Raw genomic sequence first — 115,343 nt, 5'->3', positions numbered from 1 at the left:
GGCTTCATTAAATGCAGAAGGAAGTGTAACTGAGGTTGCTCCCCATTATTTTACCATTCAACCACAAGCTGAAGATAGTTTTGAGGTAGCTGTTGAGTTTAATTCGGAAGAGCCAAAAGAGACTTTAAATTTTACTGAAGTTCAAACGCATAGTATTGCGGTTTGGGAGACATTTTGGCAATCGGGAGGCGCAGTCGATTTTTCGGAGTGTACCGATCCAAGAGCTTTTGAAATTGAGCGACGCGTAGTACTTTCACAATATTTAACGCGCTCGCAATGTGCGGGGCATTATCCGGTTCAGGAAACAGGGTTAACCTATAACAGTTGGTTTGGGAAACCACATATGGAAATGTATTGGTGGCACAGTGCGCATTATCCCTTATGGGGAAGAACTGAATTTTTGGAGAAAAGCATAGGCTGGTATTTTGATGCTTATAATAAAGCCAAACTTATTGCTGAACGACAAGGTTATAAAGGCGTGCGTTGGCAAAAAATGACTGATCATGATGCCGATGAAGCGCCGTCTAATGTCGGGTCGTTTTTAATCTGGCAACAACCGCATGTGATTTATCTGGCGGAGTTGATTTATAGAAATAATCCAATAAAGGAAAACTTAGAGAAATATCAGAAATTGATATTTTCAACAGCCGATTTTATGGCGTCGTACCCTAATTACGATGAGGAAAACGACCGCTATATTTTAGGAAAAGGTGTTATTCCAGCTCAGGAATGTTTTAATAAAATAGAAACCTATAATCCTCCGTTTGAACTGGCGTATTGGAAATGGGCTTTAGAAAAGGCACAACAATGGCGTGAACGTTTAGATATGGGAAGAGACCCGGAATGGCAAAAAGTAATTGATAAATTATCGCCATTGGCTCAAAGTGAAGGTGTATATCTTGCAGCCGAAAGCGTACCAAATTCCTATTCAGCAACAAGCGAACATACCATCGATCATCCAGCTGTTTTAGGGGCTTTAGGGTTTGTGCCAGATACTGGTTTTGTTGATGTTGCCGTGATGAACAAAACCTTCGATAAGGTTGATGAGGTTTGGCACTGGGATCATACATGGGGATGGGACTTTCCTATGGAAGCCATGACAGCAACCAGACTTAACAGACCGGAAGATGCTGTAAAAGCATTACTTCGTGATGAGGTAACCAATACATATTTGCCGGCCGGACATAATTACCAAACACCAAGATTAACTTTGTATTTACCTGGCAATGGCGGTGTCCTTTCTGCAGTTGCATTGATGTGTGCTGGTTTTGAAGGAAGTACTATTGAAAACCCTGGGTTTCCTAAAAATGGACAATGGAACGTGAAATGGGAAGGGCTACAACCTATGTTTTAAAAATGGATTATTTAATTTAAACGACGCATACATGCACTCGATTTGGAGTGCTGTTGTGTTGTAAATGGAGAACTATAATCTTGTGAATATTATTGAAGCCCAGGAATTGGTTATACTAAAAAACATTTCACTAGAATTTCTATAACACTTTGAGAAAGTTTTAGTTAAAAAATTTTTATTAGTAATATTTATTATTTAATATTGTGTAATCGATTGTATTCGATTATCAACTAAACTAAATAAGCCACATATTAATGAGAAAACTAAAGAGACTATTAGTTTTGTCTTTAGGATTTTTTGCCCTAAACGCATGTAGTAGTGAAAGCGAAGCTGTAGATGAGAATAAAACTATTCTTGTAACATCTGTAATAGTTAACGGAAGTGATATTACCGATGGTCAAGCTAAACAATTTACCACCGTTGTTTTACCCAACAATGCTACCAACAGAACGGTAACCTGGTCAGTATCTGATGAATCTATCGCTTTAATTTCTGAGAATGGTATTTTAACACCACTTGACAATGGTACAGTTCAGATTACTGCTACAGCCAATGATGCTTCTGGCTTATCTGCACAAAAAACAGTTAAAATTTCGGGGGTTGCCGGTCCGGTTGTATTAGTTGAAAGCATTAGCATTTCAGGTAGCGATATTACCGATGGTCAGGCAAAACAATTTTCCGTTACTGTATTACCAAATGATGCAACTAATAAAGTTGTTGTCTGGTCTGTTTCCGACACGTCAATGGCTGAAATTAATGCAGAAGGGCTTCTTACCCCTAAAAAAAACGGAACGGTTAATGTAATAGCTACAGCCATTGATGGTAGTGGCATTAAAGGAGAACTAAATGTAAATATTTCCGGAGTTTCAATAAAAATAGCAAAAGCTGAAAATGTCCTGTTATTTCAACGTAATAATGGAGGATGGCCAAAATACCATAATGATTTTTCAGGATACGATAGAGAACAAACGTCTGCGGATTTAACGGAAGCATCTAAGAAAGACAAAGTAGATACAACCATTGATAATAACCATACAATAGGCGAGATAAGAATATTATTAAATGCTTACCAAGCCTCCGCTAATAACGACTATTTGGAAGCTGCAGTAAGAGGTATTGATTGGGTTTTTGAGGCGCAATATGACAACGGTGGATGGCCTCAGGTTTATCCGTTAGAATCAGGTTATAGTAGATATATTACCTATAATGACAATGCTATGGGTAATGTAATGAATTTAATGCGTGATATCTTCCTAGAGCAAAATAATCTGGATTTAATCGATAATAGTTACATCAGTAAAGCACAAACCGCTTTTGATAAAGGTATTGATGTTATTTTACAAAGTCAGGTGGTTATAAACGGAATAAAAACGGCATGGTGCGCCCAACATGATGCGGTGACCTTAAAACCAAAGATGGCGAGATCGTATGAATTGGCATCAAATAGTGGGTCGGAGTCTGTGGGCGTTGTAAAATTACTTATGACTTTAGAAAGTCCATCAGCGGAAGTTATTAACGCCATCAATGGTGCGGTAGCCTGGTTTGAATCAGTTAAAATTGTTGGTTATGCTTTACAGGATGTAAATGGCGATAAAGTTTTAGTTGAATCTCCAGGAAATGTGATGTGGGCAAGATTCTACACCTTAGATGATTACACAGGAGATCAGTATGAATCCATGTTTAATGCATTCAATCCTAACGAGCCATTTTTCTGCAGTAGAGATACTGATCCTCAAGGAGGTGGCCCAAGAAAAACAATCGCTGAGATATCATATGAAAGAAGGAATGGTTATGCCTGGTATGGTACCTGGGCAAAAAATTTAATAAGTACAGAATATAGTGCTTGGAAAGCGAAGCACGGTATTTAAGTTTTGTTTGAGTTAGTCAAAAAAAGTCGCTTTGTAGAAAAGCGACTTTTTTTATTCAAATATCCAAGGATTACAAGAGTTAAATATTGTTTCAATAGTATAATTATCAGCTTCTTTCTTGGTTAATTGATGAGACTAAGAGACTCTTTCATTTATTTTACTACCTGCTCCGTAACAATTGTATTCAGCAAAAAATGCTGTTTCTTCATTTTCAGGGTTTCCCCAGTTATGCCATCCTTCAGATCTAATGCCTTCAGGTAATTCACATCTCACAAAAACCGATTTGGCATAGTAACGCCACGGTCTTCCTAAATACAGTTTAGTTACGTTCTGCGCTGTGGTAATTTTACAATCAAGAAACACAAAACCATAAGTCTTATCTTTAGGGGTATTAGGCGCTGTAATATAAGAATCGGATTTACAGTGAATAGTGCAGTTTTTAAAAACTGCCGTAGCCGGACCGAAAATAAAATCGGTTGTGCCCTCAATATAGCAGTTTTCAAAAAGTTGTCTGGAATACTCACCACCATGATAAATGGTGTCTTGATTTCCAAGGAATTTACAGTTTTTAAATACTGCTTTATCTGCATCAACATACAAAGCCACAGCTTGACCAACAGTTCCAGAAGAATTTTCGAAGGTTATATTTTCGGCTTTAAAGCGATTTCCCGATATTTTTACGGTGTACGAATTAAAGGTTCCAATGTGAGGTCCTCGACCAGAATAGTCATTAAAGGTTATAATGGTATTATCCACATCCTCTCCAATAAAACTAACATCGACATTGTAACGCGGAAGTTCAATTTTTTCAGTATAAACGCCTTTTTTAATATAAAGCTTTATAGGTCTTAAAGGGAAAACTCGCATGGCATCAATGGCTTCTTGAATATATTTATAGTCGCCACTTCCATCTTTAGCAACAACAAAATCGTATTTGTATTTGTCAGGGTTAGATGTTTGTGCCGATATGTTTTGAAAGACGATGAGTAAACATATCGTAAGAATAAATTTAAGGGGATTAAACATATGAATATATATGATATTATGGATGAAATACTTTAGTTAAGAAATTATCTATATAATTAACCGTTTGATTAACCCAAGGATTGAATAACCAAAAGGTATGTATTTTATAATCGAATTTATGAACTTCATTGTAAATTCCCCAATGGTCCATCATACCAATGAGTTCGTCTTGTCCGGCATGAAAACGTGGAAATCCGCTATTTATAAACATAATAGGACAGGACTTTTCATTAGCCCAGAAAATACCTGAAGCATCTTTCCATATTTCTGGTTTTTCGTAAAATGAACCACCTAGCCATTCAATATCTGGAGAATCTGGTCTTCGGTTTAAATTTAAAGAGTTTGGCGCCATAAAATCGACAACCCCATCAATATCTATAATGGCTTGAATATCGCTTGAAAAACCAAGGTTTCCGTGGTCGCCTTCTTTTTCCTGAACGTTATTGGTTAGACCAACTAGCATGGCTAATTGTCCACCAGCCGAACAGCCGGAAATAGCAATTTTGTCCGGGTTAATATTATATTTTTCAGCATTGGCTCGTAGCCACCTAATAGCACTTTTTATATTAAATACTGCGGCAGGGTATTTAGCTTCGAGTGATAACTGATATTCCACACAAACAGTAACAAAGCCTCTGGTAGCTAGTTTTTGTGCCATCGGAATTTGCAGTGATTTATCACCGGAGCGCCACCCACCACCATGAATCATAATTAAGGCAGGATATTTACCTAGTTGTTTTGGAGAAAACACATCGGCATGTAAGTTTCTTTTACCGTATGGTGTATCGCTTAAAGTGGTATAAATAGCATTACGAAATTCGTTGACGTTTGAGGGTAAATAATCTGTTGCAGGCGTGATGTAAGGGAAATATTTTAAATATTTTTTATACTCGTTGGCTACTTGGTACGAGGTGTCTTTTGGGAATCTATTTTGTTGGGCGAAGCCATAAACTCCCACGAAAATTATAATGATGAAACTATATAAATTGATGAATGTCTTCATTTTATTTTCTACGGTGAGGTTGAATAATGTGATTAGTCAAATCTAAATTTTGTTCCATGATGCCCTGAAGGACCAGTTCGGCCATTTTTCTGGCACCAAATTCTGTAAAATGTGTGTTGTCTGGATATCCATCAGGGAAACGAAAGTACTCGCCAGGCTCAAAATACATATACAAATATCTGGAACATGCTTTTCCCATGGAATCTAATAGATTTCGACTTTTTGAATCTAAATCAATCAATGAAACTTTTTGTTCTTCAGAAATCTCTTTTAAGGCTTTTAAATACGGTTCGTGGCATTCACTAGCTTTGCCTTCATCATCAAAAATCCAACGTGTTACTGGACTAATAATAATTGGTGTTGCGCCTTTCAATCTGGTTTCAGAAATATAGTTACCTATGTAAATTTTGTATTCTTCAGGAGTTGTTTTTCTGTCGGGATGGTCTTTCGAATTTTGGGCGTCATTATGTCCAAATTGAATAAGCACATAATCACCTTCCTGTAAGGAATATAAAACGGGTTGCCAGCGGTTTTCTTCAAGAAATGATCGGGAACTTCTTCCGCCCTTAGCATGATTTTCAATGGTTACAGTTTCATCGAAAAAATATTGAAAAGGCATGCCCCAACCCATTTGCGGAAATCTGCTTTCATCATATAAGCACATGGTTGAGTCTCCAATAAGGAAAACTGTAGTAGTTCTCTTTTGGGCGTTCAGTATTAACGTAAAACTAAACGATAGAATGAGTAAAGCTGTGAATTTAGAAATTAGATTATTTGTTTTCATGATTTAATACTTTGTTTAAAAAGTTCACAGTGTGGTTTAGTGTGGTTTCAAACCAAGGGTTTACCAGCCAAAAGGAGTGGGGACTGCCTGATAAGGTATGGGTTTCGTTATAAATATTATGCTGGTTCAGGATATGAAGCATATCGTCTCTTCCAGCGTGAAATCTAGGATGTGAACTGTTTATAAAAAGTGTAGGAGGGGTGTTCTTTCCAATATATTCTAAAGGTGAGGCTTCTTTCCAAAGGTTGAAATTTTCATCTTTTTCACCATTTAACCAAATACCTGCCATGGATTGTTTTCCGGGTTTTGATTCGGCGGCAGCTTCAGGATGAATAAATGACACAACACCATCGATATTCACAATGGCCTTTACTTCATTTGAAATTTTAGAATTTGAATGATACAATGAAGTATTGGGCGTAACACCAATAAGCGTTGCTAGCTGTGCCCCAGCTGATGTTCCTAGAACTACAATTTTATCAGGGTTAATGTGATACTTTTTTGCATGTTTTTTAACCCATATAATGGCATCTTTTAAATCATTAACAGCTGCCGGATAAGGAGCTTCAAAACCTAAACGGTAGCTTACGGGAATACCAACATAACCATTTAAAGCCAGGTGCTGCCCCATAATACGCTGATTTTCCTTACTGCCTACCAGCCAGCCACCACCGTGAATGAGTAAAACAGCCGGATAGATTTCTTTTTTATTATTAGATTTTGGTCTGTATACATCCAGCTTTAATTTTGAAGTCTCTGTTTTTTTATAGGTTACATTTTCACAATAAACGACATCATTAGAAATCAAAGGCGTTATTGGTGTAATATCCGGATAATCCTTTTTTAGTTTTACAACTGTATTCTCTATGGTGTATGGTTTATAATCCTCTTTTTTTTGAGCCATTGAATTAAATACAACCAAAAGAAATAAGATGCTAAATAAAACAGAAGACTTCATCCGATTTAATTTTTAATATGAAACTCGTACGCTTTTCCTTTTTTAGTTGGAATATCATACATATGATATGTAGCTAATTCCAATGGCTTTATTTCGGCTTCCTCAGAAATTAAAGGCTGCTTAATATCTGGTGTCTGGTAGAATGAATTCGGGTTTTCACCAGCAGCGATAGTTAATTCATTACCATCGTCATTCACCAGAGTTTCAGTGGTTCTTAATCTTAGATTACCTCCTAATGTAGATGTGATTTTAACCGATTCTACACGATTAGCATTCCAGGTCAAATCGACTTCAAATCCGCCTCTTGCTTTCAAACCTTTTACTTGGCCTTCACTCCAGTTATCAGGTAGTGCAGGTAACAGGTGTAATGCTTCATCGTGCGATTGGATAAGCATTTCTGCAATTCCGGCGGTGCAACCAAAGTTTCCATCAATTTGAAACGGAGGATGCGCATCAAAAAGATTTGGGTATGTGCCTCCTGATTCCGTACCATCTTCCACCAAAGTAAGCTGCGTTTTAATGAGCTGGTAAGCGCGGTTTCCGTTAAGCATACGCGCCCAAAAATTCACTTTCCAACCCATAGACCATCCCGTTGAAATATCTCCTCTAAACTCTAAAGTTTGTTCGGCGGCTTTAAATAAATCTGGATTTTTAAATGGCGAGATTTGCGCAGAAGGGTGCAGGCCATATAGATGCGAAATGTGACGGTGTTTGTCTCCAGGTCTATCCCAGTCTTTTATCCATTCCTGTAACTGTCCGTATTTGCCAATTTGCATAGGAGGTAGTTGCGCTTTCATAACTTTAAGCGAATCTGTAAATTCGGAATCAATTTCTAATACTTCCGAAGCTTTTATAGCATTACTAAATACATCAAAAACCAACTGATTATCCATAGTGGTCCCATAGGAAATGCCGACACCTCCCATGTATTTGTTTTCAGGAGACATAGATGGCGCGACCACTAACCAGTTATTTTCCGGTTCGCGTTGTAATACATCTACATAAAATTGGGCATTCGATTTTAAAATTGGATAGTATTTTTCTAAAAACTTTTTATCGCCTGTAAATAAATAATGTTGCCATAAATGCTGACTTAACCAAGCGCCTCCCATTGGCCAAAAGCCATAAAATCCGCCATCAATCATGCCTGTTACACGCCAGATATCTGTGTTGTGGTGCATATTCCAACCTTTAGCATGATACATTTTTTGAGCACTTTCCTGTCCGGTAACGGCTAAATCTTCTAACATGGAGAATAGAGGTTCATGGAGCTCAGACAAGTTGGTCACTTCGGCAGGCCAATAGTTCATTTCAGTATTAATATTAACCGTGTATTTGCTGTCCCATGGGGGAGACAAACGGTCGTTCCAGATACCCTGTAAGTTTGCAGGTTGTCCGCCTGGTCTTGAACTTGAAATTAAAAGGTAGCGTCCAAATTGGAAATAAAGAGAGACTAATGACAAATCTTCCTGTGTGGCAAACTGTTCAAGACGTTTGTTTGTCGGAATAGAATCGTTAACCTGTTCGCTTAATTTAAGTGATACACGATGAAACAGATTCTGATAATCTTCAATATGATCTTCCTTCAAGTCTTTGAAGCTTTTCTTTGTGCTTTTTTCTAAGTAGTCGTTAGCTATTTTATCAGGAAGATTGCTAAGGTCTTTATAGTTTTTAAAGTTTGTTCCGATGCTTACTAATAAAGTTACTTCATCTGCATTTTTAATGCTCAATGTGTTTTCGTTGGTAATAAGATCGCCTCCAGTAAGTTTAGGATAAACCAAAGTAGAGAACTTTATTTTTCCCGTTTTATTTTCGTAATCACCTCCCGTTCCGGTTAATTTTAAAGCGCCATTTTCAGTTTTTACAATATGTGTTTTTTGAGGAGAATCTAAACCTAAACTAAAGTTTAGTTGTTTTGGCTTATCGGCGGTTAAGTGAATAACCATAACCTGGTCAGGAAAAGACACAAAGTACTCTCTTTTAAAGTTTACGCCATTAGAGGTGTAACTTACTGAGGAAACAGCATTTTCAATATCTAAATCTCGTCTGTAATTTGTTGGGTTATTTAGGTTATTGAACAAGATGTTTAAATTACCAACGGTTTGATAAGGAACACCATAATTATTGTCCTCTGGAGTGCTTTTTGGAAATACTTCAAGTGCGGTTTTTTGAGCTTCTTCATATTTACCGTCAAAAAGTAACTTTCTAATGTTTTCAACATCCTGATAGTAATCTTTCGTTATGTTATTTCCGGGTTCTCCGGCCCAAACCGTTTCTTCATTAAGTTGTATTCTATCGTTTTCAATACCACCAAATAGCATACCGCCAATTCTACCATTTCCAATAGGTAAAGCTTCATTCCAATTGTTTGCCGGCTTGTCGTACCAAAGTATGTTTTCCGACGGTTTAGTAATCGCTACTTCAGTATTACAAGACATAAAACAGGAAAAGGTTAATAAACCTATACATGTTTTAAAAATGTAGTTTTTAGCTATAGTCATCATCGTTTAGTGTTGTTGTTATTTTATAAATTCCATTTCTTTCAGCCATTTGGTTGAAATCGTTTTCCATTCATCGGTTAAGTCCGAGGCGTTATAAATACCAATACTATGGCCGCCTTTCGGAAAAATATGAAGGGAGCCTTTTACATTGTTTTTTAACATGGCCTGGTAAAACAGAATGCTATTCATAGGGTTTACGGCTTCATCGTTTTGGGCGTGAAATAAAATGGTTGGCGGTGTGTTAGCTGTAACCTGATGCTCGTTAGAATAATAATGAATGTTTATCCATGTACAGTGTTTTCCTAAAAAATTGGTTTTACTACCTTCATGAGTGTAGGTCTCTAAACTGATAACCGGAGAGACTAATACCATAAAATTAGGAATAAATCTTTCGTTATCCATGTCGTCGCCAATTGCTGAGAAATCGGTAATGTGTGTCGCAATGGTTGAAGCCAAATGACCTCCAGCCGATGAACCAAAAACGCCCACCTTGTTAGAATCTAAATTCCATTCTTTGGCATTATGACGAATGATTTTCATGGCGCGTTGAGCATCCTGTACCGGACCTTGTTCACTAACAATTAAGTCCGGCGAATTTGGTAAGCGGTACAATAAAACAAAAGCCGTAATACCTTGTGTATTATACCATTTCGCTAGCTGTATACCTCCAAGATTATAAGTTAATTTTTGATAGCCACCAGATGGCAGAATTAAAACGCTAGTACCGTTTTGTTCTTCCTTAGGCGGGAAAAACATGAGAAGTTTAGGTTCTGAAACCTGAGTAATGCGTTCACGTTCTTCTATGTGTTCTAAGGTTAATCCTTTAGAATTGGGCATTTTGCCTTTTGGCCATAAATTCATGCTTTCCTGTGCATAAATCATACAACTCGTTAATAAAACACTATAAAAAAACATTCTTTTTTCCATTTCAATTATTTTAGTTTTACAGCTTTTTTATCTACTTCTTTCCCTTGAATTATTTGCTGTTCCGGGTTTGATATATTGTTTTTGTTAAACTGAATTTTTTCAGTTTTATTACCTAATATTTTAATGTTAGACAGGCTTTCTGAAAACGACAAACCTTCCACATTTATATTTTTACTGTTGTAGATGGTTAGTGCGTAATCTTTTGAAGCTTTTACAGTAATATTTTTTAAAGTGATACCGTCTGAGTCTATGGCAGTAATCCCCTTTTTAGTTTCGAAAACAGCGTTTTCAATCGATACATTTTTAAGATTCATTTCAGGTAATCCCATAAAAAATACGGCAGTTTCAGAATCTGAAACCTTAATGTTTTTCATGAATATATTTCTGAACGAAGGTGTTTCTTCGGTTACAGGAACCAGGGTTTCATCGCGTTTTTCATCGTCGGCATTCTGGTCTTCTTCAAGAACAGGAGAGTTGCCGCCATAAAACATGTTGAAGCGGATAGCTTCTGTTGGAATATGCATCATATCGATATTGGAAATATAAATGTTTTCCACAATACCACCACGACCACGTGTGCTTTTAAAACGCAGCCCAACATCGGTTCCTAAAAAAGTACAATCAGACACATGAACATTTTTTACACCGCCAGACATTTCACTTCCAATAACAAATCCGCCGTGTGCGTGATACACCACGTTGTTTTTAACAATAACATTTTCGGTTGGTATGCCACGGTCACGCCCATCTTTATCTTTTCCTGATTTAAAGCAAATAGCATCGTCGCCAACATCAAAAGTATTATTGTAAATTAACACATTCTTGCACGATTCTAAATCTAAACCATCTCCGTTTTGGGAATACCAAGGGTTTCTAACCTTTAGGTTTCTAATAATTAAATCTTCGCTCATTAACGGATGAATATTCCATGCGGGTGAATTTTGAAACGTTGGTCCGTCAAGAAGGATACGCTTACTATTTACTAAACTTACCATTACAGGACGTAAATAATCTTTAATAGATTGAAATTCGGCATCGTTGATTAAATCCGGAACATTAAAGTTTGTAGTCCCTTCATAACCTTTTCGAGCGCCTTCCGAAGGAAACCATATGCGTTTATCTTTTGAAAGCACACCCCCAGAATTCACAAGTTTTTTCCATTGGTTTTCGGTCATTTTTGAAGCTTTAACCGGGCGCCAGGCATCTCCACTTCCGTCAATAATACCTTCGCCAGTAATGGCAATATTTTCAACATTATTTGCGGTGATAGGGGAGATGCATCTTACCGTTTCAAGGCCTTCAAAACTGGTTTTTACAAGTGGGAAATCGTCGAAATCTTTGCTAAAAACAATTACGGCTCCGGTATCTAAATGCAAGTTAACGTTACTTTTAAAAATAATAGGTCCTGTAAGCCAAATACCTCGTGGTACAATTACCGAACCTCCGCCGTTGTTATTAATTGTACTTATAGCTTCTTCAAAAGCTTTGGTGTTTTTTGTAATCCCATCATTAACAGCTCCGAAATTAGCGATATTAACACTATAATCTGGAAATTGAGTTGTTTTTACTTTTGGCATATTAAATTCTATGCCGTTGTAAATGTTTTGCTCTGTAATTGTATTGGCCTGTTGTGCTTTTAAAAGGGAAGCACAAAAAAGGGTTAAACAAATTAACCCTTTTTTAGTTATTGATAAGTTTATCATTATTTGGTAATATTGAAATAATCTACATCGGCATAACCACCGCGTTTTGCTTCTTGCGTACTTATACTAAACAGACCTACTTTTGCGCCTATCCATTTACCTTCTCTAGCCTTAAAAGGCTTGCCAATTTTTTTGAATTTCTTACCATTTTCAGAATAGTAAAACTGGCATGTACTATCTGGTCCTGATACTTCAACTTTAAAATATGCTGAATTGGATTTGATACGATTTTGGTCGTTAACCTTTTCCTCACTGCCCTTAACCGCATTGATAGCTTCAGTTTGTTTTATGAAAAATCCTTTTTCGTCGTGAGAAATGCTAAGGGTAGCATAATCCATTCCCATAACAATTAAACCTGCAGTTTTTCCGCTTTCGGCTTCTTCGGGGTGCAGTGTAATTTTAGTTTCAGCTGAAAAATCGGGAGCAGGAAATTTTTGAAGTAACAGGTTTGGAACCATCCATAAATTTGGTTCGTTTTCAGGGACTTTAATAGAGAACAACCTTAGGTAGGTGTTACCAGGTAATTTAGCATGCCAAACCACATTATTGTTCGCACTCCATTGCCATTGCAAACCAATATTGAAGCCTGTAAAATCATCAGTTTCCACAGGGGTTTCAATAGGGTAGGTTTTGCCAACGTTTGGTTTTTTATAAGACATTACCGGTTCGCCAATACCATTACCGTCTAAGTCTTTCCCCATAACCGGCCAGTCGTTTTCCCAAGTCATAGGCTGCAGGTGAACAATTCGACCAACGGGGCCAACATCCTGAAAGTGGTAAAACCAGGATTCACCATCAGGTGTATCAACCCATGCCCCTTGATGCGGACCGTTAATCTCAGTTTTTCCTTGTTCTAGAACCACTTTTTCCTCGTAAGGACCATAGATGTTTTTCGAGCGTAACACTAATTGCCATCCCGTAGCTACACCACCAGCTGGAGCGAAAATATAGTAATAGCCGTTTCGTTTATAAAATTTAGATCCTTCTACGGTATCATGGTTTTCATGACCATCGAACACATGAATACCAGGGTCTAGTACTTTTGTACCTTCAGGATTCATTTTGTTAACGGATAACAAACTTTTCACTCCGGAACGACTTCCCGCGTAAGCGTGAACTAAATAGGCATCACCATTATCATCGAAAAGGGGACAGGCATCAATTAAACCTTTGCCTTCCATAACCAGCACAGGGTCGTCCCATTTGCCATACGGATCTTTGGTTTTAACCATGTAAATTCCGAAATCGGGGTCGCCCCAATAGATATAAATTTCACCTTTATGATAGCGAATAGAAGGCGCCCAAACACCATTGCCATGTTGCGGAATGCTGAAGATGTCCAAAGGTACTTGCAATGGTAAAGCATGGTTTATTAATTTCCAGTTTACCATGTCTTTGGAATGCAAAATTGGTAAACCTGGCGTGGCGTTAAAGCTGGAGGCGGTCATAAAATAATCGTCTCCAACTCTTACCACATCAGGATCTGAATAATCAGAATATATTATTGGATTTTTATAAGTGCCATTACCATTATCGGCAACCCAAACCTGAGAAACATAAGGTTTTTCGGTTTGTGCCACCAATAATGATGAGCAAAATAAAGAAAATGCAATTATGGGTAGTTTCATTAAAATTAGTTTAGTGTTATAGGTTTATTTGTTTAGTTCTAAGCTCGCCATAATAAAAGGGCCTGTTCCTTTCGGGTCGTTGGCACGGATTTTTTCGCCGATGTAATATTCAAACGAACCATCGCGGTAAGGGTTTCCTCCTAATCCAGCAACTGCGCAACATTGGTTTAAATTAACTACACCGTTTTCCTCAACAGTAACTAGATTTTCTAAAAGTCCGTTATAAGCTTTGTTCGCAATCTCTAAATATTTTTCCGGTAAGTAGCCTTTACGTGCACCCTTCGCGAATGTATAGGTAAACATCGCTGTTCCTGTTGCTTCTAAATAGTTACCTTCTCTGTCTCCTTGGTCAAGCACTTGCCACCATAAGCCAGATTCATCCTGAACTTTAGTTACAGCTTCAGCATATTGATTTAAGTATTTGATGATTTTTTCGCGTCCTTGATGATTTTCAGGTAAAAGATCTAACACATCAACCATGGCCATACCGTACCATCCCATACCACGAGACCAGAAATGTTGTGAGTTCCCTGTTTCTTTGTTTGCCCATTGTTGTTCTTTGCTTTCGTCCCAACCGTGGTATAAAAGACCACTTTTTTCATCACGACTATGTTTTTGAATTAGATCGAATTGAAGTACCACATGGTTATAGATTTCTTCTTTTTTTGCTTCATCCTGAATGTAATCGTTAGCGTATTTTGTATGGAAAGGCTCCGCCATATAAAGTCCGTCCAACCACATTTGGTAAGGATAGATTTTTTTATGCCAGTAACCACCATCAGAAGTTGTTGGTTGCGATTCTAACTGGCTATCTAAAGTTTCCATAGCTTTTAAGAAACGCTCTTCTTTTGTAATTGGGTATAAGAACAGTAAAACATCACCAGACTTAATCATGTCCAGATTTTGTTTTTCAAGACTGTAGGTGTCGATGGTTCCAGTACTATCGATTAAAGTATCGGCATAATCGTAAATGTAATCGTAGTATTCTTGTTTTTGTGTAGCTTCATATACACGTGCACAAGCACTTAAAACCAAACCAGGAGTATACGTCCATCGAGCACGAGTGGCGAAGTCTAATTTGGTAGCTTCCGGAAAACGGTGAATTTCAGAAAGCATCATACGTTCAGACCATTTTAGATTCTCAGGAACTATTTTTTCAACAGTTGCTGTAGCTTCTTCTTGAGAGGTTTCTTTTTTTGCATCTTTACAAGAGGTGGCTGATAAGCCTAATGCTAATGTAAAAAGCGCAATGTATTTTGTTGTTTTCATGATAATTATTTTATCGAATTTGTGGTGTTTAATGCCGCTAATTTGCTGTCTAAATCTTTTACGAAATCTTCTTCGGTTTTAATACCGTTTAGTTCTTGTTCCCAGGCAGCTAAAAAGTAATAGGTAACTGTTTCGGTTGTTGGCTTGAAGATAACCAAGTGTTCGTAATCTCCTTTTTTCTGTTCGGCAACTTCATTTAATTTGTAGAATAAAGCCATACCTAATTTATCGGCTGGTTCGGCCAAAGTTTGAACGCCATAAGTTGCAATGTATGCCCAAGTTTCACCTTCTTTTTTATGGAAATTTACATTATGGTCTACAATTCCTGTACATAGGCCTTCGATAGCTTTTGATGGTGTTAATTCGGCTTTTGTGTATCGGTCTTCAGGGTAGATGGTTAACTTCGATTTTAAATCTATGTTGTCTTCTCCTGATTCCCAACCTGTGTACATAATATCAATAGTTGAGTTAGTATCTGAATTTGTAATTTTAGCCTTGGTATCCTGTACTTTTTGGAAATGTACCATAGTGTCGGCCACAACGCGACCATAACCACCAATACCCATAGATTTTCCTGCTTTTAAAATATCTTGTCCCCAAGGCGCATCATGATGATAAGAATCAAATCCATCCTGACCAACATAAGGTAATACTAAAGAATCGGTTTTTTTCCCATAAATGTCAATAGCATTTCGCCAGTCTAAATATAAACGGTAGCCTACCTGAGCGTTTTCCCAACCCGGTCCTTCGTAACGAATATACCACGTGTGGTCGGTGTGCTGTTCAGGAAGTTGCAGTTCATCTACATTTTTAAAAGAAGTACCTCCTTTATATTCTTCATGCCCGTTTGGTCCATCAACCCATGTTCCGCCTTGTGCAATTGAAATTTCAGCATATGTTTTAGGTATTGATTTTACTTCAGTTACGACCTCTTTTTCATTTTTTTGTTGAGATTTGTTTTCTTTACAAGAGATAAGGCTTAATAAGACAATTGGTAAAATTGCTATTTTTTTCATGATTGAATGTTGTTTGAATGATTTAATATTGTTCACCATTTATAGTTGTGTTTTCGAAGATAACAGGTTCTGAGAATTCAACCGAAAGTGGCGTTTTTGCATTTTTAATATGAACATTTTTAAGTGACACATTTTTGATAGCCATTTCTTCTTCACGTCCTTTGATTAAAATACCGTATTTACCACTGTTTTCAACTGTGATGTTTTCTAAATGAATGTTATTTACTTTTGGCATAAATTCACCTTCCTGATTAGCATAAATTGCGTAGTGAAGGTTAATTCTTAATAAAGCTTCTTTTACCTGACCCACCTGAATGTCTTTTACGAATAGGTTTTCAACAAAGCCGCCGCGTAGTGTATTGGTTTTTATACGTACGGCACGATCTAAATTCGGGCTATCCATTTTACAATTTCTGGCATAAACATTTCTAACACCAGCTGAAATTTCGCTACCTAAAACCACACCACCGTGACCATCTTTCATGTAGCAATTTTCTATGACAATATTTTCACTAGGAATGTTTACGCGTCTACCATCGTTATTTCTTCCGGCCTTAATGGCAATACAATCATCACCCGTATCGAAAGTACAATTGGTGATATGAACATTTTTAGAATATTCTGGGTCGCAACCATCGTTATTTGGTCCGTGGCTGCTAACCGTAACACCATCAATGCGAACATAATCACATTTTAACGGGTGAATAACCCAAAATGGAGCATTAGTAATGGTTACACCTTCAAGCAATACATTTTCACATTCAAAAGGTTCAAAAAACGTAGGACGTAAGTGGTGACCTTTACCAAATACACGTTCTGAAACAGGTGTTTGTTTGTCGTTCATTTCACGTAAAGAAGGTAAATTGATAGAATCATGTTGTTTAGGAGCACCTTCAACCCAACCATAAGAATCTTTACCACACCAGGGCCACCAATTGGTATTACTGGCTTGCCCGTTAAGTACACCTTTACCGGTAACAGCAATGTTATTTTGTTTATAAGCACGAATAAGAGGGGAGTAGTTCATAAGTTCTACACCTTCGTAGGATGTATGAACAACCGGTAGGTAATCGTCATGGTTAGTTGAAAACAGTACGTTAGCACCTTCTTCTAAATGTAAATTTACATTGCTTTTTAAAACAATTGGTCCGGTTAAAAAATCGCCGGCCGGAATAATTACTTTGCCACCACCTAATTGACTACAGCTGTCAATTGCTGTTTTAATAGCATCAGAGTTTAATGTTGTACCGTCAGGAACAGCTCCAAAATCTAGGATATTAAAGGTTCGATCCGGAAATTTTAAAACTTTAATGCTTTCAACAATTTTATCTGCAGCTGCAAAAGCATCGGGTTGTGTTTTTTCTTCTTGTTTAGGTTTTTCTTTACACGAGTTAAACGTTAAAGCAACTAATGAAAAAGATATTAAAGCATAACGCTTTAAATGGTTACGTGTAATTTTCATATGATTTTTAATTTAGTTGTAATCGATTGTTAAAAATACTAAAGAAGTCTTGGTTGACATAATTAATATTGAATTATCAAATGTTAAAATTGATAAAATTTTGTTTTTAAATAGCTTATAGTTTAGGCTTCCAATCGTCATTCCCTCTTAAAACATTATCTAAACTGAATACTTCAGCTTCTTTTTTAGAAAGTTGTTTAGCCCATGTTACTCGTTTTGATGATGCTCCTGGTCCGGTAGAACCGTATTCGGCATAAAACGTGGTTTGTTCTGCTTGAGGTTTTCCCCAGTTGTGCCAGCCTTCAGGTTTAATATGTTTATCCATATAACAATCAATCCAAACGGTTTTGGCATAGTCGCGCCAGGGTCTTCCTAAATAAAAGGTGTTTTCTTGAGCGCTTCCTGTTATTTTACAATTTTTGAATACGAATCCATAAGCAGTGTCTTCATTGGTTGAAGCAGCTGTTACGTAACCGGAATTTTTACAGAAAATTTCGCAATTGTCGAAATAAGCTGTAGACCAGCCAAAAATAAAATCAACTGTACCTTCGATATAGCAGTTTTTATAATACTGACGACTATCGTTTCCATGGCAATATAGGGTGTCCTGATTTCCTAAAAAGCGACAATTGTTAAATATGACTTTGTCGCCATCAACTCTTACGGCTACAGCTTGACCAAGAGAACCGGCACTATTTTCGAAAGTTAGGTTTTCAGCTTTAAAATTATCACCAAAAATGAAAAAGGACGTTGACCCAGTAGTACCCATTTCTTCTCCAAAGCTGTTGTGTTTTTGGGCAAAGTCGTCGTAGGTTAAAATGGTTTTGAACTTATCTTCACCTACAAAAGTGATATTTGTTTTTGAAGCTGGAAGCACCAATTTTTCTTTATAAATTCCGTTTTTTATAAAAATTCGGGTTTCATTTTTTCTAAAGTCGGGCACTGCGTTAATTGCAGCCTGTACAGCAGAGAAATCACCATTGTTATTAGCGTCTACGACAAAATGAAAGTATTTACCATTAATTAGATTTTTTTTTGCAAACCCATTAACTAATGAATTTGCATAAACTTCAATATTGGTAAAACTTTTATCGAGTGTAAAAAGGTTACTGTCGTTTAGATTTGGATTTAGTTTGTTTTCCTTTTCCCAATCGTCAGGCATACCATCTTCATCGGTATCTGTTTTTGGAGTTCCTAATTTTAATTTTGGCCATCCACCAACATTGTTTTGCGAATCTATGATACCATTCTTATAATTCGCACTGCCTTCACGGGTATTATGTACAATTCTGGCATCTACAGCATCTCTTGAAAGACTGTTTCCTGCTTTTTTAAGAACTTCTTCATAAGCTTCTTTAGCACTTTGAGTGGAAGTATTATCAGCAATATCGATTTCAGAATCTTGTTTTGTTTCTAATGGATGATCACACTGAACACCACCATTCCAGTTATTGTTGGAAACGGCATCAAATCCTTCCACATAATTTCCATCAACATAGAATTTTCCGTAAGGTTCAGAAGGGTTTATTATTCTATCTTGTTTCGATTTAGGTGTGGCAGGCCCAGATTTAAAGTAGTTGTTAACCACGTTGTACGTGCCTTTTTCGCCACCGTAAATATTGTTTTCTCCCCAGTTGTAAATCACATTGTTTCTAAAGTCAACAAATTCATTTTTTGAATTTTCAGTTGTCGAAGAACCACTAAATCTTGGGTTTCTACTATTGTTCGAGGCTATTAAGTTATGATGAAAGGAAGCATTTACGCCACCCCAGATTCCGCCATATCCGTGAGCTCCTTTATGATGCACAGAATTATTTAAAGCTTCAGAAATGATACAGTATTGTAATGTGAAATTTGAATTGTTATAGAAAGAAGCATTTTCATCGGTTGCCCAACTTACAGAGCAGTGATCTATGATAACGTTGTTTGCATCTCGACAGCCTAAGGCATCGCCTTCAACTTTTTGGACATCGCCCATTCTGAATCTTAAATACCGAATAATAACATTGTCTGCTTTTACTGTAAATGGATAGCCTTTTAAGGTAATGCCATCACCGGGAGCGGTTTGTCCTAAAATGCTTAAGTCACCTCTGTTAACATCTAAATCAGACTTTAATTCAATAGTTCCAGACACCGCAAAGACAATAATTCGAGGTCCTTTTTTGAGAATTCCTTTTCTTAAACTACCTTCTCCGTCATCATTTAAATTTGTTACAGTATAAATTAATCCGCCTCGACCTCCTGAGGCATATTTGCCAAAACCTTCAGCGGAAGGAAAGGCCAATTCTTGGGCATGAGTAAGAAAGGTTGTAAAAAGAAAAATTAAAATAAAGAATTGGTTTTTATTGGACATGTTTATTTGTTTTGATTTTCGGTAATTGAAGCAACAAGACTGTTTATGTATACTTCTATGTTTTCATAACCGGTACTTAATTCGTGACCATTAGGATTGTTGTCTGTTATTTTTAGTTTCATAGTTTCTTTCCAAGCGTCTGGCATACCGTCGCCCGAAGTATCTGTAGGAGGTGTTTCCGATACTAGTTCAGACCATCCGCCAACATCGCTTTGTGTGTCAATAATGCCATTTGTGCTCCCGTTTGAACCTTCAAATGAGTAAATTTTATTTTTTACATCGTTTACAATCCGGGTATCAATGATATCACGTTTAAATGAAGCGCCCCCGTAATTTAAAACACGTTCATAAGCCGTCTGTGCTGAATGCGTTGTTACATTATTGTTGATATTATGTGGTTCTTGCATTTTCATAGCAATTTTGTCTTCATCAGAAACGGTACCATAACTGCTGTGAAATTGATTGTATACCCCGTATGTCCAATTGTCGTTTGTTGTTTGTGAACTTCCTTCTACATAGTTGCCGTCAATAAAAAATTTCCCCCATATATTGTAAACTTCGGTACCTTCAACTTTGTTTTTGTCAATAGACATGATACGCGTTGTTTTTGTTGTTGCAGGTCCGGGTTTATAATAGCAATTAACAATGTTGACATTCATAGCTTCACCGCCGTAAGCGCTATTACCTTGCCAGTTGTAAATCACATTGTTTCTTAAATCAACAAGATCTGTTAATGCGAATGCTGAGCCGGCATATTCACCTAAACGCGGGTTTCGACTATCGTGATGAGCCAATAAGTTATGATGGAAAGATGCGTTTTTTCCACCCCAGATACCACCATAGCCGTGCGACCCTTTATCGTGAACAGAGTTTCTTAAGCTTTCTGTTATAAAACACCATTGTAGGGTTGTGTTTTCGTTGTTATATATAGAAACGGTTTCATCTGTAGACCAGCTAAAGGAACAATGATCTATGATTATATTTTTATGAAATCGGCTGCCAATGGCATCGCCTTCTTGTTTAGCTTCGTCACCCATTCTAAAACGCAGGTATCGAATAATAACATTATCTGCATTGATGGTTACAGGGTAATTTTTTAAGCAAATCCCATCTCCTGGAGCTGTTTGTCCTGCGATGGTTACGTCTCCATTGTTTATTTTTAATTCAGAGAGTAGCCTTATGGTTCCTGAAACCTTAAACAAAATATAACGTGCCCCTTGTGTATTAACAGCTTCTCTTAAACTTCCTGAACCGTAATCGTTAAGTGTAGTTACAAATAAAACTTTACCTCCGCGACCACCAGTAGTGTTTTGGCCAAAACCTTCAGCTCCAGGAAAGGCAAATGCTTCCTCGTTGATAGGTGTTGGCTTGACTGTATTGGATTCTTCCTCATCTGTAACAGAATCGATAATTTCAACGTATTCTACAGGTTCTTCTTGTGATGAATTGCACGATAATAGGTAGGGAAGCGTAAATAAAATTATTTTAAAGTATAATTTCATTGTAAAGTGTTTAAATGATATTAAAAAGTGGATATCTAAAAGCATATTGCCGATAAGATACCCACTTTAAAATTGGTTAGAAATTAAACCTATAATTTAGCACGCCATCTTGGGTCACCTGCTGTGTATTGCCCTATAAAGGCAGGAGTTAAGAAATTGAAATTATTATTTTCAGGATCTACCCATAAAATATCTTGAGAAGCACCTGCATTACCGACAGTTATTTCTCCAATTTCAGTTCCAGAACTAAAAACGAAATCAGTAGTGGTATAAGTGTTAAGTACAGTAAAATTAGTACCACCTAATCCTCCACTATCGGTACCTTTAACAGCAAGATCATCACCTTCTTTTGTGCCTGTAGGATCCCAATTATGCCCTATAATTGTATTTGTAATACTAATTCCCTGAGCAACATCATTATTGCCATCTCCACCTCTGTATCTGAAAAGGGTATTAATATTAGCCATGGTGCATCCATCAATAACTATAGACTGCGACGAATTTCTAGATTGAATTCCCATTTGGATTTTATTGAAAGTACTATTAATAAACTTAATGTTATTAACAGTAGCTGTTTGAGGGTCCCCAGGGTTTGTATCACAGGTTAGAAGCCCATAACCACCAATGCTGTCTACAACAGTGTTTCTTATCTCATATGTTTCTATAAGGGCGTTTGTACCTCTTAATCTTACAATACCTCTTAACGTTCCGATTTTACAGTTATCGAAAAGTAATTCTGTGACGTTGGTATTTCCACTTGAAGGGTTAAAAACATAATCTCCACCGTAATCTTCTCCTCTAATTTCTATATCTATGAATCGAATATGATTAATGTTAGAGCCAGAGGCAATATTCCAGTTACCTGTAGTATATAATTTTGCTTGCTGTTCACCAAAACCATAAGCAGCTCTAATTGTTATAGATTTATCAAGTGCAGTAGAAGGTAAATCGTAAGTAACTCCCCTTTTAACAAGAATGGTTCCTCCATCTGCAGCCGATGCTACAGCATCTTTTACAGCTGAAGCACTTTCATTATCTCTAACATCAATTAAATTAGGAATACTTGTATAATCAGGTTCTGCGATTAAAGTGGAATAGTTTACCCAACCTCTTAATTCAGTTCCGCTATAAATAGCAATTTGATATTTAGTGTCCGGATCTAGACCACTAATAAATCCTTCTCCAGCCAAAAATTCTTCTGATGTAACCGAAGCTTCCGCTAAAGGTGTTGTAAGCCTTAAATCGTCTGAAGAGAATGCTTTTATTCCTGTAATGGCATCTCCTAAAGGTTCCCAAGTAACCCTTGCAGCAACGTCGGTAACATCGTAAGAAGCCGGTACTTTAAGAATTGAAGGGAAACGTTCTGTACGAACGCCACCAAAATCAGATATTTTACTATCATATTGAGGATCTGCTTCATGAGCTGTTGCTCTTACCTGATAAATAGTATTCCAAAATAATTCTTCTCCAACATTATTTGCATTGATTTCAACATAATTTGTGTCGGAAGGAATTGTGTACTCTATGGTCTGAAAAGTGTCGCGACTAACTTCTATAGTATAGCCAACAGCTCCTTTAAGCTTAGCCATGTTTACCACAATTGAATTGCCTTCAGCGAAAAGTGGCTGGTTTAGAACAGGGCGAAACAGACGGGTTTTGTCATAACTTCCCTCATCATCTTTATCACAAGCGTTAAACATGGTAACGATTAAGGATAAAAATAAGAGTGTTCTTATATTAAATATATTACTTTTATTTTTCATGTTTCTTAGTCTAGTTTAGTTAGTGAATTGGTAGCCATCATTAGCCAAAGTTCCTTGGCTATTATCTATAGCAGTTACAGGAATTGGAAAGATGTATCTTACGACTCCTGGTTTTGGTCCGTTAATATAATTCTCGAAATCATTTAAAATAAATTCAGAATAGGTGGTAGTGTCGTTGTGTAAGGCTATTAAGAATGGTTGTCTTATCCAAGTGTTATCTGGTGCCACTGCAATTTTATTATCCGGATTAAGTACAAGGAAGTTTCCATCATCATCGGTTTTCCAAAACATATAGTCTGGTCCTGTACCAACACCAGCAAAAGCTTCGTCTGCCAGTTTTTTAAGACCGTCAACTGTTTCCTGAATTTTCTCTGAATAATTACCCCAACGTATTAACTCATATTTTCTAATCATTTCACCACCAAATTCCCAGGCGCGCTCATCTACGATGGCATCAAAAAAGGTTTGCTTAGAGGTTGATACTTGTGACATGTAAGTATCAACTTTAGTGCTCCAGTCTGCCGCATCGAATGCACGTTGACGAACTCTTTTGAATGCATTTTGCGCTTCCATAGTCGGACCATTTAATTCGTTTTCAGCTTCAGCAAACATTAATAGTACATCGGCATAACGCATCATTGGCCAGTTAATTCCTGTTCCTTTTGCAGATTCGCGTCCAGGAGGCTCTGGTAATAAACGTCTGTTCCATTTTCCTTGAGAGATATTACCAACACCAACATGATCTAAGGTATCTTGCATGGTTACTTTAAATAAACCACAAGTAACTTCGCGGCGTAAATCTTTACTATCGAAAGACATATAATAGGTTGCAGGCATGGCCATATAGTTTCCTCCAGATCCATAATCGTGTTTTGCATCTGTTCCACCGATAACGTTAATACCAATGTTCCAGCCTACATCACCACCGCCTTTAGCAAAAGGAACTTCAAATAAAATATCTTGATTTACAGGTGATAAGAAAATATTTTGATTGTAAAATATCTGTCTGAAATCTGATGATAATTCACGATCTTTTAAGTTTATCAATTTTTGAGAGTAGGTTTTAGCAATTTGGTAGTAGTCTAAGTAATCACTGTCTCTAACCATACTTAAATCTGGTTTTAAATAATACCCACCACGTTGCAGAGCTAATCTCGCAATCATACCAATGGTATATTCACGGTTTACTTGTTCAATACCATATGGTAAAGCATCTGCCCATTGCATGTTTTCCTCCACAGCCATTAAAGCTTCAATTTCATTAGATAGAATAGTGTTTCTATTTGTTTTAGGAAAAAAGAAATCGGCGCCGGCAACAGGAGCCTCGGTTACGTAAGGTACGTCTCCAAAATAGAAAGTTAACATACTATACCAGTAAGCTCTTAATGTATAAGCTTCTCCTAACAACTGATTAAAAGTTGTTTTAATATTGGCGTCATCAGAATCTAAATTGCCACTATTCGTAATTCCTTCGATAGCAATATTTGCGTCTCTAATGGCACGATAGGCATATGTCCAAACAATATTTAAGTCGTTGTTTGATGAAAGTGCATCAGCATTCCAAATTTCACGACGACCATTATCGTATTCTCCGTTATGGTAACCAATTTCAATATCTGTAATTCCAGTCATGTTATTAGATAATCTGGATCTAAATGCATCTTGGTTGAAATAGGAATAAACGGCGTTAACTCCATTTCTGGCATCGTCGACATTAGAATATATATAATCAAGGTCGAATGTTGAAATAGAATCGGGTTCTAAAAAGTCTTTACTACAAGACGATATCATTAAAGCTGGTATAAAAGCTAATAAATATTTAAGTTTCATATCAATCAATTTTTTTAATTAGAATGTTAAGTTAACTCCAAAGGTGTACGAGCGGGCTCTTGGGAAAGAAGATCGGTCTAAACCAGGAGTAAATGGATTACTACTAGAGTTAACTTCTGGGTCATATCCTGAGTATTTTGTCCAAATGGCTAAGTTTCTTCCCGTAGCAAATACTCTGAATTTAGATAAACCTACTTTAGAAATTAGTTTTTCTGGTAGACTATACCCTAAAGTTAAGTTATTTAATCTTAAAAAAGAACCGTCTTCAATAGCCCAATCATGAATTACAGCAGCAGCTATACCATGGCTGGCGTGAGACCAAATGTTCTTACCTTCGTTAAGTGTTCGTAAGTCTTCCAGATTAGTTACTATACCACCTGGTGTTCCTGTAATAGACCCGTCGATATCTAGATAGGTGAATCTATTTTCAAGGCTCATTGTTTGCAATAGGTTACCATTGGTTACCCTTCTTAATTGATTGAATTGTATTTTTCCTGTATTGTAAACATCATTTCCTACCTGGTAGTTAAAGAATGTTGATAAATCGAAGTTTTTCCAACGTAGGTTTACTCCAAAACCACCTTGGAAATCAGGTAGCGCATTACCGATTATTCTTCGGTCTAAGTCATTAATAACACCATCATCATTTAAATCTTTAAGTTTTAAACTACCAGGTCTTAAAGCGCCACCAACTGTTCCTGAGGCATCGGCAATGTCATCTTTTAATGCATACGTGTTGCTAACTTCGTTATAGCTATCAAAATCATCTACAGAATAAAAACCATCGGTAACAAAACCATACATATTACCAATTTTACCTCCAAGTTCTAAAATGTAATCATTTCGGTTTCTTAAATCGGTACTTGCCCAGTTTGATTGAGCAAATCTAGATTGTGTTCCATCAAGTTTTTCAATTGTAAGAACGTTATGTCCAATATTGAAGTTGGCAGATAGCGTAAAGTCTTTATTGTCTACAATGTAACCGGTTAATCCTAGTTCCACTCCCTTATTTGCTGTACTACCAATATTTGCATATTGCTCGTTAAATCCAGTATTGGTAGGGATGGCTTGAGTATATAGTAAATCGCGGGTTTCATTTTTATAATAATCTAAACTACCGTTTAGACGTTTATTAAAAAATGTGAAATCTAAACCGTAGTTACTTGTAACAGTAGTTTCCCATTTTAAGTCAGGATTATAAAGCGATGAACTTTCAGGTTCGTAATAAATGTTATCTACGTTTCCGAAACCAGGTCCTCTATTTGTTGTTGCACTAAATAAAAACTGGTTTAGGCCTGTGCCAATACGATCGTTACCTGTTTCTCCATAAGAAATTCTTAATTTTAATTGATCAATCCATTTTGAATCTTTTAAGAAGTTTTCTTCTTCCAGTTTCCATGCAAAAGCTAATGCAGGGAAGATTCCTAAGTTGTTATCTTTACTAAATTTACTAGATTGATCTGCTCTGGCTGTAAGAGTGAAAATAAATTTTTCCTGAAGATTAAAATCGAAACGTCCAAATAATGATTTTCTATTACTTTCAGTAAATTCTGAGGTTGAAAATCTATCAGCATCACCAAATTGCATATTTGCAAATAACTCTTCAGGAGTTATTGATAAACGGAAGTTTTCGGCTCTTAAGAAATCACTGTGGCCTCCACTTGAAGATACTTCATGACCAACCAAAACATCAAGTCTTGAATCTCCCCAGTCCTTTTTATAATTTAAGGTATTAATCCATCTGTAACTGTGATCATTTCTATTAGAGCGTTGACCTAAAGGTAAGCTACCTCCATTGTTGAATGATTCACTTGTTAATGGGCCATAGAATCTTAAATCTTCCTGGAAACCTTTATTTCGGGAGAAAGAAGATTTAGCTGTTATATTGTCTGTGATTTTCCAGGTTAATGCCGCGTTAAAAACATAATCGTAATCTGTTCTTTTTCTCCAGTCTTGTTCAACTAAATCGTTAGGGTTAATTAAACCTAAAAGGAATTGTTGAAAATCATCATCTTCATTTACCTGATTTAAATCGATATCTAATTCATCGGCAATACCATTTACAGGTCGTGTTTGTACAGCATCTTTTATACTTAATTGTCCACTAGAAGTACCAGCTCCATCTCTAATAGAGTTTGTAATTCTTGCTTGAGCATCGAATGATAAGCGATCTGATATTTTTTGATTTAATTTAAAATTAACAGCTGTTCTTTCATAAGCAGAACCAGTTAATAATCCTTCATCAGCATTATGTGAGATACTTAAGTTCATTTTAGTCATTTCTGTACCACCACCAACTGATAAGTTGTGATATTGAGATAATCTCGAGCCTCCAAACAGCTCATCCTGCCAATCGGTAGGTTTACGCTCTTTATAAAGTTCTAAATCCTCATATTTACCAAAATATTTTTCAAAACCCTCAATAGCGGTTTGGCCTCTTAAAGCCTGATATTCGTAATTTGCTAAAACAAATTCATAAGGACTCAAAACGTCATATTTTCTATCTTGAGGTAATTCGTTAAACTGGAAGAAGTTGTTGTATGAAATAGAGGTTTTTCCAGCAACAGGGTTTTTAGTTGTAACGACAATTACACCGTTAGAAGCTTGAGCTCCATATACAGCAGTAGCAGCGGCATCTTTTAAAACATCGATGCTGGCAATGTCGTTTACTGGAATATTATCAATACTACCCACAATAAATCCATCTACCACATAAAGGGGACTATTATCTTGAGATAAAGAAGTACCACCCCTCACACGAATTCTAATTTCGGCACCAGGTTCACCATCGGCAGAAGTAACATTAACACCTGGAAGTCGTCCGGTTAATGCCTCGGCAGCATTAGAAATAGGGATTGTAGACAGTTCTTTACTGCTTATACTTGCAGTAGAACCAGTCATATCGGTTTTTTTTACTTTACCGTAACCGTAGTCAACTATTACAATTTCATCAAGCTGGCTTACGTCAACTTGCAGTGTAACATTTATTGTAGATTGATTATTAACGGCTAATTCCTGCGATTTATAGCCAACATAAGAAAAAAGTAGTACGGCATTTGAAGGAACATTGTTTAAGGAATAATTACCATCGAAGTCCGTAGAGGTTCCATTGGATGTGCCTTTAACAATTACAGTAACCCCTGGCAGAGGACCTCCTAAGTCTCCTCCGTCTGTAATAGTTCCGCTAATAGTTATATTTTGCGCATGTAATACTCCTGAAAATATAACGAAAACACCCACCAAAAGAGTTTGAAATACCTTTTCGAACGGTGGTGTTTTTTGTCTCACTTTGAGTAAGAAAAATTGATGTTTAAAAAAGGAATAGTTTGTCATAAATAGTTTGTTTAATTGTTAATTATTTGTGTTTAGTGTAATAATCGGGAAGAAAGAGAGTATAGTTTATGTCATTTTTAGTTGGTTTTAATTGATAGTGGTGGTAATCGATTGTTCTTTTTTGGTTAGAAAAAGGTCTTTAGTGCTTTAAAATACGGGGCTCACGTGATTTGAGTTTTGATTTGTGGCAATAAAAAATGTAATCGATTGTCCCAAATATAAATATTATTTTTTTTTCAACAAATAATTATTGACTATTTAACTAAGTATAGGTCAAATTATTGAAAATTAAATTATGTAGTGGTGCTTTTGTTTATTTTGTATTTATAGGGATTCTTAATAATTATGATTTAAACCAAGATTTTTATATGAAATGGTGAAGTTTATCTATTTTGGAGAATTTTAGATCAATAAATCAATGGTTTTTAATTGAATTTGCTTGGATTCATATGTTTTTTGTGAAAATAAATTTTTAGTAAAATTATATTTTTAGTAATTTTTTAAACCTTTTTTGACAACTCTAGTCTTAAATCTTGATTTTTTTAATGAAAATGAGATTAATCATTAATAATGATTTGCAATTTTGAATATATTTGGTAATCGATTGTATTATTAAAATAATGATGAATAACAAAACACATCTAATAATAAGGGGTATTTTGACTATTACTCTATTTCTTTGTTGTAATAAAAGTAATAGCCAGGAAACTACAGATTGGGTTGTATCATCTTTAGTAAATAAAGATTTTGTTTTAGAAACTATTAATGCTAGTCCCAAAGTTGTAAGGGCTCCGTTTGGTGAGGTACTTAAATTTAATGGAGTAGATGAGGCTTTGTTTTTGGAAGAAATGCCATTAACTAATTTAAAATCATTTACCGTAGAAATGATTTTTAAACCTGAAATAGATGGAGATTTCGAGCAGCGTGTGTTACATATGGGGGAAGTTTCTAGTGATAGAATGTTACTGGAAATAAGAGTTTTAAACGGTGATTGGTATTTTGATGGATTTGTGAAATCTGGCGAAAATAAAAAGGCATTGGTTGATGAAACTATGTTACATAAACTTGGAAATTGGTATCATGTTGCTTTTATTGTTGAAAAGGATGGGTTAACTACATATGTTAATGGCAAGCAGGAATTGTATGAGTCGTTTAAGTTTAAACCCATACAAACAGGGAAGACGTCTATAGGTGTTCGTTTAAATAAAAAATCATTTTTTAAAGGAGATATTTATAGAATTAGGGTAACCCCAAAGCCTCTCAAGCCTAAAGATTTTTTGTCTTTTAAATAGAAGCCAATTAAACCACTAAACTAAACCACATGTACCGTTTTTTACCAATACTGTTCTTTTTAGGAATTTCACTATTTGCAAATGCCCAGTCTTATAAGGGAGGTTTGTACCAGGACCTTGAGTTTAATGCGGATTACATTATCTATAAGGGAAAGAAATTACAATTAGGCCCTCATGCTTTTTTTATTGATGGACAGCTTACCGATGAGGAGATTGCGAAATATCCTTTTGTTTTTAATTCGGTCATTGAAGCTGCAAAACATGTTACGAACGGTTCAGAAGCCAATCCCATGGTGTTGTATTTAGCTCCTTGGGTGTATTGGGTAGATAATCCTGATAATCCTGAAGTTAGAGTGCCTAAACTAGGGAATTCAGTACCTTTTGGTTTAGAAATTTCATGCGAATGGTTACGGTTTCAAGGTTTAACAGATAATCCGGAGAATGTTGTTATTGCTAGTAATCGTGGGCAAACCATGGGAGCAAAAGGTAATTTTACGATGTTAAACATAAAAGGCGATGGCACTTCTGCTGAAAATATAACTTTTGGGAATTACTGTAATATAGATCTGGTTTATCCTTTATATCCCAAGTTGAATAGAAAAAAGAGAGGTTCGGCAATTGTGCAGGGACAACTTATTTTTTCGAACGGAGATAAAGTTGTTGCCAAGAATACTCGATTTGTAAGTCGTTTAAATCTAGCTCCATTTTGGGGAAGTCATCGTACATTATTTGATAATTGTCACTTTGAAATGACAGACGATGCGTTAAATGGTAGCGCCGTATATTTAAATTGTACGTTCGATTTTTATTCCTCTAAGCCATTTTACAGAACAGATGGAACGGGATCGGTTTTTCTAAATTGCGATATAAGAGCCTTTACCCGTCATGCACAGTATTTTTGTAAAAGTGGTGGGCCGGTAACTTTGGTAGATACGCGCTTTACAGCAAGAGAATTAAATTACATCGGGTGGCGAGATATTCCCGCTAAGGAAGCGAGGTATTATCAGTATAATGTAAGTTTAAATAATCATCCTGTATTTGTTGGGGAGAATGATGCATTTGCTACGGTTGATATGACTTATAAGGACGTTTTGAATGCTTACAGATTTCAGTATAAAAATCAAATGGTTTACAATACTTTTAATTTGCTTCGAGGGCATGACGATTGGGATCCAATGGGCGTAAAACCATTTTTAGAGGTTGTTGAAAGGGAGACAGGAAAGGACTTTTCTAATGTGCCAACTTTATTAGAAATAACCCCGAGCCAAAAAACATTAGAAACCGAAAAGGATAGTTTGTTATTAATTTCAAAGTTATACCTATTTGGAAATATTCAGGTTAAATCAAATCAGATTAAATGGTCGGTTACAGACGACTATAAATCCTATGTGACATTGGTTGTAAATGAGGATCAAAGCTGTTTGGTTATTCCTAAAAATTATGAAAATGAAACCAAAGAAATCATTGTTAAGGCGGAAACAGCTTCTGGTTTGGAATCGGCAAGTGTATTGTATATTGCACCTTCGTTTATAAGTCCACCTGAATTTATTGTCCAGCCAAACATAAAGAAAAACAAAGGGGCATTGACATTAGATTATAAGCTGGACATGGATTTTGAAGATCAGTCCTTGATTTCGTGGTACCGTTGTATAGATGAAAAAGGCAATCTGCCCATCGAAATTTCAGTCTCTCGTGAAAATAAACCTTTAAAAACATTTAAACTTTCAGAAGGTGATATTGGTTATTATATTATGGCAACTATACAACCAAAGCATTTGCGATGTCATCCCGGAGAAGCAAGAAATGTTATTTTTAAAAAGAAGATAAAGCCTAACGATATATCGGAAAATCAGAAGGTATTGATGCCTGATTTTGAAACTATGTCAACTAAATATCAACCGGAAATATTACCTGGTTTTTGGAGTTTAGATTCATACGCGCCAGCTGATACTTATGAGCATAATTGGCAAGCCGACAATAGTAAAGACCCTTGGTATTATGGAGAAGGTATTAACGGAGCGGCAGGAGTAAAAGGGTTTGTACAAAATACAAAAGGTGCTCGTATGCGTTATCTGCCAGTTGGTGAATCTTTTGGCGATATGAAGATTAGTTTTATTGCATTTCCGTCAAAAACTTCGGGACAAGGTTTTAGCAGTGCGCGCGCTCAGTATATGGATATTGGTATCAAAATGGATGTAAAAAAAATGAATGGTTATGCATTACGTTTAATTAGAACTACAAAATACAGTGATGCTACAGATTTTATTTTAATGAAATATGAAAATGGCGTTGCGCATGCGATTTGCAAACCGGTTTCAACATCTTGCTACAGACCAAATTGTAAAATTACTATCGAAATTAAAGGTAATCAATTAACAGCTCATGCCGAAAATGCCCAGTATTTTGTTAAACATATTGATGATGCAGTAGTTAATAAAGTTAATTTACAAGCCGAAATTGAACCGAATGAATATGGAGGAGTAAGCATCCAGCACACGGGGAGTGTTGGTAGTGGTGCGACTTTAATTAAGGACTTAAAAATAGAATGGAGGAACTAACCATTTAAAAAGAGAAATAAATTCAACTAAATAATAAAAAAAGAATGAAAATTTTAAAGCAAATAACCCTTGCATTAATATTTGTACTAACCTTTGAAGCTTTGGCGTTTAGTCAAGTTCATGACCCGTCGTGGCGCCGTATTATCTATCAAAGTGAGGATAATTGGTTTGCTACAGAAGAAGCGAAAACCATTGCAGAAAATGTGTTGCTGTATCAAAGAGCCATTGGTGGCTGGCCTAAGAATACGCAAATGCAAAACCCTTTAAGTTCAAGGGAAAAAGCACAGCTTAAAAGTCTTAAAAACAGCAATATCGAGGCAACTACCGATAATGGAGCTACTACACAAGAGTTGTATTTCTTATCTAAAATGTATCAGGCAACGGCTAATGAGAATTATAAACAAGCGTTTTTAAAAGGTGTCGACTATCTTTTAGAAGCGCAATATGATAATGGGGGATGGCCACAGTTTTATCCGTTAAAAAAAGGATATTATACGCACATAACCTACAACGATAATTCTATGGTAAACATCTTAAAAGTGTTACAGGATTTAAAAGATAATACTGGGAAATATGCCATTCAACTACCAAAGGAAAAGTTTGAAGAGGTTGAGAAAGCTTTCAATATGGGAATAGAATGTATCTTAAAAACGCAGTATAAGCAAAATGGTGTTTTAACAGTTTGGTGTGCTCAGCATGATGAAAAGACCCTTCAACCTGCAAAAGCAAGAAGTTATGAGTTGCCATCTTTAAGTGGTGCTGAATCGGCAAATATTGTACTGTTGTTAATGTCTTTAAAAAATCCTTCACCAGAAGTAATTAATGCCATTGATAGTGCTGTAGCATGGTTCGAAAAAACAAAAATAGAAGGTGTAAAAATAAAGCGCGAAATAGATAAAGAAACAGGTAAACGAAATACTGTTGTTGTTCCGGATGAAAATGGTTATCCGTTATGGGCGCGTTTTAGTGAATTGGATGATAATACGCCGTTTTTTAGCGATCGCGATGGTATTAAAAAAGCGCATTTAGCTGATATTGGAGAAGAACGCAGAAATGGATATGCCTGGTATAGTACCGACCCTAATCTGGTTTTAAAACGTTATCCGGAATGGAAGGCAAAATATAATACACCTAAAAAGAAGCAAGAGCCTAAAGATCCTTATAACATGGTGGTTGCAAAAGACGGTACGGGCGATTTTACCACAATTCAGGAAGCTATGTATGCGGCAAAATCTTTTCCTTATGAGCGTGTAGTTATCAATGTTAAAAATGGTGTGTATAACGAGAAAGTATATATTTATTCATGGAACACCCATGTGTCTTTAATTGGGGAAAGCAAAGAGGGAACCATAATTACCTTTGATGATTATTTTAAGAAGATTGATTTAGGAAGGAATAGTACGTTTCACACGTCAACGTTACTTGTAGAGGGCGACGATTTTATTGCAAAAAACCTTACTGTTAAAAATACAGCTGGAGCAGTTGGGCAGGCCATTGCACTTTCTGTAAACGCGAATCGCTGTTATTTCGAAAATTGTGCTTTCATAGGAAATCAGGATACGGTTTATACGGCAGGAGAAGGTTTTAAGCAGTATTTTAAAAACTGTTATATTGAAGGCACAACCGATTTTATTTTTGGTGAAGCTACAGTACTTTTTGAAAATTGCCAGATTCATAATAAATCGAATTCCTATATCACGGCAGCTTCAACACCACAAAGTCAGGAATACGGTTATGTGTTTAAAAATTGTAATCTAACAGCTGATAAAAATGTGACAGACGTTTATTTAGGTAGACCCTGGCGCTTTTATGCTAAAACTGTATACATAGAATGCCAAATGGGAAAACATATTAAGCCCGAAGGATGGCATAATTGGAAAAAGGCTGAAGCCGAAAAATTTTCATTTTATGCCGAGTATAATTGTTTTGGCGAAGGTTATAAACCGGAGAGTCGTGTGCCTTGGTCACATCAGTTAAAAAAATCGCAGGCAAAAAAATATACTAAAGAAAACATCCTAAAATCAACAACTAAATGGTATCAAAACTTATAAAAGAATTAAAAATGAATATGAAACGTATATTGAGTTTAAATCTAATTATTCTATTGTTAATAACGTCGAGTTGTATGGCGCAAACCACAATTTATATGATTGGCGATTCAACTATGGCAAATAAAAAGAATTCTGAAACCAATCCCGAGCATGGTTGGGGACAAGTCTTACCAAATTATGTAGCAGATGGTGTTCTTGTAGATAACAGAGCCGTTAATGGTAGAAGTAGTCGTAGTTTTATAGGTGAGGGTCGTTGGGATTCTGTGTTGGAGACATTAAAGGCAGGTGACTTTGTATTTATTCAGTTTGGACATAACGATCAAAAGTTTAAATCGCCAGACCGATATACTAATCCGCATACAACATACCGCTATAATTTAATTAAGTTCGTTGAAGAAACACGATCAAAAGGTGCAACGCCAATCTTGTTTTCTTCTATTGTAAGACGTAATTTTAATGAGCATGGAACATTGATTGATACGCATGGAGAATATCCTTTGGAGACGCGTTTGGTGGCTTTAGAATTTGATGTGCCATTTATAGATTTACAATATTTCACAGAACATTTAGAGGAGACTTATGGTGTTGAAGGCTCTAAAAAGTTACATCTTCATTTTGAGCCGGGAGAAAATCCATTTTATAAAGATGGTAAAAATGATGATACGCATTTATCTAATTTGGGAGCAAACGAGGTCGCTAAACTGGCTGTTGCAGAATTAAAAAAGAAAGCACCGAGTATGGTGAAATATCTAAAATAATTTCATTGAAGTGAAAGTAACGAAAGTGGTTGATTTTATAGGTTAACCACTTTTTTTTTCTTCATTACTTTTTATAGCAGCTTCTATGATTTTTATAACGAGCATCCCATCTTCTGCAGTTACAGGAACGGCTTTGTTATTTCTAATAGCATCGAAAATACCGTCGTAATAAATCATGTAATTTCCGATAGCCGTAGGAATGTGTTCTTTTGTAATTTTACCATCTTTTTCAGTGTGTAAAAGTCCGCGTTCGGTTTTAGGTTCTATTCCCCAATGATTACTATTCGGTTTTTTTTCAGCTTGTAAATTTTTTTCCTGGACGTCAGCTCTGCTTTTAATAAAAGATCCTTTTCTACCATGTAAAATACTTCCCGGTAAAGGTTCGCGAACAAAGTAACTTGATTTTAAAATAACTCGATGTGTAGGGTAGAAAAGCTTGACGTCGAAATAATCGCCAACTTTAGAATTCGGTCGGTAACTGTCTAAGTCCGCAAAAAGAGCTTCGGGCATTCCAAAAAGCTGTAGAGCTTGATCGATTAAATGAGAACCTAAATCGTATAGACTACCAACACCGGCAGTTGGTGTTTCTTTATGGGTTTTATAACTAAGCTGTGGATCGAAACGGTCGAAATGAAATTCAGCTTCAACCAACTCTCCAATTAAATTTTCAGAAAGTACCTGCTTTATCGTTAAAAAGTCACTATCGTAGCGTCTGTTATGGTATACTGATAGAGTAACGTTTTTCTCTTTAGCTAAATTAATAAGCTCTTCGGCTTCAGCAACAGTCGTGGTGAATGGTTTTTCAACTACAATATGTTTGCCCGCTTCAATAACTTTTTTAGCAAATTCAAAATGCGTGACGTTAGGGGTGTTTACAACAACCAATTCAATATTGTCATCAGACAACATGGTTTCCAAAGATATAAATGTTTTTATATTCGGGTAATGCTTTTCAGCTTCGTTCTTAGTGCGTTCAAATACACCATATAAATTGAAGTTGGGATTTGTCGAAATGAATGGTGCATGAAACACATGGCCACTCATGCCGTAAGAGCATAAAGCTGTATTGATAGGTTGCATAGGGTTGTTTTTAGACTTTCTTAAAATTAAGAATAATAAGTGAATGTCTGAACTCTAAACAGATTACTGCTTTTTATATTTTCCGGGACTAATACCTATACGTTGTGAAAATGTTGATGTAAAATGTTGAAGAGACGAAAATCCGCAGGCAAAAGCAATTTCAGACATGGTCATGTCGTTTTCTTCTTCAATTAAATCTATAGCTTTTTGTATTTTTAAATTAATGATGAAACTGTTAGGCGGATAACCGGTAAGGTTTTTTACTTCGTATGTAAATTTCGTTTTTCCCATACCAAATTGATAGGCCAATTCATCAATTATCCATTTCTTGCTTAAATCACTGTGGATAACTTGAGTTAGTTGATCTATAAATGTATCTTCTCGATGCGATTTTTGTTTTCTTAGATATAAATGGCGATGAATATCTATAAATAGGTTTTCAATAATGTTGCCAACCATAATTTCGTAGCCTTCTTCCTGATTTGTTAGTTCCTTTTCAAGGTCAACAAAGTATTTTTTAAAAATCTTGGCCTTTTTTATAACGAACTCTTTGTCGTTTGCTAATAGAGTGCCGAAACTTTCCTGAAAATCGGCAGGTAGTTTTGTCCATTTACCAAGCTTTAAAGGTATTTTATCTGTATAAACTTCGGGTTTGATGACCAGCCAGTTTATTTGGCCAATGTCCATTTTCCCTGTCGGGCTCCCATTTAATTGCCAGGGAGCAGAAATAGATAAGTTATCGGGTAATAATTCAATTTCTTTATCATCAATAACCCAGTTGTATTTTCCGCTATGTACAAAATGGATTTCAATACCGTCATTAAGGTGAGGCAACATGTTTTCGTCCATTTTGACTTTCGAAAATTTCATGCTTCCAAAATGTCTGATATAAGGTAGTTTAGCTAATGGGCCTAAATTTTCATCGTACCACCAAACACCTTGATTTCCCGTTTTGTTTTTTTTGCTTGAATTTTCCAATACCTGTGACGTTAATTGATTAGTAATTAATGTAATGTCTGTTATGTGAACTTAGTTGGTTATTGATAATGTCCTTAAAATAGACTTATAAAATTGACCATCGTTTAAAAATAGCATTTTATTTTTGTTAAAATGACAATATTGCTACGTTTATACTAATTTCGTAGTTAGTCTTTTTTGAACGTTGTAAATATAATGTTTTAAAAATCAGATAAAAACATAAAAATCGATTGCAAAAATACAAACTTTCTTAAATGTTGAAGTTTGTATTTTTTGAAATCAGGAAAGGAAATTAGTAACCAATAAAGCTGTAAAAAATGTTGAAAACACGAATGAAATTGAATTTGAAAAATAGCAAAATCTTAATCTTAGTTATAGCTTTTTTAACCGTTTATTCTGTTAATGCTACCGAATTATGGGTAAGTAATATGGGTAAAGATTCAAATCCAGGAACTAAAGAACAGCCATTAGCAACGTTAAATATGGCCTTGAGGAAGGTGCGAGATTTACGTAGGTTAAATAATCCTGAGGTTAAAGAAGGTGCTCGAATTATTTTGATGGATGGCGTGTTTAGTTTGGAAGAACCGGTTTTTATTCGTCCTGAAGATGCTGGGACTGACGAAAGTCCGACAATTATTGAAGCAGCAAAAAATGCAATTCCCGTGTTAAGTGGAGGTATTCAAATTTTAAATTGGAAAAAAGCTGAAGCGATAAACGGATTGTCAGCCGGAACGGTTTGGGTGGCTGATGCCCCTAAAAAAGCAGGTTCGGTTTTAAATTACAGGCAGCTTTGGGTTAACGGAAATAAAGCAACAAGAGCTAAAAGTACGAAAGGCGATAAAATGGATCGCATTTTGTCTTGGGACAAAACTTCTGAAACCTGTTGGATTCCTTATAACGATAAATCGGTTGTTTTCGAACCGGGTATGGAAATGTTTATTATGCAGTGGTGGGCTATAGCTACGCTTCGTATTAAAGATATGGAGGTAAAAGGCGACAGCGCTAAATTGTATTTCGAGCAACCTGAAAGCCGCATTCAAAGCGAACACCCTTGGCCAGCACCTTGGATTTCAGAAAAAACAGGAAATTCGGCTTACTTTTTAAATAACGCGTTGTGTTTATTAGACGAGCCGGGCGAGTGGTATTTAGATCGCTTAAATGGTAAAATATATTACTATCCAAAACCTGGAGAAAATATGAATTCGGCAAAGGTTACGGCTCCGATTTTAGAAAGTTTAGTTGAAGTTAAAGGTACCGTTGATACACCTGTTCAATATGTGTATTTTAAAAATATAGCCTTCGAATATAGTAATTGGTTACGTCCGTCAGAGCAAGGTCATGTGCCTTTGCAAGCCGGAATGTATATGTTGGATGCTTATAAGTTGAAGGAACCAGGAACGCCAGATAAAGCAGGTTTAGAAAATCAGGCTTGGCTGGGTAGACCAAGGTCGGCTGTCGAGGTTAATTTTGCTAATAATATTTTGTTTGAAGGTTGCTCGTTTCAGCATTTGTCTTCAACAGGTTTAGATTTTCATAAAGGAACCAATAACAATACGGTTCAGGGAAATTTATTTAAAGATATTGGCGGTAGTGCCATTAATCTTGGAGTATTTTCAGATGAAGCCTTCGAAACGCATTTGCCGTACAATCCTTCGGATGAAAGAGAGGTTTGCTCAAACGAAACCGTAATCGATAATCTTATTACTGATGTAACTAATGAAGACTGGGGTTGCGTGGGTATTAGTGCTGGTTTTGTTAAAAATATTACGATTGCGCATAACGAGATTAGTGATGTTGCTTATACCGGAATTGGTTTAGGCTGGGGCTGGACAAAAACCGTTAATGCCATGCGTAATAATAAAGTGATTGCGAATAAAATTCACCATTACGGAAAACATTTGTACGATACTGCCGGGATTTATACGCTTTCGGCACAACCTGAAAGCGTGATTGAAGAAAATTATGTTTACGACATTTATTTCAATCCTTATGCTCATGATCCTTACCACTGGTTTTATTTGTATACCGATGAAGGCTCTGCGTATTTCGATGTTAAAAATAACTGGGTTCCGGCTGAAAAATTTCTTCAAAACGCCAACGGACCAGATAATATTTGGGAAAACAATAATGCTTACGTAGATGAAAGTGTTAAAACCAATGCGGGAATCCGTGAGCCATATAAATACCTGTTAAAAGAAGTTGTAGTTGATACGAACTGGCCAATGCAGGAGATTCCTCATTTTGCTGTAGTTGAATTAATAGGTAAAGGATTCGATGCTGAAACAATTAAAAAAATAGCCAAAACCAATGGGGTGATTGATGCGCAATTGTATCAATGGAAAAAGCACACGGTTTTATATGCTAAAATGAATCATATTGAATATTTAAAGCAGCAACTGGCATTAGAATATCCGAAAGCTGAAATTAAAACATACGATACGCCGGTTTATGATTTTAACAAGTTTGAGAGATGTGAGGATACGGCGATGGCAGCAGAATGGGAGCATATTCTATTAACTGCCAATTTGGTTGATGATGTAAAACTTCAGGAAGAATATTTAGAGTATCACGATACGCAGTTTGAAAAATGGCCAGAAGTGGCTCAGGGTTTTTGTAACGCCAATTTTCAGCAGTTGCAGGTCTTTAAAAACGGGCGACAGTTAATGCTGGTTATCAGTATTCCTAAGGGAGCCAATTTAGATGAGTTAAATCCAAAAACAACAGAAAACAATCCACGTGTAGACGAGTGGAATGAAATAATGAAACGATACCAAACAGGAATTAAAGGAACCAAATCTGGTGAGACCTGGGTGTTTTTAAAAAAATTAAACGAATAATCAACATGTTAAGAATTGCAATTCTAGGTCTAGGAGAAGGACGCAGCACCATGTCGGCTGCATTGGAAAGTAAAAAATTAGAGTTAGTTACTATTTGTGATAAGAATGAAGAGCTGTGTAGGCAAAGAGCAACAGAATTCGATTTTAAAAATTATACAACAGAATACGACGATTTATTAAACGATGAATCGATTGATATTATAGCCATTTACACGCCCGATTATTTGCATGCCGAACATGTGAAACAGGCTTTATTAGCTGGAAAACACGTGGTGTGTACAAAACCATTTATCGACGATTTGTCGAAAGCAAACGAGTTGCTTGAAATTAGTGGACGTACCGGTAAAAAGGTGTTTGTTGGTCAGAGTTCAAGGTTTTTCGAGCCAATGAAACGCCAGCATAAAGATTTCACCGAAGGTGTTATTGGTGATTTAATTACTATCGAAGCACACTACCATGCCGATCACCGCTGGTTCTTGGAGAAAGGCTGGGCACTTTTAGATTCTTTCAAATGGTTGTATGGTGGATTAAGTCACCCGGTCGATTTCATTAGATGGTATTTGCCAAATATTGAAGAAGTTATGGGCTATGGTATGATCAGTAGCAATGCTAAGAAAGCCGGATTGAAGAACGAAGATACCATGCACTTTATTTTTAAAGCTCAAGATGGTCGCGTAGCTCGCGTAAGTGGTGTGTATACTTCACCAACACAACCAACAAAACGCGATAGTGGGATGAGTTGTATTTTAAGAGGAACGGAAGGTGCAAGTCAGGCCGATTATCATGAATTGCGTTATTCGGTAACAACCAAAGAAGGTGAAGAAAAAATTATTCACTGGGGAGATGAGAAACTGAAATATTACTTCAGATTTTCGGGACAAACTCACCATGCCGGAGAATATCAAAACTACTTGGAATATTTTGTAGATAGTATTGAGCAAGGATTTACGGCCTACCCAGACATGAAAGAAGGTATTGGAACGGTTGCCTTGTTAATTGCCATGGACAGAACGTTAAAAACGGGAGTTCCTGTTAAAATTTCTGATATTTTAGCAGAGTATAATCTTGTTAAATCAGAGGCTGTTTAATTATGGGGCAAATCAGTAGTTTTTTAGAACCAATAGACTATGGGGTTATCATAGGGTACCTTATTCTTTTAGTTGGTTTCGGATATTATATTTCATTCATAAAAAATAAAAAAACAGATGCCAGTTACTTTGTAGCTGGTAATACTTTGGGGTGGACCAGTATAGGTCTTAATATGTGGGGAACCAATGTGGGGCCTTCAATGCTAATTGCTTCAGCGAGTATTGGGTTTACAACAGGAATTGTAGCAGGTAATTTTGCCTGGTATGCTTTTGTGTTCATTCTGTTACTGGCTGTGGTGTTTTCACCGCGTTATCTTGGGGCTAATGTAGTTACATTGCCTGAATTTATGGGGAAACGCTTTGGCGATTCCACAAGAAATATTTTAGCATGGTATACCTTAATTACCATTCTAATTTCGTGGTTATCTTTAACCTTATTCGCAGGTGGAATTCTGGTGCAACAGCTGTTAGATATGCCAATGTATTTATCGGTAATTTTAATGGTAATTTTATCTGGATTCTTTGCTGCAGCGGGTGGACTAAAAGCCATTGCTTATACCAATGTATTTCAAATGCTATTGCTTATAGGTGTTTCTCTTTTATTAGTGATCTTAGGAATTAATAAAGCCGGTGGAATCGAACATATTTATAACAGTACGCCAGGTTCGTATTGGAATTTGTTTTTACCTGCCGATGATAGTAATTACCCATGGACGGCAATCATACTAGGGTATCCTATTATGGGAGTGTGGTTTTGGTGTACCGATCAATCTATGGTACAATCCATCTTAGGTGCAAAAAATTTAAAACAGGGACAATTAGGTGCTAACTTTATTGGTTGGCTGAAGATATTAGATGTACCGTTATTTATCTTGCCGGGTATTGTATGTTTTGTGTTATTTCCGGAATTGCAAAATCCTGATGAAGCCTATATGACTATGGTAACGCAGCTATTTCCTGTAGGATTAAGAGGGTTGATTATAGTAGTGTTAATCGCGGCATTAATCAGTACCATTGGTTCGGCATTAAACTCATTAAGTACCGTGTTTACTATGGATGTATACGTTAAAAAATACAGACCAGATGCAGCGCAGAAAAGAATAGTTAAAACCGGTCGATTAGTTACCTTATTCGGATCGATTTTAGCAGTTTTAATCACCTTGGCTATCAACAGTATCAAAGGGTTGAATCTTTTCGATATTTTTCAATCTATTTTAGGATTTATTGCGCCTCCAATGTCTGTAGTATTTCTTTTTGGAGTTTTATGGAAAAAAACCAGTACAAAAGCTGTAAATTTAGTGTTGACTTTAGGGACAGTACTTAGTCTTGGTGTTGGGGTACTGTATTTATGGGTGTTCCCAAATGGTGAATATCCTTGGCCTCACTTTTTACTGTTGTCTTTTTACATATTTGTAGCCCTTTGTGTTATGGTTGTGGCTATTTCATTAGCCGATAAAACCGTTCAGGAAAATCATGATGAGTTATTAACCATCAATCCAAAGGCACGACCAGATAAACAGGTGAAATTGTTGTGGGTACTGTTAACCATTGTAATGGTTTTGTTATACATCTTTTTCAACGGTCATTAAACCATGATGAATTGGGTTTCCAGTTCGCTAAAAATATAAACAACTAACATGTATTATAAGTCGTTAACGTCAAAAATTATATGTTCATTATTAGTGCTTTTCATTTCGGGAAGCACTTTGTCTGCTCAAGAAACTAACAGTGAAGCGACCTGGATATGGTATCCTGGCGATTTTGAGGTTTGGTTAAGCAATAAAATGCAGGTAAGACGTACAGAGCGTGAAGCTGTTTTTCCACCGCTTTGGCAATATTACAGTCCGTATGCTTTGGTGACTTTTCAAACCGAAGTGGATATTCCTGAAGAAGATGAAGTGAAAATCTTTTCAGAAGGTCCTTTTCAGTTAATAGTCGATGGTGCTCAAATCCACGGACAGCCAAAATCGATAAAAATTCCATCAGGGAAGCATAAAATATCTTTAAAAGTTTACAATCAGGAAGTATTGCCGGCTATTTTTATTGACGGAACATATGTAAACTCCAATGCGAGTTGGCAGGTAACAAACGAAGATAAATTGTGGATTGATGAAGCCGGAAATGCACAACAATCAGGAACACCGTGGGTGCCTGTAGGATCATGGAATTTTAATACGCCAAATAACAAACCTTCAGAATTTCAATTAGCCACCGAATCCTGGATCGCTAAAGAGGTTGAGAATATTGATGGTGGAAAATTGGTCGATTTCGGAAAAGAAACCTTCGGTTACATTCAAATTCACGGTTTAAAAGGAAAAGGAAAGTTAGCCATGTATTACGGCGAATCTCGTGAAGAAGCTTTAGATTCTGCCAAGTGTGAAACTTTAGACCATTTGTCTTTCGACGGAAAACAAACTGAAACCTATACGCTTGAAGGGTCAAAAGCCTTTAGATATGTGCAGGTTCAAGCTGAAGCTTCTGTTCAATACGATTCTATTACGATGCTTTATGAATATTTACCGTTAGACTATCGCGGAAACTTTAAATCGTCTGATGATTTACTAAATCAAATCTGGGATGTATCGGCATATACTATGCATTTAACCTCTCGTGAGTTTTTTATCGATGGCATTAAACGCGACCGCTGGGTGTGGTCTGGTGATGCTTATCAGAGTTATTTAATGAATTACTATTTGTTTTTCGACTCGCCATCGGTAGAGCGTACATTATTAGCGCTTCGTGGAAAAGATCCCGTAACGGCACACATCAATACCATTATGGATTATTCGCTGTACTGGTTTGTGGGGATTTACGATTACTATTTATATACCGGAGACACCAAGTTTATTCAAACGTTTTATCCAAGAATGAAATCCTTAATGGAATTCTGTTTAGGAAGACGAAACGAAAATGGATTCCTTGAACCGTTGGAGGGGGATTGGGTGTTTATCGACTGGGCAGATGGTTTGCCAAAAACAGGCGAGACTAGTTTCGAGCAAATGCTTTTGGCAAGAAGTTTAGAGGCTATGGCGGTTAGTGCTGAAATTGCAGGTGAACAGGAAGATTTTAAAAAGTATCAAACCCTTGCCGAAGATTTAAAAGCGAAGTTGTTTGATGTCTTCTGGGATGAAGAGCAAGGCGTCATGAAACACCAACGTGTTGATGGCGAAATGCAGGATATTGTAACACGTTACGCGAATATGTTTGGTATATTCTTTAACTATTTTGATGATACCCAAAAACAAAGTGTTAAAGATAAAGTCTTGTTGAATGACGATATTCTTAAAATCACAACTCCATACATGCGTTTTTACGAGTTGGAAGCGCTTTGTGCTATGGGAGAACAAGAATTTGTTTTGGATGAAATCCGTGATTATTGGGGAGGTATGTTAAATCTTGGAGCCACCTCGTTCTGGGAAAAGTACGACCCAAATCAAAATGGTGAGGAGCACTTAGAAATGTATGGCAGACCTTACGGAAAAAGCCTTTGTCATGCTTGGGGAGCAAGCCCAATATATTTATTTGGTAGATATTATTTAGGTGTTGAACCAACGGCAGCAGGATATGAAACCTATACAGTGAAACCAAATTTAGGCGGACTGAAATGGATGGAAGGTAAAGTGCCTACACCAAATGGAACGGTCGATCTTTACTGTAGCACACGTGAGATAAACGTAAAAGCTTCAGAAGGCGAAGGAACTCTAATCATAGAAAGTAAAAGTAAACCTTCAACAAATGCGGGAGAGGTGAAATCGTTAGGTAAAAATAAATATCAGTTAACGATTAAACCTAACACTCAATATTCAATCAAATACAAAGCACTATAATTCTCTATAATGATTAAATTTATTAACAAGTTATCTTTTGTTTTGGCTTTAGCTGGGTTGTCGGCTGTGGCACAAAACACCGAAATTCAATATTTATCTGGTACAGGATATCAAGACACGAAAGAATGGGAATTTAAAATTTCCGATGGACGTAAAAGTGGCGAATGGTCTACTATTAATGTGCCTTCTGTTTGGGAACAGGAAGGTTTTGGAAAATATCAGTACGGTATCCGTTTCTACGGAAAGCCATTTCCTAAAGGTATTGCCGACGAGGTTGGTGAGTACAAATACAAGTTTACTGTACCTAAAGCATGGGAAAACAAAATTGTAAAAATAGTTTTCGATGGCTCGATGACTGATACCAAGGTGCGTATCAACGGGCGTTCGGCGAGCGATGATACACACCAAGGTGCGTTCTACAGATTCAAATACGATATCACCGATTTATTAAAATTCGGAAAAGAAAACGTACTGGAAGTTACCGTTAGTAAGGAATCGAAAAACGCGAGTGTAAACCTTGCGGAAAGACGTGCCGATTACTGGAACTTCGGAGGGATTTTCCGTCCGGTGTTCTTAGAAGCGCTTCCAGCAACACATATCGATTATACATCTTTAAAAGCGGAAGCAGACGGAAGCTTTGAAGCGAATGTATTTTTAGGAAAAGCAGGTCAAAATGTATCTGCTGAAATTACCATTTTAGATGAAAAAGGTAAAAAAGTAGGCCCTACTATGAAAGCTGAAGCCGTTAATGGCGCCGATAAATTGCATTTAGAGGGTCAGTTTGAAAATGTAAAACAATGGACAGCCGAAACACCAAATCTTTACACTGCTGAAATCAAGTTGTTAAAAGACGGTAAAGTCGTTCACGAAATCAAAGAAACCATTGGTTTCAGAACCATTGAAATTAGAAAAGGCGATGGAATCTACGTTAACGGACAACGTGTGTTAATGAAAGGGGTAAATCGTCACAGTTTCTGGCCGGAATCAGGGAGAACCTTAAATACCGAATTAAACTATGCCGATGTACGTTTAATTAAAGAAATGAACATGAACGCCGTACGTTTATCACACTATCCCCCAGATCCAGACTTCTTAAAAGCTTGTGACGAGTTAGGATTGTATGTTATGAATGAACTAGGGGGATGGCACGGACATTACGACGATGCTGTTGGTAAAAAGTTAGTAAAAGAAATGGTAACCCGCGATTTAAATCACGTGAGTATTATTTTCTGGTCTAACGGAAATGAAGGAGGCTGGAATACCAATTTAGATGACCAATTCGATATCTGGGACTTACAAAAACGCCCGGTATTACACCCGCAACAAGAGCACAATGGTGTAGAAACGATGCATTACCGTTCTTACGGAGAGACTTTAGAATATTTTAGAGACGATAATATTTTTATGCCAACCGAATACCTTCACGGATTATACGACGGTGGTCACGGTGCAGGTTTCGACGATTACTGGGAAGTAATGCGCAAGCACCCAAGAAGTGGAGGAGGTTACCTTTGGGTTTTTGCCGACGAAGGTATTGCACGTACCGATCAGGATGGTCGTATCGATAACCAGGGTAACTATGGTGCCGATGGAATTGTTGGGCCACATCACGAAAAAGAAGGTAGTTTCTTCACTGTAAAAGAAGTGTGGTCGCCGGTTATGATTATGAACAAACCCGAATTACCAAGTGATTTCAATGGCACATTTTCAATTGAAAACCGTTACGATTTTACCAATTCAAACACTTGTACATTCGAATACGAATTAGTGAAATTTACCTCGCCGTTAAACGGAAAAGCTGGGCGTAAAACAGTTAATAAAGCAACAATTAAAGCTCCAAGTATTGAACCTCACGGAAAAGGGGAGTTAAAAATAAACTTGCCAGTTAACTGGAAAGATGCCGATGTATTATATGTAAAAGCAATGAATGCCAAGGGTGAAGAATTATGGACTTGGGATTTCACCTGGAAAAAAGAAAGTGAAGCTAAAGCATCAGCTTCAGGAAATGTTGATTTAAATGAATCTAATGAGTTTTATACGGTTTCAGCTTCAGGAACAGTTGTCAAATTCGATAAAACTTCTGGGAAATTAGTTGAAGTTAAACAAAATGGAAGCACCATCAGTTTAGCTAACGGACCAAAAATTATTATGGCACGCCGTGGTGATCGTACGTTAGACGGAACTGTAAATCCTGAATTCTTAAAAGGAGAAGATCGTATTTATAAAGAATTTGCTTGTATTGATGAAGAAGTAAACTGTTCTGAAAACTTGTTAAACATTTCAGCTAAAGAAGTTGACGGAAAAGTTGTTGTTGAAGCCAATTATCACGGTATTCTTCAAAAAGTAGTTTGGACAGTTGATGCATCAGGATTAATTCAGTTAGATTACGAATACGAGTATAATGGTGTTGTTGATTTAGCAGGTGTGTATTTCGATTATCCGGAAGAAAAAATGCAACATAAAAAATGGTTAGGTGATGGGCCTTACCGTGTTTGGCAAAACCGTTTAAAAGGAACCACTTTAGATATCTGGGAAAACGATTATAACGATCCAATTCCGGGTGAGTCATTTAACTATCCTGAGTTTAAAGGCTATTTCAATAACTGGCAGTGGGCTGAGTTTACCACAGAAGAAGGTAAAATATATATCGAAAACAAAGGAACCGATACATACTTAGGGGTGTATTCACCTCGCGATGGTCGTGATGCTTTATTATACACGATTCCAAATACAGGAATTGCCCTGTTAGATGTAATTCCTCCAGCGAGGAATAAAGTAAATGCAACCGATTTATGTGGACCATCATCACAACCAAAATGGTTAAGCGGACTACAAAAACGTACGGTATATTTAAAGTTTGATAAATAATAGTTGTCAACCTGAAATGTCACACTAAGCGGAGTAGAAGTGTAGTTTCAGGTTTTCAGTTAAAATAAAAAGTGAAAATGAAATCAAAAGGTATTTTACAATTTGCTGCAATAATCGGTATTCTAGTTTCAGTAATTTCCTGTGTTTCAAAACCTGAAAAGTTGAAGAAACGCGAAATTACCGATGCTGTAATGGAAGAGATTTATAACGAAATTAAAACGCCATATAAATACGGTATGGTGATGGTGCCAACGGATAACTCTTATAAAATGGATTGTCCGAGTATTTATAGAAAGGATGGTAAGTGGTATATGACTTACTTGATTTTTGAAGGTCGTGGCTACGAAACCTGGTTGGCCGAAAGTGACGATTTATTACACTGGAATCACTTAGGGAAAGTCATGTCGTTTTCAAAAGATACCACCGAATGGGACGTGAATCAAAAAGCGGGTTATATCGCTTTACAAGACCCAACCTGGGGCGGCTCGTATGCCTGGGAACCTTACGATGGTAAATACTGGGTAAGTTATTTTGGAGGAAATACCACAGGTTATGAGGCTGGTATTTTGTCTATGGGAATGGCTTACGCCGATGAGTTGCCAACCACGCCTAAAGAATTTAAGCGTTTGCCGGAACCCGTATTACGACCAAACGACGATAAAGCGAGATGGTGGGATAACAGTACCATGTATAAAAGCTCGGTGATTCGTGATGTGGAGAAAGAAACAGGTCATGAATTTATCATGTATTACAATGCCCGTGGCGATAGTATTAATCCGGCGAAAGGTGCTGAACGTATTGCAATGGCAGTTTCAGACGATATGAAAAACTGGAAACGTTACGGCGATGCGCCTTTAATTAATCACCACAGAGGAATTTCGGGTGATGCTTATATTCAACGTATTAACGATACCTGGGTGATGTTTTATTTTGGTGCTTTTTGGACCGGTTGGGATCAGGGTGCTTTTAACCGTTTCGCAGTGTCTAACGATTTAATTCACTGGAAAGACTGGGAAGGTGAAGATTTAGTTAATTCAACCGAGCCTTACGACGATATGTTTGCACATAAATCTTTTGTAGTGAAACATGATGGCGTTGTGTATCATTATTACTGTGCGGTGAATAAAGCCGGACAACGAGGTATTGCTTTAGCAACGTCTAAAGATATTGGAACAAGCGATTTACATTTTGTGGCACCACCAAATGAAGAAAATAAAGCTGAATAACGATGTGTCACCCTGAATTGTCTCACTGAGCGGAGTCGAAGTGTATTTCAGGGTCTCATTAAGTTAGGTTGCAAATTTCAAGAAGCCGAAATAAATTCGGCATGATAAAAAAGATGTATCGATGAGGAAAAGAATTAGTGTCATATTGTTTTTAATAAGTAGTACTTGGTTTGCTCAGGCACAAACAGTAACAGGAGAGCCAGCAGGCATTCCTGAAATTCCAAAAAAGTATAGCTACACACCATGGGAAGATCCGTTGGTAACCAGTATAAACCGTCAACCAGCTAGGGCGACGGCTTATTCGTATAAAACGGTTGAAGATGCTTTAGAAGGCAACCGCGAGAAAAGCCGATTGGTCATGCTTAACGGCGAATGGGATTTTAAATATTCAGTGAATTTAGATCAGGCGCCAAAAGATTTTTACAAAACCGAAGTTGAAGGTTGGGATAAAATTGAAGTGCCTTCTAACTGGGAATTAAAAGGCTACGACATTCCTATTTATAAAAGTGCCGTATACCCATTTAGACCAGTGAATCCGCCATACGTGCCGAAAGACACCAATGGCATTGGATCATATCAGCATAAATTTAAAGTACCTAAAGACTGGCAAAAAGATATGACTGTAACGCTTCATTTTGGAGGGGTAAGTTCTGCTTTTCAAGTGTGGTTAAATGGTGAGTTTTTGGGTTATGGTGAAGATAGTTTCTTGCCTTCAGAATTTAATATTTCACCTTACATAAAAGAAGGCGACAATGTATTGTCGGTTCAGGTGATGCGTTACAGCGATGGCGCGTATTTAGAAGATCAGGATCACTGGCGTATGAGCGGTATTCAGCGTGACGTTTTCATTATGGCCGAACCTAAATTACGCATTCAGAATTTCTTCTATCAAACCAAATTAGATAAACAATATAAAGATGCGGTGTTTCAATTGCGCCCGAAACTGGAAAATCTTACTGGTGATACCATTAGAAAAGCGAGTTTCGAGTTTCAGTTGTATAACGATAAAAACGAAGCCCTTTTTGAAAAACCTGTAGATACTTTAGCGATAGATATGCTTAACGAAAGTTATCCTCGTTTAGATAATGTCCGTTTTGGTTTGTTTGAAAGAAAAATTGAAAATCCGAAGAAATGGAGTTCAGAAGATCCTAATCTGTACACGTTGGTCATGACCTTAAAAGATGATAACGGTACAATTACCGAAGTAAAATCTTGTAAAGTCGGCTTCCGTTCTATTGAATTTTCGAAAGAAAACGGTAAAATGCTGATAAACGGTAAGGAAACTTACATTTACGGTGTGAATCGTCACGACCATCATCCGGTTCGAGGTAAAGCCTTAACGCGTGCCGATATTGAGGAAGATGTTAAAACGATTAAGCAGTTTAATTTTAATACTATTCGAACAAGTCACTATCCAAACGATCCGTATTTCTACGAATTATGCGACGAATACGGGATTATGGTGATGGATGAAGCGAATCTGGAAACTCACGGTATTGGCGGGCAATTAAGTAACGACTCTAAGTGGACTCATGCTTTTGTGGAGCGTATGAGCCGTATGGTAGAGCGCGATAAAAATCACCCAAGTGTTATTATCTGGAGTTTAGGTAATGAAGCGGGGAAAGGTCCAAACCATGCAACAATGGCAGCCTGGACACGCGATTTCGATATTACCAGACCAATACATTACGAGCCAGCTCAGGGAAATCCAAGACTGGATGGTTATATTGATGAGCGTGATCCGAGATATCCAGCGACAAACGACCATTCACACCGATTTGAAAATCCGCAGGACGATTGGTATGTCGATATGGTAAGTCGTTTTTATCCGGGAGTATATACGCCTGAATTTTTACTTCAAAATAAGTCTGATATGAGACCAATTTTGTTTGTGGAATATTCACACTCTATGGGGAATTCTACCGGAAATATGAAAGAATTCTGGGACGAGTTTAGACGCTTGCCAAGAATGATTGGTGGTTGTATCTGGGATTATAAAGATCAGGGCTTATTAAAAGTTGATGAAAAAACAGGTCAGGAATTTTATGCCTACGGTGGCGATTTTGGCGAAGTGCGCCATGATGGTAATTTCTGTATCAATGGTATTGTTGCTTCCGATGGACGACCAAAAGCAGCCATGTACGAAAACAAGTGGGTGTATCAACCAGTGACTTCAAGTTTTAAAGGACATCATCAATTAAAAGTGAAAAACCGACGAGCAGAAAAATCACTGGACGATTTAATTCCCGTGTTAAAGATAGTGTTAAATGGGAAAGTTTTTAAAGAAGTGGTTTTAGAACCTTTTAATCTGAAAGCAGGTGATAGTACTGTTTTAGATTTGGGTAAATACGTGCCTATGTTTAAAACGAATGCAGAAATTCTTCTTGAGATTGAGTTTCAACTTTCGGAAGATACACCTTGGGCTAAAAAAGGATTTGTAGTAGCAAAAGATCAATTCGCCCCTAAACAATTAAGAGACAAATCTTATTTGTTTTCAAAAGAAAAAGGAAGTATTTCAGCTGCTGAAAATAATGACGATATTGAAGTTTCAGGGGAAAATTTCAACATTAAATTTAATAAAGAAAACGGGGCTTTAAGTTCGTATGTGTTTAATAACGAAGAACAGGTGTTTGCCCCATTGCTGCCAAATTTCACTCGTCCGTTTACCGATAACGACAGCAAAGGATGGAAACCACATAAAGTTTTAAAACAATGGTACGATAACAAGCCTGTGTTAACTTCCGTGAAAACGGAACAATCTGGAAATGATGTGCTGGTTATTTCAAATTACGAGATGATTAAAGATAGCGCCAGTGTTTCTGTAACTTATAATATTAAACCGTCTGGATTAATTAAAGTGGATTATAAACTTAGCGCTTCAACCGATTTACCGAATATTCCAAAAGTGGGCATGCAAATGGGAATAAAAGACGATTTCAGACAAATTTCATGGTACGGAAAAGGGGAGTTGGAAAATTACATCGATCGTAATTATGGCTTTTTTATAGAACGTTACAGTTTGCCGTTAGATGAGTTTATGGAGCCGTATGTTAGGCCACAGGAAAACGGTAACCGAACCGATGTACGCTGGATGGCAGGTACAACTTCAACTAAAAATGAAGGACTATTGGTTGTTGCCAATCAACAACCCTTAAGTATGAGTGTCTGGCCGTATACCGAAGAAAACATCAATGAAGCGAAACATACTTACGATTTAGTAGAATCGGGATACTTAACCATAAATATCGATTTAATTCAAATGGGTATTGGTGGTAACGATAGCTGGTCGCCGGTTAGTGCCCCATTGGAAAAATATCAGATTCCGTCGAAAGATTACGAGTACAGTTTCTATGTATTGCCTTTTAAAGGGAAAGACGGATTAAACAAAACATTAGATAAATTTCAGTATTAATGACCTTATCTTTTAAACATATTTGCCTGATTCTGGTGCTGCTTTTAGTGTCTTGCAAGCAAGAAGAAACACAAAAGTTGACTTATTTTGAACCAACTGAAGATTCTTCGAAACCTTGGGTATACTGGTATTGGATGCGTAGTGCTTACTCTAAAGAAGGCATTACTGCCGATTTAGAAGCGATGAAACAAGCCGGGATTCGAGGGGCTTATTTAATGACTATTAAAGGTCCGGATGAAGAACCTTTAATGAATCCGCCAGTGGTACAATTGAGCAAAGAATTCTGGGATTTGGTGCGCTGGGCATTAACAGAAGCCGACCGATTATGCTTAAAAATCGCTTTCCATCCCGCAGATGGTTTTGCAGTAGCCGGAGGCCCTTGGATTACCCCTGAATTATCCATGCAAAAAGTAGTTTGGGCAGACACAATGGTGAGTTCAGAACAAACTAAAGGATTAAAATTACCTGTGCCGGAACAATATAAAGATTATTATCAGGACATTGTTACGTTTGCCATTCCTGTTAATAAGGTGTTTAAAACATCGGTGAATATTCAACCTAAAATTACCACCACTTTAGATGGTGTTGACGCTTCATTTTTAAGCGATAATTCAACCGAACAAACACAATTTAGATTAGGAGAGCCGGGCTATATTCAATATGAATTTGATATGCCTTTCGATTGTAAATCGCTTCAGGTGGAGACTAAAGGGAATAATTATCAGGCGCATCGTATGCTTGTTGAAATAGGCAACGACGGCAAAACCTTTAAAAGCCTTGGTCGTTTAGAAACCCCACGTTCGGGTTGGCAGGATACCGATGCGTTTTATACGCACAGCCTTTTCGCGAAAGCAAAATATTTCAGGTTTGTTTATAATCCTGAAGGTTCAGAACCGGGTGCCGAAGATATAGATATGGCGAAATGGAATTCGCCGTTTAAAGTCACAAAAATAATTCTTTCAGAAGAACCTTTAATTGATAATTATCAAGGAAAATCGGGTGCCGTTTGGCGTTTAAGTTCCAGAAATACCGAAGCCGAAATTCCAAAATCGGAGTGTGTGAAAGCTGAAAATATGGTGAATGTTTCAGAGTTTATTGATGCCAATGGCGTTTTAAACTGGGAAGCGCCAAAAGGAAACTGGCGTATTATGCGTTTCGGGCATACATCAACCGGACATGAAAATGCAACCGCAGGTGGTGGCCGTGGACTGGAAGTCGATAAATTTAATAAAGAAGCGGTTCAGTTTCAGTTAGACCATTGGTATGGCGAAATGCGTCGCACAGCAGGTGAAGAACTTGCTTCAAAAGTGGTTGAAATTCTTCACATGGACAGCTGGGAATGTGGTAGCCAGAATTGGTCGCCGGTGTTCAGAGATGAGTTTAAAATGCGTCGCGGTTACGATATCGTTCAATATTTACCGGTTATGGCCGGAATTCCGTTAGACGATATTGAAAAATCGGAACAAATTCTTTACGATATTAGAAAAACGATTGCCGAATTAACGGCTGATAATTTCTTCGGAACTTTAAAAGAAGAAGCGATAAAAACAGGAGTGAAGTTCAGTACAGAGAATGTGGCACCAACCATGACAAGTGATGGGCTGTTGCATTTTAAATATGTTGATTATCCGAGTGGTGAATTCTGGTTTAGAAGCCCCACGCACGATAAACCAAACGATATGCTCGATGCCATTAATGGCGGACATATTTACGGTCGTGATATTATTCAGGCGGAAGCCTTTACCCAATTGCGAATGGATTGGGATGAGCATCCAGGGAATTTAAAAACCATGGCCGATAGAAATTATGCTTTGGGTATTAATCGCTTTTTCTACCACGTGTTTATGCACAATCCGTGGGTAGATAGAAAACCAGGCATGACTTTAGATCCTATCGGAACCTTTTTTCAGCGCGACCAAACCTGGTGGGAACCGGGAAGTGCATTTTTCGAATATTGTAAAAATGTACAGTTTCAGCTTCAAAAAGGACAACCGGTCATCGATTTTGCGGTGTTTACGGGTGAAGATATTCCGTCGCGCTCGGTATTACCAGACCGTTTGGTGCCGTTTTTGCCGAATATTTTTGGAGCAGAACGCGTGGCTTCAGAAGCTATTCGATTAAAAAATGAAGGGCAGCCAACGGCAAGAATGCCAAAGGAAGTAAAATACACGAAAAACAGCACCGATTTATCGGAATGGGTGAATGCTTTAAACGGTTATAAATACGATTCGTTTAACAGCGATGTGTTGTTAAATGCTGAAGTAAAAAATGGTCAAGTCGTTTTTAAAGATGCTTTAACTTATAAGTTATTAGTGTTTCCGGATCACCGAAAAATGATGCCGAGTAACATCATGTCTTTGCAAGTTGCTCAAAAATTAGTTGATTTGGTAAAAGCCGGAGCGACTATTTTAGTAGGTGAAAAGCCTAATGAAAAAGCCGAGTTGATGTCGAGCCAAACTGAATGGCAAACTTTAGTTGATGAACTTTGGTCGGGCAACGGACAAAAACAATGGGCTTTAGGTAAAGGAAAAGTGATTCAATTGCCATATTTGGGAGCTACGTTTTCAGAATTAGGTGTTGAACCTAATGTTTTGGTTGATAAAGATATCGCCTGGACACAACGTCAATCTACTGATGAATCGATTTATTTCTTATCTAATCAATTAGAAGAAACACGTCAGTTAGAGGTGTCGTTTAGAATTAGTGGCAAGATCCCGGTGTTATATCATCCCATTTCAGATGAAACGATAGTATTAGAAAACTGGACGGTTGATAACGGCAGAACTATTATTCCGTTACAATTTCAGCCTAACGAAGCGTATTTTATCATTTTTGAAGATGAAACCGATAAAACCGTTTCAACGGGAACGCCAAACTGGGAAAGTTTTAAAATGGTTGAAACTTTAAATGAAGATTGGACGCTTCAGTTTGATGCAGCTTACAACGGACCTTCAGAGGCTCTTCAAATTAATCAATTATTCGACTGGACAACTTCAGCTAATGATAGTATTAAATTTTATTCAGGAACGGCGACATACACGAAAACATTCAATTGGAATGAAAGTAAGTCTAACGATTTTTGGTTGCAGTTTGATGAGGTTAATTGCATTGCCGAGGTGATTTTAAATAACAGAGCTTGTGGTGTTGTCTGGACGTATCCTTTTAGAATAAATATTTCTGAAGTCTTAAAAACAGGAGAGAATACGTTGACTGTAAAAGTTACAAACACTTGGGCTAACCGATTAATTGGCGATGAGAAATTACCAAAAGACCAACGCCTAACATGGACAACGGCACCGTTTAGACTCGATGATACCATGATGGTGAAATCTGGCCTATTGGGAGAAATAAAAATTATTAAGAAAAACTAAACGTAATTCATGAAAAATAAAATAGTATTAGTAATAGCTTGTGTTTTTAGCGTATTCACTTTGCAAGCCCAAATAAAATTGCCGGCATTATTTACCGATAATATGATGTTGCAACAACAGGGCAATGCGCCTATTTGGGGCTGGGCTTCGAAAAATGAAAGCTTAAAAATTACGACGTCTTGGGATGGTAAAATATATGATATAAAAGCCGATAAAACCGGAAAATGGAAAACCAGTTTACAAACTCCTGCGGCAGGCGGGCCGTATACGATTTCGGTTTCTAACGGGAGCGAAACTAAAACGGTTAATAACGTGTTGATAGGTGAAGTTTGGTTGTGTTCTGGGCAGTCTAATATGGAAATGCCTTTAAAAGGTTTTCCTGGTCAGCCGGTGCAAGGCGGTAATGAAGCGATTGTGCGTTCAAACAATAAAAATATTCATTTTATAACCGTACCACGAGCAACGGTTTTAGAGCCAAAACAAGATTTTGAAGGGGGCTGGCAAGTGGCTTCGCCAAAAACAACTGGCGATTTTAGTGCGACAGCATGGTATTTTGGGTCGTTATTACAAGACGTTTTAGATGTGCCCGTGGGTATGATTGTAGTATCGTATGGCGGTTCGAATGTTGAAGCCTGGATGAACGAAGAAATGCTTAAAGATTTCGATTTAGCTTTAGAGTTGCCAAAGAGTGAGGCTGATTTAAAAAGCAACCCTAATCGTGTACCAACCACGTTGTTCAACGGCATGTTATCTCCTGTAATTGGTTATGGTATCAAAGGTGCGATCTGGTATCAGGGGGAATCGAATTACGAACGTCCGTTTCAGTATAAAGATCTATTTAAAAAAATGGTAACGTCATGGCGCGAATTATGGAATCAGGGAGAATTTCCGTTCTATTTTGCACAAATAGCTCCGTTCGACTATGCACGTTTTCATCCAAATGATAATATAGAAGAATTCAATTCGGCTTACTTAAGAGAAGCACAGTTAAAGGCTTCAAAGGAAATTCCTAATTCAGGAATGGCGGTGTTATTAGATGTTGGTGAGTTTGGTAATATTCATCCGGCACAAAAAAATAAGGGTGGTGAGCGTCTGGCATATCAGGCATTAGCCAAAACTTATGGTTTTGAGGGTTTCGAGTTTGAAAGTCCGGAGTTTAATGCTATGGAAGTTAAAGGAAGTACAGTAACCGTTTCGTTTAATAATGTACCGAACGGCGTAACGTCTTACGACAAAGAAGTAGTTGGTTTCGAAATTGCAGGAGAGAATAAAGTGTTCTATCCGGCACAAGCTGTTTTAAGAAGAAAGTCGGTATTGTTATCGTCACCACACGTTGAAAAACCAGTTGCTGTTCGATACTTATTTAAAGATTTCACTAAAGCTGAAATTTTCAGTACCGGTGGTTTACCAATGTCTTCGTTTAGAACCGATAATTGGTAGTTAAATATGCGCTTCGACAGGCTCAGCGTGACATCTTGTTCTGTTCTACTATTGTCAGACTGAGCTTGTCGAAGTCCATTTTGAAGTAATTAAATTCAATTAATAAAAAGGAAAGTGCTATTAACACTAAAAAAATACAGTTCATTAAGTTTGTTTTTTCTGATGTTCTTTTCAGTAAAGGCACAAATCCCCACGCTTGAAAATTACAATCAGGTTTGGACGACCCAAAGTAAAAATGCATCTGAATCTATGCCTTTAGGAGGAGGTGATATTGGTGTGAATGTTTGGGTTGAACAAGGTAATTTGTATTTCTATTTTTCAAAAAGTGGCACCTTCGACGAGCATAATACTTTATTAAAATTAGGACGTGTAAAAGTAGAATTAATACCGAATCCTTTTAAAAATAATGAAGGTTTTCATCAGGAATTCGTTTTAAAAGATGGATATATTACGGTTTCACAAAATAATACCGAAGTTAAACTTTGGGTCGATGTGTTTAATCCGGTTATTCATGTGGATGTAAAGAGTAAAGAGGCTTTAATCATGCAAGCGTCTTACGAAAGCTGGCGTTACAAAAACAGAAAAGTTGAAGGCCGCGCGAATAACGCCAATTCTTATAAATGGGCACCGCAAGGCGATATTATTACTTATAAAGATTCCATTTCGTTTGAAGATAATAGTGTTCAGTTTTATCATAAAAACAGAGAACATACCGTGTTTGATGTTGCGGTAAAGCAGCAAAAAATGGAATCGGTTAAAGAGGATATGATGAATCCTTTAAAACACCTTACGTTTGGGGGTGTTATGAAAGGAAGAGATATGAAATCTAAAGGTGTTTATACTGGAAAATATGTGAATACCGATTTTCAGGGCTATAGTCTGGTTAGTCGAAAACCAAGTAAAAAACACAATTTAGAGTTGTATCTGCACACGGTTAAAAATGAAGATATTTCAGTTTGGAAAAAAGAGTTACAAAATTTATTAGCTTCATATAAACCAAAAGAAAAAGAAGCGAAACTTTGGTGGAACAATTTCTGGAATCGTAGTTTTATTTATACAAAAACTGATAACAAAACTCAGAAAGATTCTGTTTATCAAATAGGTCAGAATTATCAGTTATTTCGTTATATGTTAGGTTGTAATGCTTACGGAAAATACCCAACAAAATTCAACGGTGGTTTGTTTACTTACGACCCAGTGTACACTAAGGAAGACCATACGTTTACGCCTGATTTTAGAAATTGGGGCGGAGGTACCATGACGCAACAAAATCAGCGTTTGGTTTATTTTCCGATGCTAAAAAGTGGCGATTTCGATATGATGGAATCGCAGTTAGATTATTATTTAACACTTCAAAAAAATGCTGAATTACGTAGTAAAGTCTATTGGAATCACAATGGTGCAACGTTTACCGAGCAGTTAGAAAATTTTGGTTTGCCAAATCCAGCAGAATACGATTGGAAACGTCCTGCAGATTACGATCCGGGATTGCAATACAACGCTTGGTTAGAGTATCAATGGGATACCGTTTTTGAGTTCTGTAAAATGATGCTCGAGCAAAAGGAATACGCCAATATCGATATAAAAAAATACAATGGATTTATCTTAAGCTGTCTTCGGTTTTTTGATGAACATTATCAGTATTTAGCCAAGAATCGTGGGCGCAAAGCTTTAGATGCCAACGGGCATTTAGTCTTGTTTCCTGGGTCGGCAGTAGAGACGTATAAAATGGCGAATAATGCCAACAGTACGATTTCAGCATTAAAAGTGATAAGTGAAAAATTATTAAAATGGTCTTCAGAAGATTTATCTGCTGAAGAGATTGAATATTTAAAAGCCTTTCAAACCCGCATTCCGCCGTTAAATTTCAGAGAGATTAATCATCAAAAGGTATTATCTCCAGCGAAAACTTGGGAACGTATTAATAATACCGAGGCTGCACAATTGTATCCGGTGTATCCATGGAAATTGTACGGCATTGGGCAACCTGATTTAGAGGTGGCGCAGAATACTTATAAGTTCGATGAAGATTTAATAAAATTCCGAAGTCATGTAGGTTGGAAGCAGACTAATATCATGGCAGCTAGACTTGGGCTAACCAGTGAAGCTTCAAAATACATCTTGTTAAAAATGGCGAATGCGGAACCCCGATTTCCAACATTCTGGGGACCTGGTTTCGATTGGGTGCCAGACCACAATTGGGGAGGTTCGGGTATGATTGGTATGCAGGAAATGCTCATGCAGGAAGTTAATGGAAAAATTTTATTGTTTCCGGCATGGCCAAAAGACTGGGATGTGCATTTTAAATTACATGCTACGCAAAATACTACTGTTGAAGTGAAACTAGAAAATGGAGAGGTAGAAATTATAAAAGTTATTCCTGAAAGCAGGAGAAACGATATTCAAAATCTGTTAGATTTTACATTAACCGAAAAATTAAACTTAAACTAAAAATGGAAAAACTAAAATACACATTAGGCAGTTTTTTGCTTTTAGGAGCAGTGCTTTTTAATGTGCAATGTCAACCTAATAAAAAAGTCGAAAAGCAAACCGTTAAAGTTGATTTCGATTTCTCGGGCAGACGCTTATCGGAGGTTCATGATCCGTTGTATAAAGAATGGGTGATTAATGAAGGAACTTTAGATGAGAAAAATTTTGAAGAAGTTACTGTAAAACTGCAAGGCAATTTTAAGTCTAATTGGGTTAAAATTGGCATGAGTGCGCCGCATTATGCGCAATTGGTAAGTGACGGTTTAATTTCAAATGAACCAGTTGAAGTTGTTATTTCAGGATTAAAACCGGGAAAACATAGCTTATTAACATTTCATAATACCTTCGACAAACTTGAAAATAAAGGGATATCGAATCTTAAAATATCTGTAAATGGCCAATTAGTTGAAACGATAACCCCAAGTAACCGTGCGTTTTCAAAAGTTGATGCTGGTACAGCCTATTTAAAGTTTATTGCCGAAGCTAATAAGGATGTTGTTGTTCGTTTTGAAAGTGAAAATAATTCGGATGCATCGGAAATAGTGATTAATGGATTTGAAATTGATACCCCGGATATTAAAAAGCAAGCGAATACGCCTTATCCAGAAAATTTAGATGAACATGTTGTGGTTAAAAATGAGTTGCAATTACAATGGCAATCACCAAAAGGCACAAAGTCGTATCAATTATATTTCGGAGATAATAAAGATGCCGTTTTAAATGCAGATGAATCTTCGGAATTATTTAAAGGTCAATTAACGACCAATAGTTATGAAGTTGGTGATTTATACAGCATGAGCACCTATTACTGGCGTGTTGATGCGATTGATTCCAATGGAGATATAACTCAAGGTAATGTTTGGGCATTCAGACCGGCACAATTGGCGTTTCCGGGAGCCGAAGGTTACGGGCGTTTTGCTATTGGAGGTCGCGGAGGAAAAGTAGTTGAGGTAACCAACTTAAACGATAATGGACCAGGAAGTTTCCGTGAGGCAGTAACTCAGGATATTGGTCCTAGAACTATAGTGTTTAACGTGTCTGGAAATATTAAATTGAAATCTCGTTTAGTTATCAGTCATCCATATATAACTGTAGCAGGGCAAACCGCCCCTGGCGATGGTATTACTATAAGTAGAGCACCTGTTGGTTTAACTGGTGATGAAGGTATTGTTCGTTTTTTACGTGTGCGTATAGGGTCTGGAACAACCTTTGATGGTATGGGGCTTACCGGAGCAAACAATAGTATAATTGATCATTGTTCTATTAGTTGGACTATTGATGAATCGTTTAGCTCTCGTGGAGCGCATCATATTACACTGCAACGCACCTTAATTTCAGAAGCTTTAAACGTTGCTGGTCATGATAAATATGAAGCTGGTAAAATGCATGGTTACGCAGCGACTATTGGCGGCGATATTGGAAGTTTTCATCATAATTTATTAGCGCATAACTACGGAAGAAACTGGAGTATGGGAGGCGGATTAAATGGCGACGGGTTTTACTCAGGGCGTTTAGATATTCGTAATAATGTGGTGTATAACTGGGGGCACCGCACAACCGATGGTGGAGCTAATGAAGTTAATTTTGTTAATAACTACTATAAGCCTGGAGCAGCCACCGATATTTTTGTGGCTTTAACCGCCGATCACGAAGGTGTTGGAAAAGGAAGTCAGCGTTATTATTTTGAAGGTAATGTGATGCCTGGATATTTTGATGAAAACAGTCAGGAAAAAGGAAGACGTTCGCGTATTAAAAACAATGAAATAGTCGATTACGAAACCTTCGTTGATGAGCCGTTTTTTGAATCGTTCGTAAACACGCAATCAGCTAAAGCAGCTTATAAAAACGTGTTGTCCGATGTTGGCGCTATGCAACCGTATTTCGATAGACATGACCAACGAATTATTGATGAAACCCTAAAAGGAACCTATAGTTTTAAAGGAAGTAAAAGTGGGTTGCCGGGTATGATTGATACCGAACTCGATGCTGGCGGATTCCCAGATTATGGTAATGAAACCAGAACTGCCGATTGGGACACCGATCACGATGGTTTACCAAACTGGTGGGAGAACGCTAAAGGTTTCAATGTGAATTCAGTAGCAGGAGATTTTTCAGAAGCAAATAATGATGAAAATAAAGATGGCTTTACAGAATTAGAGCAATATCTTAACTGGATGGCACAACCGCATTATTTTATATCTAAAAACGAAACCTTAGAATTCAATGCAACCGATTATTTTAAAGGTTACGAAAACAAACCAGAATTTCGGTTTTCTCAAGTGATTAATGGTGAAGTCCAATTGGAAGATAGAAAAATCATTTTAACCCCTTTAGAAAAAGGTTTTGCTTCATTCATTATTTCAGTTAAAGATGCTGATGGCGATTCGATGATACGATTGATAAATGTATTTGTGAAATAAAACATATTAACAAATGAAAAATAAAATAGTTTTACTCGGTTTATTTGCAGCGAGTGCTTTGTCTTTTTCTCAGGACAAAGGTTTGGTGGCAAACGCCGATAGTCCGCATACAAAATTGCATAGCGTCAATTTACAGGATGTGCAATGGACAGACGGTTTTTGGAAAGAACAGTACGATGTTGGTGTTAAAATCACCTTGCCTTACATGTGGGATTTGTATCATAACGATTCCATTACCCACGCCTACGCCAATTTTAAAATTGCAGCAGGTTTAGAAAAAGGAAAACACAGTGGGCCTTCATTTCACGATGGCGATTTTTATAAAATTCTGGAAGGTATGGCAGCGGCTTATGCAGTTTCTAAAGACCCAGAATTAGATAAAGAAATGGATGTTGCTATTGCCATGTTTGCAAAGGCACAACGTCAAGATGGTTACATTAATACGCCGGTTTTAATTGAAGAACGTTGGGGGACATTAGGGCCTGAAGAATTACAGAAGCAATTAGGTTTTGAGAAGTATAACATGGGGCATTTAATGACCGCCGCTTGTGTACATTATCGCGCCACCGGAAAAACAAATTTTATGGAGGTGGCTAAAGGTGTTGCCGATTTTTTATACGATTTTTATAAAAAAGCATCGCCGGAATTAGCGCGAAATGCTATTTGTCCGTCGCACTATATGGGCATTGTTGAAATGTATCGCACGGTGAATGATCCCCGTTATTTAGAGTTAGCTAATAACCTGATTGATATTCGCGGCACAACTGATGATGGTACAGACGATAATCAGGATCGTGTGCCATTTAGAGAGCAAACCAAAGCTATGGGACATGCCGTAAGAGCCAATTACTTATATGCCGGTGTAGCCGATTTGTATGCTGAAACAGGCGAAGAAAAATTACTTGAAAATTTAGAGTCAATCTGGGAAGATGTGGTCTATAGAAAAATGTATATCACAGGTGCCTGTGGCGCGTTGTACGATGGCACTTCTCCTGACGGAACTGCTTACGATCCGGCAGTAGTTCAAAAAATACATCAGGCTTATGGGCGTCCGTTTCAATTACCAAATGCAACAGCGCATAACGAAACCTGTGCGAACATAGGTAATGTACTTTGGAACTGGCGTATGTTACAAATTACTGGCGATGCCAAGTATGCCGATATTGTTGAGTTGGCACTTTACAACAGCGTATTGTCTGGCGTGAGTTTAGAAGGGACTGAGTTTTGTTACAATAATCCGTTAAATGTATCGGCAGATTTACCATTTCAACAACGCTGGGGAAGTAAGCGAGTAGGGTATATCGCGTTGTCTAATTGTTGTGCGCCTAACGTAACGCGTACTTTGGCCGAAATTGGAAATTATGCCTATAACTTGTCAGATAATGGGTTGTACGTTAATCTTTTTGGTAGTAATCAATTAAAAACAACAACATCCAAAGGAGATAAATTAGAAATCGAACAGGAAACCAATTACCCTTGGGAGGGAAAAGTGACTTTAAAAATAAGCAAAGCCCCTAAAAAAGACTTTTCAATTTTTGTTAGAATTCCAGGATGGAGTCAAAATGCTGAAATAAAAATAAACGGCGTTGCCTTTACAGGAAAAATCGATTCAGAAAGTTATGCAGTATTAACTCAAAATTGGAAAAAAGGCGATGTTATCGAATTAAATCTGCCTATGCCTGTCGAATTAATGCAAGCCAATCCTTTGGTTGAAGAAACTAAAAATCAGGTAGCCGTAAAACGTGGCCCTCTGGTATATTGCTTAGAATCTGATGACTTATCTGAAAAAGCCGAAATTAATTCCATTGTTTTGGATGTTAATTCAGATTTCGGTGTCAAAAAAGTAAATATCAATTCAAGAGAAGTTGTTGGTATTTCCGCGAAAGCTTTTGTTGAAAATGATGATTGGAAGAATACATTGTATCGTCCTATATCAAAAGATAAAATGAAAATGGATATCACTTTAATTCCATATTATGCTTGGGGAAATCGTAAAAAGGAAGAAATGACAGTTTGGTTGCCATACTGATAAAATTTACAAGTAAGTAAAATCTTTAATTAATTAACGAAAAAGGCTAAAAATATATGTTTTTAGCCTTTTTCTTTTTATCTTTATTTGGTTTCATTTAAAGGCTGTGCCTAGAAATAGAAATGCTTCAAATTTAATGTGTTGATATAATTGACAGGACTTGTTTAAAATTACCATAATCTTGTAATTTTAGTGGTCGAACAATGCATAATCAGACGGTTTTAGTGTTGTTAAACGCCTTCGAGCGATGTATTTTATAATAAAAATTAGGTGTAATTTAAGTAACCTTATTTTCTTTAATATTCAAGTGTTTGTGTAGTGTGTTGTTTTATAGTTATTTACGATTTTAAATCATCAAATACATAAAAAATGATTTATAAAATCGGCCGACGTTCAAAAATAACAGTTAAATATTGTTAAAATCATAATATTAGCGCAATTATTGTTAAGGTCGATTCTCTCGATAAGCCAAACGAATTAAATAATAAATTAAACTAAACAAGTATGAAAAAAACATTTACAAATTTATGTATGTTGTTGCTATTTAGTTTGGCATTTATGTCAGCTTCATTTGCTCAGGATACTAATAGTAAAAAAGCTGTTACAGGAACAGTAGTAGATCCGATGGGTGTGCCTTTACCAGGGGTAAACATCGTGGAAAAAGGAACTACTAATGGTGTGGTAACTAATTTTGATGGGGAATTTGTAATCTCTGTTAATGAAGAAGCTACACTGGTGCTTTCATTTGTAGGAATGAAAACATCTGAGATTTCTGTAAAAGGCACAACTACAGTTAATGTAACCTTACAAGAAGATACTGCTTCTTTAGATGAGGTTGTTGTTGTTGGGTACGGTGCTCAAAAAAGGGAAAATTTAACAGGAGCTATTGCTACAATTAAACCGGAAGACGTACAGGATTTACCAGTATCAAACTTAGCAGAAGCTTTAGTTGGTCAGGTTCCTGGGGTTAATGTTTCTGGTGGTTCTTCGCGTCCTGGAGAAGCTGCAACGATTCAAATTCGTCAGACATTTGGTTTTTCTAAAGACGGAAACACAACGTTGCCTTTGGTAGTGATAGATGATATGGTACAGGTTGATCCAGATTCAGGGTTACCTACATTAGAGACCTTTAATAGATTAGATCCATCAGAGATTGAAAGTATTACAGTGTTAAAGGATGCTTCTGCTGCGATTTATGGTTCTCGTGCTTCTCAGGGAGCAATTGTTGTTAAGACAAAACGCGGAAAAGCAGGTAAAACTAGTTTTAGCTATAACAGTCAGTTCGCGTTTAACGATGCTGTAAGTCATTCTAAAACGATGAATGCTTACGATTATGGAGTATGGATGAATCGTTATTTAAGAACAGATAATAGAGATAGCGATGGAAGAAACCTTTTCTCTGCTGATGAGTTAGAAGAAATGAAATCTTTAGATTACGATTGGTTAGATAAAGCATGGTCTAGTGCAAGTCAGCAAAGACATTCACTTACAGTTAGTGGTGGTAATGATAAAGCGACTTATTTTGCTGGAGCAACTTATTTTACGCAGGATGCCAACTTAGGTAATCAGGATTTTAATAAATGGAATTTCAGAACCGGAGTGAATGCTAAGATTACAGATAACCTAGATTTATCAGCTTCGGTATCAGGAAATATTGGTTCGGTTGAAAAATCGTTTACCAAATCGATTTCATTAAATGATGGAAGTTACGGGTCTTTAACCAGTGGAGAACAAGCAGATTATGGTGTATTATTACACATGCCTAAATATGTGCCATGGGATACTACAGTTAATGGAGAGACTTATTGGATGTCTCCATTCCCAAGAACAGATCGTAACTTGGGTAGTGCCAATACAAACCGTACAATTGCAGGATGGAACTATTTTGCAACTTTAGATAATGGATCTAAACAAATTGAAGACGATAATACGTTTAACGTAAATATGTCGATAAATTATAAAGTACCGTTTATTGACGGATTATCTTTAAAAGGAACGTTCTCTAGAAATCAAAGTTCATCTTATACAGAGCAAATTCAGTTGCCATATGAGTTAGCTAGAATTAAAAATTACAATAGTGAAGGTAATCACTTAGCAAGTGCTGCTGAGGATAATGATTACACTATTCAAACAAATACTCAAAGATCAAGAGTATATTATAACAATAATAACAGTAAAAGCACACAAGCGAACTTCTTTGTGAACTATGCCAAAAAGTTTGGTGATCACGATGTAAGTGCTATGTTTGGTGTAGAACGTTCTGAGTCTGAATACAAAAGTACTCGTTTAGCTTTTGAAGGAACTTCAGGAGATTATTTAGGAACTTACCAAACTGCAGGTGAGATTAGTGATAACTCAACCGCGTTAAAAGGGGAATCTGGAACTTTATCTTATTTAGGTCGTGTTAACTATAGCTATAAAGATAAATACTTATTACAATTATTATTCCGTAGTGATGCTTCTACGAAGTTCGCACCAGAAAACTACTGGGGCTTTTTCCCATCAGCTCAGGTTGGTTGGATCATGTCTAGAGAAAACTGGTTTGAAGATGCCTTACCATGGGTAGATTATTTTAAAGTACGTTACTCTGTTGGTAAAACAGGTAAAGATAATATCAAAGCTTGGAGATGGGCACAGTACTACGATATTTATACCAATAAAGGATGGCAGTTTGGATCTGACGGAGGTACTTTAGGTGGAGGTTTAACACCTCAGGTTAACCCGAACAGAAACGTAAAATGGGATACAACTATAAAACATAATATCGGTTTCGATGCTAATGTTTTAGATAACAGATTACGTTTAACAATGGATTATTATTACGATAAGACTACAGACATGTTAACTAATATGGCGAGTTCTGCTGGTGTACCAATTTCAGTTGGTGGTGGTTTTGCCGAGCAAAATTATGCTGCAGTTAATGCTTGGGGTGCTGAGTTTAGTTTAAACTGGAGCGATAACATCAAAGAAGACTTTAGTTATAACGTAGGGGTTAACTTCGGATTTAATAATAATGAAGTTAAAAAGTATCCGGAACAAGCTCTTGTTCATCCTTCAAACAATATCACTCAGGAAGGATCTTCATTGATTTTCCCGGCTTGGGGTTTCAAAACCTGGAAAGGAACATCTACAGGAGATGGTATTTTAAGAACGGACGAAGATATTGCTAACTACTGGGATTATTTAACAGGATTAGCTACCGCTGCCGGTACAGATCCTAGTTACTTAGGAATTAACACTGTAGATGGTATTAGAAAAGGGATGTTAGCTTACCAGGATATAGGAGGAGCGTTCAATAGTGAAGACGGAACTCAAGAAGGACCTAACGGAAGAATTGATCGCAACTTAGATTACGTAAAATTAGTAAACAAGAACAGAAGTTACGGTTTCACAACTAATTTAGGAGCAAGATATAAAGGCTTGTACTTAAGATCTCAAATTAGCACAACTTGGGGTGGTCTTCGTATGATTGACATTGTTAAACAAGGAACATCGTCTTCGCACAATATGTGGGCTCACGAAAGTTACTGGACAGACATGTATGATGAAACAGATAATGTAGATGGTAAATATCCTAGTTTAGTATTCTACGATCAAATCTCGGCTCCATCAGATTTCTGGAAATTAGATACGTTCCGTTGTTTTGTTAAAAACTTAACTGTAGGATATGAGTTACCAAAGGATATCATGTCTCAAATGAGTATTTCTAAGGCTACGATTGGTATTACAGGTAATAACCTTTGGGATTTCTACAATCCGTATCCGAAAAAGTACCGTAACATGTATGATAACTCATATGAGAGATACCCGACACTTAGAACTTGGACAGTTAACTTAAGTGTGTCATTCTAATAAAAATATGCGAAGAATTATGAAAACAAAAATAAATAGATATATAGCCTTAGCACTTTTATTAGTAGTAGGTGCTTCATGTAGCGACAATTTTTTGGAAGAAAAAAGACAGTTCGGAAAATATGACGATACATTTTACGAAAGTCAGGAACGCGTAGATTGGTATATAAATAACGTGTACTACGATTATTTCGCTGGGTATACGAGCCCTTTATCAACTATTGTAGGATCTTATTCTCAAACAAATTCACGTTTAACTGAGGAAATAGGAGGAGTACAAGATTTAATTAATCCAACAATAACTTTGGTAAATGCCGATGATGGTTCAGGTTACTATGGTAGTAAATTAGAGAATAAGGTTAAAAATGAGCCTTACCACAGAATTAGAGACATTAATACATTTTTAGAAGAAATTGATGTTTTAGGAGGTGGATTAGATGAAGATTATCGTGATCAAGCTAAAGGGCAAATGTATTATTTAAGAGCTCTTCAGTATTTCGATTTAATGCGAGTTTATGGTGGTGTACCTGTTGTAACAACAGTACAGGATGCATCAGCGACAGATGAGAGTATTAAATTACCTCGAGCAAGTGTTTCAGAAGTAGTGGCTCAAATCGTTGAAGATTTCGATATGGCTGCTAGCTTATTACCAGGAAACTGGGATGCTTCAGATTATGGACGTTTTACTCGTGGTGCAGCGTTGGCTCAAAAAGCAAGAGTGTTATTAACTTATGCGAGCCCATTATTTAATACAGCTTGGGATAGTTCAACAGAGCGTTGGCAGGCCGCTTTAGAAGCTGGTTTAGCTGCAGAAACACAGTTATCTGCAGATGGTTATGGCTTATATGGAACTTCTGCTAAAGACTGGCAGGATATGTTCCTAATCGATAACTCATTTTGTTCAGAAGCTATTACTGTTCAAATGTTAGGAAATGGAAATAATACAAGTATTTTAAATAATTCTTGGGAAAACAGCATTCGTTTAACGAGTCAAGCAGGTAGTGGTGGATTAGCAGCTCCAAAAGAAATGATTGATTTATTTCCAATGGCTGATGGTTCTAAACCTACTTCTGCTAATGGTTATGATGAGCTTTTATTCTTTGTTAATCGTGATCCTAGATTTTATAGAACATTTGCTTTCTCAGGAAGTAAATGGGGATATAAAGATAATGCAGATCAAACAGTTTGGGCTTACCGTTGGTTAGATGATGCTGAAACAGTATACTATAGCGATAATAATCAAGTATCTAGTCCGGCATTCGTACGTAAAATGTCAGATGTTAATGAGAGTAACGATAATTTCCAGTATTCAGGAACAGATATTTTTGAATACCGTTACGCAGAGTTATTATTAAATATAGCTGAAGCTTATGCGGGTTTAGGAGATACAGCAAACTGTTTAACTTATTTAGGTAAAGTTAGAAATCGTGTAGGTATTCCATCAACAAATAACTACGGAATAGGAACTTTAGCAGATAAATATGCGGCTATTAATGCGTGTCTGTATGAGCGTCAAATCGAATTAGCTTATGAAGGTAAACGTTTCTGGGATGTACAACGTTGGATGTTATACAATGATGATGCTTCAGCAAACAATACTACTTGTGCAACTTTAGGTGTAACACCATTAAATGGAACTCAACGTACAGGTCATTATTTAGAATATAACGCAGTTGCAACTAGCGACAATCCTTTAGCTGGTACGATTGATGCTATTTTTGTTGATCCAGATGCTGCAGACTTCGATACTCAGATTCAAAATTTAGCAACGATTTATACAAATAATTTTGTGCTAGCAGAATTAGAAAATCCAATGGATAATGTTAATGGAACTGCGGTTCAAATCGATTGGAAACAAAATTATTACATCATGGGACTTCAAACGAGTGTGTTGAGTCAAAACCCTTGGTTGGAACAAACCATAGGATGGAAAGATGCTACAGGTTCTGAAGGAACTTTCGATTATCAAAATTAATTTTAGAAGAAATGCTCGTTATTTATCGAGCATTTCTTTTTAAACCGTTTGTTTTAATGAATTAAATTAAATACCTGTGTTTTTTCTAGTAAATACAGGTATTTTTTTTCAAAATCAATTAAACCTTTGTGCAATATAAGTGTCTTAAAAACACATAACCTTTAAACAGAATATTGTACAACAATAACAAAGAAAATAGATGATGAAAAAGAGTAATATCCTATTAGTAGCTTTATCATTGTTAGTGGGGAATGCGTATGCACAATACCCTAAACTTACAGATGACGATAAAGCCAAAGAAGAAGCTATAAAAGCGGAAGCCTATAAGCATTCTGATGAAGCTTGGGAAAAGGCAAAAATTATAGTTCAAAAAGAAGCCAGAGAAGGTAAACCTTATATTCCGTGGGCGGGTAGACCAACCGATTTGCCACAAGCAGAAATTCCTGCTTTCCCAGGAGCCGAGGGTGGAGGTATGTACACTTACGGTGGTCGTGGTGGTGAAGTTTACACGGTAACAAGTCTTGCTGACGATGGGCCAGGTTCCCTAAGAGAAGCTTGTGAAAAAGGTGGAGCAAGAACCATTGTTTTTAATGTAGCAGGGATTATTAAACTAGAAACGCCTTTAATTATTCGTGCGCCATATATCACTATTGCTGGGCAAACAGCACCAGGTGATGGTATTTGTGTGGCCGGTGAGTCAGTTTGGATTGATACCCACGATGTAATTATTCGTCATATGCGTTTTCGCAGAGGAGAAACTTTTGTGGGGCGTCGTGATGATGCCATCGGAGGAAATCCTGTCGGAAATATCATGTTAGATCACATCTCAGCAACCTGGGGATTAGATGAAAATATGTCTATTTACAGACACATGTATAGTCCAGGAGCCGATTATAAAGATGAGAAAAAGCCTACCGTAAATATTACCATACAAAACAGTTTATTTGGTGAAGCTTTAGATACATATAACCATGCGTTTGGTAGTACTTTAGGAGGTGAAAACTGTTCGTTTATGAGAAATATGTGGGCGAACAATGCAGGAAGAAACCCTTCAATTGGATGGAATGGAATTTTTAATTTTGTAAATAATGTGATGTTTAACTGGGTACACCGTTCTATTGATGGTGGAGATTACACAGCAAAATACAACATCATTAACAACTACTACAAACCAGGACCGTTAACGCCAAAAGATGAACCGATAAGTTACCGTATTTTAAAACCAGAAGCGGGTAGAAGTAAGTTAGATACTATGGTTTACGGTCGTGCATATGTAAAAGGAAATATTGTAGAAAATAATGCAAAAATTACTGCAGATAACTGGGCAGGTGGTGTGCAAATTGAAGGTAAAGATGGTGAGCTTTTAGATTACCAAGGAGCAAAACCATATTTCGATTATATGAATGCCAGTAGACCATTCCCGATGCCTTGGTTTCGTGAAATTATGGATGCCGATAAAGCCTTTGATTACGTAACAGAACACGTTGGGGCAACGCTTCCTATTCGTGATGTTGTAGATCAAAGAATTGTTAGAACGGTTAAGACAGGAAAACCTGAATATGTTGAAGGTTTAGACCCAGATTCGTTTTATCAATTCAAGCACCGTCGTTTAGCAAAAGATTCATATAAACACGGTATCATTACCGATATCGCTCAGGTAGGTGGTTACCCTGAATACAAAGGAACACCTTATGTTGATACCGATAAAGATGGTATGCCAGATGCTTGGGAGAAAAAATACGGATTAAATCCAAATGACTATTCTGATGCTAAAGGAGATTTAAATAACGATGGTTACACTAACATTGAGTCTTACATCAACGGCATTAATCCTAAGAAAAAAGCAGATTGGAAAGATCTTAAAAACAATAAAGAAACATTAACGGAGCCTTTATTAAAATAGGCTTCGTTACTTCTTAAAAAGTTCAAAAAAATTAAACTAAAAACATATGTTGATTAAACGATTAAGCATAGGAGTATTGTTTGTTGCATTAGCTTTTGGAACAGCATCTGCTCAACAATATCTAGATCCGGAATATATTAAAGTAACTAAAGAACGTGGGGCTAAAATAGTTGATGGATTAGAGTTAAATGATCCGGCTAAAGAAGAAGCTGTTACTGAAATTATCGCGAAACAATATCAGAATTTAAGCAAGCTTCAAGACGAACGTGATGCTAAAATTGAAGACATTAAAAAGAGCGACTTAGCAAAAGACAAGCAAGATAAAAAGATTGAAAAAGCGAAAGCTAAATCAGAAAAATCAATAGATAAATTACATAAATCTTATGTGAAGCAATTGTCATCTCAGTTAACCGAAGAGCAGGTTGATGGGGTTAAAGATGGCATGACTTACGGTGTGTTACCAAAAACCTACAAAGCGTTTCTTGAAATGATTCCTACTTTATCAAAAGAAGAGCAGGATTACATTTATAACAATCTTAAGGAAGCGAGAGAGCATGCCATGGACGGTGGTTCTTCAAAAGAAAAACACGCTTGGTTTGGTAAATACAAAGGAAGAATAAACAATTATTTATCAGCGAGAGGCTACGACCTTGAAAAGGAGCGTGATGGATGGTACCAACGCATTGAAGAAGCAAAGAAAAAGTAATTTTTTTCTTTAAATATTAAACCAAAAACTAAATATCAATATGTATAGCATAACTAAAAATAAGGCACTAAAATATGCACTTACAGTAGTGTCTTTTTGTTCACTGGTTCAAACGGCACAGGCACAGTATCCTGATATACCTCATGAACTTCAGGCAAAAACCGATTCTGTTTTAGCTTTAGAAGAAAAAAGACTCAACGATATTTGGCAGAAAAATTATCACATTATTGAATCTGAAGCTAAACAAGGAAAGCCTTATATTCCGTGGGCTGCTTATCCGGCAGATTTAGTTCAGGCCGAAATTCCTGCATTCCCCGGAGCCGAAGGTGGTGGTGCTTTCACGCAAGGTGGCCGCGGAGGAAAAGTATTTGTGGTTACCAGTTTAGCCGATAGCGGACCTGGAACCTTACGTGAAGCTTTAGAAGCAGTGGGTTCAAGAACCGTTGTGTTTAATGTGGCTGGAATTATTCAGTTAGAAAAACCTATCAGCGTTCGCGCACCTTACATTACAATTGCCGGACAAACTGCACCTGGCGATGGTATTTGTGTTGCTGGTGAATCTATCCTTTTAGATACACACGATATCATTATCCGCTACATGCGTTTCCGTCGTGGTGCTACCGATGTCACTCGTAGAGATGATGGTTTAGGCGGAAATGTAATAGGAAATGTTATTGTCGATCACTGTTCGGTGAGCTGGGGATTAGACGAAAATATTTCATTGTACAGACACCAGTTTCAAGCGAATGAAAAGTCGAAGTTGGAAAAATTACCAGCCGTAAATGTAACCATTCAAAATACCATTTCATCGGAAGGTTTAGATACGTATAACCACGCATTTGGTAGTACTATTGGTGGGTTGAATAGCACATTTATTCGTAACTTGTGGGCTAATAATATTTCCAGAAATCCTTCAATTGGTATGTATGGTAGTTTCAACTTTGTTAACAACGTATTATTTAACTGGTGGAATCGCTCTTTAGATGGTGGAGATTACCGATCTATGTTCAATATCGTTAACAACTATTTCAAACCAGGACCAATAACTCCAACCGATGAGCCTATCCGTTACAGAATTTTAAAACCAGAATCTGGGTATAAAGTGCCAAAAGGTTATGGGCGTGCTTATGTAGCTGGTAATATCACAGAAGGTTCACCGGAAGTGACAAAAAACAACTGGAATGGTGGTATTCAGTTAGAAAATCGTTCGTTAAATGAGGCTCAAGATGATTTAGAATTTATCAAACAAGATAAACCATTCCCGATGGCGCATATAACTATGATGGAAGCTGATGAAGCTTACGAATATGTGTTAGACCATGTGGGAGCAACATTACCAAAACGTGATGCGGTTGACGAGCGTGTGATTAAAACGGTTAGAACTGGAAAAGTTGAATACAAAGATGGTCTTGAAAATACCATTGGAAAAGAATTTATTAAAAGACGTTTACCTGCCGATTCTTATAAAAAAGGCATCATCACACATCCAGATCAGGTTGGTGGATATCCTGAGTATAAAGGAAAAGCTTACAAAGATTCAGATGGCGATGGAATTTCAGATAAATGGGAGAAAAAATATGGTTTAAATCCGAAGGATCCTTCTGATGCAAATCAGGATTTAAACGGTGATGGTTATACAAATATTGAAAAATACATTAACGGTATCGACCCTACTAAAAAAGTAGATTGGACAAAATCTGAAAATAACGGCGATACTTTATCAGAACGATTATTACAATAAAATAGCAGATTCATAATGAGTTTTATTGGGTTAAAAAATACAGGGCTTTATCTTCAGGGTAAAGTCCTTTTGTCGAGTTTAGCGATATGTTTAGTGTCTAATGTTGCAGTTGCTCAGGCGTCTTTTCCAGATATCATAAAAGATAAAAATGGAAAGGTTCAGCATATTGCCGATAGCTTAGGGAATCAGATTCCTGATTTTTCTTATGCTGGTTATATGGCGTCTGAAAAAGCGATTCCAATGGTCGATGCTAAAATTTTTGTACCTAATCAAACTGAAGATGCTACCAAAACCATTCAGGCAGCGATTGATTATGTGAGTCAGTTAAAACCTGATGCTAACGGTTTCCGTGGAGCCGTACTTTTAGACAAAGGCACTTTTAAACTTAGCGGAACTCTATATTTAAAAACATCGGGTGTTGTGCTTCGCGGAAGCGGAAACGAAGACAATCAGACCGTATTGTTAGGAACTGGTTTAAAACGTGAAGCTTTGGTGAGCGTTTTAGGTATTGATAACCGTACTTACGCCGATACGTTAGCATTTAAAACAACATATACACCGCTTGGTGCTCAAAAAATTCAATTACAGAATACTTCAAAATTAAAAGCTTCCGACGAGATTATCATTCGCCAGCCTTTAACCGATAAATGGATTAAGACTTTAGGCATGGATTTCTTTGGAGCTGAAACCGGTTGGATAGGATGGAAAACCCGGGATTTCGACATCACCTGGAACCGTGTTGTAAAACAAATTAATGGTAGCGAGGTAACGTTAAGTGCACCGCTAACCATGACTTTAGATGATACTTACGGAAAACCGGAAGTTATAAAATATAGCTGGACAGGTCGAATTGAAAACGTAGGTGTCGAAAATATTAACATGCAGTCAACCTTCAATCCGGAGAACGAGAAGGACGAAGAACACCGCTGGTTTGGTATTAGTTTGGCGAATGTGAAAAATGCCTGGGTACGTCAGGTAAGCTTTAAATATTTTGCAGGTGGAGCCGTAGCCATTTTAAAAACAGCACAACAAATCACTGTTGAAGATTGTATCGCTACCGAACCTGTTTCAGAAATTGCAGCTTTTAGAAGGCATACATTTTACACAGAAGGACAACAAACCTTATTTCAGCGTTGTTATTCCGAATACGGATATAACGATTTTGCTGTTGGAGGTTTAGGAACTACCGGACCAAATGCTTTCGTGCAATGTCATTCGTATTTGCCATACAGTAACAGTGGTGCTATTGGATCCTGGGCAACAGGAGTTTTGTTCGATGTGTCTTACGTCGATGGTCAGGGCATTAATTATAACAATAGAGAACAAACTGGTCGTGGTGCTGGTTGGACGGCAGCTAATAGTGTATTTTGGGAAACTTCAGCTTCAAAAATATTAAACTATAGTCCTCCAACAGCACAGAATTGGGCATTTGGTGTCTGGGGAGGCATTATGGGCGGAAATGGGCATTGGAAAGATGTAAATAACCATATTACGCCAAGAAGTTTATTCTATGCGCAGTTAGAAAACCGACTGGAAAAACTACCAATGCATCCGTTTGTATACGATATGGGTTCAGAGCCAACCTCAAGTCCGACGGTAGATGAAGCTCAGGTGTTAACTCAGGAGGCTTTAATTCCGGTAATGAGCATGCCGCAATGGATTCAACAATCTTCAGAAGCCAATCCGATACCGGTAAATGCTTCAAAATTAAAATCGGTAACCGATTTAAAATTAAAATCTGAAGATAAAACCTCAGAAAAAGGCACTGTAAAAATCGTAAATGGAAAACTAACCTTTAACGGGAAATTTATTGCCGGAAATCAACAAACGGTTGAATGGTGGCGTGGTAGTTTACGTAATCATGATTTAAATAATTCAAGACCTCATGTGACGCGTTTTGTTCCGGGAAGAACAGGAACAGGTTTTACCGACAATTTAAATGAGGTTGTTGATTACTTTAACCAGAATAACATTATTGCTTTAGAGCACAACTATGGTTTATGGTATGAACGTCGTATGGACGACCATGAGCGTACACGCAGAATAGATGCCGATGTGTGGCCACCGTTTTACGAGCAGCCTTTTGCAAGAACTGGGCAAGGTTTAGCTTGGGATGGCTTAAGTAAATACGACTTAACAAAATTCAACGATTGGTACTGGAATCGTTTAGACCGTTTTGCCGATTTAGCGGAAGCTAATGGCCAGTTGCTAATTAATCAGCAGTATTTTCAGCATAACATTATCGAAGCCGGAGCGCATTGGTCGAGTTCGCCTTGGCGTTCTATTAACAACGTAAACGGAACAGGATTCCCTGAACCACCACCTTATGCAGGCGATAAGCGTATTTTTATGGCAGAACAGTTCTACGATGTCACTAATGAAAACCGAAGAAAACTTCACGAAGGCTTCATTAGAAAATCTTTAGAAAATTTCGCTGATAACAGCAATGTTATTCAGTTTACAAGTGCTGAATATACCGGACCACTTCATTTCATGGAATTCTGGTTGGATGAAGTTAAAAAATGGGAACACGAAACCGGAAAAACCGGTATTATAGGATTAAGCGCGACTAAAGATGTTCAGGATGCTATTTTAAAAGATGCATCTAGAGTTAATATTGTCGACTTAATTGATATCCGTTACTGGCATTACAGACAAGACGGAACAGCTTATGCTCCCGAAGGTGGTAAAAATTTAGCACCACGTCAGCATGCGCGTAAAATGAAAACCGGTAAAGAAACTGAAGAGCAAATTTATCGTGCCGTTAGTGAGTATCGCGAAGCATACCCAAATAAAGCGGTTTTGTATTCTACTATGGCTTCACCTCGTTTTGGCTGGCCTGTTCTTATGGCTGGGGGGTCGTTGCCAAATATTCCATTTATAAATATCGATGGGTTTTATCAGGATTTAACCAACATGACTGTTAATGAAACTCAGGATTTAAATAGTGATATCTGGTCTTTAGAAGATGCTGGAAAAGCATATTTATTTTATCTAAGACATGTTGAAACCGTAGAAATCGACTTAACCAGTTACAGCGGAAAGTTTGACGTGTTCTGGATCGATTCCGGTAACGGCGAAGTTATTTCAACAACCAGTATAAAAGGTAAATCGAGGCACCAGTTAAAAAAGCCACAAACCAACAAAGCAGAATTAGTAGTTTACATTAGAAAGAAATAATTATTTATAAAAGATGAAAAAGCGAACAACAAAACTATTTAGGGGGTTATCTATTTTAGGAATGATAGCGGTCATGGTTTCTTGTAAAGGAAATCAGGAAAAGAAAGTAGAAGAAGTAGTCATAGCAGAGGCAAATATGCCGAATATTGAGGTTTCAGAAAATGGACATTATTTTCAAACCGAAGATGGAAAACCGTTTTTCTATTTAGGAGATACAGGTTGGTTAGCTTTTAACAAATTGAATAGAGAGGAATTAGGTGTTTACTTTAAAGACCGTAAGGACAAAGGGTATAACGTTATTCAAATCATGACCATTCATTCGTTAAATGCGGCGAACGTGTATGGTGATTCGGCTTTAGTAAATAAAGACTTGTCGAAACCCTTAGTAACCGAAGGGAACGATTTCAATAATGAGGAAGCTTACGATTTCTGGGATCATGTTGATTATGCTTTAGATGTTGCTAAAGAAAACGATTTATATTTAGGCATGGTGCCAATCTGGGGTTCTCCGGTAACCGCAGGAGAGGTGAGCATCGAGCAGGCTAAGGCTTACGCTAACTTTTTAGCAGAGCGTTTTCAAGATCGCGATAACATTATTTGGCTAGTTGGAGGGGATACCTTTGGTAATCAAAATACCGAACTTTGGAATGCTATCGGAAGCATTTTAAAAGCAAAAAATCCAAAGCGCATGGTAACCTTTCACCCACGTGGTCGTACCGATTCCTCTGATGATTTTCATAACGTAAGCTGGTTAGATTTTAATATGTTTCAATCGGGTCACCGTCGTTACGATCAGGATGATACCGAACGTAATTACGGCGAAGATAACTACAAATTTGTTAATGTCGATTTCAACTTAAAACCAACAAAACCAACCTTAGATGGTGAGCCTTCATACGAAGGAATTCCTCAAGGGTTACACGATACCTTACAACCACATTGGAAAGCTAAAGACCTACGTCGTTACGGTTATTGGTCTGTTTTTGCAGGTGCAGCAGGATTCACCTACGGAAACAACCACATCATGCAAATGCATGCCAATCACAAAATTCCTGAAGCTTACGGAAGTAAAACCTATTGGGTTGATGCTTTAAACGATCCGGGAGCAGGACAAATGGTTCATTTAAAGGATTTAATGTTAAAATTCGATTATTTCAACCGTATTCCTGATAGTGCTTTAGTAGCCAATCAAGGTGAAAAATACGATTATATTGCTGCAACACGTGGTAACGATTACGCTTTGTTTTATACCTATACCGGACGAACTATAAAAGCAAATATGGGCATTATTGAAGGTGGAGAAATTGAGGCGTCTTGGTATAATCCTTCAACTGGAGAAACAACTTCGGTTGGAACGTTTAAAAATGAAGGTGTTTTAGATTTTGATGCGCCTGGAGAACAAGAGGAAGGAAACGATTGGGTATTGGTTTTAACGACTAAAAAATAAGAGATATTATGAGAAAATTAGCTTTAATATTTTGTGTTTTAGTTTCAGCATTGGGTTGGGCTAATAACGGCTGGTTTAATATTTTAGAACTCGGCGGAAATAACAAAGGAGAATTATGTACAGAAGCCATTCAAGGGGCGATAGATAAAGCTTCAGAATTTGGTGGCGGAACCGTTTATTTTCCTGCGGGTGAATATTTAACCGGAGCTTTAACCTTAAAAAGCAATATTGTTTTACATGTTGAAGCTGGCGCTTTAATAAAATTTTCAACCAATTTCGACCACTATTTACCATTTATGGAAGTGCGTTGGGAAGGTACGGTAATTCAGACATTTAAGCCCTTATTACACGCACGCGATGCAAAAAACATTACCATCACCGGTCGTGGAACTATTGATGGGCAAGGTCGTGCCTGGTGGGAGGAAATCTGGCGTATTGAGTCGGCTAAAGAAAAATTAGAACCGACGAAATATCAAAAAATGACTGAAGAAGCTAACGGCCATATTCAAACGGCTGATTATTACAAAAGAACAAGAAGTTACCTGTTTCACCGTCCGCCATTATTTCAGGCGTTTAAATGTGAAGATATCACTATCCAAGGTGTAACCATTCAAAATTCCCCATTCTGGACGATCAATCCTGCGTTTTGTAATAACATCACCATAGATAATGTGTCAATTTACAATCCGTATTCACCAAATACCGATGGAATCAATCCAACGTCATGTAAAAATGTGCGCATTTCCAACTGCCATATTAGTGTTGGAGACGATTGTATTACCATTAAATCGGGGCGTGATGCCGATGGTAGAAAATGGGCAACACCAACCGAAAACGTTACCATTACAAACTGTACTATGTTAAGTGGTCACGGTGGTGTGGTTATTGGAAGTGAAATGTCTGGAAGTATCAAAAAAATTACGATTGCAAATTGCGTGTTCGATGGAACAGACAGAGGTATCCGATTAAAAGCAGCTCGTGGTCGTGGTGGTGTAGTTGAAGATATTCGCGTATCGAATGTGGTGATGAACAACATTCAAAAGGAGGCGTTTATGTTCAACTTATTCTATGATAAAAATACGGTTGAAGAACCTGTTTCAGAGCGTACGCCAATTTTTAGAAATATTCATATCAGTAATGTAACGGCAACCAACGTAAATACGGCTGGCCGCGTGATAGGAATTCCTGAAATGCCAATTCATAATTTATCATTTACCAATATCAACATCGAGGCAGAGCAAGGGTTTTCGGTAACTACGGCTCGCGATATTGAGTTTCACGATGTAAAAGTAAATGCCTCTATTGGTTCGGCTTTTAAAGTTGAAGAGTCCAGCAATATTATTCTAGATCACGTGTCTACGCAAACGCCAATTAAAGATACGCCGGTGGTAAAGATTAATAACGTTTCAAATGTGTTGTTAAATAATAATTTTCCAATGCAACCAACCGATGTGTATGTTGAAGTTGAAGGAGAGAATACCAAAGGTGTATTCATGAAAAATAATGTTTTTGAAAACGTGAAGACACCTTTAAAAAAAGGAAAAGAAGTAAAAGCTAAAATTACTGTTGAGTAATTTCTGGTAAATAATAGGTTTAAAATAGTTGTTTGTCATGTCGAGTGGAGTCGAGAAATCTCATTCAGCTAAAATGACTTTTAAACCATGATGTAACCCACTAAAACTAAAAGATGCAAAAATTCCTGATAATACTGCTTTTAGCCACTGTATTTAACTGTGCGCCAAAAAAAGACATTTATCTGTTTACTTCGTTTAGAGAACCGGCAACCGAAGGTTTGTATTTAACCTACAGCGAAGATGGCTACCATTGGACAGACCTAAAAGGGCCTTACTTAAAACCGGAAGCAGGCGATAGTAAAATTATGCGCGATCCTTCTATTGTTCGTGGCAAAGATGATACGTATCACATGGTTTGGACCACCGACTGGAAAGGTGGTAATGGATTTGGTTACGCCAGTTCAAAAGATTTAATCCATTGGAGTGAGCAACAATACGTTCCGGTAATGAAACATGAACCAACAGTTGTGAATGTTTGGGCGCCTGAAATTTTTTATGACGATGAACAGGATCAGTATATCATTATCTGGGCATCGACCATTCCGTATCGTTTTGAGAAAGGAGTAGAGGCGGAAGATAACAATCACCGTATGTATTATGTAACCACTAAAGATTTCAAAACCTATTCAGATACGAAGTTGTTTTTAGATCCTGGTTTTAGTGTGATAGATTGTGTGATTGTGAAGAAAGGTAAAGATGATTATGCCTTAATCATTAAAGATAATACCAGACCAAGACGCGATATTGAAGTTGGTTTTGGAACCTCACCAATCGGACCATTTACAGACATTACGGAGCCATTTTCAGGACATTTATCAGAAGGGCCAACCGTTTTAAAATTAAAAAATGAGTGGTTGATTTATTACGATAATTACGGAGAGAAAAATTATAAAGCCGTAAAGACTTCAGATTTTAAAACCTTTGAAGATGTGTCATTAGAAATCAGCTTACCAGAAGGACACAAACACGGAACCATTACAACTATTTCTCAAAAAGTATTGAATGGTTTAATTGAAGAAAAGAATAAAAAATAAAAATTAGTGTCATGCTGAATAGATTTCAGCATCTCATAAAATAGAAAACAAACACATGAAGCGTAATATATTTTTAGCAGTGGCTTTGTTGATTGCAGGTGGGGCGGCAACCGTTTCGGCACAGCAAGACACCATACGTTATGTAGGGAAAACATTATCGAATGTTGATTATCATCATGGACAATTGCCTCTGGCTGTTGGCGTGCATGCCACGCAAATTATGCGTGCCAGCCGTGAGCACCCAGAGAAAGCCGATGGTTTTGGTTGGACCTATAATCACGCCACCAATATGGCATATTGGAATGGTAAGTTTTACTTAAATTATTTAAGTGACCCTGTGGGGGAGCATATTCCGCCAAGTCAAACCTTATTAATGCATTCTGAAGATGGCCACAACTGGAGTTTTCCTGAAGTCGTTTTTCCTATTTACAACATTCCTGATGGTTATACGAAGGAAGGTGTAGAAGGTGTGGCTAAAAATTTAACGGCGACCATGCACCAGCGCATGGGCTTTTTTACCTCGTCGGATAATCGCTTTTTTACTTTAGCGTTTTACGGCGTTTCTATGGATGAAAAAGATAGTCCGAACGACGGAAAAGGGATTGGTCGTGTGATTCGTGAAATTTACAAAGACGGTAGTTTAGGACCTGTTTATTTTATTCGTTATAACCACGGATGGAATGAATCGAATACTAACTTTCCATTCTATAAGAAGAGTAAAGACAGAGGCTTCAAAAAAGCTTGTGAAGAATTATTATCGCAACCATTACAAATGCAGCAATGGGTTGAAGAGGCCGATAGAGACGATCCTTTAATTCCGCTTCAAAAACAATACAAAGCCTTTAGCTATTATCATTTACCAAACGGAAATGTGGTTGGGCTTTGGAAACATGCTTTAACTTCAATGAGTAAAGACGAAGGAAAAACATGGGAATACATGCCTTTAAGAGCACCTGGTTTTGTTAATAGCAATGCTAAAATCTGGGGTCAAAAAACAACAGACGGACGATACGCAACCGTTTATAATCCTTCAGAATACCGTTGGCCATTAGCGGTTTCAACCAGTGATGATGGTTTAAATTATACCGATTTATTATTGGTTCACGGTGAAATTACACCAATGCGTTATGGTGGAAATTATAAGTCGTATGGTCCTCAGTATGTTCGCGGTATTACTGAAAATAACGGAACACCTGACGATGGTAAATTATGGGTGAGTTATAGTGTGAACAAAGAAGATATCTGGGTAGCTTCGGTTCCGGTACCTGTTAAAAGTTCTGTTGATAGCGATGTTAAAGACGTGTTTAACAATTTAGAAGACGGTAAAGAATTAGACCTTTGGAATGTGTATAATTTATCTTGGGCTTCAGCCGAAATTGAAAAAGCAAATAACCAAAAAACGTTAACCCTTCGTGACCACGATCCGTTTGATTATGCGCGTGTTGATCGTGTGATTCCGTTTGCGCAAAAAATGGAAGCCGAGTTTACGGTAACACCAGAACAAGACGATCACGGATTATTACAGGTTGAATTTCAGAATAAAACCGGATTGCCATCTATTCGTTTGGTATTCGATAACGACGGTATTTTAAAAACTAAAGCAGGATCACGTTTCAGAACGATTTCAGAATATGAAGCTGGAAAAACCTATACAGTTAAAGTGATTTTAGACACTACGTTGAGATCATATACGGTAAGTGTAAATGGAGGCAAAGAATCTCGCCAGATATTTTATGCGCCTGCCGATGGTATCGAACGCATCATGTTCCGTACTGGTGAGCAACGTCATTTTCCAAATCCGGACACACCAGCCGATAGAGAAGATTACGACGATTTACCAAATACCGGTTTACCAATTAAAGAAGCGGTATTTCATATACAATCATTAATTACTAAAAAGCAATAAATTGAAGGTATTAAAAGCTATAGTTTTATTTGTTTTGGTGTTTACAGCGTGTAAACCATCAAACAATGCATCCGTATTTTTGTCTGATTTAACCTGTGAAATGGCCGAAAATCCATTGGCGGTTGAATCGACTACACCACGTTTAAGCTGGCAGATTAAGGCTCCTGAATTACGCAATGTAACTCAACAGGCTTATCAGGTTTTAGTGGCGTCTTCTGAAGAAAATTTAAATAATAATGTCGCCGATATCTGGGATAGCGGAAAGGTAGATTCAGATCAAAGTCAGTTGGTAACTATAGCAAAAACCTTAAATACTGAAACGAAATACTATTGGAAAGTAAAGGTTTGGGCTAACAATAATAAGACAACCGATTGGAGTCCTATCGCATTTTTTAGAACTGTGCCTGAAGCTTCAAGATTAAATCCAACATGGATTGGTGCGGTTACAAAGGCTGATAGCCATTTGCCGGAAGGTAGACATTATCATACCGCTATAATTAAAAAATCTAGACGCGATAGCATCATTAGCGCGTCCGATTCTTTAGCGCGTAAAAGTATCATGCTTCGCAAGCCTTTCAATGTTGATAAAGCTATTAAAGAGGCTGTGGTTTACGTATCTGGACTTGGTCATTACGAGTTAAGTATCAACGGCAAAAAAATTGGTAATAGTGAGTTTGCGCCATTATGGACAGATTACGATAAAACCGTAAATTATAATACATACGAAATTCCTTTAGAGTCGTTAAATAAAGGCGAAAATGTTGTAGGGGTTTTATTAGGAAACGGAATGTACAATACAGTACAAGGACGCTATACCAAGTTTTTTGTGAGTTTTGGTCCTCCGACTTTATTCTTTAAAATGAAGCTGACTTTTGAAGATGGTTCTGAAAGCATTGTAAGTTCAGATGAAACATGGAAATATAGTCTAAGCCCGATTACTTATAACGGTATGTTTGGTGGCGAAGATTACGATGCAAATTTAGAGCAGGACGGATGGAACACGCCAAACTTCGATGCTTCTAACTGGAATCCGGTTGTTATTCAGGAAGCACCAAAAGGCGCATTAAAAGCACAGATTGCGCCGCCTATTACTGTTCAAAAACAATACGACGTTAAAGAATTTAATGAAGTTGCTCCAAACACCTATGTGTTTAACATGGGGCAAAACTTGTCTGGTTTTCCAACCATTTCTGTAAAAGGAAAACAGGGGCAAACCGTTCGTGTTTGGGTTGGTGAAGGTTTAAAGGAAGATGGCACTATAAGTCAGGGACGTTCAGGAAAGCCTTATTATTATGATTATACGCTGAAGGGTGAAGGGACTGAAACCTGGCAGCCTAAGTTTAGTTATTACGGGTATCAGTATATTCAAATTGAAAATATCAATTACAAAGAAACCAGAGTGGATAGTTTACCTACTTTGGTCGATTTAAAATCGAATTTTATTTATAATTCGGCAGGGGAAATTGGTTCGTTCGAAAGTTCAAACGAGATTTTCAATAAAGCACACGAATTGATTAACAATGCTATAAAAAGTAATTTTCAGGCGGTATTAACCGATTGTCCACACCGTGAAAAATTAGGTTGGTTGGAAGAGGCGCACCTTAACGGACCGGGATTAATGTTTAATTACAATATGAAAGCCTATTTCCCAACCATCATGCGAAATATTGAAGATGCACAACGTGATAATGGGTTAATTCCAACTATCGCACCGGAATATGTGGTGTTTGGTGGCGATTTTACCGATTCACCGGAATGGGGTGTGTCTGGTGTGATTTTACCATGGATGTATTACGAATATTATGGCGACGATTCCTTAATTCGTGAGTACTACGACGTGATGAAAAAGTACGTCGATTACCTAACAAGTACATCCGATAATTACATTGTGTCTCATGGTTTAGGAGATTGGTACGATTATGGCGAGCATGCTGCCGGTTACTCTAAAAACAGCCCGATAGCACTTTCGGCGACAAGCCACTATTACTATGCGGCGTACTTGTTTGCAAAAGCAGCTAAGCATTTGAATAAAACTGAGGACATTGCTAAATATGAAGCCTTAACTCAGGATATCAAAACGGCTTACAACAATGAATTTTTCAATGCAGAAACCAAACAATACGGCACGGGGAGTCAGTTTAGTAATGCCGTTTCTGTGTTTATGGATATTGTAGATCCACAGTATAAACAATCGGTGATGGATAATTTATTGGCTGATATCAAAAACAGAGGCTACCGCTTAACTACCGGTGATGTTGGTAACCGCTATTTATTTGAAGCTTTGGCGAGAAATGGTGAAAATGAAACCATGTACCAAATGAATAACCACTATGATACTCCTGGTTATGGATTCCAGATAAAATTCGGATTAACGACATTAACCGAGCAATGGGATCCAAGAAAAGGGAATTCATGGAACCATTTTATGATGGGACAAATTGAAGAATGGTTTTATACCAGTTTAGCTGGAATTACACCAGATATGGAGCATCCTGGATTTAAACATTTCTTTATTGAGCCAGAAATTGTAGGTGATATGACCTTTGTAAAGGCAAGTTACGAGTCACTTTACGGAACGATTATTTCAGAATGGCAGGTGTCAGATGATTCGATTACTTTTAAAGTAGAAGTACCTGCAAATACCACTGCAACCATTACATTACCGGTTGATTTGTCAATGCACATTCAAGTGAACGGAAAGGATTTTGAAAAGTCGAATGTAGAGCACAACAGACCAACTTATTTAGTCGGTTCTGGGGTGTATAATATAGTTTGCAAAAAATAATGATGAAATTAAAAAACATAGCGTTTGTTCTGTTTTTTGTAGCATGTTTCATGTTGCCGAAAGGGCATGCGCAAACTTCTGATACGAATTTTAAACAAGCTTTAACCGAAACAGTAAAAACCATTCAATCGGTATTTCATATTGATATTATAGATAACGACGGATTGTTAAAAGATAAAGAACTTGATTATGGCCAATGGAAAATTGATGCCACCAATCTTGAAGTGACTTTCGCCAATGTGTTGAGTCCGTTTAATCTTTCCGCTGTAAAGCAAAGCAACGGTACGTATAAAATAAAGAAGTTTCAATATCATAAGTTAACCGAAGAAAAAGGGGCAGAGCGTCTTCAGTATTTAGAATCTTTAAGTCCTGATTTAGAATCTTGGGAAGCACGTAAAGCCGAATTAAAAACTTGCATGTTTTCAGCTTTCGGATTGGATAAAGCACCAGCCATGCCTGATTCTAAACCCGTTTTAACAAAAAAAAGAAAGTATAAAGGTTACACGGTTGAAAACATTGGTTTAGAAATATTACCGGGTGTTTATGCTACCGGATCGATTTACAAGCCAAATCCTATGCCAAAAAAGGCAGCTGTAGTTTTGTCGCCTAACGGACATTTTGGTGATGGTCGTTTCCGCGAAAGCGAGCAAATTCGTTGTGCCCTGTTGGCAAAAATGGGTGCCATTGTAGTGAATTACGATTTGTTTGCCTGGGATGAATCGCAGTTGCAATTCGATTCAAAATATCATAGAAACAGTATCGCCTCAACCGTTCAGGTGCTAACAGGTATGCGCTTGTTAGATTATGTGTCTACTTTAAAACAAGCCGATATGTCTCGCGTAGGTGTTACCGGAGGTTCGGGTGGCGGATCGCAAACGGTATTTTTAGCGGCGCTTGACGATAGAATTACAGTGTCGGTTCCTGTGGTTATGGTATCGTCTTACCATTCTGGTGGTTGTCCTTGTGAAAGTGGTCGTGGTATTCATTTATGCGGTAACGGAACCAATAATGTGGAAATCGCAGCCATGGCTGCACCAAAACCGCAATTAATAGTTTCCGATGGTGGAGACTGGACGAATCATACACCGGAATTGGAGTATCCTTTTGTTCAACGTATTTATGAATTTTACGGGAAAAACCATTTGGTTGAAAATGCACATTTTCCAAAAGAAGGGCATAATTACAAGGAGTCAAAACGTATGGCGATGTATCCGTTTATGGCGAAACATTTGAAATTGAATTTGAAAAAAGTATCCGATAAAAACGGAGACATTGATGAATCAACGGTAACTGTTGAGCCTTATGAAAACCTTTATGTGTTTGGAAATAACCCTGAAAACTTACCAAAAAACGCCATAAAAGATATTGAAGCATTGTATGAATTGTTTGGAGAAAAAAATGAAAGAGTTTATGAATCGAAATAACATAATATTAAAAAGTCTTGTGTTGGTTTTCCTTTTTGGAATGCTAAAAGTGTCGGCACAAAATAAATTGAAACTTTGGTACGATAAGCCAGCCGAAATCTGGAACGAAGCTTTGCCATTAGGGAATGGCCGTTTAGGTGCCATGGTTTTTGGAGACCCTGCGGTGGAGCGTTTACAGTTAAACGAAGAGACCATTTGGGCAGGTTCGCCAAACAGTAATGCACACGAAAAAGCGTTGGTGGCTTTGCCAAAAGTACGTCAGTTAATTTTTGAAGGGCGCTATAAAGAAGCTCAGGATTTAGCAACATCCGATATCCGATCGCAAACCAATAACGGGATGCCGTATCAGACTTTCGGAAGTGTGTATGTATCATTTCCGGGCCATCAGAATTATACCAATTATTACCGCGATTTAAATATTGAAAACGCCACAGCCAAAGTGAAATATACGGTAGATGGTGTTGAGTATACGCGTGAAATTTTAACCGCTTTTCAAGATGATGTTATTGCGGTAAAGTTAACGGCAAACAAACCGGGTATGATTACCTTCAACACGTTTATGAACAGCCCGTTCGATAAAACCTTAACAACGACTGAAGATAATCAAATCACTTTAGCCGGAGAAACAAGTACGGTTGAAGGCACCAGAGGAAAAGTGAAGTTTCAGGGGCGCATGACTGCCAAGCATGATGGCGGACAGGTTTCAGTTAAAAATGGTATCATTAGCGTTGAAAAGGCTAATGAAGTAACGCTTTACATTTCTATCGCGACCAATTTTGTAAACTACAAAGATATTTCAGCCGATTATATTGCGAAAAGCAAAGAGTTTTTAGATAAAGCCATCACTAAAGATTTTCAAACCATAAAAGATGCACATGTAAAATACTACCAGAAGTTTTTTAATCGTGTGTCTTTAGATTTAGGAAAAAGTCATGTTGATAACGACCCGACTGAAATCAGGATTAAGAAATTCGACAGTCAGTTCGATCCGGAATTGGCGGCGTTATATTTTCAATTTGGACGTTATTTGTTAATATCATGTTCACAACCGGGAGGACAACCGGCGAACTTACAAGGCATTTGGAACGATATGTTATTTCCGCCATGGGAAAGTAAATACACCATGAATATTAATGCCGAAATGAATTACTGGCCTTCGGAATTAACGAACCTTTCGGAAATGCACGAGCCGTTTATTCAGCTGGCAAGAGAAGTTGCCGAAACTGGTAAAGAAACCGCAAAAATCATGTACAACGCTAACGGTTGGGTATTGCATCACAACACCGATATCTGGCGTATAACAGGACCAATCGATATGGCGGCATCAGGTATGTGGCCAACAGGTGGTGCCTGGTTATGTCAGGATTTATGGGAGCGCTATCTGTACACGGGAGACACCGAATATTTAAAGGAGATTTTCCCGATTATGAAAGGCGCAGCGCAGTTCTTTTTAGATTTCATGATTACCGATCCGAATTCTGGATATTTAGTGGTTGTGCCATCAAATTCTCCTGAAAACACACATGCTGGTGAAGATGGAAAATCGACTATTACTGGAGGAACAACTATGGATAATCAGTTAATTTTCGATTTGTTTACAAATATTATGCGTGCCACCGATATTCTTTCAGAAGATAAAGGGTTTGCCAAAGAACTTCAAATTGCTTTAGATAAAATGGCACCGATGCAAATTGGGCAACACGGGCAATTACAGGAATGGTTAATCGATTGGGACGACCCGGAAGATAATCACCGTCACGTATCACATTTATACGGATTATTTCCAAGTAATCAAATTTCACCAATTAGAACACCAGAATTATTTCAGGCGGCTAAAACCTCATTAGAGTTCAGAGGCGACGAATCTACAGGTTGGTCTATGGGTTGGAAAGTGAATTTATGGGCGCGTTTGTTAGATGGCGACCATGCCTACAAGTTATTACAAGATCAGTTACACTTAGTAACACCTGAACAAAGAAAAGGGGGAGGAACCTATCCGAATATGTTAGATGCACACCAACCATTCCAGATTGATGGAAACTTTGGGTGTACCGCTGGTATTGCCGAAATGTTAATGCAAAGTCACGAAGGCGCTATTCAGTTATTACCTGCCTTGCCTTCCGTTTGGAAAGAGGGGGTTATTAAAGGTTTAAAAACCAGAGGTGGTTACGAATTGGATATGAGCTGGAAAAACAACAAAGTATCCAAATTGAAAATTACAGCATCAAAAGATGGTAATTGCCGATTACGATTAGAGTCGCCTTTACGTGGAGCGGGCTTAAGCAAAGCGAAAGGAGAAAATAACAATCCATTCTTTTATGAAGTAATGGTTAAAGAACCGATTGTTAATAATTCGGCAAAACTGGAAAAGTTAAAACTTCCGAAATATTACGAATACGATGTACCGATGAAAGCCGGGGAAACCTATACGTTTTTCGGTAAATAAAATATAGACAGATGAACATGAACAAGATAAAATCTTTATTACTGGTATTACCTGTTTTAATCGCAGGTTGTAAATCTTCAGAGCCGGTTTCAGAAGTAAAAACTACGGAGTCAAAAACGGTGTTACAGGCTGATGATTTTAAACATTACGCTGATTATTTCAACCGAATGGAAAAAGAAAACATTGCCAAGGCTGTGCCAAATGATAGTTCTTGGTCGTGGATGAAAACCAACATTCCGTTGTTTGAATGTCCGCAGGATAACTTTCAAGAAATGTACTATTTCCGTTGGTGGAGTTTGCGTAAACACATCACCGATACACCGGTAGGTTATGCTATTACTGAGTTTTTGGTAGACCGTTCGTATGCTGATAAATACAATTTAATAGCCTGCGCCCTAGGGCATCATATTTATGAATTCCGTTGGGCTCACGATCCGAAATATATCGAGCAGAATGTGCATGTTTGGTATAGAGGAAATGAGGGTAAACCCATGGGGAAACTGCATAAATTTAGTAGCTGGACGGCCGATGCTTTGTACAATATGTATTTGGTAAATAAAGATGAAAATTATCTTTTAGACATGTTCCCTGATATGGTTTCCGATTATGCCGCCTGGGAGAATGAACGCCAAAATCCTAACGGTTTGTTTTGGCAGCACGATGTTAAAGATGGTATGGAAGAATCGTTAAGTGGGGGGCGTCGAGTGCAAAATATGCGTCCAACCATTAACAGTTATATGTATGCTAATGCTAAGGCCTTATCAACTATGGCAAGAATGAAAGGCGACAGCGAAAAATCGGTGTATTTCGATAAAAAAGCGAAGACTTTAAAAGGTTTGGTTGAAACCAAATTATGGAATACAGATCATGAATTTTTCGAAACTTTAACCGAAAAAGACACCTCTTCACAAGTTCGTGAAGCTATCGGGTTTATTCCTTGGTATTTCAATTTACCATCAGAAAATAAAGGTTTTGAAGTGGCTTGGGAACAGGTTAAAGACGAAGGAGGTTTTTTAGCACCTTATGGATTAACAACTGCCGAACGCAGACATCCGCGATTCAGAACACATGGTACAGGAACCTGTGAGTGGGATGGTGCAGTTTGGCCATTTGCCTCAGCACAAACCTTAACAGCTATGGCCAATCTTTTAAACAATTACAACCAGGAAGTTGTTGGTAAAGGCGATTATTTCAACCAAATGAATTTATATGTGGAGTCGCAATACCACAGAGGGCGTCCTTATATCGGTGAGTATTTAGATGAAGTAACCGGATACTGGCTTATGGGAGACCGCGAGCGTAGTTACTACTACAACCATTCAACATTTAACGATTTAATGATTACCGGTTTGGTTGGTTTACGTCCGCGTGCCGATGAAAAAATTGAAGTAAATCCGTTAATTCCGCAAGATAAATGGGATTGGTTTTGTTTAGATAACGTGTTATATCACGGTGATATTATTACCATCCTTTGGGATAAAACCGGAGAAAAATACCATAAAGGTCAAGGACTAAGAGTATTTAGAAACGGAAAAGAAGTGGCATCTTCAAGTAAGTTGGAGAAGGTGATTTCTGAATAAATCCAACATTTGTTAACCTGAACTGTCACCCTGAGCGGAGTCGAAGGGTATTTCAGGTTCACATTAGCAAAGAACTAATTATTATATCTGAAAGAAATGCAAATTCTAAAAAAGATAGAATCAAATAGAATTCAAAAAGCGATTTCATTGGCATTCGCCTTTTTAATTTCATTGTCGGCTTTGGCTCAAAATGAAATTAAGTTAACAAACCTTCAATGCGAAATGTTAACAAATCCGTTAGGGATTGATGTGGTACAACCTCGATTAAGCTGGCAATTAGATACCGGTGCATCTCAGGTTGAACAAATGGCATATCATATTTTGGTGGCATCTTCACCTGAAAAATTGACGAATAATGAAGGCGATTTATGGGATAGCGGCAAGGTGAACAGTGATGCTTCTGTTAATGTCGTGTATACAGGGAAAACATTAGACAGTAAAGACGAAGCCTATTGGAAAGTAAAAGTCTGGACCAATAAAGGGGTAAGTAACTGGAGTGAAACAGCATTGTGGAGCATGGGAATTTTAACCTATGCCGAATGGAAATCAACACGATGGATAGGCTACAACCAATTATTTCCAGGAGATAGCGTAAGTCAGTTTGCAAAATTGTCAGCTCGATATGTTAGAAAGCCCATCAACTTAAAAAGCAAGGTTAAAAATGCCAAGGTTTACATTATGGGAATGGGTTTATATGAGTTCTACATTAATGGTGAAAAAATTGGTGATCAAGTGTTGGCACCGGTGCCTACCGATTATACTCAAAATGTAAAATATAATGTATTCGATGTAACGTCTCAGTTACAGGAAGGCGATAATGTGTTAGGAACCATTTTAGGAAACGGACGCTTTTTTGCGATGCGTCAGGAATACAAACCATATAAAATTAAAAGTTTTGGTTTTCCAAAAATGGCATTGCAGTTAGATGTGGAATATGAAGACGGTAGCAAAGAAACCATTAAAACCGATGAAAGCTGGAAGTTTACACCATACGGACCAATTAGAAGCAATAATGAATATGATGGTGAAGTGTATGATGCGCGAAAGGAAATACCAAACTGGAACAAAGTTGGGTTTGATGATAGCGATTGGCTAAACATGACGTGGGTTCAAGAACCTGGCGGATTCTTCGAAGCACAAATGACACCCAACATGAAAATCATGGATGCCGTAAAACCGGTTTCTATTTCAGCAACTAACAGAGGAACTTATATTCTGGATATGGGACAGAATATGGTGGGCTGGTTACAAATAAAAGTGAAAGGTAATCGTGGCGATAAAATCACAATGAAATTCGCCGAATCACTGCAAGATGATGGTTCGCTTTACATTGCCAATTTACGTGATGCCCGAACTACTGATGAATACATTTTAAAAGGGGACGGCGAAGAAGTATGGGAACCAACATTTGTGTTTCACGGGTTTAGATTTGTTGAGCTTACCGGTTTCAAATCGAAACCATCGTTAGATCAGTTTTTAGGAAAAGTGGTTTACGATAACATGGAAACTACGGGAACGTTCGAGTGTTCTAACGAAACCATGAATCAGATTTTTAAAAATGCGTTTTGGGGCATTAGCGGAAATTACAAAGGCATGCCTATCGATTGTCCGCAACGTAACGAACGCCAGCCATGGTTGGGCGATCGTACAACAGGAGCTTATGGCGAGAGTTTTATTTTCGACAATCAAACGCTTTATGCAAAATGGCTGGACGATATAAAATATTCACAAACTCTAGATGGCGGTATTCCCGATGTTGCACCAGCGTTCTGGCGTTATTACGGCGATGGCGTTACCTGGCAGGGGGCATATATGAAAGTAGCCGATATGTTATACACACAGTTTGGCGACGAAAAAGTGATAAAAGATCATTATCCATATATGAAAAAATGGTTGTTGTATATGGAAGCCAATTACCTTAAGGATGATTTAATGACCAAAGATAAATACGGCGATTGGTGTGTGCCACCGGAATCTTTGGAAATTATCCGTTCCAGCGATCCAACGCGTTTAACCGATGGCGAATTGTTGTCGAGTGCGTTTTATTATCACTTGCTTCAAATCATGAAAAAGTTCGCGAAAATTGAAGGTAACAGTGATGCCGATATACCATATTACGACGCTTTAGCCGAACGTATTAAAAAAGTATTCAATGCGAAGTATTTCAACAGAGAAAATTATAGCTATGCCAACAATACGGTAACCGCAAATGTGTTGCCTTTAGCTTTTAATATGGTTCCTGATAATCTTCAACAGAAGGTGTTTGAAAATATGGTACACCAGATTGAAGTGGTTAAAGAAGGTCATATTAGTACCGGGGTTGTAGGAACGCAGTTTTTAATGCGAACCTTAACCAATTTCGGTCGTGGCGATTTAGCCTTTAAACTGGCATCGAATAAAACCTACCCAAGCTGGGGCTACATGGTTGAAAACGGCGCAACTACCATTTGGGAATTGTGGAATGGTAATACAGCCGACCCAAAAATGAATTCTCAAAACCACGTGATGCTCTTGGGGGATTTAATGATTTGGTATTACGAAAACATGGCAGGCATTAAGAGCAATCCTGAAAAGCCTGGGTTTAAAGAAATCATCATGAAACCCGATTTTAAAGCTGGGTTAAGTTATGTAAACGCATCTTATAAGTCGATTCACGGAGAGATTAAAAGTCACTGGAAATTAAACAGAAATAAGCTTTATTGGGAATTAACTGTTCCAGTAAACACGTCAGCTAAAGTTTATATTCCAACCACCGATGCTTCAAAAGTAAATTTAGATGGAAAAGAGCTGAATTCAAAAGTTTATAAAACCGAAAATAATTATGTGGTTTTAACGCTAGAATCAGGAACTTATACCATTTCAGCGAAGCTATAAATAAGAGAAAACCAATTGAATAATAGATAAAAGAGATAAAATGAAAAAGTTTCAAATAGCTATGATGCTTTTAGGAAGCATTTTTTTAGGAAGTTGTAAACAACCTGTTGAAAAGAAAATAGCTTTAGAAGATAAAACCTGGCGTGAAGGTATTGTTGTCGATGAGTTTATTTACGATAAAGCACCATACCTGTCTGCACATGCTGCAACTATTGTTGAAAATACCAATGGAGAATTGGTCGCATCTTGGTTTGGCGGAACACACGAACGCAACCCCGATGTTTGTATTTATGTGAGCAAACGCAAAAACGGAAAGTGGACAGAAGGTGTTGAGGTAGCAAACGGCATACAAAACGATACCTTACGTTACCCAACGTGGAACCCGGTATTATATCAAATCCCTGATGGCGATTTAATGTTATTTTACAAAATCGGGCCGCATCCATCAACGTGGTGGGGTATGTTAAAACGTTCATCAGATGGTGGTGAAACTTGGTCTGAAGCCGAAAAATTGCCGGAAGGTTTTTTAGGGCCAATTAAAAACAAACCAGAATTATTAGATAACGGTAACTTGTTATTGCCGTCTAGTATTGAAGGCGACAGTGGTTGGCATTTACGAATGGAATCAACATCAGATTTCGGAAAAACATGGAATATGCAGGATACCTTGCCAAAAGGTCCAAATGATATTAACGCTATTCAGCCAAGTATTTTATTTCATGACAATGGAAAATTACAGCAAATAGGAAGAACGAAAAACAGTCATTTGTTTACAACTTGGTCTGAAGATAACGGTCAAACCTGGTCGCCTTTAGAGTTGTTAAATATGCCAAATAACAATTCAGGGACCGATGCGGTTACTATGAAAAATGGTGAGCACGCATTAATTTATAACCATGTTTGGCCAAATAAAGACATGTTTAAAAGTTATAGAAGTCCTTTAAATATTGCCATTTCTAAAGATGGTGTAAACTGGGACGCGGCATTGGTTTTAGAAGATTCTAAAATCAGTCAGTATTCGTATCCTTCAATTATTGAGGGATCCGATGGTATGTTACATTGTGTATATACGTGGAGACGTCAAAAAATTAAATATGTAAAAATCGATCCGTCAAAGTTGGTAACTTTTCCAATTGTTGATGGTGTTTGGCCGGGTCCAACAAAGGAGCGTTACGAAATTGCCGTTTGCGATTGGATGATTTTAAAACGTCAGAAATTAGGCGAATTCGAACGTGCTAAAGAAATTGGTGCTGATGCCGTTGAAATGGATATGGGCGGTTTAGGAGACCGTGAAACTTTTGATAGCAAATTTGTTAATGGCGATACAGCAAGCGTAAGGGTTTGGAATGAAAAAATGGCTGAAACTGGTGTACGTATCAGTTCTATTGCCATGTCTGGATTCTACGGGCAATCGTTTGCCGAGCGTCCAACTTATAAAAAAATGGTGACAGATTGTATTGAAGTGATGAAAACCTTCGATGTACAAGTGGCTTATTTACCGTTAGGAACGAAATGCGATTTGGTAAAATATCCGGAATTGCGTCCAGCTATTGTCGAGCGTTTACGTTGGGCAGGTGAGCAGGTCGATAAAATTAACGGGATTATTGCTGTTGAAACATCGTTATCAGCCGAAGAAGAAAAGAAATTGTTAGAAGAAATTGGTAACAGAAACATTAAAATTGCCTTCAATTTCGCTAATGCCATTAAAAACGGACGGGATATTTCAAAGGAATTAAAAACGCTTGGTCGCGATAATATTGGAGAAATTCATGCTTCGAATACCGATGGGCACTGGATTGAAAACGACTCGGCAATCGATCTTCCGAAGATAAAAGAAACGCTTGATAACATGCATTGGAAAGGTTGGTTAATTGTAGAGCGTTCTCGCGATACTACCGATGTTCATAACGTGGTGAAAAACTACGGAGCGAATGTCGCATACCTTAAAAAAGTGTTTCAGGGTGAATAAAAAATAAGATGAAGTATTTAAGTTTATGTTTTCTTTTTCTGGTAGTATCCTGTGCTAAAACCAAGCATGTGGTTATTGTGGGCGATTTGGATTCGCCAAGATTGGCTTACGCTATGGATAAGCTTTCAGGCGTATTACTGGAGAATAATTACCACGTAACCATTTCCGATAGATTACCCGAAAATAGTACAGATAGAACCATTATTATTGGTGAAAAAGGAAGTGAAAACTGGAACTTAAATACTTCAGATTTAAATATAGATGATTCAGGTCTTACAGAAAAAGAAGGTTTTCAAATCACGTCTTTTGGGCAGGTAACCTATATTGAAGGTACGGATGCTTCAGGTGTTTTATACGGCACTTTGGATTTGGTAGATCGAATTTCAGAAACCAAAGTATTACCAGATAGTATTAATAAAAAAGATGCTCCGGAAATGGTGTTGCGAGGTACCGTAATTGGCATTCAAAAACCAGAATATTTACCGGGAAGAACAGTTTACGAATACCCCTATACACCAGAAAATTTCCCTTGGTTTTACGATAAAGACCTTTGGATTGAGTATCTGGACATGATGGTCGATAACCGTTTTAATTCACTTTATCTGTGGAATGGCCATCCGTTTGCGTCGTTAGTCAAGTTAGACGATTATCCGTTTGCGGTTGAGGTTAGTGACGAAGATTTTAAAAAGAACGAGGAGATTTTCAAATTCGTTACCGAAGAAGCCAATAAGCGTGGCATTTGGGTCATTCAAATGTTTTATAATGTTCTGGTATCAAAACCATTTGCTGAACATTACGGAATAAAAACTCAGGAACGTTCTCGACCTATCACTCCGCTTTTAGCCGATTATACCAGAAAATCGATTGCGGCTTTTATTGAAAAATACCCGAACGTTGGTTTGTTAACCACTTTAGGTGAAGCTATGAATATTATAGATGACGATGTGGAATGGTTTACTAAAGTGATTATTCCCGGAGTTCAGGACGGTTTACAGGCCATTGGCGAAACTAACGAGCCACCCATCATTCTTCGTGGTCACGATACCGACGCGCCTTTAGTGATGAAAAAAGCCTTACCGTTGTATAAGAACCTGTACACTATGAATAAATACAACGGCGAATCGTTAACCACTTACGAACCACGAGGTCCATGGGCAGAAACACACAGAAAGTTAAGCGAAGCGGGGTCAACGCATATTTCTAACGTACATATTTTAGCAAATTTGGAACCTTTTAGATATGGCTCGCCAGACTTTATTCAGAAAAGTGTAAAAGCCATGCGCAATGTTCATGGCGCTAATGCGCTGCACTTATTTCCGCAGACCTCGTATTGGGATTGGCCGTATGCCCCTGATAATACTGAACCGCGTTTACTGGAAATGGAACGCGACTGGATTTGGTATAAAGCCTGGGCGCGCTATGCCTGGAATAGTCAACGTGATAGAACCGAAGAAATCGGTTTTTGGCAAGATCAGTTAAGTCATAAATATGGTGTAGGTTCAGGAGCAGGGATTTTGAAGGCTTACGAAGAAGTTGGCGAAATTGCTCCTAAAACCTTACGCCGATTTGGAATTACCGAAGGTAACCGACAAACCTTATTATTGGGCATGTTCGCAAGTCAGTTAGTAAATCCATATAAATATCGTGTGTATCCTGGATTTTACGAATCTTGTGGTCCCGAAGGTGAAATTCTTCTGGAATATGCTAAAAAGGAATGGGAAGGCGAACCTCATATTGGAGAAACACCGCTTCAAATCATCAACGAGATTGTTAATCACGGTAAAGCGGCGGTTGAGGCTATTGATGCTGCAACACCTCATGTTACTAAAGATGTTACGGAGTTCAACCGTTTAAAAAATGATATGTATTGCTACAACTTGTTTGCAAATTTCTTTTCCGAAAAGGTAAAAGCAGCCCTGTTGATATTGCGTTATAGTTATTCCAATACTATTGAAGATTTAGACCAGGCCTTGCCACATTTAGAAAAAAGTGTTGCTTATTATCAGGAGTTGGTCAACCGAACAAAAGATACATATTTATACGCTAATAGCATGCAAACCGAGCTACGCCGAATTCCTATTAGAGGTAACGATGGCAAAAATAAAACATGGGAAGAGTTGTTGCCACATTTTCAAAAAGAGCTCGAGGTATTTAAGCATAATATTGAAATGTTGAAACCAGATAATGGTGGAGAAATTATAAAAACGTTCAAGACGTTAGAGCCGGTTAAAGTTGATATTCTAAATGAAGACGCTACCAGTTTTTTATTAAAAAAAGGACAAAAAGTTTATACCGATAATGAAGCTGAAATTGATGAGGTTGCTAGAGAATTAAGACATCTGTCGGGTGTACAATTTTCAGATAAAGACCAACAGGAAAACGGCAGCGTTTTACATTTTAAAACGGACAAAGCTGTTAAAATTTTGGTGGGGTATTTCAGTACCAACAGTTTTACTGTTTTGGCACCGCCAACTTTAGAAACCAATGCGCAAGCTAACAACCGGGGTCAAGCCGATATTAAAATAGCCAATGCCATGTTGGTTTCAGGTTTGTATCCGGTAAATATTTATAGTTATCGTTATGACCCTGGTGAACATAAATTGAAGTTGGGAAAAGGGCGTGTATTAATTTTAGGATTTATCGATGGAAACGAAAAAATCGTAATTCACGATGCAGGCATTACCAATAAGGAAGAAGGTAAAGCCATAGATTGGTTATTTTATTAACAAGACATGTCTTGTCATCCTGAACTTGTTTCAGAGTCTCTAAATTTAGAATTTTATTAGAATCATTGTTTGATGAAAAAGTTACAATACATAGTTTTAGCAAGCATTTTAATGTTTATATCATGTGGAAAAGATGTGAAGGTTGATGCTATTCGAAAAGAAATCAGTTTAAATGACAATTGGTACACGATTCATTTAGATAGTTTGAATCAGTCGGAAGCCGATTTTGTTAAAAACATAAATATTAACGACAATTGGAAAGCTGTTTCTGTGCCGCACAACTGGGATCAGTATTATGGTTTTCGTCGTATGAAACATGGTAATTTACACGGCACTGCCTGGTATCATAGGACTTTAAAATTGAACGCAGAAGACCAAGGCAAGCAACACTTTTTGTTTTTTGAAGGTGTCGGTTCTTATGGGACCGTTTGGGTAAATGGCAAAGAAGTGGGCGCTCACAAAGGCGGAAGAACCACATTTACTTTAGATATTACCGATGTGGTTGATTTTAATACTGAAAACAACATTGTAGTGAAAGCGGCACATCCGGCATTTATCGCCGATTTACCTTGGGTATGCGGTGGTTGTTCTGGTGAATGGGGATTCTCGGAAGGCTCTCAGCCTATGGGAATCTTTAGACCGGTATCTTTAGTTGTTACCGATAAATTACGTATTGAACCTTTCGGAGTTCATGTGTGGAATGATGCATCAACTAATAAAGAAAACGCGCTGCTTCATACCACTACTGAGGTTAAAAATTATAGCGATTCAGCAAAGAAAATCACTGTTGAAAATATATTGTTAGATACTAACGGAAAACAGGTTGTTTCAGTGAAAACTGATGTTGAAAATGTTTCCGGTTTAAAGGAAATCAAACAAATATTACCGGAATTTTCAAATCCTAAATTATGGTCGCCTGAAGATCCGTATTTGTATCAACTGGTAACTAAAGTTTACGAAAATGGCGATTTAAAAGATGCATTAACCACACCTTATGGAATTCGTTGGGTAAGTTGGCCAATTAATCGTGAAGGTGAAGATAATCGCTTCTTTTTAAATGATGAACCAATTTTTATTAACGGTACTTGTGAATACGAGCACCTTATTGGCAGAAGTCATTCGTTTTCAGATAAAGATGTAAAAGCCAGAATTGGTCAAATTAAATCCGCTGGTTATAATGCCTTCCGTGAAGGTCACCAGCCACATAATTTAAGATATCAGCAGCATTTAGACGAAGATGGTATTTTATTCTGGAGTCAATTTTCAGCGCATATCTGGTATGATACCCCTGAGTTTAAAGCCAATTTTAAAACCTTATTGAAGGAATGGATTAAAGAACGTCGAAACAATCCGTCGGTTGTTATGTGGGGCTTACAAAACGAAAGCACCATTCCGAAGGATTTTGCAGTAGAATGTACGCAAATAATCCGGGAATTAGACCCAACTGCAACGCAGCGTTTAGTAACGACCTGTAACGGAGGGGAAGGTAGTGACTGGAACGTTATTCAAAACTGGTCGGGAACCTACGGCGGCGATCCTTATAATTACGGCGAAGAAATGACCGAACATTTACTAAACGGTGAATATGGCGCATGGCGTTCGGCCGATTTACATACTGAAGGGGAATTCGACCAAAAAGGAGAGCTTAGCGAAAATCGTTTTTCACAATTAATGGAAATTAAGGTTGCTGAAGCCGAATCGGTAAGCGATAAAATCGTAGGGCAATACCATTGGTTATTATATTCTCACGAAAACCCGGGGCGTTCGCAAAATGGCGAAGGTTACCGCGACATTGATAAAGTAGGGCCGGTAAATTACAAAGGTATTTTCACGATATGGGGTGAACCTTTAGATGCATTTTATATGTACCGCGCCAATTATGTGTCGAATAAAAAAGAACCGATGGTGTACATTGTGTCTCATTCGTGGCCGACCCGTTGGAATGATGCCGGAACGAAAAATGGTATCGATATTTATTCCAATTGTGATGAAGTTGAATTGTTTAACGATGTTAATGAAGCATCATTAGGAAAATTGAAAAATCCGGGATTAGGTAAACATTTTCAGTTTAATAATGTCGATGTGAAATATAATGTACTTTACGCGATTGGTTATGTTGATGGAAAACCTGTAGCTAAAGATTATATCGTATTGAATAATTTACCAGAAGCACCACATTTTGATGCCTTGGTGAGCGAAACAAACGATATTTTAAAACCAGCCGAAGGTTTTAATTACTTATATCGCGTGAATAGCGGTGGGTCAGATTATATCGATACTTTCGGAAATACCTGGCTAGCCGATGTGCATAAAACTAATGAAAATTCATGGGGCTCGTTATCATGGACCGATACTTTTGAAAACCTTCCGGCGTATTATGCGAGTCAGCGTACCACTTACGACCCTATAGCAGGAACGCAAGACTGGAAGTTGTTTCAGGATTTTAGATACGGTTCCGATAAGTTACAATACGAATTTCCTGTTCCAGATGGTGATTATCAGGTAGAATTGTATTTTAATGAGGCTTGGTACGGTACTGGAGGCGGTATGGATTGCGAAGATTGGCGTGTTTTTGATATCGCAATTAACAATAATATTGTTGAAAAGAATTTAGATATCTGGAAAACTGTTGGTCATGATGCGGCTTTGAAAAAAGTATATTCAGCAAAAAGTGACAATGGAAAATTAATCATTTTATTCCCGAATGTCGCTTCCGGTGAGGCGGTAATTTCGGCAATTGCTATTGCTTCAAAAGACTATAATGTAAATCCGGCAAACCCTTCCGATAAGAATATTTTAAATCTTTCAACGAATGCCGAAGTGATAGTATCAACCTGGTTAAATATCACCGATAAACAGTTTGTAAATTCAAAGATTAGTTTTACCAAATTGCCTTCCGAAGTTTATGGGGCCGATTATTTAAAATTCCCGATTTCAGAAGCAAATAAAACCGTTTCAGGACATTTTACCTTGAAGACCGATGCCACGATTTACGCGTTTGTAAATTCAGAAATAAAACAATTAGAAGGCTATGAAGCGATGGAAGAATCTGCTGAAAATAGTTTAAATCAAACTTTCATCGTTTATAAGCGAGTAGCTAAGAAAGGTGAAAATATAGCCTTTAGTTCCGAAGAAGGAATAGCAACCATAGCCGTTGTGCCAACTTACTCCATGGAAGAGAAAGACGACCGAGTAATTGTAAAGCTGGAAGCCGAAAGCGATGCTCAAACTACAGGGTCGGGCGTTAAAAAAGCCTTCTTTAAGAAAAGTGATTATGTAGAGTTTACCGAAAACACAAAAAACAGTATTACTTTTACAGTCACGCCGGGCGTTGCCAATATTTATTTGATGCGTTTCAGGTATATGAATATGACCGACGGACCATTAAAAGTGCGGTTAAAAATTGAAGATGCTAACGGTATTTTATTGCGAAATGACGATATCGAATTTCCTGTTAGAAACGATAAGTGGAAGGTTTTAAACACCACATCGGGCGGGTATATTAATGCTGGAACCTATAAAATTCAGTTAGAATCAGACAATATGAAAGGACTTCGAATTGAATCCTTCGAATTTCAATAAAAGCGATTATTAATTACGAGTATAGATAATGAACAAGACATTAAACCAAACAAAAATCTTTAGTCTGTTGCTGTTAGTCAGCTTAATTTTTTCATGTAGTAAAACCGAAGAAATTGTTGAAAAAGATGCGCGTATTGTTGAAGATTTTAATTTCAACTGGAATTTTAAATTAGGAGATGTTCCTGAAGCGACTCAAGCCAATTTTAATACTACCGATTGGAGAACACTTAACTTACCGCACGATTGGAGTATTGAAGGTGAATTTAGTGAAGAACATCCTGCAAAACCAGAAGGTGGCGCGTTGCCAACAGGAACAGGTTGGTACAGAAAAACATTCACTTTGCCAGCAGATTGGAATGGCAAATCGGTTTCTGTTGAGTTTGATGGCGTGTACAGAAATAGTGAGGTTTGGATTAATGGGCATTATTTAGGTAAACGTCCGTATGGTTACATTTCTTTCGCTTATAATCTGACCGATTATTTAAATTTTGGAACAAAGGAAAATGTTATTGCTGTAAAAGTTGATAATAGCGAACAGCCGAATTCGCGTTGGTATTCCGGTTCTGGAATTTACAGAAATGTACGTTTAGTAGCTACCGAAAATTTATATATAGACCACTGGGGGACTTATGTTACCACACCAAAAGTTTTAAAGGATAAAGCAACTGTAGCTTTCGAAACCACGATTAAAAACGATAGCACGTCAAAACGAGTGTTTAAGTTAGTAAATACCATTTTAGATGCCGATAATTTAGAAGTTGCCGTTTCAGAGAAAATAGATACCATTCAACCACATACATCTTATGTCACTAGACAACAAATGGAAGTTGTAAATCCTGTGTTGTGGAGTGTTGAAAACCCGTATTTGTATACTGTGAAAACCAAAATTTATGAAGACGAGATGTTGGTTGATAATTACGAAACACCACTGGGTATTCGTTATTTCAGCTTCAATTCTAAAAAAGGTTTTTCATTAAACGGCGTTCCAACTAAAATTCATGGTGTTTGTTTGCATCACGATAACGGCGCTTTGGGAGCAGTTGCAAATAAATCGGCTATAAAAAGAAAACTTCAAATCATGAAAGATATGGGGGTTAATGCCATCCGCGTAGCGCATAATCCGTCGTCGTTAGAGTTATTACAATTGTGTGATGAAATGGGATTGATTGTTCAGGTGGAAGCTTTCGATGTTTGGAAAAAACGTAAAGTAAAGTTTGATTATAATGTAGAATGGGACGAATGGTATAAACGCGATTTACAGGATTTAATACGTCGTGATCGTAACAATCCGTCGGTGATGATGTGGAGTATAGGTAATGAAATTCGTGAGCAGTTCGATAGTACCGGAATCGCGATGACCAAAGATTTAGTGAAAATTGTTAAAAGTTTAGACCAAACCAGACCGGTAACCTGTGCCTTAACAGAGAACATTCCAGAGAAAAATTTTATCTATCAGTCAGGTGCTTTAGATCTTTTAGGATTTAATTACAAACATGAAGATTACGGTACTTTCCCTGAAAATTTTAAAGGTCAAAAAATAATAGCTTCCGAAAGTGTATCGGCTTTAGAAACACGTGGACATTACGATGCCACCTCGTCGGAAATTAAATTCTGGCCTCCGGCTCATAACGAACCGTTTGATGGTAACGATGATTATACTGTTTCAGCTTACGATAATGTAGCGGCTTACTGGGGAACTACCCACGAAGAAAACTGGAAAACCGTTAAGAAATTAGACTATATCGCAGGAACATTTATTTGGACAGGTTTTGATTATATCGGTGAGCCTATTCCGTATCCCTATCCGGCACGCAGTTCATATTTCGGAATTGTTGATTTAGCAGGTTTACCAAAAGATGTGTATTACATGTATCAAAGTGAGTGGAGCGATAAAAATGTGTTACACGTTTTACCACACTGGAACTGGAATTCAGGTCAGGATGTTGATGTTTGGGCCTATTATAATAACGCTGATGAGGTAGAACTTTTTGTTAACGGAACATCGCAAGGCGTAAAGTCTAAACAAGATGAAGAGTTGCATGTGTCTTGGAAGGTAAAATACGAACCAGGAACCATTAAAGTGGTCTCTCGAAAAGCCGGACAAGTGGTTTTAGAGAAAGAAGTACATACCGCAGGAGCTACTTCAAAATTAGAATTGGAAGCAGATAAAAAAGTGATTATAAACGATAATTACGATTTAGTTTATGTAACTGTGAATGTGAATGATGAGGAAGGTAACTTAGTGCCAAGAGCCAATAATTTAATTCATTTTAAAGTTACAGGTGGTGGAAAAATAGTAGGTGTTGATAACGGTTATCCGGCGAGTTTAGAATCGTTTAAAGCCAACTACCGTAAAGCGTATAACGGAAAATGTGTGGTTATTATTCAATCGAATGGTAAAGCTGAAAATATTCAGTTAAAAGCCACTTCTGAAGGCTTAAAAGAGGCATCTGTTCAAATTGATGTAGAATAAAAGTAAATATTAAAAATAATGAAACTTCATTTACTTGATAGGAGTACACCAAGCGATACCTCGTTTACGGCTAAAGTACATGAAGATTCTAATTTTTTAAAACTCTGGCATTACCATCCCGAGCTGGAACTGGTCGTTATTTTAAAAAGCAACGGCAATTGTTTTGTTGGGGATGGTATTGAAAAGTTTGAACCCGGCGATGTGTTTTTAATAGGAAAGAACACACCTCACATGTGGCTTAATCAGGAGGCCTATTTCGCAGACGATTCAGAGTTGGTTGCCAAGTCCATAGCTATTCACTTTAAAAAGGATTTTTTAGGAGAACATTTTTTTGAAACCCCCGAGATGCATCATCTGTCTGAGTTGTTTGATAGAGCGCGTTTTGGTATCAAGTTTTTAAATCTAAAAGGAGAACTCATAGAAACGGTTCAAAACATGTTAAATCTTAACGGATTTCATAAAACCATTACGTTTTTAAATATCCTGAATAAGCTTTCAAGTCATAAAAACTTTAAGCTATTGGCAAGTTCGGGATATATGAAAACCTTTAAAGTAAAAACAAATAAAACACTCGATAAGGTATATGCCTATATCTTTAAGAATTTTAATAGAGATATTTCTTTAGATGAAGTCGCTAAGATTGCCAATATGAATGCGACAGCGTTTAGTCGCTTGTTCAAACGTGTTAATGGTAAGCCATTTTCACGTTATGTGTCCGAGATTCGAATAGGGTATGCCTGTAAGTTGTTGTTGGAGCAGAAGGTGAATATTTCTCAGGTTTGTTATGAAGTAGGATTCAATAATATTTCAAATTTTAACCGACAATTTAAAATTGTAATGGACTGTAATCCATCAGAATATATAAAACAACATGTTAATTCTTATCAAGAGAATGAACTGGTTTAGAGGTATATTTATTGCTTTTAAATCAACTTGGTGAGATTTTAAGCAAAAATAATATCATGTTTAGTCATGATTTAGGAAGATTTGATGATTTAATATTTATAGTATTGCAATTATTAATCTTATTTATAAATGATAGGAAATAGACAAGAAATACTAAAAATACATTCGAAAGATAATGTATTAGTGGCTTTAACCGATTTGGTAAAGGGCACCGAACTTTCGTTTGAAAATCAATCATACACGTTGGTAGATGCTATCCCTGCCAAACATAAATTTTCAACCGAAAACTTTAAGGTTGGCGATCCAATTTACATGTATGGCGTTTTAGTAGGAAGAGCTAAAATCGATATACCTGAAGGCGGGCTTATTACTACCGAAAATTTAGAACATGACACCGAGCATTACAGTGCCGATCATGTTGTTGAAAAAGTACAATGGCAGGCACCCGATATTTCAAAGTTTAAAGATAAAACCTTTTTAGGTTATCACAGAACCAACGGAACTGTGGGCACCGAAAATAACTGGCTAATCATTCCTCTGGTATTTTGTCAGAACAGAAATGTTGAGGTGTTAAAAAGTGCCTTAGTCGATAAGTTAGGTTTTGGTAAACAACAGCATTTAGGTTTAAATGTCGATACTTTAATTGAAACGTATAAATCAGGTGGTTCTGCGGAAGCGATTTTAGAACAAGATATTTTAAAGGAAGCCGACGATGTTTATAAAAATCCGTTATTTCCAAATGTTGATGGCATTCGCTTTTTAACCCACGATGGAGGTTGTGGCGGTTCAACATCTGACGCCATTGCCTTATGTCATTTATTGGCCGGTTATATTAACAATCCGAATGTGGCTGGAGCTACGGTATTAAGTTTAGGTTGCCAGCACGCGCAATCGAAAATTTTGCAGGATGCCCTAGGTAAAATGGCACCAAATACCGATAAGCCGGTTTACTTTTTAGAGCAGCAGCACATGAATTCTGAAAAAGAACTATTGGCTGAAGCTGTAAAGAAAACCTTTGTCGGATTAATCGAAGCAAATAAAGTGGAGCGTCAACCAGCGACATTAGATAAACTGGTTATCGGTCTGGAATGTGGAGGTTCTGATGGGTTTTCAGGTATTTCAGCGAATCCTGTTTTAGGTTATGTGTCCGATTTATTAGTCGGACTTGGAGGTGCAACTGTTTTAGCTGAGTTTCCGGAGTTGAACGGAGTTGAACAGGAATTAATCAATAGATGTCAGTCGAAAGAGAAAGCCGATAAGTTTTCAAATATCATGGCTGTTTATAATGAAAAGGCGACGTTGTTAGGCGGCGGATTTTCAGCAAATCCTTCACCAGGAAATATAAAAGATGGATTAATCACCGACGCGATAAAGTCGGCGGGTGCTGCAAAAAAAGGCGGAACATCGCCAGTTGAAGACGTTTTGGATTATACTGAACAAGTGGTTAAACCGGGACTGAATTTGTTATGTACACCGGGTAACGATGTTGAGTCGACTACCGGATTGGCAGGTTCAGGAACCAATATTATTTTATTTACAACTGGTTTGGGAACGCCAACAGGAAACCCGATTACACCGGTCATTAAAGTGTCGTCAAACACAAAATTATTCAATAGAATGAACGATATCATCGATTTTAATACAGGTGGTGTTATTGATGGCGAAGCGACTATTGAAGAAACAGGTGAACAATTACTGGAATTTGTAATAGAAGTTGCCAGTGGAAAACAGGTTAAAGCAAGAACATTAGAGCAGAACGATTTCATTCCTTGGAAACGAGGCATGTCGTTATAGAGAAAAGAGAGTTAGTATAATTAAGTATTCAGAAATAATGAACTATATAGTTTGCGAAGAACCAACAAAATTCGCGTTAAAAGAAAAAGAACAACCGGTTCGCGAGGCGAATCAGGCGTTAATTAAAATTCACCGCGTTGGTATTTGCGGTACCGATTTGCATGCCTATTCAGGAAATCAGGCATTTTTTACCTACCCAAGAATTTTAGGGCACGAGTTGGCTGCTGAAATTTTAGAGGTTGGAGAAAACAATCAGAACTTAAAAGTAGGCGATAAGGTTATTGTGATGCCTTACGTAAGTTGTGGTGAGTGTATTGCCTGTAGAAAAGGTAAAACAAACTGTTGCAGTAATATTAAGGTTTTAGGTGTTCACGCCGATGGCGGAATGCAGGAAGTGGTTGCGGTAAGAACCGATTTATTAATTCCGGCAAATACGTTGTCTTATGAAGAAATGGCTATCGTAGAGCCTTTAGCTATTGGTGCACATGCCATTCGTAGAGCCGATGTTGAAGTTGGTGAATTTATTGTAGTTGTTGGTTGTGGACCAATCGGAATTGGTTTAATGAAACTGGCACAAATTAAAGGTGCTGAAGTGATTGCTATCGATGTTGACGAGTCGCGTTTAGCGTTTGTAAAAAATGAAATTGGTGTAAAACATGTGGTGAAAGTTTCAGAAACAGCAGCCGAAGAAGTGTCTAAAATTACCAATGGCGACTTAGCTACTGCGGTTTTCGATTGTACAGGAAACAAACGAGCGCTTGAAGGTGGTATTGCTTACATGTCTCATGGCGGACGTTACGTATTGGTAGGACTTTCAAAAGGCGAGTTGGTGTTTAGTCACCCGGGAATTCACGCTAAAGAGTCTACGATTATGTGTAGTAGAAATGCGACTTTAGAAGATTTTCAATTTGTTATTGATAACCTTCCACAGTTTCCGACAGATAAATTTGTAACACATCAGGTGCCTTATACCGAAATGATTGCTAACTTCGATTCTTGGCTAGATCCAAAGAACGGGGTGATTAAAGCGATGGTTAATTTTAGTGCAGAGTAAAACATAGAAAAATGAAATTTAGTTTAGAAAACAAAACAGCTATAGTTACCGGAGGCGGTAGCGGAATAGGTAAAGCTATTTCTAAAACATTAGCTGGTCAAGGCGCTTTTGTTCATATTTTAGAATTGAATGTTGAAAATGCCGAAGTAACAAAATCTGAGATCGAAGCCGATGGCGGAAAAGCAGCGGTACACCAATGTAATGTGGTAAATCAAGCCGACGTTGTTGAAGTCATTAATAAAATTGCTGAAGAAAGCGGACTTGATATTTTAATCAATAATGCAGGAATCGCACATATTGGTAATGTTGAAAACACACCAGAGGCCGATTTAGATCGCGTGTATAGTGTGAATGTAAAAGGTGTTTATAACTGTATTTTTGCATCGGTTCCTCACATGAAAGCTAAAGGTGGTGTGATTATTAATATGGCATCAATTGCATCGTCTGTTGGACTAAACGATCGTTTTGCTTACTCGATGTCTAAAGGAGCGGCTTTAACCATGACCTATTCTGTGGCTAAAGATTATATTAACGACGGTATTCGTTGTAACTGTATTTCTCCAGCACGTGTACATACACCATTTGTTGACGGATTCTTAAAAAATAATTATCCGGGAAGAGAAGCTGAAATGTTCGAGAAATTATCTCAAACACAACCAATCGGTCGTATGGGTAAACCTCAGGAGATTGCCGATTTAGCACTGTTTTTATGTTCAGATGAAGCGTCATTCATTACTGGAACAGATTTCCCTATCGATGGCGGATTTATAAAATTAAACGGATAAGATGATTAAACTGATTCGTCCTTTTATTATTATAATGGTTGCTTTGGTTTATGCTTCTAGTGGTGCACAAAATGCTCCCGATAATTTAGATTTAACAAACCATTTAAAACCCATTTCAGCTGAAAATATTTTTAAAACAGAAGGCTATTACAATTGGGGAACATCCATTTTAAAAGGGGATGATGGTAAATATCATATGTTTTATTCCCGTTGGAAAAAAGACTACGGATTTTATGGTTGGCTAACGCACTCTGAAATCGCACATGCAGTTTCAGACCATCCAGCAGGACCATGGATTTATTTGGAAACAGCTTTACAAGGTCCTCGGGAAAACCGATGGGATGCGATAACGGCACATAATCCTAAAATTAAATATTTCGACGGAAAATATTATCTGTATTATGTGGGGACCAATTTAGGTGATAAGAATTTTTCAGAAGAAGAATTGATAGAGACAGCGCATATAGGTTATAGTCATCCAAATTGGAAAATTTTAAGACCAAATCAGCGTGTGGGTGTTGCAGTGTCAAATTCTGTTAATGGTCCATGGAAACGTTCCGATAAACCGTTAATAGAACCTTCGGGGCCTATAACAACGCTAACGGTAAATCCGGCGATAACTCAAGCTAAGAATGGAAATTATTATCTTATAGTTAAAGGTGATAAACCTAACGAAAAGCGTTTTATCAGAAATCAGGCTATGGCCATTTCTAAATCGCCAACAGGTCCTTTTGAAATTCAGGAAAAACCTGTTATCGATTATATTGATACCGAAGATATGTCTATGTGGTACGATGAGGACAGAGACCGCTTTTATGGTGTGTTCCATGCTGAAGGTTTTATAGGAATGGTGACCTCGGCAGATGGAATTCATTGGGAGAAAGCTCAAAATTATGAGTTGATGCCTAAGAAGGTAAAACAGGAAGATGGAAACTTGTTAATACCCGGGCGTTTAGAACGTCCGTTTATATATCAGGAAAACGGCAGTCCTAAAGTTTTGGGGCTTGCTGTAAAACAAGGCGATGAATCTTTCAGTATTTTTATACCAATAGAGGAAATTTAAAAAGAAGAGAATTTAAAAGTAAAAGAACTAATAAACTATAAAAGATGAAATTAATACGATTTGGAGAAGCTGGTAAAGAAAAACCAGGAGTTCAATTACCAGACGGAACAAAAATAGATGTATCAGCTTTCGCTGAAGATTATACAGAACGCTTTTTTGAAACAAACGGATTAGCGCGTTTAGAGGAATGGTTAAAAATTAATCAGTCGAAATGCGAAGTAGTTGGGGAAGATGTACGACTAGGATCGCCAATCTGTCGTCCTTCAAAGTTAGTTTGCATCGGATTAAATTATGCAAAACACGCCGCTGAAGCAGGTATGAAAATACCAAGTGAGCCTGTATTGTTTTTCAAATCAACAACAGCTATTGTTGGTCCTAACGACGATGTTATCATTCCTAAAGGTAGTGAAAAAACCGACTGGGAAGTAGAGTTAGCTGTGGTTATTGGTAAAAAGGCATCTTATATTTCACAAGACGAGGTTATGGACCATATCGCTGGTTATGTATTACATAACGATGTAAGTGAGCGTGCTTTCCAGATTGAAAAAGAAGGACAATGGTGTAAAGGAAAGGGCTGCGATACGTTTGCGCCACTTGGACCATTCTTAGCAACTAAAGACGAAATTAAAGATCCGAATAACTTACACTTATGGCTAAAGTTAAACGGTGAAATGATGCAGGATAGTTCTACTTCAGATTTCATTTTCAATATTCAGGAATCTATCAGTTATATCAGTCAGTTTATGACGTTACTTCCTGGAGATGTCATTTCAACAGGAACGCCATTCGGTGTTGGTTTAGGTTTAACGCCTCCACTTTATTTAAAACCTGGCGATGTTATGGAATTAGGTATTGAAGGTTTAGGAATATCAAAACAAAATGTTATCGCATACCCAGGAAAATGATAATAGATAGTCATCAACATTTTTGGAAATACGAACCCGTAAAACATGCATGGATTGATGATGATATGGCTGTAATTCGTAAGGACTTTATGCCTTCCGATTTACAGTCTGTTTATCAGGACAACGGTGTTGACGGTTGTGTGGCGGTTCAAGCCGATCAAACCCTTGAAGAAACCGATTTTTTACTTCAGCTTTCAAAAGACAACAGTTTTATAAAAGGCGTTGTAGGTTGGGTAGATTTAAGAGCCGATAATTTAGAAACGACACTGGAAAAATACATCGAAGCCAATAAATTAAAAGGGTTCAGGCATGTGGTTCAGGGCGAGCCAGATCATAACTTTTTGTTACGCCCTGATTTTTTAAGAGGTATTGAGGTACTTCAGAAAAACAATTACACTTACGATATTTTAATTTTTCCGCATCAATTAGGAGCAGCTTTAGAGTTTGTTAAGTGTTTTCCTAACATGAATTTCGTTGTCGATCATATCGCGAAACCTTATATTAAAGATGGTTTTTACGATGGTTGGGCTGCTTTAATGACGGAAATAGCAAAGTATGAAAACGTGTATTGTAAAATGTCTGGTATCATTACGGAAGCCGATTATCACACCTGGACGCCTGAGCAAATTCAACCATATATGGAGCTGGTTTTAGAAGCTTTTGGTTCAAATCGTGTAATGTATGGTTCAGACTGGCCAGTTTGTTTGGTAGCAGGTAACTACACAAAAGTAAAAGAATTAACAACAAATTTTATTGCAACATTAAGTACCAGTGAGCAACAGCAAATTATGGGTACTAATGCGGTGAAATTTTATAAACTATAAGACATGGATTTACATTTAAAAGACAAAGTAGTTGTAGTTACTGGTGCTGCCGGAGTTAAAGGTAGTATTGGTGAAACTATTGTTCAGCGTTTAGCTGATGAAGGCGCTATTCCAGTGATTGTTTGTAGAAACGATCGTGGTTTTGGTTACGAAAAGGAATTACAGGAACGTGGTGTCGATTCGATTTTTGTGAAAACCGATTTAACCGATCCTGTTCAAATTGAATCGGCAGTAAAAACCATTGCTGAAAAATACGGACGAATTGATGCTCTGATTAACAACGTTGGGGTTAATGACGGTGCAGGATTAGATGCGTCAATCGACGATTTTATGTGGTCGTTGAAACTTAATTTAGTTAGTTTCTTTGCAATGACGAAGTATTGTTTACCATACATTAAAGCGTCTAAAGGAAATATCTTAAATATCGGTTCTAAAGTTGGCATGACGGGACAAGGTGGAACATCGGGTTACGCAGCTTCAAAAGGAGGCGTACTTGGTTTAACACGCGAGTGGGCTGTCGATTTAATTAAAGAAAACATCCGTGTAAACGCGATTGTTATTGCAGAAAGCTGGACACCGGCTTACGACACCTGGATTAAAACCCTTGAAAACGGTGAGGAGAAATTGCAGTCTATCGTGAAGAAGATTCCTTTAGAACACCGTATGACAACGCCTGAAGAAATTGCAGATACCTGTTTATTTACCATTTCAGACAGATCGTCGCATACTACAGGACAATTCATTTTTGTAGATGGTGGTTATGTTCATTTAGACCGATCGTTATTAACCGAATAATTAAAAATTCAACAAAACTAAATAAGACATTATGGCTAAAGTACCAGTGGTAGCGAAAACTGTTATCGTTCCGTTTATATTAATTACTTCTTTATTTGCCCTTTGGGGATTTGCAAACGATATTACAAACCCCATGGTTTCGGCATTTAAAAAAGTATTAGAACTCGATAATTTTAAGGCTTCTTTGGTTCAAATGGCATTTTATGGCGGGTATTTTACCATGGCGCTTCCTGCGGCAATTTTCGTAAATAAATATTCTTATAAAAAAGGAGTTTTACTCGGTTTAGCATTGTACGCTATTGGTGCACTTTTGTTTTACCCGGCAGCCGAATTTGAAGCTTTTGGATTCTTCTTAGCTGCGCTATATATTTTAACTTTCGGATTGGCGTTTTTAGAAACCACTGCGAATCCGTATATTCTTTCTATGGGAGCGGAGGAAACAGCTACTCAGCGTTTAAATCTGGCACAGGCATTTAACCCAATGGGAGCGTTAGGCGGATTAATTGTAGCTCAAAAGTTTATTTTAGGTTCGCTTCAATCGGATGATTTAAATGCTGATGGAACCTCCGTTTTTGAAACTTTAGATGAAGCTTCCAAGTCAGTGATTAGAACTGCCGATTTACAGGTTATTCGTAATCCGTATGTATTATTAGGTGTGGTTGTTATTGGCTTTTTTATTCTGATTGCCATGATGAAAATGCCTCAAAATAAAGAGCAGGAAACCAAAGTGTCTGTAGTCGGTTCTATAAAACGTTTATTTTCTTCAAAGAAGTTTGTTTGGGGTGTTATTGCCCAAGCGTTTTATGTGGGTGCACAAATCATGTGCTGGACATACTTGTACCAATATGCGGAGTCTATCGGTATCGATAATCAATCGGCAGTGACTTATGGTATAAGTGCCTTAGTGATATTTTTGACCGGTAGATGGGTTGGTACAGCCCTTTTAAAATATATTAATAGTGGAAGGCTGTTGTTTTATTTTTCAATAGGTGCATTGATTTGTACTTTAACTACAATTTTTGTTCCAGGCATGATCGGACTTTATGCCTTAGTAGGAATTTCATTCTTCATGTCTATAATGTTCCCAACCATTTATGGTATTGCACTTGAAGGGCAAGGAGAAGACGCTAAGTTTGGTGCAGCTTTCTTGGTTATGGCTATTGTTGGTGGTGCTTTAATGCCTACGTTGCAAGGGTTAATCTTAGATTTGGGTGGCGTTGGTTATACCGATATTAAAATTTTAGGAGTGCCTGAAGTTAATTTTTCATTTATATTGCCAGCTTCATGTTTCCTCATTATTGGTTATTATGGTATTATGGTATATAAAAAGAATTTCTAAGCAATGAGAACAAAACGATACGCACTCGCCTGTGATTTAAAGGACAATCCTGAATTAATAGCTGAATATATTAAGCTTCACAAAAACGTATGGCCTGAAATATTAGAAAGTATAAAGGCAGCCGGTATAGAGGACATGGAAATCTATAATATTGAAAATAGATTGTTCATGATTATGGAAGTGAACGATTCATTTTCATTTGAAAGAAAAGCCGAAATGGATGCTAATAATCTTAAAGTTCAGGAATGGGAAAATTTTATGTGGAAATTTCAGCAGGAATTACCTATGGCAAAACCCGGTGAAAAATGGATGCTTCTCGATAGTATTTTCAAGCTTTAGCAGATTCCTTCATTTAATAACTTTCAAACCAAAATTTAGTTTTTTTAAAAACCAGTCAAAAAATTTACAAGTGTTTTTTGTACACTTATAAATAAATGTTATATATTTGTGAATATCAAATTCTAATGCGTTTAAAATAGGCTTTAGGTAAAATGTTTTTTTATTTTTGCACAATTATTTTAAATGCGTTCAACAAACTAAAACGTTGACTATTAAATTAACTAAATTAAAATGAACAAAAAATTAGATCAGCAGGCAGCAGATAATATCAGAGCATTGGCTGTAGCGATGGTAGAAAAGGCAAATTCAGGACACCCTGGAGGACCAATGGGAGGTGCAGATTTCATGCACATTCTT

General features: G+C 37.4%; 66 protein-coding genes (2 of these 66 only partly in view). 48 read left to right on the top strand and 18 right to left on the bottom strand.

Annotation, left to right across the window (positions count from 1 at the left end; genetic code table 11):
- Together NO995_RS03825 and pelA (NO995_RS03820) are read left to right on the top strand one after the other, a co-directional pair.
- Positions 1–1,354 carry the 3' portion of a hypothetical protein gene (locus NO995_RS03825; RefSeq protein WP_258226340.1) on the top strand. The gene continues 803 nt to the left of window position 1, outside the view, so only the last 1,354 of its 2,157 coding nucleotides appear in the window; its start codon lies off the left edge, out of view; the stop codon is at positions 1,352–1,354.
- Positions 1,355–1,608: 254 nt separating this feature from the next.
- Complete coding sequence (gene pelA / locus NO995_RS03820; RefSeq protein ID WP_258226339.1) at positions 1,609–3,222, top strand: pectate lyase; 1,614 nt, start codon at positions 1,609–1,611, stop codon at positions 3,220–3,222.
- A 135-nt stretch (positions 3,223–3,357) separates the two neighbouring features.
- Here pelA (NO995_RS03820) and NO995_RS03815 read toward each other — a convergent pair whose 3' ends face one another.
- The 16 genes from NO995_RS03815 to NO995_RS03740 all read right to left on the bottom strand — a co-directional run bounded on the left by NO995_RS03815 (position 3,358) and on the right by NO995_RS03740 (position 28,280).
- Entirely contained in the window at positions 3,358–4,248 is an 891-nt protein-coding gene (locus tag NO995_RS03815; protein ID WP_258226338.1) for a pectinesterase family protein, read from the bottom strand.
- 16 nt (positions 4,249–4,264) lie between these two features.
- Positions 4,265–5,251 carry an alpha/beta hydrolase gene (locus NO995_RS03810; protein WP_258226337.1) on the bottom strand — a complete coding sequence of 329 codons (987 nt, stop codon included), beginning with the start codon at positions 5,249–5,251 and terminating at the stop codon, positions 4,265–4,267.
- A gap of 1 nt (position 5,252) precedes the next feature.
- A complete protein-coding gene (locus NO995_RS03805; protein ID WP_258226336.1) occupies positions 5,253–6,035 on the bottom strand; it encodes a rhamnogalacturonan acetylesterase in 783 nt (260 codons plus the stop codon).
- Positions 6,022–6,993 (bottom strand): alpha/beta hydrolase, encoded by a 972-nt coding sequence (locus NO995_RS03800; RefSeq protein WP_258226335.1) that lies wholly within the window; start codon positions 6,991–6,993, stop codon positions 6,022–6,024. The genes NO995_RS03805 and NO995_RS03800 overlap by 14 nt, the downstream gene beginning before the upstream one ends.
- 5 nt (positions 6,994–6,998) lie before the next feature.
- Complete coding sequence (locus NO995_RS03795) at positions 6,999–9,431, bottom strand: glycoside hydrolase family 95 protein (RefSeq protein WP_258226334.1); 2,433 nt, start codon at positions 9,429–9,431, stop codon at positions 6,999–7,001.
- An 81-nt stretch (positions 9,432–9,512) separates the two neighbouring features.
- Entirely contained in the window at positions 9,513–10,421 is a 909-nt protein-coding gene (locus NO995_RS03790; protein ID WP_258226333.1) for an alpha/beta hydrolase, read from the bottom strand.
- Between the two features lie 5 nt (positions 10,422–10,426).
- Positions 10,427–12,124, bottom strand: coding sequence for a glycoside hydrolase family 28 protein (locus tag NO995_RS03785; protein ID WP_258226332.1), 1,698 nt, complete (start codon positions 12,122–12,124; stop codon positions 10,427–10,429).
- On the bottom strand, positions 12,124–13,752 hold the full coding sequence (locus tag NO995_RS03780) for a glycoside hydrolase 43 family protein (RefSeq protein WP_258226331.1): 1,629 nt from the start codon (positions 13,750–13,752) through the stop codon (positions 12,124–12,126). The genes NO995_RS03785 and NO995_RS03780 overlap by 1 nt, the downstream gene beginning before the upstream one ends.
- Positions 13,753–13,776: 24 nt before the next feature.
- Entirely contained in the window at positions 13,777–15,021 is a 1,245-nt protein-coding gene (locus NO995_RS03775; protein WP_258226330.1) for a glycoside hydrolase family 105 protein, read from the bottom strand.
- Between the two features lie 5 nt (positions 15,022–15,026).
- Positions 15,027–16,037, bottom strand: coding sequence for a DUF4861 domain-containing protein (locus NO995_RS03770; RefSeq protein ID WP_258226329.1), 1,011 nt, complete (start codon positions 16,035–16,037; stop codon positions 15,027–15,029).
- Between the two features lie 22 nt (positions 16,038–16,059).
- Positions 16,060–17,499: a glycoside hydrolase family 28 protein gene (locus NO995_RS03765; protein ID WP_258226328.1), complete on the bottom strand. Its 1,440-nt coding sequence runs from the start codon at positions 17,497–17,499 to the stop codon at positions 16,060–16,062.
- A gap of 115 nt (positions 17,500–17,614) precedes the next feature.
- Positions 17,615–19,852, bottom strand: a complete 2,238-nt coding sequence (locus tag NO995_RS03760) for a pectinesterase family protein (RefSeq protein ID WP_258226327.1) — start codon at positions 19,850–19,852, stop codon at positions 17,615–17,617.
- A gap of 2 nt (positions 19,853–19,854) precedes the next feature.
- Positions 19,855–21,354: a polysaccharide lyase family 1 protein gene (locus NO995_RS03755; protein WP_258226326.1), complete on the bottom strand. Its 1,500-nt coding sequence runs from the start codon at positions 21,352–21,354 to the stop codon at positions 19,855–19,857.
- Positions 21,355–21,443: 89 nt separating this feature from the next.
- Positions 21,444–23,117: a DUF4957 domain-containing protein gene (locus NO995_RS03750; protein WP_258226325.1), complete on the bottom strand. Its 1,674-nt coding sequence runs from the start codon at positions 23,115–23,117 to the stop codon at positions 21,444–21,446.
- 15 nt (positions 23,118–23,132) lie between these two features.
- A complete protein-coding gene (locus tag NO995_RS03745) occupies positions 23,133–24,947 on the bottom strand; it encodes a RagB/SusD family nutrient uptake outer membrane protein (protein ID WP_258226324.1) in 1,815 nt (604 codons plus the stop codon).
- Positions 24,948–24,965: 18 nt separating this feature from the next.
- On the bottom strand, positions 24,966–28,280 hold the full coding sequence (locus NO995_RS03740) for a TonB-dependent receptor (protein WP_258226323.1): 3,315 nt from the start codon (positions 28,278–28,280) through the stop codon (positions 24,966–24,968).
- A gap of 659 nt (positions 28,281–28,939) precedes the next feature.
- On the opposite strand from NO995_RS03740, the gene NO995_RS03735 reads away from it, so the two are divergent.
- The 4 genes from NO995_RS03735 to NO995_RS03720 are packed head-to-tail and all read left to right on the top strand — an operon-like array spanning position 28,940 to position 34,939.
- On the top strand, positions 28,940–29,572 hold the full coding sequence (locus tag NO995_RS03735; protein ID WP_258226322.1) for a LamG domain-containing protein: 633 nt from the start codon (positions 28,940–28,942) through the stop codon (positions 29,570–29,572).
- Positions 29,573–29,601: 29 nt separating this feature from the next.
- Positions 29,602–32,130, top strand: a complete 2,529-nt coding sequence (locus tag NO995_RS03730; protein ID WP_258226321.1) for a hypothetical protein — start codon at positions 29,602–29,604, stop codon at positions 32,128–32,130.
- Between the two features lie 44 nt (positions 32,131–32,174).
- Entirely contained in the window at positions 32,175–34,181 is a 2,007-nt protein-coding gene (gene pelA, locus NO995_RS03725) for a pectate lyase (RefSeq protein WP_258226320.1), read from the top strand.
- A complete protein-coding gene (locus NO995_RS03720) occupies positions 34,163–34,939 on the top strand; it encodes a rhamnogalacturonan acetylesterase (protein ID WP_258226319.1) in 777 nt (258 codons plus the stop codon). The genes pelA (NO995_RS03725) and NO995_RS03720 overlap by 19 nt, the downstream gene beginning before the upstream one ends.
- Positions 34,940–34,981: 42 nt before the next feature.
- Here the strand turns inward: NO995_RS03720 and NO995_RS03715 are convergent, their stop codons facing one another.
- Both NO995_RS03715 and NO995_RS03710 read right to left on the bottom strand, forming a co-directional pair.
- Positions 34,982–36,019 (bottom strand): Gfo/Idh/MocA family oxidoreductase, encoded by a 1,038-nt coding sequence (locus NO995_RS03715; RefSeq protein ID WP_258226318.1) that lies wholly within the window; start codon positions 36,017–36,019, stop codon positions 34,982–34,984.
- 63 nt (positions 36,020–36,082) lie between these two features.
- Positions 36,083–36,997: an AraC family transcriptional regulator gene (locus NO995_RS03710; RefSeq protein WP_258226317.1), complete on the bottom strand. Its 915-nt coding sequence runs from the start codon at positions 36,995–36,997 to the stop codon at positions 36,083–36,085.
- Between the two features lie 317 nt (positions 36,998–37,314).
- Between NO995_RS03710 and NO995_RS03705 the strand changes: the two genes are divergently transcribed.
- From NO995_RS03705 to NO995_RS03500, 42 genes are all read left to right on the top strand, one after another.
- Positions 37,315–39,834 (top strand): L-rhamnose mutarotase, encoded by a 2,520-nt coding sequence (locus NO995_RS03705; protein WP_258226316.1) that lies wholly within the window; start codon positions 37,315–37,317, stop codon positions 39,832–39,834.
- Positions 39,835–39,839: 5 nt separating this feature from the next.
- A complete protein-coding gene (locus tag NO995_RS03700) occupies positions 39,840–40,922 on the top strand; it encodes a Gfo/Idh/MocA family protein (protein WP_258226315.1) in 1,083 nt (360 codons plus the stop codon).
- A gap of 2 nt (positions 40,923–40,924) precedes the next feature.
- Positions 40,925–42,511 (top strand): sodium:solute symporter, encoded by a 1,587-nt coding sequence (locus NO995_RS03695; protein ID WP_258226314.1) that lies wholly within the window; start codon positions 40,925–40,927, stop codon positions 42,509–42,511.
- A 48-nt stretch (positions 42,512–42,559) separates the two neighbouring features.
- The gene (locus NO995_RS03690) at positions 42,560–44,749 is read left to right on the top strand and encodes an amylo-alpha-1,6-glucosidase (protein ID WP_258226313.1); all 2,190 of its coding nucleotides are present in this window, start codon (positions 42,560–42,562) and stop codon (positions 44,747–44,749) included.
- Between the two features lie 9 nt (positions 44,750–44,758).
- Entirely contained in the window at positions 44,759–47,617 is a 2,859-nt protein-coding gene (locus NO995_RS03685; protein WP_258226312.1) for a glycoside hydrolase family 2 TIM barrel-domain containing protein, read from the top strand.
- Between the two features lie 77 nt (positions 47,618–47,694).
- Positions 47,695–48,843 carry a glycosylase gene (locus tag NO995_RS03680; protein WP_258226311.1) on the top strand — a complete coding sequence of 383 codons (1,149 nt, stop codon included), beginning with the start codon at positions 47,695–47,697 and terminating at the stop codon, positions 48,841–48,843.
- Between the two features lie 121 nt (positions 48,844–48,964).
- Positions 48,965–52,255 carry a glycoside hydrolase family 2 TIM barrel-domain containing protein gene (locus NO995_RS03675; RefSeq protein ID WP_258226310.1) on the top strand — a complete coding sequence of 1,097 codons (3,291 nt, stop codon included), beginning with the start codon at positions 48,965–48,967 and terminating at the stop codon, positions 52,253–52,255.
- Positions 52,255–55,626, top strand: a complete 3,372-nt coding sequence (locus tag NO995_RS03670; RefSeq protein ID WP_258226309.1) for a glycosyl hydrolase — start codon at positions 52,255–52,257, stop codon at positions 55,624–55,626. Before NO995_RS03675 ends, NO995_RS03670 begins: the two co-directional genes overlap by 1 nt.
- Before the next feature lie 9 nt (positions 55,627–55,635).
- The gene (locus tag NO995_RS03665) at positions 55,636–57,066 is read left to right on the top strand and encodes a sialate O-acetylesterase (RefSeq protein WP_258226308.1); all 1,431 of its coding nucleotides are present in this window, start codon (positions 55,636–55,638) and stop codon (positions 57,064–57,066) included.
- 162 nt (positions 57,067–57,228) lie between these two features.
- On the top strand, positions 57,229–59,517 hold the full coding sequence (locus NO995_RS03660) for a DUF5703 domain-containing protein (RefSeq protein WP_258226307.1): 2,289 nt from the start codon (positions 57,229–57,231) through the stop codon (positions 59,515–59,517).
- A 2-nt stretch (positions 59,518–59,519) separates the two neighbouring features.
- The gene (locus tag NO995_RS03655; RefSeq protein WP_258226306.1) at positions 59,520–61,976 is read left to right on the top strand and encodes a fibronectin type III domain-containing protein; all 2,457 of its coding nucleotides are present in this window, start codon (positions 59,520–59,522) and stop codon (positions 61,974–61,976) included.
- Positions 61,977–61,989: 13 nt separating this feature from the next.
- The gene (locus NO995_RS03650) at positions 61,990–64,005 is read left to right on the top strand and encodes a glycoside hydrolase family 127 protein (protein WP_258226305.1); all 2,016 of its coding nucleotides are present in this window, start codon (positions 61,990–61,992) and stop codon (positions 64,003–64,005) included.
- A gap of 504 nt (positions 64,006–64,509) precedes the next feature.
- Positions 64,510–67,857: a TonB-dependent receptor gene (locus NO995_RS03645; RefSeq protein ID WP_258226304.1), complete on the top strand. Its 3,348-nt coding sequence runs from the start codon at positions 64,510–64,512 to the stop codon at positions 67,855–67,857.
- Between the two features lie 19 nt (positions 67,858–67,876).
- Entirely contained in the window at positions 67,877–69,832 is a 1,956-nt protein-coding gene (locus NO995_RS03640) for a RagB/SusD family nutrient uptake outer membrane protein (protein ID WP_258226303.1), read from the top strand.
- Between the two features lie 199 nt (positions 69,833–70,031).
- The gene (locus NO995_RS03635) at positions 70,032–71,735 is read left to right on the top strand and encodes a polysaccharide lyase (RefSeq protein WP_258226302.1); all 1,704 of its coding nucleotides are present in this window, start codon (positions 70,032–70,034) and stop codon (positions 71,733–71,735) included.
- Between the two features lie 46 nt (positions 71,736–71,781).
- Positions 71,782–72,441 carry a DUF3826 domain-containing protein gene (locus NO995_RS03630; RefSeq protein WP_258226301.1) on the top strand — a complete coding sequence of 220 codons (660 nt, stop codon included), beginning with the start codon at positions 71,782–71,784 and terminating at the stop codon, positions 72,439–72,441.
- Between the two features lie 40 nt (positions 72,442–72,481).
- Positions 72,482–74,182 (top strand): polysaccharide lyase, encoded by a 1,701-nt coding sequence (locus tag NO995_RS03625; RefSeq protein ID WP_258226300.1) that lies wholly within the window; start codon positions 72,482–72,484, stop codon positions 74,180–74,182.
- A gap of 15 nt (positions 74,183–74,197) precedes the next feature.
- Positions 74,198–77,362 (top strand): DUF6298 domain-containing protein, encoded by a 3,165-nt coding sequence (locus tag NO995_RS03620; RefSeq protein WP_258226299.1) that lies wholly within the window; start codon positions 74,198–74,200, stop codon positions 77,360–77,362.
- 13 nt (positions 77,363–77,375) lie between these two features.
- On the top strand, positions 77,376–78,809 hold the full coding sequence (locus NO995_RS03615) for a glycoside hydrolase family 140 protein (protein WP_258226298.1): 1,434 nt from the start codon (positions 77,376–77,378) through the stop codon (positions 78,807–78,809).
- Between the two features lie 8 nt (positions 78,810–78,817).
- Complete coding sequence (locus NO995_RS03610; RefSeq protein WP_258226297.1) at positions 78,818–80,383, top strand: glycoside hydrolase family 28 protein; 1,566 nt, start codon at positions 78,818–78,820, stop codon at positions 80,381–80,383.
- 113 nt (positions 80,384–80,496) lie between these two features.
- A complete protein-coding gene (locus NO995_RS03605) occupies positions 80,497–81,417 on the top strand; it encodes a glycoside hydrolase family 43 protein (RefSeq protein WP_258226296.1) in 921 nt (306 codons plus the stop codon).
- Positions 81,418–81,472: 55 nt separating this feature from the next.
- Positions 81,473–83,323 (top strand): exo-alpha-sialidase, encoded by a 1,851-nt coding sequence (locus NO995_RS03600; protein WP_258226295.1) that lies wholly within the window; start codon positions 81,473–81,475, stop codon positions 83,321–83,323.
- A gap of 1 nt (position 83,324) precedes the next feature.
- Positions 83,325–86,108, top strand: coding sequence for a glycoside hydrolase family 78 protein (locus tag NO995_RS03595; protein ID WP_258226294.1), 2,784 nt, complete (start codon positions 83,325–83,327; stop codon positions 86,106–86,108).
- A complete protein-coding gene (locus NO995_RS03590) occupies positions 86,108–87,532 on the top strand; it encodes an acetylxylan esterase (protein WP_258226293.1) in 1,425 nt (474 codons plus the stop codon). Before NO995_RS03595 ends, NO995_RS03590 begins: the two co-directional genes overlap by 1 nt.
- Positions 87,519–89,978, top strand: coding sequence for a glycoside hydrolase family 95 protein (locus NO995_RS03585; RefSeq protein ID WP_258226292.1), 2,460 nt, complete (start codon positions 87,519–87,521; stop codon positions 89,976–89,978). The genes NO995_RS03590 and NO995_RS03585 overlap by 14 nt, the downstream gene beginning before the upstream one ends.
- A 17-nt stretch (positions 89,979–89,995) precedes the next feature.
- Positions 89,996–91,558 (top strand): glycosyl hydrolase family 65 protein, encoded by a 1,563-nt coding sequence (locus NO995_RS03580; RefSeq protein ID WP_258226291.1) that lies wholly within the window; start codon positions 89,996–89,998, stop codon positions 91,556–91,558.
- A gap of 96 nt (positions 91,559–91,654) precedes the next feature.
- Positions 91,655–94,432, top strand: coding sequence for a glycoside hydrolase family 78 protein (locus tag NO995_RS03575; RefSeq protein ID WP_258226290.1), 2,778 nt, complete (start codon positions 91,655–91,657; stop codon positions 94,430–94,432).
- Positions 94,433–94,472: 40 nt separating this feature from the next.
- The gene (locus NO995_RS03570; protein WP_258226289.1) at positions 94,473–96,401 is read left to right on the top strand and encodes an exo-alpha-sialidase; all 1,929 of its coding nucleotides are present in this window, start codon (positions 94,473–94,475) and stop codon (positions 96,399–96,401) included.
- 8 nt (positions 96,402–96,409) lie between these two features.
- Positions 96,410–99,127 carry a hypothetical protein gene (locus NO995_RS03565; RefSeq protein ID WP_258226288.1) on the top strand — a complete coding sequence of 906 codons (2,718 nt, stop codon included), beginning with the start codon at positions 96,410–96,412 and terminating at the stop codon, positions 99,125–99,127.
- Between the two features lie 72 nt (positions 99,128–99,199).
- On the top strand, positions 99,200–102,709 hold the full coding sequence (locus NO995_RS03560; RefSeq protein ID WP_258226287.1) for a malectin domain-containing carbohydrate-binding protein: 3,510 nt from the start codon (positions 99,200–99,202) through the stop codon (positions 102,707–102,709).
- Between the two features lie 28 nt (positions 102,710–102,737).
- On the top strand, positions 102,738–105,182 hold the full coding sequence (locus tag NO995_RS03555; protein ID WP_258226286.1) for a sugar-binding domain-containing protein: 2,445 nt from the start codon (positions 102,738–102,740) through the stop codon (positions 105,180–105,182).
- Between the two features lie 18 nt (positions 105,183–105,200).
- The gene (locus NO995_RS03550; RefSeq protein WP_258226285.1) at positions 105,201–106,088 is read left to right on the top strand and encodes an AraC family transcriptional regulator; all 888 of its coding nucleotides are present in this window, start codon (positions 105,201–105,203) and stop codon (positions 106,086–106,088) included.
- 129 nt (positions 106,089–106,217) lie between these two features.
- Entirely contained in the window at positions 106,218–107,882 is a 1,665-nt protein-coding gene (locus NO995_RS03545; protein ID WP_258226284.1) for a UxaA family hydrolase, read from the top strand.
- A gap of 37 nt (positions 107,883–107,919) precedes the next feature.
- Positions 107,920–108,936, top strand: coding sequence for a zinc-binding alcohol dehydrogenase family protein (locus NO995_RS03540; protein ID WP_258226283.1), 1,017 nt, complete (start codon positions 107,920–107,922; stop codon positions 108,934–108,936).
- An 11-nt stretch (positions 108,937–108,947) separates the two neighbouring features.
- A complete protein-coding gene (locus NO995_RS03535; protein ID WP_258226282.1) occupies positions 108,948–109,721 on the top strand; it encodes an SDR family NAD(P)-dependent oxidoreductase in 774 nt (257 codons plus the stop codon).
- Position 109,722: 1 nt separating this feature from the next.
- A complete protein-coding gene (locus NO995_RS03530; protein ID WP_258226281.1) occupies positions 109,723–110,784 on the top strand; it encodes a glycoside hydrolase family protein in 1,062 nt (353 codons plus the stop codon).
- 44 nt (positions 110,785–110,828) lie between these two features.
- On the top strand, positions 110,829–111,689 hold the full coding sequence (locus tag NO995_RS03525) for a fumarylacetoacetate hydrolase family protein (RefSeq protein ID WP_258226280.1): 861 nt from the start codon (positions 110,829–110,831) through the stop codon (positions 111,687–111,689).
- Positions 111,686–112,513 (top strand): amidohydrolase, encoded by an 828-nt coding sequence (locus NO995_RS03520; protein ID WP_258226279.1) that lies wholly within the window; start codon positions 111,686–111,688, stop codon positions 112,511–112,513. Before NO995_RS03525 ends, NO995_RS03520 begins: the two co-directional genes overlap by 4 nt.
- A gap of 3 nt (positions 112,514–112,516) precedes the next feature.
- A complete protein-coding gene (locus tag NO995_RS03515) occupies positions 112,517–113,308 on the top strand; it encodes an SDR family oxidoreductase (RefSeq protein WP_258226278.1) in 792 nt (263 codons plus the stop codon).
- 31 nt (positions 113,309–113,339) lie between these two features.
- Positions 113,340–114,647, top strand: coding sequence for an L-fucose:H+ symporter permease (gene fucP, locus NO995_RS03510; RefSeq protein WP_258226277.1), 1,308 nt, complete (start codon positions 113,340–113,342; stop codon positions 114,645–114,647).
- A 3-nt stretch (positions 114,648–114,650) separates the two neighbouring features.
- On the top strand, positions 114,651–114,986 hold the full coding sequence (locus tag NO995_RS03505) for an L-rhamnose mutarotase (protein ID WP_258226276.1): 336 nt from the start codon (positions 114,651–114,653) through the stop codon (positions 114,984–114,986).
- Between the two features lie 231 nt (positions 114,987–115,217).
- Positions 115,218–115,343: the 5' portion of a transketolase gene (locus NO995_RS03500; protein ID WP_258226275.1), read on the top strand. It continues 1,917 nt past the right edge of the window; 126 of the gene's 2,043 nt are visible here — the first part of the coding sequence; it begins with the start codon at positions 115,218–115,220; its stop codon lies beyond the right edge, outside the window.

Origin of the sequence: Aestuariibaculum sp. M13 (assembly GCF_024723255.1) — a bacterium.
In the GTDB taxonomy this organism is placed as follows: Bacteria; Bacteroidota; Bacteroidia; order Flavobacteriales; family Flavobacteriaceae; genus Aestuariibaculum; species Aestuariibaculum lutulentum.
The sequence above is the reverse complement of the archived record's forward strand: the minus strand, read 5'-3'. Positions and strand labels throughout refer to the sequence as shown.

Bases quoted from the DNA above. Each gene is read 5' to 3' on its own strand.
- pelA (WP_258226339.1), top strand. From the start codon at position 1,609: ATGAGAAAACTAAAGAGACTATTAGTTTTGTCTTTAGGATTTTTTGCC.
- NO995_RS03815 (WP_258226338.1), bottom strand. From the start codon at position 4,248: ATGTTTAATCCCCTTAAATTTATTCTTACGATATGTTTACTCATCGTC.
- NO995_RS03810 (WP_258226337.1), bottom strand. From the start codon at position 5,251: ATGAAGACATTCATCAATTTATATAGTTTCATCATTATAATTTTCGTG.
- NO995_RS03805 (WP_258226336.1), bottom strand. From the start codon at position 6,035: ATGAAAACAAATAATCTAATTTCTAAATTCACAGCTTTACTCATTCTA.
- NO995_RS03800 (WP_258226335.1), bottom strand. From the start codon at position 6,993: ATGAAGTCTTCTGTTTTATTTAGCATCTTATTTCTTTTGGTTGTATTT.
- NO995_RS03795 (WP_258226334.1), bottom strand. From the start codon at position 9,431: ATGTCTTGTAATACTGAAGTAGCGATTACTAAACCGTCGGAAAACATA.
- NO995_RS03790 (WP_258226333.1), bottom strand. From the start codon at position 10,421: ATGGAAAAAAGAATGTTTTTTTATAGTGTTTTATTAACGAGTTGTATG.
- NO995_RS03785 (WP_258226332.1), bottom strand. From the start codon at position 12,124: ATGATAAACTTATCAATAACTAAAAAAGGGTTAATTTGTTTAACCCTT.
- NO995_RS03780 (WP_258226331.1), bottom strand. From the start codon at position 13,752: ATGAAACTACCCATAATTGCATTTTCTTTATTTTGCTCATCATTATTG.
- NO995_RS03775 (WP_258226330.1), bottom strand. From the start codon at position 15,021: ATGAAAACAACAAAATACATTGCGCTTTTTACATTAGCATTAGGCTTA.
- NO995_RS03770 (WP_258226329.1), bottom strand. From the start codon at position 16,037: ATGAAAAAAATAGCAATTTTACCAATTGTCTTATTAAGCCTTATCTCT.
- NO995_RS03765 (WP_258226328.1), bottom strand. From the start codon at position 17,499: ATGAAAATTACACGTAACCATTTAAAGCGTTATGCTTTAATATCTTTT.
- NO995_RS03760 (WP_258226327.1), bottom strand. From the start codon at position 19,852: ATGTCCAATAAAAACCAATTCTTTATTTTAATTTTTCTTTTTACAACC.
- NO995_RS03755 (WP_258226326.1), bottom strand. From the start codon at position 21,354: ATGAAATTATACTTTAAAATAATTTTATTTACGCTTCCCTACCTATTA.
- NO995_RS03750 (WP_258226325.1), bottom strand. From the start codon at position 23,117: ATGAAAAATAAAAGTAATATATTTAATATAAGAACACTCTTATTTTTA.
- NO995_RS03745 (WP_258226324.1), bottom strand. From the start codon at position 24,947: ATGAAACTTAAATATTTATTAGCTTTTATACCAGCTTTAATGATATCG.
- NO995_RS03740 (WP_258226323.1), bottom strand. From the start codon at position 28,280: ATGACAAACTATTCCTTTTTTAAACATCAATTTTTCTTACTCAAAGTG.
- NO995_RS03730 (WP_258226321.1), top strand. From the start codon at position 29,602: ATGTACCGTTTTTTACCAATACTGTTCTTTTTAGGAATTTCACTATTT.
- pelA (WP_258226320.1), top strand. From the start codon at position 32,175: ATGAAAATTTTAAAGCAAATAACCCTTGCATTAATATTTGTACTAACC.
- NO995_RS03720 (WP_258226319.1), top strand. From the start codon at position 34,163: ATGGTATCAAAACTTATAAAAGAATTAAAAATGAATATGAAACGTATA.
- NO995_RS03715 (WP_258226318.1), bottom strand. From the start codon at position 36,019: ATGCAACCTATCAATACAGCTTTATGCTCTTACGGCATGAGTGGCCAT.
- NO995_RS03705 (WP_258226316.1), top strand. From the start codon at position 37,315: ATGTTGAAAACACGAATGAAATTGAATTTGAAAAATAGCAAAATCTTA.
- NO995_RS03700 (WP_258226315.1), top strand. From the start codon at position 39,840: ATGTTAAGAATTGCAATTCTAGGTCTAGGAGAAGGACGCAGCACCATG.
- NO995_RS03695 (WP_258226314.1), top strand. From the start codon at position 40,925: ATGGGGCAAATCAGTAGTTTTTTAGAACCAATAGACTATGGGGTTATC.
- NO995_RS03690 (WP_258226313.1), top strand. From the start codon at position 42,560: ATGTATTATAAGTCGTTAACGTCAAAAATTATATGTTCATTATTAGTG.
- NO995_RS03685 (WP_258226312.1), top strand. From the start codon at position 44,759: ATGATTAAATTTATTAACAAGTTATCTTTTGTTTTGGCTTTAGCTGGG.
- NO995_RS03680 (WP_258226311.1), top strand. From the start codon at position 47,695: ATGAAATCAAAAGGTATTTTACAATTTGCTGCAATAATCGGTATTCTA.
- NO995_RS03675 (WP_258226310.1), top strand. From the start codon at position 48,965: ATGAGGAAAAGAATTAGTGTCATATTGTTTTTAATAAGTAGTACTTGG.
- NO995_RS03670 (WP_258226309.1), top strand. From the start codon at position 52,255: ATGACCTTATCTTTTAAACATATTTGCCTGATTCTGGTGCTGCTTTTA.
- NO995_RS03665 (WP_258226308.1), top strand. From the start codon at position 55,636: ATGAAAAATAAAATAGTATTAGTAATAGCTTGTGTTTTTAGCGTATTC.
- NO995_RS03660 (WP_258226307.1), top strand. From the start codon at position 57,229: ATGTTCTTTTCAGTAAAGGCACAAATCCCCACGCTTGAAAATTACAAT.
- NO995_RS03655 (WP_258226306.1), top strand. From the start codon at position 59,520: ATGGAAAAACTAAAATACACATTAGGCAGTTTTTTGCTTTTAGGAGCA.
- NO995_RS03650 (WP_258226305.1), top strand. From the start codon at position 61,990: ATGAAAAATAAAATAGTTTTACTCGGTTTATTTGCAGCGAGTGCTTTG.
- NO995_RS03645 (WP_258226304.1), top strand. From the start codon at position 64,510: ATGAAAAAAACATTTACAAATTTATGTATGTTGTTGCTATTTAGTTTG.
- NO995_RS03640 (WP_258226303.1), top strand. From the start codon at position 67,877: ATGAAAACAAAAATAAATAGATATATAGCCTTAGCACTTTTATTAGTA.
- NO995_RS03635 (WP_258226302.1), top strand. From the start codon at position 70,032: ATGATGAAAAAGAGTAATATCCTATTAGTAGCTTTATCATTGTTAGTG.
- NO995_RS03630 (WP_258226301.1), top strand. From the start codon at position 71,782: ATGTTGATTAAACGATTAAGCATAGGAGTATTGTTTGTTGCATTAGCT.
- NO995_RS03625 (WP_258226300.1), top strand. From the start codon at position 72,482: ATGTATAGCATAACTAAAAATAAGGCACTAAAATATGCACTTACAGTA.
- NO995_RS03620 (WP_258226299.1), top strand. From the start codon at position 74,198: ATGAGTTTTATTGGGTTAAAAAATACAGGGCTTTATCTTCAGGGTAAA.
- NO995_RS03615 (WP_258226298.1), top strand. From the start codon at position 77,376: ATGAAAAAGCGAACAACAAAACTATTTAGGGGGTTATCTATTTTAGGA.
- NO995_RS03610 (WP_258226297.1), top strand. From the start codon at position 78,818: ATGAGAAAATTAGCTTTAATATTTTGTGTTTTAGTTTCAGCATTGGGT.
- NO995_RS03605 (WP_258226296.1), top strand. From the start codon at position 80,497: ATGCAAAAATTCCTGATAATACTGCTTTTAGCCACTGTATTTAACTGT.
- NO995_RS03600 (WP_258226295.1), top strand. From the start codon at position 81,473: ATGAAGCGTAATATATTTTTAGCAGTGGCTTTGTTGATTGCAGGTGGG.
- NO995_RS03590 (WP_258226293.1), top strand. From the start codon at position 86,108: ATGATGAAATTAAAAAACATAGCGTTTGTTCTGTTTTTTGTAGCATGT.
- NO995_RS03585 (WP_258226292.1), top strand. From the start codon at position 87,519: ATGAATCGAAATAACATAATATTAAAAAGTCTTGTGTTGGTTTTCCTT.
- NO995_RS03580 (WP_258226291.1), top strand. From the start codon at position 89,996: ATGAACAAGATAAAATCTTTATTACTGGTATTACCTGTTTTAATCGCA.
- NO995_RS03575 (WP_258226290.1), top strand. From the start codon at position 91,655: ATGCAAATTCTAAAAAAGATAGAATCAAATAGAATTCAAAAAGCGATT.
- NO995_RS03570 (WP_258226289.1), top strand. From the start codon at position 94,473: ATGAAAAAGTTTCAAATAGCTATGATGCTTTTAGGAAGCATTTTTTTA.
- NO995_RS03565 (WP_258226288.1), top strand. From the start codon at position 96,410: ATGAAGTATTTAAGTTTATGTTTTCTTTTTCTGGTAGTATCCTGTGCT.
- NO995_RS03560 (WP_258226287.1), top strand. From the start codon at position 99,200: ATGAAAAAGTTACAATACATAGTTTTAGCAAGCATTTTAATGTTTATA.
- NO995_RS03555 (WP_258226286.1), top strand. From the start codon at position 102,738: ATGAACAAGACATTAAACCAAACAAAAATCTTTAGTCTGTTGCTGTTA.
- NO995_RS03550 (WP_258226285.1), top strand. From the start codon at position 105,201: ATGAAACTTCATTTACTTGATAGGAGTACACCAAGCGATACCTCGTTT.
- NO995_RS03545 (WP_258226284.1), top strand. From the start codon at position 106,218: ATGATAGGAAATAGACAAGAAATACTAAAAATACATTCGAAAGATAAT.
- NO995_RS03540 (WP_258226283.1), top strand. From the start codon at position 107,920: ATGAACTATATAGTTTGCGAAGAACCAACAAAATTCGCGTTAAAAGAA.
- NO995_RS03535 (WP_258226282.1), top strand. From the start codon at position 108,948: ATGAAATTTAGTTTAGAAAACAAAACAGCTATAGTTACCGGAGGCGGT.
- NO995_RS03530 (WP_258226281.1), top strand. From the start codon at position 109,723: ATGATTAAACTGATTCGTCCTTTTATTATTATAATGGTTGCTTTGGTT.
- NO995_RS03525 (WP_258226280.1), top strand. From the start codon at position 110,829: ATGAAATTAATACGATTTGGAGAAGCTGGTAAAGAAAAACCAGGAGTT.
- NO995_RS03520 (WP_258226279.1), top strand. From the start codon at position 111,686: ATGATAATAGATAGTCATCAACATTTTTGGAAATACGAACCCGTAAAA.
- NO995_RS03515 (WP_258226278.1), top strand. From the start codon at position 112,517: ATGGATTTACATTTAAAAGACAAAGTAGTTGTAGTTACTGGTGCTGCC.
- fucP (WP_258226277.1), top strand. From the start codon at position 113,340: ATGGCTAAAGTACCAGTGGTAGCGAAAACTGTTATCGTTCCGTTTATA.
- NO995_RS03505 (WP_258226276.1), top strand. From the start codon at position 114,651: ATGAGAACAAAACGATACGCACTCGCCTGTGATTTAAAGGACAATCCT.